Genomic DNA, 115,343 nt, shown 5'->3' with positions numbered 1-115,343 from the left:
CCCTTCGATAAAGCTACCAGCAATCCGACGCGCCTGCACCTCGTGCTCCAGTTGATGAGAGCGTCAACGTTCCACAACGATCTCCCGATTGGGCACCGGTGGGAACTGCTTGCAAGAGATAGGCATTCTGTGTGACGTTGCCGCTGAATGACAGGTTATAAAAAGTAGCGCTCCCTTCTCTAGGTGATTTTGTAAAGGGTAACGTGGGTGCGCTGCCGTCACTTTCCCTGTAGTCAAACGACTTGGTATGCCGGCGCTCCATCCATTGCGCCAACTCCATTAACTCACCTTGCGCAGTTGTGCGTCTCGTTTTCTCAACCTGACTTTTATAGGACGGGTAAGCAATCGCTGCAATAATCCCGATGATCGCTACAACGATCATTAACTCTATCAACGTAAAGCCCCGGGCATTCCGATAGCTCACAAACATCTACAACTCTCCTTAGCTCGGATTAGCCACATTAATTATTGAAGGCGAGCGTGTATCTCGTTGACGTATCGACCGTTCTCGACATCAACCGATACCTCGTCTCCAGGGCCAATCAGCCGGGCTACTTTTGAACGAGACACAAGCACACCGTTTAGCTTGACTTCAGCCGGCAGTATATAGATCTCCTGCCCAACAATAAGCTCTCGCCCCTGAGAATCTATTGACGTTACGACACCGGGCCCTGCCGATTTCGCATCCTGCGCCAGCGCACTTACCGAGCCGGCCATCAAACATGCGAGCAATAAAACCTTAAACATAAGACCTTACCTATCCAGAGTTGAGCTACTGCTCAGTCTTCAATTAGCTCTTGCCATCCTTGCCGGCCAAGCTCGTCAGAAACATTGCCAACATCGACTCCTTCGACATCAGGTTCACCACCTCCCGAGGTCGGTGTGAACATGAAATCTCCAAGAAATGCGGCCGGATTAGCAATACCATCTATCTTCTTGAATGCCGACGCCGCAAAGGGTAATGAACGAAACACAGCTTTATTAGGCGTATACCCGTCCAAACCGAATGCCATAATTCTACTCTCACCGCCTGCTAGACATGGGTTAGTTGAGGGGATGATGCTGGTCGTAAAAATATATTCGCCACGAACCTGAGGTGTGAGGTAAATCCTCTCCCCTTGTTCAAACAGGTCCACATACCAGCCATTATCATCGGAAGAAGAAGTTGTGGGCGCCTCCGACAACAGTATATCAAAGCCGCTGTCCTGATAGTTCTGATACTCGTTGAGCTGGCGCTCACCTAAATCAGTTATTGTTCGACCACCGGTACCAACATCTCTAACCGCATATAAGGCCTGTTGCCGATTATCTGAGATATCTCCTAATCCAAGATACTTCCCGGTACCAAAAATCACGTAGACATCCGGCCCCTGATTGCTTGCCGGCTTCTGGCCAGCATTCGGGATAACCATAGGCGCAGCTGTAATGGGCTGTTTGGCTGCGGGACTACCTACATCAGGAGTGGTGAATAGCGGAACGAGGCTATTACTACTAATGTGCGCACCACCCCACCCTTGGTTGGTCTTTGCAGCGGACCACAATCTACCAACGGTATCACCGGCATAAACCCTGTCGACAATCTTGTCGCTGTTGGAGTCGTATAGTGTTAGGGGGGATAGTCCCCCACCACTAGTTGAAAACTCGATGTATTTGAAATCTGTACCCTCAACCCAGGCTCCGTCGATGCCGCCTTCGATATCCAACATAAAGAAGCCAGTACTTTCAGTGTCTGAGTTATACCCGTTCGATATGAACGCAGTCCAACGGTAATCGGATTGATTACCGCCCCAGTCGGCCAGGGCAACTTGCGGTGGCTGAATACTGTATCCTAGGTGTTTCCGAGAATCGGCAGAATTATAGGAAAACTCCCAGAGAGCGAGCTGCTCAGCATTACTTTCCGAGAAACTCGCAGGATCTGTCACATCGAGAGCAAAAACTCCTCGGCCGCCAGCTCTCAGCCCTCCAAACAATACCGTCCTCCAGTCACGGCTGGAGGTCACCGTACCATCGGCGCTTCTGCCCTTGGTGAACACATCGGTCACTAATGGTGACAAATCGACGTAGTATTGATGGGAATACCCAAGACTTGTCAGGTGGTGTAAACCTTCGGAAGGTGCACTGGAGTATACAGAAGCCGGAACATAAGCCAACAGTTCCTGACCACCGTCCTCAGTGGCTTTGAAGCCGTGAAGCATACCATCGTTTGCACCTACATAGATTATCGGGGTGCGATCAGCCTTTGCCGCTCTGAAATCAGAGTATCGATTGGTGACCGCTCCAAACTGTTCAGTGTCCGGCCAAACACTCGCAGGCCTGGCAACCCGGACAGGTGTAGAGTGGACAATGTCTCCCAGCCTGCTCGCACGCACTCGGAAGTCATCACCCTCCTTTGAACGGTCTCCTCGCACGTAGGATAGCCTGTCCCCTCCCAGAACTGGGATTTCCTCCGCAGTCTGCGCACCAAAGGCGAGATCAGCCTGCTGACTCGCATTCAGGCTTCCCCAGCGGAAAGGCGTACCGACACTTCCGCTGTAGGTAATGATGACGCGATCATCCGGAACTCCCGCATCCAATTTTTCTGCTGCAGACCAAACACGATTGCCCACCGTCGGCTCGGTGTCTCCGGGGTTGTAGATAAGCGGACGCGCGTCCAGATCACCTTGCCAATGACTGGAATCAAACCGGGCCGAGAACATTAAAGAGTCCTCTTCCAGTGTTGCAGTGTCAAAGGTTATGCCAGAGGCGCTACCCACAGCCTCAGTGATCTGCCCAATTGTCTCGGCCAACTCGTCACCAAACGTCGTGGGATCGGCAGCACTGAAAAATCTACCTCGCGAGTTCACTGAAGCATGAAGAAGGTCATCGATCTTCGCGCTCTTTTGAGCGTCCTGTGCAGTAGGATCCGGCCAAGCAATCGCAGAGCTTATGGAGATGGCATCATAAGCATCTTTAGGATCGACGGTTCCTGATACTCCGAGTCCCACACCATAGGTGTTCATGTGTTGCCAAAAAGCAGGGTTCTGATCGGATGTCGGTACACGATTGACAATATTTGTCTGCAAATCGTTCTTCCAGAACCTCATGGCCACATCAGCCAGCGTATTCTCAGCATCCGCCTGGAAAGGATCGGCTGGAACATACTTATAACTGCGACCACTGGGGCCTGTTAACGAAAGACCTTCGGTACCATCCTGGTCGCCCACCGCCTCAAGATCGTCATCCTTTTGGTCCCAATACCCATCCGTCATGAGAATAGTGAAACTCTGGCGACATTCCACATACTCCGGATTTTCCTGACTTTCAGTATCCGTTCTCCATGGATTGTCCGTTGCGTCCAGGCTACGGCTGTAATAGTTCCCGGCATCCTGCAAAGCGCTTCGCAAATAGGTACCGCCAACAGCATCAGTTCCGTGAAGCCACTGGAAAAACTGGCCACGGGAATCTCCGGAGAAAGGCTTTACGCCGCGGACAATCGTGCCACTCTCATTGATAGCGCCATAACCAACCCGCATGTTCTCTGATTGATCAATAAAGGCCGAGGTAACACCAGCTTTGCTCAACAGCTGGCGGGTTCGGTAATAGGAAAACCAGTTGGCGAAGTTCTGCTTTTCAGCGTCAGTAGAGGGAGATAAGGCTTCACTAAAGCAACTATCGGGGAACGGCGCCGAGCTACAGCTATCACCTCCAGTGAAATCAAAGTAAAAGCCGGCATCTCCACTCTTGCCATCTGCAGTAGTTGTTGTCGCCCCAATAACAAACCCCCGATAGACTCCAGACTCCTTATCACAATTCCCACTCTCCCCTAAATACCCTTCGCAGAAGTCCAAGTACCGATAAAACGGATCCATAATCGCGCGATAATCATCCGACAGGTTAACCGTGATCGCATCTGCATTACTGGAATCGTAGCCATCGATCTTGGCATTTGTGTAATTCGCATTCGGATATCGGGTTCCATCCCCCTTCATTGGGGGCGTGTATATCTTGCCAGGGTTGTAATACAGGGGGTTTGTGGTGTGAGAAAGCGCCGCCTTCTTGCCTTCGACAGGAAAGATGCAGGTTTGGACACCAGCATATGTGCCGCGACCGGGACAAAGAGTCTCATCATCTGATTTCTGCACCGGGTTGAGATCAACCGAAATATCATCCACCAACCCGTCCGGTACGAACCCCCATCTCATCGAACCCGAGTCATCGAGAATAAAGAGAATATTGGGTTCAGCCGTATTGGTGACAAATAGGGGGGACTCCGCAATCTCCACGGCCTGCGCGGTCGAGAGCGAAAGACAAAAACCAGCAGCAAATGCCGTTAACTTTGATTTTATCCGGCGCATAGCATTGTCTCCCAAAAATCAAATTTGCTTGGTAAAGTAAACTTCGATCATACGGCGAGCCCGTCCGGAGGGGCCCTCGGCCCGCGCAACCAGCCTGAACGCATGGATATCGGCGGCCCCACTTTCGTGGTTATATCCGCCGATAACGCCCTCGGTTAGCTGATCTTCCGAATACCCCTCTCCCAGATACTCAACGAAAAACAAAGGGGTAATACCATCAACAGGGTCCGCCGACATCACCTTCGAAGACTCCCAGGTGGACTCGTCATAAGGGCTGGGTGCTCTTTCGCTCTCAACCCGAATGTCATACAGCCCGTTGGTTCCGTCGAAAGACGTTAAGGTCAGAGCATTGTTTTTGACCCAGCGCTCACCGAACCTTATCCCTTCTTCAGCCGCCTCCAGGGCAGCTATACCCTCAGACTGCGCACCAGCCATCCTTTCCTGCATAAGACTGCCTTGCATCCCGGAAACTGCAAGAATCGAGAGCACCAACAAAATTATCAGTGATATCAGGAGTACAGCGCCTTTTTGGCCATGTCTATTCACGATCATGCATTTATCTCCTCTCAATCACTGCAGACGACTGCGAATGCCTGTTGTCAGAGTAAACTCACGATACAGACGTCGATCCGGCATAGTCGTCAGCAAAGTCGGATCGGTATCGCAATCCAACCATCCAGGAAAACAGAGATCCTGGGGTTGGTCGACCACATTATCCTGAGGAGACCGAGCAAGCAGGCTTATCTGGATAGCGATAACATCCTCTTCATTGCTTATGCTTGCCCAGGAAGTTTCCCAACTCCCGACGATTGAATCATTTGGCGGAGTTGAACCCGCCCTTACCCCTAACCGCACTTGCATATTCCAAACCTCACTGACCAATTCTTCCGCGCCAGAAAGGCTCCCAACGACGCCTGAGGTGGCAGAAACAATCATCGGGTTCAACGTCAAAGATCTCAGCCCGTCGTTCTCCCTAACGTAAAACGCATTTCTTTGTGGCCGGAACACCGTTGCACCTGACGGGTACTCACTTTGGGTCTGAGTCGCGTTGCCGGGACTAGTGGAGCCGCCAGTATTAGCAACAATTGCATTGTTTTGAACTTGCGTCGCCTGAAAGATATCGCCAAATCGACAATCGCTGATCAGGAGAATATCGCCTTCATCAACATAGTCCCTCGGGTCCACACCGGTGAAAATTGTTGCACTATTAACTGGCGTCTGGTCTGTGGTTCGAAGGGCAGCGTTGGTGTTAACTCCACCCAGAAACAAAACATCAGATCCCGGCACAGCCCCCCAGGTATTTCCCGACGCCACATTGAAGGCAACGTCAACACCAGTGGTAAAGTTGCTCAGATCTACGGATCCATCGTCGTTAAGCATCAGGTTGATCCTTACCTGATTGGTACATCCCCAGTACGCGGAGTTACGAATAACTCTGGCCATAATATCTGATGCCAGCCGGCCAGATTCCTGCACTCTGGCACTGGCTTCGTTCACCCTTGAGGTCTGACTATTGCTCGTAAAAATCTGAACCAACCCGACCGACAGCAAAGATGCCAGCAAAAGTGCAATCATTAGCTCAACGATTGATAATCCGAGCTGCTTATTCCTCGACTCAATCTTCATAGGGGAGCCACTCTCGCTTCTACTACAAATGTTCTGGTTTCAGTCCCGTCTGACTCCTGAGATGCCGGCACTTTCTCTTCCCAGGTCAAGGTAATAGTTGCCAAAGAACCGTTGAGGGCCGTTTGAACGGTGGCGTCACTTCCCAGACTCTCTTCTACTTCTGCCTCGACTTCCGAAACTTCACTTGTGGAAAGCGAGTTGCCGCCATTTAATCGAATCCGTTCAGCTATATTCTGGGCGTGCAGGTTGGCTTTGGTCTGCAAGTAGGAATTGTTTGTCTGCTGCAGAGAAACAACCTGGACCGCGGCTACACCAAGTAAACCTATTGCGAGAATGACAACCGCAATCAAAACCTCAATGAGGCTGAATCCACTCGCCCTCTTCGGAGATTTCCGGTTAACTTCAGTGATAAACATAGGATTCCTCACGGGCATGAAATACCGTCACTGACCACTCTCACCTGTCCTCCGAGGGATACCTGAATCTCTCTACCATCTGGTGCAGAGCCACAGATTTTCAAAGCGAGGGTCGTATTAGCCAAGCCATTTCCCCTGAAGGTGAAAGCACCGACATTACTTACGGAAATCCCTGGCCCCGGGGGAGGGGTAACACGAAGCTGTGTAGATCCGACAGAAACCTCAGCACCATTTTCGAACGCTGACGTACCATCTACTGTTCTCGGAGACACAGTCACTGTCTGCCCATATCGTATTGCCTCGCTTCGAGCCAAATTGATCACACCAACCAGATCGTTAGTGGCTGCAGTTAGCCTGTTACTCTCAACCAATCGACTGAAAGACGGCACTGCTATTGTGGCGACAATAGCGATCAACGCTATCACGATCATTAGTTCGATCAGGGTAAAGCCTGCGCTGGCGCTTTTATTAGTCACTTCAGACATAAACCACTTCCATTATGACGTATCTGCACATTAACCAACGTTCACCAGAGCTTCCACGCCCCGGCGATAAGCGGACTTTTACAGGAGATGAACGGTGAGGAGGGGGAAAATAGTGTGACGAGGATCAAACGAGGCCGAGGTCACTCAACCTCGACCGCATCAATCCGAAGCTCCCTGGGCATGGAGAACACAATGTTCTCCTCACGCCCGGCAACCTCCTGAGGCTCTTCACCACCCAGCTCCTTCAGCCGGGCGATCACCTCATTCACCAGTACTTCCGGAGCGGAGGCACCGGCGGTCACACCAATATCGGTTTTGCCTTCCAGCCACTGCGGCTCGATCTGGGAGGCTTCGTCGATCAGGTACGCCGGCGTGCCCATGCGCTCGGCCAGTTCGCGCAGGCGGTTGGAGTTGGAGCTGTTGGGGGAGCCCACCACCAGCATCAAATCGCAGTCGCCGGCCAGTTGTTTGACGGCGTCCTGGCGGTTCTGGGTGGCGTAGCAGATGTCGTCCTTGCGGGGGCCCTGGATCTCGGGGAACTTGGCGCGCAGGGCGTCGATGACGCGGGCGGTGTCGTCCATGGAGAGGGTGGTCTGGGTCACGTAGGACAGGCGGGACGGATCTTTCACCTCCAGCCTGGCGACGTCTTCCTCGTTCTCCACCAGGTAGATCTCACCGCCGTTGCTGTGATCGTACTGGCCCATGGTGCCTTCCACTTCCGGGTGGCCGTGGTGGCCGATCAGGATGCACTCGCGGCCGTCGCGGCTGTAGCGCATGACTTCCAGGTGCACCTTGGTGACCAGCGGGCAGGTGGCGTCGAATACCTTGAGACCGCGGCGGGCAGCTTCGTTCTGTACGGCCTGGGAGACGCCGTGGGCGCTGAAAATCACCAGGGTGTCGTCGGGCACTTCGTCCAACTCGTCCACGAACACCGCGCCGCGGTTGCGGAGGTTGTCCACCACGAATTTGTTGTGGACCACTTCGTGGCGCACGTAGATCGGGGCACCGAACACATCCAGTGCCCGGTTGACGATTTCGATGGCGCGGTCGACGCCGGCGCAGAAGCCACGGGGGTTAGCGAGTCGGATTTGCATAATCAGTGCGTCTGTCCAGCCGGTTCCACATCGAGGATTTCAACTTCGAATTCCAGTGTACGCCCTGCCAGCGGATGGTTGAAGTCCACTTCGACTTCATCTCCTTCCACCCGGCTGATCACACCCGGCAGCTCCTGCTGGCGCGCATCGGCGAAGGACACCACCACGCCCGGTTCCAGCACCATGTCGGCACTGAATTCGTGCCGTTTGAAGGTCTGGAGGTTGTTGGGGTTGTGCTGGCCGAAGGCTTTTTCCGGGGAAACCTCGAAGGTCTGGCGGTCACCGGCCTTCATGCCCATCATCAGGGCCTCGAAGTTTTCCGGCAGGTTCTCGTCACCGATCTCGAGCGTGGCAGGCTCTTTCTCGAAGGTGGAATCCACCACATCGCCGCCCTTGATCTTGAGGGCGAAGTGGAGTTTTACGCGGGTTCCCTTGTCTACGGGCAAATCTTTCATGAGTGTCGTTCACTTCTTTTCGACATCCCCGCCGTCGGCGGGTTTGCGGAATATATCCAGGATCATCATGCCGGCGCCGATGGTAATCGCAGTATCGGCCAGGTTGAATGCGGGGAAGTGCCATTCCTGCCAGTAGAAATGCAGGAAATCCACCACATAGCCGTGCACCACCCGGTCATAGACGTTACCGAGGGCGCCGCCAAGGATGAGTACGATGGCGACGGCGGTCCAGGTTTCATTGGGCTGCAATTTACGCAGCCAGCTCACCAGCACCACGCTGACCACCAACGCCAGGGTCACGAAGAACCAGCGCTGCCAGCCATCGGCCTGGGCCAGGAAGCTGAACGCAGCGCCGGTATTGTGCAGCAGCGTCAGGTTGAACATGGGCATCACCGGCACCGGGTCACCGTAGGTGAGCATGGCACTGGCCATGGCCTTGGTGCCCAGGTCAATGAGAATGACCAGCGCCGCCAGCCACAGCCATTTCAGTTTCGAGCCCATGGCCTTATCCGTCATGGCAGCTTCCATCAGGCAAAGGATCGGCTTTCGCCGGGGCCTTCCACGTTGCTGACGCAGCGGCCGCACAGGTCGTCGTACTTGGCGTTGCGACCTACGTCTTCGCGGTGGTGCCAGCAGCGCTCGCATTTGGCGTGGCTCGCCGGGGTGACTTTCACCAGCAGGCCCTCGTGGCCCGTCTGTTCTGCACCTTCGGCCTCGGCCACCGGCTTGACGGTCGCCTCGGAAGTGATCAGCACGAAACGCAACTCCTCGCCCAGGTGTTTCAGGTGCTCGGCCAGCTCGCCCTCGCAGTACAGGGTCACTTCGGCACTCAGTGAGCCCTTGATCTCGCCGCGGCCACGGGCCTCCTCCAGGCACTTGTTGACCGCTTCCTTGACGCTGTAGATCTCGCGCCAGTAGTCCCGGCCCAGTTCGAAGTCCTCCGGCAGTTCGGTCAGACCCTCGTACCAGGTTTCATAGAACACGGTTTCGCCGCGCTCGCCGGGCAGATGCTGCCAGATCTCGTCGGCGGTGAAGCTCAGGATCGGCGCGATCCAGCGCACCAGGGTCTCGGCCACGTGGTAAAGCGCAGTCTGGCAGGAGCGCCTGGCCAGGCTGTCGGCCTGGGTGGTGTACTGGCGGTCCTTGATGATGTCCAGATAGAAGCCGCCCAGGGTCGCCTCGCAGAAGTTGTAAACCTTCTGGTAGATGCGCAGGAAGGCGTAGTTACCATAGTCCTCGTCCAGCTCCTTCTGCAGCTGCAGGGCCTTGTCCACCATCCAGCGGTCCAGGGCAATCATGTCTTCCTGCGCCACCATGTGCTGGGCGGGATCAAACCCGTTCAGGTTGCTCAGCAGGAAGCGCGCGGTGTTCCGGATACGGCGGTAGCCGTCGGCGGTCTGGCGCAGGATGTCCTTGGAGACGGTCATCTCACCACTGTAATCGGTGGCCGCCACCCACAGGCGCAGGATATCCGCACCCAGCTCGTTCATGACTTCCTGGGGCGCAATGACGTTGCCCAGGGACTTGGACATCTTGCGGCCCTTGCCATCGACGGTGAAGCCGTGGGTCAGCACCTGCTTGTACGGTGCCACGCCATTCATGGCGATGGAGGTCTTCAGGGAGGACTGGAACCAGCCACGATGCTGATCGGAGCCTTCCAGGTACATGTCCGCCGGGAACTGGCCCAGCTCCTTGCGTACGCGCAGAACGGAGTCGTGGGTGACACCGGAATCGAACCAGACATCGAGAGTGTCGAGCACCTTCTCGTACTGGTCGGCGTCGCTGCCCAACAGTTCGTTCTGGTCCAGCTCGTACCAGGCATCAATGCCACCGGTCTCAACGGCCTGGGCGACCTTCTCGATCAGGCTCTGGGTGTCCGGATGCAGCTCCTGGGTTTCCTTGTGGATGAACAGGGTAATCGGCACACCCCAGGTACGCTGACGTGAGATACACCAGTCCGGGCTCTGCTCGAACATGGCTTCGATGCGGTTCTGGCCCCAGCCCGGCACCCAGCGCACACCCTTGATGGCTTCCAGGGCGTCGGCGCGCAGGTTGTGCTTGTCCATGCTTATGAACCACTGCGGGGTGGCCCGGTAGATCAGCGGGGTCTTGGTCCGCCAGCAGTGCGGGTAGCTGTGGCTGAACTTCTCGGAACGGACCAGCTTGCCTTCCCGCTCCAGGGCAGAACACACGGGTTCATCGGCCTTGTAGACGTGCACACCGGCAAATTCACCGGCGGCTTCGGTGTAGGTGCCGTCGGCCTTGACCAGATTCAGGGTGCCAATGCCGTATTCCTTGCCCACCTCGAAGTCTTCCATACCGTGGTCCGGGGCAGTGTGAACCGCACCGGTACCGGCATCGGTGGAGACGTGATCGCCCAGGACCACCGGCACCTGCTTGTCGTAGATCGGGTGGTGCAACTCCAGCTTTTCCAGTGCCGAGCCGGCAACGGTCGCCAGCACCTGGTAATCTTCCACACCCCAGCGGGCCATGATGCCCTCGACCATTTCGTTGGCAAGGATCAGGCGCTCCGGTCCCTGACCGACATCCACCTGCACCAGGGCATACTCCAGGTCCGCACCCAGAGATACCGCCTGGTTGGCGGGAATGGTCCAGGGGGTGGTGGTCCAGATCACCACGGAGACATCACCCTCGCCTTTGTCGGTGCCGAACAGCTCCAGCGCACGGGCCGGATCAACCGCAGTGAAACGCACATCAATCTGGGTTGAAGTCTTGTCCTGGTACTCGACCTCCGCCTCTGCCAGTGCGGACTGACCTACCACACTCCAGTAGACGGGCTTGTAACCACGCACCAGGTGGCCCTTGGCCACGATCTTGCCCAGGGCACGGACGATGCCGGCTTCCACCTTGGGATCCATGGTGAGGTAGGGCTTGTCCCACTCACCCATCACGCCCAGGCGGATAAAGTCGGCCTTCTGACCCTCGATCTGCTTGGTGGCATAGTCCCGGCAGGCCTGGCGGAAGGTCTTGTAGTCCACCTTGACGCCGGCCTTGCCGATTTCCTGCTCCACCTTGTGTTCGATGGGCAGGCCGTGGCAGTCCCAGCCGGGCACGTAAGGCGCGTCATAGCCCTTGAAACTGTGGGACTTGACGATCATGTCCTTGAGAATCTTGTTGACCGCATGACCGATGTGAATGCTGCCGTTGGCGTAGGGAGGGCCGTCGTGCAGGATGAACTTGTCCCGGCCTTCACGCTGCTTGCGCAGGGTGCCGTAGACATCGAGGTCCTGCCAGCGCTTGAGCATGTCCGGCTCGCGCTTGGCCAGGTTACCGCGCATGGGAAAGGCGGTTTCCGGCAGATTCAGGGTATGCTTGTAGTCGCTCATGGTTTCTGTGCGTACTCTTCTGGTCAGTGTTGGTCAGTAAACTTTTGGGGTTCGTGCCCGTGCTTTCAATGCGTGCTGCGGGCCGAACCGTGGGCCCGGAGCCAGGCCCGGGCGTTGTCCATGTCCCGCGCGATCTGGTCTTTCAGGGCGTCTACGGAATCAAATTTCTCTTCGTCCCGCAGGCCGTGGCGGAAGACGACTTCCAGATGCTGGCCATAAAGTGTGCCAGCAAAGTCAAACAGGTGCACTTCCAGTGACGGCCGTTTGCCGTCCACCGTTGGCCGGATACCGATGTTGGCCACGCCATCGTAAACGCTGCCATCGTCGAGCCTGCCGCTCACCACGTAAACGCCGCGCAAGGCGGGCATCCGGTGCAGCAGGATATTGGCGGTGGGCGCACCGATCTGTCGGCCCAGTTGGCGCCCGTAAACCACTCGTCCCCGGATACGGTACGGATGACCGAGCAGCACTTCCGCTTTTTCCAGACCATTGACGGTGAGCTGGTCACGGACACGGGTACTGCTCACTCGCTCACCATCCAGGGTCACCGTTCGGGTGTTCTCGACGGTAAACCCCGAGTCCTGCCCGACTTTCTGCAGCAACCCAAAGTCGCCGGCGCGATCGCAGCCAAAACGGAAATCGTCTCCGACCACCAGGTGGCGAACGCCGAGGCCTTCGATCAGAACATCCTCGATGAAGCCCATGGCGGAATAGCTGCGAAAGGCCTGGTTGAACCGCAGGCACAGAACGATATCGATACCTTCAGCCAACAAAGCTTCAAACTTCTGGCGGAATCCCATCAAACGCGGGGGTGCCTCCTCGCCCTGGAAAAATTCACGGGGCTGGGGCTCGAACACCATCACCAACGAAGGCACGCCCAGCTCCCGGGCCTTGCTCCGGACCTGATCGATAATGGTCTTGTGGCCCAGGTGAACACCATCAAAGTTACCAATGGTTGCCACACACCCCTGCGCCAACGGCGAATCCGCCCGGCGCGAGAGCAGCTTCAGGTTGGTCAGGCCTCGAATCAGACGCATGCAATGCGAACCTTCAGTTGCCAGCTGGCTTTCAACGCTCCTGCGCGACAGGAGCACTGGTGAGAAAACGCGCGATTATACCTTACCTCTGGCGAAAATGTCTTACCCGGACACCTGCTACCGCCAACGCGACGAAATACACCCCGACGCCGGCGCCCACAAGAATCGCCATGTCTCGAGCCCGAACCAGGCCCCCGGCGGCAAGCCAGTCTGCCACCGGCGCCTTGAGCCAGAGGATGATCGCCGCCAGTGCGGCGTTGGCAAACAGCAGTCGCGCCAGGAAGACCGGCCAGCCCGGCTGGCTCCGCCAGGCACCTTCCTTGCGCAGGCCTCTCCAGAGCAGGAAACCGTTGAGCCAGGCGGACAATGACGTCGCCAGGGCCAGTCCGGCATGGGCCAGCGGCACAATCAGCGCCAGATTAAAGGCCATGTTGGCCACCATGGCGATGACCCCGATCTTTACCGGCGTTGCGGTATCTTCCCGGGCGAAGAAGCCCGGCGCCAGCACCTTGATCAGCATGAACGCCAGCAGACCGGCCGAATAGGCCCGCAGGCTCTGGGCGGACATGGCGACATCCCGGTCGGTCACTTCGCCGTAATGGAACAAAGTGGCGATCAGTGGCTCGGCCAGAAGCGCCAGCGCCAACGCCGCGGGTAAACCGATCAGAAGGACCGCCCGCACCGCCCAATCCAGGGTCGCCGCAAACTGGTCCGCGGAGGCGGCGGCGTGCTTGCGGGACAGACTCGGCAGGATAACGGTGGCAATGGCGATCCCGAAAACGCCCAGGGGCAGCTCGGACAGCCGGTCCGAGTAATAAAGCCAGGAGACACTGCCGGTCTGCAGGAACGACGCCAGCACGGTATCGAGCAACAGGTTGATCTGGCTGACCGAGACGCCAAACAGCGCCGGCGCCATCAGCTTGAGAATCCTCCGCACCCCCTCGTGCCGGTAATCCACCTTCGGGCGGGGCATCAGCCCGAGCTGCATCAGGAAGGGCAACTGGAAGAACAGTTGTAGCGCACCGGCGATGAACACGCCCCAGGCCAGCGCCATGACTGGCTCGGACATCACCGGGGATAGCCAGATTGCCGCGCCGATCATCGCCAGGTTCAGGAGCACCGGCGTGAAGGCCGGCACCGCGAAGCGGTCGTAGCTGTTGAGGATGCCGCCGGCAAAAGCTGTTAACGAAATCAGCAAAAGATAAGGAAACGTGATGCGGAGCATGTCGCTGGTCAGCGCAAACTTCACATCATCATCCAGGAAGCCCGGGGCAAATATCGCGGTCAGTACCGGCGAGCCGAGCATGGCTACCAGAGTGACGCCCAGCAACACCAGCCCCAGGGAACCGGCCACCGCACTCACCAACCGCTTCACCTCGGAAATGTCCTGAGTCTCTCGATACGAGGACAAAACCGGCACAAACGCCTGCGAGAACGCCCCCTCGGCGAACAGGCGCCGCAGGAAGTTGGGGATCTTGAACGCGACGAAGAAGGCATCTGCGCCGGCGCCCGCGCCGAAGTAACGGGCAATCACCATATCCCGGACCAGCCCCAGCACCCGGGACAACATGGTCATCACCCCGACCACACCGGAGGAACGGAGCAATCCGGGGGAGGCGACCTCGGGGGTTTTGGGGGCAGAGGAATCCGGTTCCGACGACATTCTGGCTCTGTTCAGCTAAAGGGTCCGTTTATACCGGAAATTACGCACACGGGCGGAACGCCTGTACAGCTCCGGTCAGCGAGCGGCGAGTTTAGCACAGGGCCGCGGCAACAGCGCATGAAATGGGTTTTAGTCTTGACATTTCGGGAGTTCAGCGGCATAGTTCCGCGTCATTTATTTCGACGCGCTGGTTGTTGGCGCGCCTGCGATGTACGAATTCATCATGAATTCACTCGAGTTCATTCAGTAACGAATTTCAGATTTTCAGGAGTTTTACGGTGGCAAATTCCCCGCAAGCCAAAAAGCGCGCTCGTCAGAACGAGAAGAACCGCAAGCACAACGCCAGCCTGCGTTCCATGGCGCGTACCTACATGAAGAAGGTCCAGGCCAAGATTGAAGCTGGCAACTACGAAGAAGCCCAGGCCGCTTTCCAGCAGGCACAGCCTGTTATGGACAGCATGGTCAACAAAGGCATCTTCGCCAAGAGCAAGGTAGCCCGTCACAAGGCTCGCCTGAATGCCAAGATCAAGGCACTGAAGAGCGCGTAAGCGATCTCCAGAGCGGAAAAAAACCGGCTTTCGAGCCGGTTTTTTTGTGCCTGAATGAAAGCCAAGGAAGTGAAAAATCAGATGATAACCAGATTATCCCGGTGAATCATTTCATCATCAGAGACATAGCCAAGCACTTCGGTGATCCGCTGACTGGGGCGACCAGCAATGGCACGCGCCTCGTCGGCATCGTAGTTCACCAGCCCACGGGCAACCTCCCGGCCGCTTTCATCGACACAGGACACCATCTCACCACGCCGGAACTGCCCGCTGACACTCTTCACACCCACCGGCAGAAGACTGCGACCACCCAGACACAATACCCGCACCGCGCCCTCGTCCAGGGTCAGCTTGCCACGGGTCTGCAGGTGCCCAGCAATCCACTGCTTGCGCGCGGCCACCCTGCCCTGCTCTGGTAACAGCAAGGTACCAATCACATCACCCTGGCGCAGCCGGGTCATCACACCTTCGATCCGACCACCAACAATTACCGTGAAAGCACCGGAACGAGCCGCCAATCGCGCCGCCCGCAGCTTGGTCTGCATACCGCCCCGACCCAAAGCGCCAGCACCACCACCGGCCATGGCATCCAACTCGTGATCACTGGCCTTGCGCTCGGCAACCAGGCTGGCGTCCTCATGCTTACGGGGATCCTTGTCAAACAGACCGAGCTGATCGGTGAGAATGATCAGCCCGTCCGCCTCGATCAGATTTGCCACCAGAGCACCGAGAGTGTCGTTGTCACCGAAACGGATTTCGTCAGTGACCACGGTGTCGTTCTCGTTGACGATGGGAATGACGCCGACATCCAGCAAAGCACGGAGCGTACTGCGGCCATTGAGGTAGCGCTTGCGGTCAGACAGGTCGTCGTGGGTAAGCAGGATCTGGGCGGTATGGATATCGTGTCGCTTGAACTGAGCTTCCCAGGACTGCACCAACCCCATTTGCCCGACCGCGGCGGCAGCCTGCAGCTCGTGCAGCTGGTCCGGGCGTTTCACCCAGCCTAGCCGGCTCATACCCACTGCCACCGCACCGGACGAGACGATAACCACCTCGACACCATCGGCAATCAGACCGGCAATCTGATCCACCCAGAGCTCCAGGGCCACCTCATCAAGCCCCTTGCCGTCATTGGTCAGCAGGGCACTTCCGATTTTGATGACCAGGCGGCGGGCCTGGCGCAACTGGGCACGTTCACTCATGATGCGTGAGTCAGTCTCTTGATGGTGTTGTCGGTTTATTCCGGCGCATACACGATTTCAACGTCGTAATCATCGTCGTCAAAATCGTCGTCATCGTCCTCGTCCTGCCTGGCGGCACGGCGAGCCTTGCGGTCCGCCTCAATCTTAGCCCGGGCCTCTTCATCCATCCGTTGACGGCGAGCAGCCTCTTCTTCGGCAAACTCCGGATTCTCGGCTTCTTCCTGGGCCTGATCCTCGATCCAGCGCATCACTGCCTGAACCAGGGGCTTTGTGCCCTCTCCGGTGATCGCGGAGATCCGGAACACGGGACCTTCCCATCCAAGCTCGTCGATGATGGCCTGGCAATGGGCATCACGATCCTCTTCCGCGATCATGTCGACCTTGTTCAACACCAGCCAGCGCGGGCGATTGGCCAGGGTTTCACTGAACTTCTCCAGTTCGTGGGCGATGGCCCGGACTGCCTCCGCGGGCGACGAACCATCATAGGGGGCCACATCCACCAGGTGCAGCAACAGACGGGTACGTACCAGGTGTTTCAGGAAGCGGATACCTAACCCTGCCCCTTCTGCGGCTCCTTCGATCAGACCCGGGATATCCGCGATGACGAAGCTTTGATGAGCCTGAACACTAACCACACCCAGATTCGGCACCAGCGTGGTGAACGGATAATCCGCCACCTTGGGCCGCGCGGCCGAAACCGAACGGATGAAGGTGGACTTGCCAGCATTGGGCATACCCAACAACCCGACATCGGCCAGCACCTTGAGCTCCAGGCGCAGGTTACGAGCTTCGCCTTCGGACCCCTTGGTTGTCTGGCGCGGAGCGCGGTTGACCGAGGACTTGAACCGGGTATTACCCAGACCGTGGAAGCCGGCCTGGGCAACCTTCAGGCGCTGACCTTCCCGGGTCAGATCCCCCAGGACCTCATGGGTATCCATGTCCACAACCGTGGTACCCACCGGTACCGGCAGCACCAGGTCTTCACCCTTGGTGCCGGTGCAGTTGCGACCGGAGCCTGGCTCACCGTTCTGGGCCTTGTATTTACGCTGGAAGCGGTAATCGATCAGAGTGTTCAGTGATCCGTCCGCCTCCAGATAGACGGAGCCACCGTCCCCGCCGTCACCGCCGTCGGGGCCACCCTTGGGAACGTATTTCTCGCGCCGGAAACTCAGGCAACCGTGCCCGCCCTTGCCGGCCTCCACAATGATGGTGGCTTCATCTACAAATTTCATGATCAACCCTTTGCGCGTTGCGCATAAACTAAAAAGCCCCGCAGCCTCAAGGAAGCTTTGCGGGGCTCCGGATGACTCTGACTTCTGACTATATCAGGAAATCAGAACCATCCAAGGTTCTGCAGAACCGGATCGCCGCTGCTTACGCAGCCGGAACGATGCTCACGAACTTACGGCTCTGCGGGCCTTTGGTTTCGAACTTCACCTGGCCGTCTGCTTTCGCAAACAGGGTGTGGTCCTTGCCAATGCCAACATTGCTACCAGCGTGGAAACGAGTGCCACGCTGACGGATGATGATGCTGCCTGCAGATACGGTCTCACCGCCAAAGCGCTTCACACCAAGTCGTTTCGACTCGGAATCGCGACCGTTACGGGTACTACCTGCTGCCTTTTTATGAGCCATTACCAGCCTCCTTATTTAAGGGGTAATTCGAGAGCCTCAGCCCTTGATACCCGTGATCTTGACTTCAGTAAACCACTGACGGTGGCCCTGACGCTTCATGTGATGCTTACGACGACGGAACTTGATGATCTGAACCTTGTCGTGACGGCCGTGGCTGACCACTTCAGCGGTAACCTTGGCGCCGTCTACTACCGGAGCGCCAACTTTAACGTTGTCGCCATCGGCTACCAGCAGAACACGATCGAAATCGACGGTGCCACCGGTTTCAACTTCCAGCTTTTCCAGCTTCAGAGTTTCGCCTTCCTTTACACGGTGCTGCTTACCACCGCTAACAATAACTGCGTACATTCACTAGTCTCCGCGATTGACCCATCCCTGCTCTTATCCACCTGGTTCTAAGGGAAGCGCTCTGGCAACCCTATAGCAGGGAGCGCAGGTTGGGATGAGTTGGGCGCGTGATTATACGGGAAGATGGGGAGACAGGCAAGTCTGGAGTGGGGCATGAAGACGGGGTCAGATGAAGGCTTTCATCAGACCCCTGAGGCCAGGTCAAACTTGGGGTCAGAAGAAAGCTTTCTTCTGACCCCGTCTTAACGTTGACACCATACCCGGCAATACCTAGCATTGCGGCGACCTGCCCGAAATATCAACAGAAACACCAGCAAGGGACCCTCAAGCCCCATGACAGCCCAGCGTATCTACGACACCGTGGCGGATGACTTCAGCCGCGTCAATGACCTGATCATCCAGCGGCTTGCCTCGGACGTCCCCCTGGTGGAGAAAATCGCCCAATACATCATTGAAAGCGGCGGAAAACGGCTCAGGCCCCTGTTGGTCCTGCTCTCCAGCCGCGCGCTGGGCTACGGCGAGGACGATCACCTCAAGCTCGCCGCCGTGATCGAGTTCCTGCACACCGCCACCCTGCTCCATGATGACGTGGTCGATACCTCCGACCTGCGCCGGGGCCGCAGCACCGCCAACGCCAAGTGGGGCAACGCGCCGAGCGTGCTGGTCGGTGATTTCCTCTATGCCCGTGCGTTCGAGATGATGGTGGAGCTGAAAAGCCTTGCCATCATGGATGTACTGTCCCACGCCACGGCCGTAATTGCCGAGGGCGAAGTGATGCAGCTGATGAACGTGAAAAACCCGGATCTCACCGAAAACCAGTACATGAAGGTCATCCACAACAAGACCGCCATGCTGTTCGAGGCCGCCTCCCACACCGGAGCCCTGCTGGCCGGCGCGGATGAGAGCCGGGAGAAGGCGTTGCGGGATTATGGCAAGCACCTGGGGTTGGCGTTCCAGTTGGTGGATGATGTGCTCGACTACCAGGGTGATGCGGAAGCCATGGGCAAGAACGTTGGTGATGATCTGGCTGAGGGCAAGACCACCCTGCCGCTGATTTATGCCATGGCCAAAGGCAGTGACGAGGAGCGGCAGCTGATCCGTCAGGCGATTCGCAAGGGCGGGCTGGATGATTTGCCGGCGATTCTCAAGATCGTGCAGGAGTCTGGTGCGATTGAGTACACCATGACGAAGGCGCGGGAGCAGGCGGAGTTGGCGAGGGCTTGTCTGGATGGTCTGGAGAGCTCGGGGCACCGTGAGGCGCTGGAGTTGTTGACCGAGGTTGCTGTTGCTCGGGTGAATTGATCCGGCGCGAGCATGGGGTCAGATGAAAGTGTTCATCAGACCCCTGAGGTTGGCCCCTGGGGTTAAACTTGAAATTGGGGTCAGATGAAAGCTTTCATCTGACCCCGTCTTAGGCCCTATCACCCGAGTTTGGCTCGCCCGTGGGGCGCGTCAAAATCCAGCTCCGGCCCTACCGGCACGATCTGCGTCGGGTTGATGGTGCGCTGGCTCACGTAGTAGTGCTGCTTGATCTGCCCGATATCTACCGTCTCCGCCACACCCGGAGCCTGGTACAGGTCCCTCAGGTAGCCGGACAGGTTCGGGAACTCCCGGATCGGCTGACGGTTGCATTTGAAGTGGCTGTAATACACCGCATCGAACCGGATCAGGGTGGTGAACAGGCGCCAGTCGGCTTCGGTCAACTGCTCCCCGACCAGGTAACGCTGCCGTGACAATCGCTCCTCGAGCCAATCAAGGGATTCGAACAAGGCTCGGTAAGCCTCTTCGTACTTGTCCTGGGCAGTAGCGAAGCCGGCCTTGTACACGCCGTTGTTGACGGTGTGATAAACCCTCTCGTTCACTTCCTCAATTTCCGGACGCAGTGATTCGGGGTAGAAATCCAGCTCCGCATCGACACACTCAAGACCGTTGAAGGCGGAATTGAACATCCGGATGATCTCGGCGGATTCGTTGCTGGCGATGGTTTCCCGCTCTTTGTCCCACAAGGTGGGCACGGTCACCCGACCGGTGTAATCCGGGGCTGCCTTGGTGTAGACCTCGTGCATGAACCGGAAGTTATGCAGGTGATCCTTGTGCTGATCATCATCGGGCCGGAACTCCCAGCCGTTCTCCACCATGTCCGGATGAACCACGGATACGGAGATGTGCTTCTCCAGCCCCTTGAGCTTGCGGAAGATCAGTGTCCGGTGCGCCCAGGGGCAAGCCATCGAGACATATAGGTGATACCGGCCGCTCTCTGCCTTGAAGCCACCTTCACCACTGGGACCCGGCGATCCGTCTGCCGTCACCCAGTTCCGGAACCGGGCCGCTTCACGTTCGAATTTGCCGCCGGTCTTGTCTGTGTCGTACCACTTGTCGTGCCATTTGCCGTCAACCAGAAGACCCATCGTCAACTCCTTCACAATAATTTGTAAGGAAGAATAAAGCCCCGCCTGCTACCCTCTCAAACAAGCATTTCTGGCCAACTACCTCAGATATTTCGAACATGCATACAGCCATCACCATAGACGCCCTGAAAGTCCTTGATGCCATTGACCGCAAGGGCAGTTTTGCCGGTGCCGCAGCGGAATTGTTCCGGGTACCGTCAGCGATCAGCTACACGGTCCAGAAACTGGAAGAGGATCTGGACGTTGACATCTATGATCGCAGCGGGCACCGGGCCATCCTGACCCCGGCCGGGCGCTACCTGCTCGAGGAAGGCCGCGCCCTGCTCGAGGCCGCTGAGAACCTGGCTCATACCACCAAGCAGGTGGCCCAGGGCTGGGAAACCCGGCTTAAGATCGGTTTCAATTCGTTGCTGCCGGCACAGTGCCTGTTTTCGGCTATCCGGGACTTCCATGCCCTCGATGTCCCCGTTGACGTCCAGGTGGTCGAGGAAGTCTTTGCCGGTGCCTGGGATGCGCTTCAGAGTCGTCGGGTGGATCTGGTGGTGGGGGCCGATCATTTCAGCAAACCGGCAGGCAACTTCACCACCACAATTCTGGGCGAGATGGAGTTCGTGTTCGCCGTGGCCGCCAGCCACCCGCTCGCCGTTGCCACAGAACCACTATCGGAGGAGGACATTTCCGATTACCCGGCCGCTGTGGCCGCTGATACATCCCGGTCCTTGCCTCCCGGCCACGCCGGTATATTCCACCGCCAGCGCACGCTGACCGTGGCCAATATCGACCAGAAGATTGCCATCCAGGAGTCCGGGCTCGGAGTGGGCTGGTTACCCAAGGCCCGTATCCGCAGCCAGCTTGAGGCCGGCACCCTGGTGGAGAAGGCCGTTCACGAACCGCGCCAGCCGATCGTGCTGCACCTGGCCCGCCATGCCGAGGATCAGGGCAAGGCATTAATGTGGTTCTGGGACCGGCTGCAGGACGACGCGGACATTCAGTCCTGGCTCAGGGAGTGAATGAGGGGTCAGAAGAAGGCTTTCTTCAGACCCCGGGGGTGGCCGCGGGGATGGGAGTTAATAAGGGGTCAGAAGAAGGTCTTCTTCAGACCCCGAGGGGGTGGCCCGCGACACCTGTGGGTGACAGATGCCCAGTCAACTGAATTGATCGGTCATTCGTTTATACTGCGGGAAAACACGCCGAAGGGAGTCCCATGATGCGGCAGCTGTCGGAACTTGATGCCTCGTTCCTGTACCTGGAATCGGAAACTGCACCCATGCACATTGGCGGGGTCTACCTGTTCGATGCCAGCAACCGGAACGAGCCGCTGCCGTTCAGCACATTCGTCGCCTATCTTCGCAGCCGCCTGCACGTGGTTCCCGTGTTCCGCCAGCGCCTGAAGGAGATTCCGCTGCGGCTGGGGCGTCCCTACTGGATCGATGATCCGGATTTCAGCATAGAGCGTCACCTGGCCTATGTGAATCTGGCGGAGCATAGTCATCAGTCGGATTTGATGGCGCTGGCCTCGAAGATTCTGGAGGAGCCGCTGAAGCGGGATCGGCCGCTTTGGCATATTACTTTTGTGGATGGTTTTACCCTTGGGGATGAACGAGGGGGCAGGGATGAAAATGGGGTCAGAAGAACAAGTTCTTCAGACCCCGGGGGTGGCAACAAGGGCTTTGCGCTGATCGTCAAACTGCACCACGCCGCCATTGACGCCTTCAGTGGCGAGGAGATCATCGGCAAACTATTGGAATATACGCCGGAACCCCGACCAATCTCGCCGCCGCGGCCCTGGCAGCCATGCCCGGAGCCCTCGGAGGAGCGGGTGATGCTGCAGGCGGGGGCTAATCTGCTGCGCACCCCGCTCCAGGTAACCTCCCTGGCGATGACGGCCGCCGAAGCGACCGCGCGGGGCGTGATCCAGAAGCAGTTACGCAAACTGCCTTTACCCTTGCCCCTGTTTTCGGCACCCCACAGCCCGTTCAATCGCCAGATCACCGCCAACCGGCAGATAGTGGCCACCACGGTGGAGCTCTCCAGGCTGAAGGCCATCAAGGCCACGCTGGGAGACGTCACCCTGAACGATGTGGTGCTGGGCCTGTGCGCCGAGACGCTGCGCCGGTACCTGGCCACCCAGCAGGCGGATACTGACCGCTCCCTGGTAGCCATGACGCCGATCTCGGTCCGCTCCAGCAGTCTGCGCCGGGCCACGGGCAACCAGATGTCTGCCATGCTGCTGGATCTGGCCACCAACGAGCCGGATCCGGCCAAACGCATTCGCCAGATACACTGGAACGCGGTTGCGTCGGAACCCTACCGTGAGGCCATTGCCGCCGACCGGCTCACCGAACTTCTGCCCTCCACCATGCTGGCCCTGTCCGCCCGACTATACTCGGAACTGCAGATCGCCCAGCGCTATCAACCGGTGTTCAACCTGCCAATCACCAATGTGCCCGGGCCCCAGGTACCGCTGTACCTGCAGGGAGCCAGGCTGGTACGGCAGTACAACACGGCGCCGCTGTTCGACAGTATGGGACTGGTCATCGTGGCGGTGAGCTATCAGGGCAGGCTGACCCTGAATTTCACCCTGTGCCCGGACGTGGTGGCGGACGGCGGATCACTTCCGGATCTGGTCGAGGATAGCCTGGCTAGCATCGAGAAAAGTGCGCCGGACGTGGCGCCGGCCGAGAGCGGGGATGCGCCCCGCGAGGTTGCGGGCCAGAGCCTGACCGATGAGGCCCTGACCTTGTTCGAGAGCGCACTGCGCAAGACCCTGAAGCGATTCCGCGCCTGACAGGATCTTACCGGAGTGAAGTTTACTCGAAAGCCCAGCGCAGGAATGCGCGCTTTTCTTCCTCACTGGCGGTTGCCCAGATGGATTTGAGCTGTTCCAGAGCCGTGCCACCTTCCACACCGCTGCTGGCGCTGTCAGCACCCGGCAGTGGTGTACGTGCCGAGACGTTCTTCGGGTCCCAGTCACTGGATGTTGCGACTTCCTGGCCACTGCCAGTGACAATCGTTGCCGAGAATGTGTCAGTCATCTGCTCGGCTTCGGCGCGGTTGGCGGGTTTGTCAAAGGCAAAGCGATACACTTCACCAGGCTCGGCATCAAACCGGACCACCTGGGGCTGGCTCTCGATGACGTGGACTTTGGATTCACCATTCTCGACCACGCCGGATTTTGCCCAGATTGTCTTGTAGGTGAAGACAACCTGGTTCTGGCCCGGCAACAGAGCATAGTCCAGGGCAAGATCGTCCATCATGAAGTTGGTGAGTGATCGGCCATTGACACTGGTCACCTCGATTTCACCGGGAGCCTTGAGAGTGGCCGCGTCGCCGGCATTGGCCGGACTGCCCTCCCAGGTTTCCACCCGACTGATATTGGAGGCACACCCGGCGAGGGAGAGGACAAGCAGGCCGGACAGCAGGGACTTGAAGATGGCGCATACTCGACTGGTTCTCATGAAATCTCCTTGATATCACAGAAAAAGGAAGGCGTTGAGGTTGATATACGATGCCCTGCATTTTGACCGCCGCCCATTGCAAGCGCAAGACAGGCGTAAGGTTCCCGTGCCGGTCCCGACAATCTGTTTCGAATTGCGGCAGCGTATAAATGTAAAAAAATGTTGAATTTGGTACGGATTGGATTAATTTTAAACCATCGGCTGAATCCATACGGCGCCCGAAAGAATAAAACCAGAAACGGGCTCAGGAGACATCAATGGACACTCAATGCAGGTCCGGAGAAGAGGGGCCCGTGCCCTTTCGCAGCAGTCGTTTCTTCTGCGTCGGGAGCAAGTGGTACTTCACCACGCGAGAGGGATTTGACAGTGGCCCCTTCAGTTCTCGGGAGAGGGCTGAAATTGGCCTGAAGCGGTTTTTGCACGTGGTCCGGATGCTTCCGGAAGAGCAGAAACTGCACTGACCCGCGCCTGGCCCTTGCCTGTCAGATAATGATGGGCATCAGCCAGCGGTCAATGGCGTAGAGGCAGCCGAGGGCCATGAAGCCGGCCACCACGTCATCAACCATGATGCCCAGACCGCCTGGCAGGCGTTCGTCCAGCCAGCCGATGGGCCACGGCTTGACGACGTCAAACAGCCGGAACAGGGCAAAGGCCATGAGCACGCCGTAGATCTGGTCCGGGAACAGGCCCAGAGCTATCCACATACCGACAAACTCATCCCAGACAATGCCGCCATGGTCGTGGACCTTCAGGTCCGACGCCGTTTTCCCGCATAACCAGATCCCGACCAGAAAGGCCAGAGCAACCACGGCCCAGTAGACCGCTCCGGGAAGCCAGGCAATCCCGTACCACAGCGGGATGGCAGCCAGGCTGCCCCAGGTTCCGGGAGCCCGGGCGGCTGCGCCACTGCCGAAGCCGAACGCCAGCAGGTGCACCGGATTCTTCAGGAATCCCGGTGGCAGGAGCGCCTGGGTCAGTTCCGGTTCTCCAAGATCCTGCTCACGACTCATGAATTACTCCCGAAATGATCGAAGCCCTGCGGGCCCGAATTCGCAACCGCACCATTGTCAAAACGGATGCCCGCTTCACCGTCGATACGCCCAATCACCGTCAACTGGTTCTTTACCCCCTCGGGCAGCGTGGCCCAACGTTCCTCACTGACAGTAATACAAAGCTCGTAATCGTCGCCGGAGGACAATGCCAGGTGTGGAGCACCCTCACCGGTACACCTCTTCAGTGGCCCGGATAACGGCAGCAACGACGTATTGAGTGTCGCGCCGACACCGGAGCACTCGAGGATGTGGCCGAGATCGGCACTCAGGCCATCGGAGATATCAATGCAGGCGGAGGCGAACCCTCGCAGGGCCTGGCCCAGCTCTAACCTGGGAAGAGGATGATGGTACCGCTCCAGCAGGGCACGCTCATCGTCATTCGGCTCCGGTACGTCAAGATAGTTCAGGGCGGCGCCGGCATCGCCCAGGGTTCCGGAAACCGCCACCAGATCATTGACCTTTGCGCCGGAGCGCATCAGCCCCTGCCCTTTCGGAACCGTTCCGTGAACCTGTATGGAGATGGTCAGCGGGCCGCGGGTGGTATCGCCACCAGCCAGGGCCAGCCCGAACCGGGAAGCGGCCTGCGCCAGGCCACTGCCAAAACCTTCGAGCCAGCGTTCATTGGCCTCCGGCAGGGTCAGGGCGAGGGTAAAACAGACCGGGCTCGCGCCCATGGCCGCGAGATCACTGGCGGCCGCAGCCAGCGCCCGCCAGGCGGTGTACTCGGGCCGGTAGCCCCGCGGGAAGTGAACGCCTTCTACCTGGGTGTCCACCGAGAACACCAGGTCCTGATCCACAGGAACGCGCTGGATTGCGCAGTCATCTCCCAGAGCCAGCAACAGGTCCGGATGGCCCTGCTGTTCAGCGACCGGCAGGAAATAACGACGGATCAGGTCAAACTCACCCATTACTCAGCGCGGACGTGTCTCGGCCAGGCGAAGACGGCGGCTGAGCTTGTCGAGGATGCTGTTAACAAACTTGTGACCTTCGGTACCTCCGAAGCGTTTGGCCAGCTCGATCCCCTCGTTGATCACAACCCGGTAGGGAACGTCCAGCCGGTTCTTGAGCTCGTAGGCGCCCAGACGGACGATGGCCAGTTCAATGGGGTCCACCTCGGCCAGGGGGCGGTCGAGGAACGGTTCCAGCAAGCCATCGAGCTCGCCCTGCTCCCGATGCACGCCGCGCAGCAGATCCCGGAAGTACAGCAGATCCACCTTGCTCATGTCGTTGTCGATCATGAACTCGGCTTCGATGTCGGAGATCGAACTCTTGCTGAAGTGGCGCTGATACAGACCCTGCATCGCCAGCACCCGGGCACGGCGGCGATCGCCGGCCTTGGGTTGCCCGGAGGCAGGCTGCTGAGGGGTGGTGCCGTCAGTTTCGCTCATTACTCACCCAGCTTCTTGAACAGGCTGACCATTTCCAGCGCGGTGATAGCCGCTTCGGCGCCTTTGTTGCCGGCCTTGGTGCCGGAGCGCTCGATGGCCTGCTCGATGGAATCCACGGTCAGGACGCCAAAGGTTACCGGAACATCGGTATCCAGACTGACCGCGCCCAGACCACTGGAGGCCTCACCGGCCACGTATTCGAAATGCGGGGTGCCACCGCGGATGACCGCGCCCAGGGCGATGATGGCGTCATATTCGCTGGTCTCGGCCACTCGCTTGACCGCCAGCGGCATCTCGTAGGCGCCCGGCACCCGGATAATGGCGATGTCGTCATCGGAAATGCCGTGCCGGCGCAGGGTATCGATCGCGCCTTCAACCAGGCTTTCCACCACGAAACCGTTAAAACGACCCACGACCAGGGCGTAACGGCCGCTGCACTGGGTAAAATCACCTTCAATTACTTTGATATCTGCCATCGATGGCTCCTTCACTGGCCGTCCGGCTGCTGGACGGCCGGGTTTCTCATTCGGGGGTGTAGGGAACGTACTCCACCACTTCCAGATCAAAGCCGGAAATGGCGGAAAACTTGATGGGCGGGCTCAGCAGGCGCATCTTGCCAACACCGATATCCCGCAGGATCTGCGACCCGGTTCCCACCGTGAAATAAACGCCGGAACTGCCCTTGCCGGCAGATTTCTGGCCTTCGTCGAAGAACTCGTGAATCCGGTCCTCGAGGTTATAGCTGTCTTCCGCACTGTTGAGCAGCACCACGACACCACGGCCCTCGCTGGCAACCTTTTCCAGGGCATGGTGCAACGGCCAGCTCCGGGAATCCTTGCGGCGCGCACCCAGCAGGTCACGCAGGGTGTCCGTGATGTGGACCCGTACAAACGCCGGCTCCTCCGGGGTAATATCACCCATGACCATGGCCAGGTGGGTGGCACCCTGGATGTTGTCCCGGTAGGTGCGCAGGTTGAACAGACCGTACTCGGTGTCGAGTTCGTTTTCCTCAACACACTCGATGGTCCGCTCATTCATGGTGCGGTAATGGATCAGGTCGGCGATGGTGCCGATCTTGAGATCATGCTCCTCGGCGAAGCGCTCCAGATCTTCCCGGCGGGCCATGGAGCCGTCGTCGTTCATGATCTCGCAGATCACACCAGCCGGCTCGCATCCGGCCAGCGCGGCCAGGTCACAGGAGGCTTCGGTGTGGCCGGCACGGCTGAGCACACCGCCGGGATCGGACATCAGCGGGAAAATATGTCCCGGCTGGACCAGATCGGACGCCTTGGCATCCCTCGCCACCGCAGCCTGCACGGTGCGGGCGCGATCGGCGGCGGAAATGCCGGTGGTCACACCTTCCCTGGCTTCAATGGACAGGGTGAACTTGGTACCGAACCCGGAGGCATTCTGCTGGACCATGAGGGGCAGGCCCAACTGCTCGCAGCGATCGCGGGTCATGGGCATGCAGATCAGGCCCCGGCCGAACCGGGCCATGAAGTTGATGGCTTCCGGCGTGCAGTGCTCGGCGGCCATCACCAGGTCACCTTCGTTTTCCCGGTCCTCATCATCCATCAGGATGACCATCTTGCCCTGACGGATATCTTCGATGATTTCTTCAATGCTGTTCAGTGCCATACGGTGTCGCACCCTTGTGGCTTCCCGGCAGACATCCACCCTGCCCGGGCCATGAATTTAGTGAATTAGCGTGGAGTCAGGATCAGGCGCTGATCCTCTCCAACCTGGCGCCGGTCCAGTACGTTCCATTGTACCTTGTCCGCCATGGTTTCCAGTGGCAGGTTTGCCGTCGGTCGCCCGGTACTACCGAGAAATACCGGTGCCTGGTAAAGCCAGAGTTCATCCACCAGGTTTTCGCTGATGAACGTGCCGGCCAGGGTCGGCCCGGCCTCCACCAGCAGCTCGTTGATCCCCAGTTCGCCCAGTGAATCCAGCAGCTCGGCCACGTCCACACCGTTGTCCTTCCAGGCCACGCCGGTGAGGCTGATCCCCAGTGCCGCGAGATCCTGGGCAGGCGCTGATGGCAGGGCAGACGAGGCGCAAAACAGCTGGACATTGCCACCCCTAAGGATGGTGGCTGAGGGCGGTGTACGGGCATCCCGGTCCGCGATCACCCGAAGCGGCTGGCGTGAGGGCTCGGTTGCATCACCGATGTCGCCCAATTCCTCCCGACGTACGGTCATGGAAGGATCATCCGCCAGCACCGTGCCCACACCAGTCAGGATGGCATCGCTCATGGCCCGCAGGCGCTGGACATCACGCCTTGATTCCGGGCCGGTGATCCACTGGCTCTCGCCGGAGGCCATGGCAGTTCGGCCGTCGAGACTGGCTGCCATCTTCAGACGCACCCAGGGGCGCCCGGTGTTCATTCGCTTCATGAAGCCCGGGTTCAGGCGGACGGCTTCATCTGCCAGCAAACCTTCCGTGACCTTGATGCCGGCCTCCCGGAGCATATCCAGGCCGCGCCCCGAAACCGACGGGTTGGGATCCTTTGTGGCGGCAAAAACACGACTCACCCCAGCCTCGATCAGCGCACGCGCACAAGGCGGTGTCCGACCGAAGTGACTGCACGGCTCCAGGGTCACGTAGGCGGTTGCATCCCGTGCCTCGGCACCGGCCTGGCTCAGCGCCCGGATCTCGGCGTGGGCCTCGCCGGCTCGCTCATGCCAGCCCTCACCCACGATACGATCACCCTGGGCAATGACACAGCCAACGCGCGGATTCGGGTGGGTGGAGTACCGCCCCCGCCAGGCCAGCTGGACGGCGCGGGCCATCATCGCCCTGTCACGGACGTCGATCATGACTTGCCTTTCCGGGTTTGGTTGTCCGCCAGTGCCTTGGCCACGTCCACGGCATTCTCGCCGTTGTTGGCCGACAACCGCTCGATCTCTTCCTTGAACTCGTTGATGTCCTGAAAACTGCGATAAACCGAGGCAAAGCGGACATAGGCCACCTTGTCCAGCTGACGCAACTCGGTCATCACCTCTTCACCCAGCTGCATGGATTTCACTTCCCGCTCGCCGGTGGCCCGCAGGCGGTACTTGATCCGGTTCAGGGCCGCGTCGATCTCCTCGATACTGACCGGCCGCTTCTCCAGCGCCTTCATGAGACCGGCCCGCAACTTGTCCTCGTCAAACGGCTGACGGGTCCCGTCCTGTTTGACCACGCGGGGCATGACCAACTCGGCGGTTTCGAAAGTCGTGAAGCGCTCATGGCAGGACAGGCACTCCCTGCGGCGGCGCACCTGATCCCCCTCGGCCACCAGCCGAGAGTCAATCACCTTGGTATCTGCTTCACCACAGAAAGGACAATGCATAATCGGGAACTCCGGAGAGGAGCCGGACCGGCAATCAGTTGACCGGTCCGGCGGGGTCTTGCCTGAAGTTTAGCCGTAGACCGGGAAGCGGGCGCACAGGGCTTCGACCTGCTCGCGCACCCGGGCGTTGACGGACTCGTCTTCCAGGTTGTCGAGGATGTCGCACATCCAGCCAGCCAGGTCACGGCACTCGGACTCGCCGAAGCCACGGGTGGTCACGGCCGGGGTGCCGATCCGCAGACCGGAAGTGACGAACGGGGAACGCGGATCGTTCGGGACCGCGTTCTTGTTGACGGTGATGTGGGCACGGCCCAGGGCCGCATCCGCATCCTTACCGGTGATGTCCTGCTTGATCAGGCTGACCAGGAACAGGTGGTTTTTGGTGCCGCCGGAAACCACGTCATAGCCACGCTCGATGAACACGTCTGCCATGGCAGCGGCGTTCTTGACCACCTGCTGCTGATAGGCCTTGAACTCGTCGCTCATGGCTTCCTTGAAGCACACGGCCTTGGCGGCAATCACGTGCATCAGCGGGCCGCCCTGGCCGCCCGGGAACACGGCAGAGTTCAGCTTCTTCTGCAGGTCTTCGTCGTCACAGGCCAGGATCAGGCCGCCACGGGGACCGCGCAGGGTCTTGTGGGTAGTAGTTGCCACCACGTGGGCGTGGGGCACCGGGTCCGGGTAAACGCCAGCGGCAACCAGGCCGGCCACGTGGGCCATGTCCACGAACAGGTAGGCACCGACCTTGTCCGCGATGGTGCGGAAGCGGGCAAAATCCAGCTCCTGGGAGTAGGCTGAGAAGCCCGCAATGATCATTTTCGGCTTGTGCTCAACAGCCAGCTGCTCGACCTCGTCGTAGTCGATCAGGCCGGTTTCGTTGTTGATGCCATACTGCACGGCGTTGTAGATCTTGCCGGAGAAGTTGACGCTGGCACCATGGGTCAGGTGACCACCGTGGGCCAGGCTCATTCCCAGCACGGTATCGCCCGGCTTGAGCAGGGCCATGAACACCGCGGAGTTGGCCTGGGAACCGGAGTGCGGCTGCACGTTGGCATAGGCGGCACCAAACAGTTCCTTGGCACGTTCGATGGCCAGCACTTCGGCCTTGTCGACAAATTCGCAGCCACCGTAGTAGCGCTTGCCGGGATAGCCTTCAGCGTATTTGTTGGTCAGCACACTGCCCTGGGCTTCCATCACCCGCGGGCTGGTATAGTTCTCGGATGCGATCAGCTCGATGTGCGCTTCCTGACGCTTGCGCTCCTCTTCCATCGCGGTCCAGAGTTCGTCGTCGTAGCCGGCGATTTTCATATCACGATTAAACATGGATGTGCTGCCTCTGTGTGCTTTGCTGGCCCGGCGCCCTGCCCGCGAGGACAAAACGCCGGTGGCCCGGAAAAATTGGGTCGCTATTCTATCTTGAAAACGGGTGAAAAATCATCCTTTAAACCGTCCGCAGATACCGTCACATCGCAATCTTCGGTTTTCCGTCAATTGCCATAGCGAGCCTGTTTCGCTACCTTACGTGGCTAATCTGCAAGTAGCTTTTTATTACCTCCGAATTTAACAGAGGACACAGCCAGTTATGGCCCAGTACGTATACACCATGAACCGCGTGGGCAAGGTGGTTCCGCCCAAGCGTGAAATCCTCAAGGACATTTCCCTGAGCTTCTTCCCGGGCGCCAAGATCGGCGTACTGGGCCTGAACGGTGCCGGTAAATCCACCCTGCTGCGTATTATGGCCGGCGTGGACCAGGATTACATCGGGGAAGCCCGCCCCCAGCCTGGCATCAACGTCGGCTACCTGCCCCAGGAGCCAGAGCTGGACGAAGACAAGACGGTCAAGGAAATCGTCGATGAGGCAGTTTCCGGTGTCCACGACGCCCTGGCGGAACTGGACCAGGTTTACGCTGCCTATGCCGAGCCGGATGCCGACTTTGACGCCCTGGCCAAGAAGCAGGGTGAACTGGAAGCTTACATCCAGGCCACCGATGGCCACGACATCGAGCGCAAGATGGAAGTCGCCGCCGATGCGTTGCGTCTCCCGCCCTGGGATCAGAAAGTGAGCGTTCTCTCCGGTGGTGAGCGCCGCCGGGTGGCCCTGTGCCGCCTGCTGCTGTCCGGCCCGGACATGTTGCTGCTGGACGAGCCCACCAACCACCTGGACGCCGAATCCGTGGCTTGGCTGGAGCGCTTCCTGCACGACTACGAAGGCACCGTGGTAGCCATTACCCACGACCGTTACTTCCTGGACAACGTCGCCGGCTGGATCCTGGAACTGGACCGTGGCCACGGCATTCCGTTCGAGGGCAACTACAGCCAGTGGCTGGAAAACAAGGAGAAGCGGCTGGAGATGGAAGCCAAGCAGGAGGCGTCCCACCAGAAGGCCATCAAGCAGGAGCTGGAGTGGGTCCGCAGTAATACCAAGGGCCGCCAGTCCAAGAGCAAGGCCCGTCTGGCCCGCTTCGAGGAGATGAGCTCCCAGGAATTCCAGAAGCGCAACGAGACCAACGAGCTTTATATTCCGCCCGGACCACGCCTGGGCAACAAGGTGATCGAGGTGGAGGGCATCAGCAAGTCCTTCGGTGACCGCCTGTTGTACGAAGACGTCTCCTTCAGCGTACCGCCGGGCGCCATTGTCGGCATTATCGGCGGTAACGGTGCCGGTAAGTCCACGCTGTTCAAGTTGATCGCGGGCTATGACAAACCCGATTCTGGCGACATCACCCTCGGTGAGACGGTGGACATCGCCTACGTCGACCAGATGCGTGACCTGGACGGCAGCAAGACCGTCTGGGAAGAGCTCTCCGACGGCCAGGACATTATCAAGGTCGGCAACTACGAGACCCCGTCCCGCGCCTACGTGGGCCGCTTCAACTTCAAGGGCAGCGACCAGCAGAAGCGGGTCGGCGACCTGTCCGGTGGCGAGCGCAACCGCCTGCACCTGGCCAAGCTGCTGAAACAGGGCGGCAACGTGCTGCTGCTGGATGAGCCCACCAACGACCTGGACGTGGAAACCCTCCGCGCCCTGGAAGAGGCCCTGCTGAACTTCCCGGGCTCGGCGCTGGTGATCTCGCACGACCGCTGGTTCCTGGACCGGGTGGCCACGCACATCCTGGCATTCGAGGATGATGGTGAAGTGGTCTACTTCGAAGGCAACTTCAGCGAGTACGACGAAGACTTCAAGAAGCGCAAGGGCGATTCCGCGATGCAGCCCAAGCGGATGAAGTACAAGAAGCTGGCGTAATGGCCAAAGCAAAAACCGCCTTTGTTTGCACGGAATGCGGCGCCGATTATTCCAAGTGGCAGGGCCAGTGCACCGCGTGTCAGGCGTGGAACACCATCAGCGAAGTGCGCGGCGTGAGCAGCAATGCCAAGGGCGCCCGGGGCGCCCGGTTCGAGGGTTTTGCCGGCAGTCTGTCGGAGGTCCAGAGCCTGGATGAGGTCAGCCTGGCCGAGCAGCCACGGACCAGTTCGGGCATGCAGGAGTTCGACCGGGTCCTTGGCGGCGGTCTGGTGGAAGGTTCGGCGGTGCTCATGGGTGGCCACCCCGGTGCGGGCAAGAGTACCTTGCTGCTGCAGGCGGTCTGTCACCTGGCCGAGAGCGTTCCCGCCCTCTATGTCACCGGCGAGGAGTCCCTGCAACAGGTGGCCATGCGCGCCAAGCGCCTGGGCCTGCCCACAAGGGACCTGAAGATGCTGTCGGAAACCAGCGTCGAGCGGGTCATGCAGGTGGCCGAGGCGGAAAAGCCGAAAATCCTGGTAGTGGACAGTATCCAGGTCATGCATGTTGCCGACATCGAGTCAGCCCCGGGCTCGGTGTCACAGGTCCGGGAGAGCGCCGCGTTTCTGACCCGCTTTGCCAAGCAGACCGGCACCATCCTGTTCCTGGTCGGGCACGTCACCAAGGACGGCAGCCTGGCAGGCCCCAAGGTTCTCGAGCACATGATTGACTGCTCGATCCTTCTCGAAGGCTCCAGCGACAGCCGGTATCGCACCCTGCGCGGCATCAAGAACCGCTTCGGCGCGGTGAACGAGCTGGGCGTGTTCGCCATGCTGGAACAGGGCCTGAAAGAGGTGAAGAACCCCAGCGCCATCTTCCTGAACCGGGGCGAGGAGGCCGCGCCCGGCAGTGTGGTCATGGTGGTCTGGGAAGGCACCCGGCCCATGCTGGTGGAAATCCAGGCACTGGTGGACATGGCCCAGGGCGGTTATCCCCGAAGGGTTGCCGTCGGCCTGGACCAGAACCGGCTGGCCATGTTGCTGGCTGTGCTCCATCGGCACGGCGGCATGCACGTGTCGGATCAGGATGTCTTCGTCAATGTGGTGGGCGGCGTGAAGGTCAACGAAACCAGCGCCGATCTGGCGCTTCTGGCAGCCATTGTCTCCTCCTTCCGCGACCGCGCCCTGCCCCAGGATCTGGTGATTTTCGGGGAGGTCGGGCTATCTGGCGAGATTCGGCCGGTGCCCAGCGGGCAGGAGCGGATTTACGAGGCTGCCAAGCATGGGTTTACCCGTGCCCTGGTGCCCAAGGCCAACGTGCCGCGCAAGCCGGTTGAGGGGATGAAGGTGGTGCCGGTAGCCAAGCTGAGTGATGCACTGGCGGCGCTGGAAGAGTTTTAGGCGTGAAAGAGGGGTCAGATGAAAGCTTTCATCTGACCCCGGAGCTTGGCCGAGTTTTTGGCGTGTGACCATGGGGTCTGATGAAAGCTTTCATCTGACCCCGTTTTTATCTCTCGACCAACCGGGCAAATTCCCGCTGCAGCAGCGCCGGATCCCCGAGATTCAGCTCCACCAGCCGCTTGAGATGGGTGGCGCTCTCCAGATCAATGTACTGGCAACTGAACCCCAGGCGCTCCTCGTCCACATGCTTCAACTCCACCGCCATGACGATCGCCGCCGAATGATCGTCCAGGTGTATCACCACCTCACAGGGCTGCCGGAGCGGCGCTGACCAGCCTTCCGGCCGCTTCACCAGCACTCCCCTCATGGAAATATCCAGAACCTCGGTGCGCCAGAAGTTGTCCTGCCAGTGCAGCTCACAGGGGGCGTCGAATTCGATGCGCTGGAATCGGCGTTTGTCTTGGACGTGTGCGGACAAGCGGTTACTCCTGTTGTCGGTTTTTTATATGACCATAGTCCGGACAGGATAAACCGGCCAGTAATCGGAGTGAAATGGGGAAATGCAGCTTGGCTTGACGGGGTGAACACGGGGTCAGATGAAAGCTTTCATCTGACCCCTTTTTCTATGACCAGGCAGGCTCTTACCGGTGGTATTCCGGACTCAACTCGACCACCGCCTCGATAAAGGCACCGGCATGCTCCGGATCCACATCCGGGGTGATGCCATGGCCCAGGTTGAAGATATGGCCGGTCCCGGAACCAAAGCGGCGCAGGATGTCCGCCACTTCCTGACGGATGCGCTCTTTCGGGGCATACAGCATGGCCGGATCCATATTGCCCTGCAGGGCGACGCGGTCGCCAATCCGGGCACGGGCATTGCCGATATCGGTGGTCCAGTCCAGACCCACTGCGTCACATCCTGAATCGGCAATGGTTTCCAGCCATTGACCACCGTTCTTGGTGAACAGGATCACCGGCACCCGCCGACCATCACTCTCGCGGATCAGGCCGTCGACAATCTTCTTCATGTAGCGGAGGGAGAATTCCTCGTAGGCCCAGCTGCTCAGCACGCCGCCCCAGGTGTCGAAGATCTGTACCGCCTGGGCACCGGCCTTGATCTGACCGTTGAGGTAGTCGATCACGGCGTTCGCCAAATGATCCAGCAGGCGATGCATCACCTCCGGCTGGCCATACATGAGCTTCTTGGCCTCGCGGAAATCCTTCGACGAGCCACCCTCGATCATGTAGGTCGCCAGGGTCCAGGGGCTTCCGGAGAACCCGATCAACGGTACCCGCCCGCCAAGGGCGGAGCGAATCGTGGACACGGCGTTCATGACGTAGTCCAGGTCCACCTCTGCGTTTATTGCGGGCAGCGCATCGACATCCGCCGCCGAACGGATCGTGTGCTTGAACTTGGGCCCTTCACCGGTCTCGAAATACAGACCGAGCCCGAGCGCATCCGGAATGGTCAGGATGTCGGAGAACAGGATGGCAGCGTCCAGCGGGAAGCGCTCGAGGGGTTGCAGAGTGACCTCACAGGCCAGCTCGGTGTTCTTGCACAGACTCAGGAAATCACCGGCCTTGGCCCGGGTGGCGCGGTACTCCGGCAGATAGCGGCCGGCCTGGCGCATCATCCACACCGGGGTACGGTCTACGGGCTGGCGCATCAGGGCACGCAGGAAACGGTCATTTTTCAGCTCGGTCATGGGAACTCCTGGCCTGGGTATTAAATTTTCTGGGGTGCAATGATACGCGGTTTGGGGGAATTGGGAAGGCGTGGACAAGGGGTCTGAAGAAAGCTTTCTTCTGACCCCGGGTTCGGGAATTCGGGAGTCGGCGTGAAAAAGGGGTCAGATGAAAGCTTTCATCTGACCCCGACTTGGACTCTGGCTTCGGGATTTGGCGCTAACTCGGGGTCAGAAGAAGGTTTTCTTCAGACCCCTGGGGCTAGGACCCGGGCTGATGTCTCAGACGTCCAGGTAGTCGAGGATGCCCTCTGCTGCCTGGCGCCCTTCCCAGATGGCGGTGACCACCAGGTCGGAGCCCCTGACCATGTCGCCGCCGGCGAAGATCTTCGGATTGCTGGTCTGGAAGGCGAACTCCGACTCTTCCGGTGCGGTGACGCGGCCGGAGTCGTCGGTATCGATCTTCTGCTCATCGAACCAGTCAGCCGGGCTGGGGCGGAAGCCGAAGGCGACCAGGACGGCGTCCGCGGGAATCACCTCCTCACTGCCCGGAACCACTTCCGGGCGGCGACGGCCATTCTCGTCCGGCTCGCCGAGCTGGGTCTGGACCACTTTCACGCCTTCCACACGATCTTCACCAATGATCGCGATGGGCTGACGGTTGAACAGGAACTTCACGCCCTCTTCCTTGGCGTTGGCTACCTCGCGGCGGGAACCGGGCATGTTGGCCTCGTCCCGGCGATAGGCGCAGGTCACGCTCTCCGCCTGCTGACGGATGGAAGTGCGGTTGCAGTCCATGGCGGTGTCACCACCACCGAGCACAACGACCCGCTTTCCCTTCATGTCGATGAAGTCTGCCGGATCCTTCTCGAAACCGAGGCGGCGGTTGACGTTGGACACCAGGAACGGCAGGGCATCATAAACGCCCGGCAGGTTCTCGCCCGGGAAACCGCCCTTCATGTAGGTATAGGTGCCCATGCCCATGAACACGGCATCGAATTCATCGATGATGTCCTTGAGCTGCACGTCCTTGCCCACTTCGGTGGCCAGGCGGAATTCCACGCCCATTTCCTGGAAGACTTCGCGGCGACGGGACATCACGGACTTCTCGAGCTTGAACTCGGGGATACCGAAGGTCAGCAGGCCACCGATTTCCGGGTAGCGGTCGAACACTACCGGCTTAACGCCATTACGGACCAGGATGTCCGCACAGCCCAGACCGGCAGGACCAGCGCCGATCACCGCAACCTTCTTGTCGGCCCACTTCACCCGGGACATATCGGGCTTCCAGCCCAGGGCAAAGGCGGTATCGGTGATGTACTTCTCCACGGAACCGATGGTCACGGCGCCGAAACCGTCATTGAGTGTACAGGCGCCCTCGCAGAGACGGTCCTGCGGGCAGACCCGGCCACATACTTCCGGCAGCGAGTTGGTCTGATGACACAGCTCCACCGCCCTCATGATGTTGCCCTCGGAAACCAGCTTCAGCCAGTTGGGGATGTAGTTGTGTACCGGGCACTTCCACTCACAGTATGGATTGCCACACTCAAGGCAGCGATGGGCCTGGGTCGCGGCATTATCCGCGGTGAACGGGTGATAGATTTCACCAAACTCTTTCTTCCGCTTTTTGGCCGGGACCTTCTTGGGATCGATCCGTCCAACTTCGACAAACTGGAAGTCGTTACTCAGTCGCTCTTTCATCATGATGCTCTCATCAGCTCAATTTCGACCGGGGTGTCGGACCCGCCGCACACCCCCAAACCTCTTCGAACCGGGCGGTTACTCCGGGCGTGCCCGGGTACTGGCCAGCAGGCTGCGCAGGTTGGCAGCCTTGGGCTTGACCAGCCAGAAACGGCCGATGTAGTCGTCGAAATTCTCAAGAATGTGCTCCGCCCACTCGCTGCCGGTCTCCGCGATGTGCTCACGGATAACACCACGCAGGTGGTTGCGGTAGGACTCCATGTCCTCGCTGGAAATACGCTGGATCTCTACCAGTTCGTGGTTGTACTTGTCCACGAAGGCATTGTGCTGGTCCAGTACGTAGGCAAAACCACCGGTCATGCCGGCACCGAAGTTATGCCCGGTGTTACCCAGCACAGTCACCAGACCGCCCGTCATGTATTCACAGCAGTGATCACCGGCACCTTCGACCACCGCGTGGGCACCGGAGTTACGGACCGCGAAACGCTCACCGGCGGTACCCGCTGCAAACAGTTTGCCACCGGTGGCACCGTACAGACAGGTGTTGCCCATGATGGAGGTTTCCTGGCTCTTGAAACCGCTGTTACGGGGCGGCTTGATGACCAGCTTGCCACCGGTCATGCCCTTGCCCACGTAATCGTTGGCATCACCCTCGAGGATCAGGTTCAGGCCACCCACGTTCCAGACCCCGAAACTCTGGCCTGCGGTACCGGTAAGATCCAGGGTGATCGGAGCATCCACCATGCCCTGGTTGCCATGCCGCTCGGCGATCTCGCCGGACAGGCGGGCACCGATGGAGCGGTCACAGTTGGTGACCTTATAGGACCAAGCGCCACCGGACTTGTTCTCGATGGCAGTCGCCGTGTCCTTGACCATCTGCTCAGCCAGAGTGCCCCGGTCGAACGGCTCGTTCCGCTCCACCTGGCAGGTCTGGGGCTTGTCCGCCGGAATGCTGTCGTTCTCCAGCAGACGGGTCAGGTCCAGCTTCTTCTGGCGCTCGGTATCACCCGGCAGACGCTCCAGCAGGTCCACGCGGCCCACCAGTTCTTCCAGGCTGCGAACGCCCAGTTTGGCCATCCATTCCCGGGTCTCTTCCGCCACAAAGCGGAAGAAGTTCATCGCCATTTCCACCGTGCCCTTGAAGTGCTCTTCGCGCAGGTGATCGTTCTGGGTGGCGACACCGGTGGCACAGTTGTTCAGGTGACAGATCCGCAGGTACTTACAGCCCAGCGCCACCATCGGCGTGGTACCGAAGCCGAAGCTCTCGGCACCGAGGATGGCGCCTTTGACCACGTCCAGGCCGGTCTTGATACCGCCGTCAGTCTGCAGGCGGATCTTGCCGCGCAGGTCGTTGGCGCGCAGGGCCTGCTGGGTTTCGGTCAGGCCCAGCTCCCAGGGGGAGCCGGCATAACGGATGGACGTCAGCGGGCTGGCCGCGGTACCACCGTCGTAACCGGAGACTGTAATCAGGTCGGCGTAGGCTTTGGCCACACCGGCCGCGATGGTGCCAACACCCGGCTCGGACACCAGCTTCACCGAAACCAGCGCCTTCGGATTGACCTGCTTGAGGTCAAAGATCAGCTGTGCCAGATCCTCGATGGAGTAGATATCGTGGTGCGGCGGCGGCGAAATCAGGGTGACGCCCGGCACGGAGTACCGCAGGCGGGCAATCAGGTCGTTGACCTTGCCGCCCGGTAGCTGGCCGCCCTCACCGGGCTTGGCGCCCTGGGCCACCTTGATCTGCATGACATCGGCGCTACGCAGGTACTCGGCGGTTACACCAAAGCGGCCAGACGCCACCTGCTTGATCTTGGAACGCTTCTCGGTGCCGTAACGGGCCGGATCTTCACCGCCCTCACCGGAGTTGGAGCGACCGCCCAGGGTGTTCATGGCTACTGCCAGGGCTTCGTGCGCCTCCGGAGACAGAGCCCCCAGGGACATCGCTGCGGAATCGAAACGCGTGAAGATATTCTCCACCGGCTCGACTTCGGAAATATCAATCGGCTTGAGATCCTGACGGAAGCCAAGCAGGTCCCGGAGGGTTGCCACCGGACGCTCGTTAACCAGGCCGGCATACTCCTTGTAATGACCGTAATCACCGCTGGTTACCGCTTCCTGTAGCTTGCCGACCACGTCCGGATTGAAGGCGTGGTATTCCTGGCCGTGAACATACTTGAGCAGGCCGCCCTGGGAAACCGGCTTGCGGGCCTTCCAGGCAACGGATGCCAGCTTCTCCTGGTCTTCCTGGAAATCGATGAAGCCTGCACCCTGGATACGACTGGGGACGCCTCTGAAGCAAAGATCCACGACGTCGTCTGCCAGACCAATAGCTTCGAACAACTGGGCGCCACGATAGGACGTAATGGTGGAGATCCCCATCTTGGACAGGATCTTCAGCAGGCCCTTATTGATGCCCTTGCGGTAGTTATTCTTGGCATCGATCGGATCGATCACCACTTCGCCGGTGCGAATCAGATCGTTCAGCACCTGGTAGGACAGGTACGGATAAACGGCGGTGGCACCGAAGCCGAACAGCACGGCGAAATGATGGGGATCCCGCGCCCAGCCGGTTTCAACGATGATATTGGAATCACAACGCAGACCCTTGCGGACCAGGTGATGATGGACCGCACCAGTGGCCATCAGGGCATTCACCGGCAACTCGCCTTCTTTCAGATCCTTGTCGGTCAGGATCAGCAGGATCTTGCCGTCACGTACCGCCTGCTCCGCGCGATCACAGACATCACGAATCGCCTGTTCCAGGCCGAGTTCCGGCCGGTAGCTCATGGGAATCCGCGCCACCTCGAATCCGGGGCGGTCGTTGTTGCTGATGCGGAGGAACTTGGCCGGAGACAGCACCGGCGTGGTCAGGATGATCCGGTCCGCATGCTCCGCAGTTTCCTCAAAGACGTTACGCTCGGCCCCGAGACAGGTCTCGAGAGACATGACAATGGATTCACGCAGCGGGTCAATCGGCGGGTTGGTCACCTGGGCAAACTTCTGGCGGAAATAATCCGCCACATGGCGCACCTTGCTGGAAAGCACGGCCATGGGAGTGTCGTCCCCCATGGAGCCGACCGCTTCCTGGCCATTCTCTGCCAGCGGCCGGAGTACCTGGTCGCGCTCCTCGAAGGAGACGTTGAACATCTTCTGGTGCACCAGGAGCTCGTCGGAATCCATCAGCTTGAATTCCGGGGTGTCCTGGTTGAGCGTGGTCTCGACACGAAGCGCATTTTCACGCAACCAACGTTTGTACGGCTGGGCGGTTTTCAGGCGCTGGTCGATGTCCCTGGTATGCAACACCTCACCGGACTCGGTATCGATCGCCAGCATCTGGCCAGGACCGACCCGACCCTTGGCAACCACATCATCCGGCTCATAGCCGTAGGTGCCGATCTCGGAAGCCAGGGTAATGAAATCGTCCTTGGTAATGACCCAACGCGCCGGGCGAAGGCCGTTGCGGTCGAGCATGCACACAGCATAACGGCCGTCGGACATAACCAGGCCCGCAGGACCGTCCCAGGGCTCCATGTGCATGGAGTTGTACTCATAGAACGCCCGCAACTCGGAATCCATGGTGTCGACATTCTGCCAGGCGGGCGGAATCATCATGCGCACGGCACGGAACAGATCGACGCCACCGGCCAGCAGCACTTCCAGCATGTTGTCCATGCTGGAAGAGTCGGAGCCGGTCAGGTTAACCAGCGGCTGCAGAGTCTGCAGATCCGGCAGTTCCGGCGAGCTGAACTTGGCCGCCCGGGCAATCGCCCAGTTCCGGTTGCCGTCGATGGTGTTGATTTCACCGTTGTGGGCCAGATAGCGGAAGGGCTGCGCCAGCGGCCACCTGGGCATGGTATTGGTAGAAAAGCGCTGGTGGAACACACAAATGGCCGTCTGCAGGTCCGGGTCGCCCAGATCCTTGTAGAAGTTCGCCAGATCCGCCGGCATCATCAGGCCCTTGTAGGCCAGGGTACGATGCGAAAGACTGCAGATATAGAACTCTGGATCATCAGCCATATCGCTCTCGGCGTGGCGTCGGCCGATAAACAGGCTGATTGCGAACTCTTTCTCGGCCTTTCCCGCCGGAACCACGAAAACCTGCTCGATTCGGGGCAGGCAATCCAGCGCCATGGGGCCAAGGCAGCTGTCATCAACGGGCACTTCCCGCCAGCCCATCACTTCCAGGCCCTGCTCTGTCAGGCGCTTCTCAAGCGCCGCGCGACCCGCCGCGGCCTTGTTTTCATCCGGGTTCAGGAAAACCTGACCCACAGCAAACAGGTCTCCCGGCTCCTTGCCGAAAGCCGCCTTCGCCGCTTTCTTCAGAAATGCATCGGGGCTCTGGATCAGGAGGCCACAACCATCGCCGGTCTTTCCGTCTGCAGCGATACCACCTCGGTGGGTCATGCAGGTCAGCGACTCGATGGCAGTTTGCAGCAACTTGTGGGAGGCCTCGCCCTTCATGTGGGCAATCAGACCGAATCCACAGTTGTCCCTGAATTCATCGGGGTGATACAAACCTGTCATCATAAGCGTTCTCTCGCGTAGAAATGCTTTTCAATCAGAAACTTGCGCACCAAGATGGTGCATAAATGTACTGACACTGAAAAAAGGGGCCGGCTATTTTACACACGTAGAACTACGTATTCAAACCAGCCTAAAGTTTAGGGGAGAGCAAAGCCATTGCAATAGCTCAATAAGCTTTATCTTATATGAATTTTTTTCGACTCCAGGACGGTGCCTACTCCGGAGCCGACCGGGTCAGTGACAGAAGGCGTCGAGAGTTGCTGCCAGGCTTTCTTTCCGGGCATCGGCAGTCACAAACGCATCACCGATACTGCGCAACAAAACCAGACGGAGTGCGCCATCGACATTTTTCTTGTCGACCGCCATCAGTCGCATGAAGTCCTCCGGAGTCATGGCTTCCGGAGGCATTTTCGGCAGCCCGGCGCGCAGGATGATATCAACTGCCCGACGATAGTCTTCACCGGAAATCATTCCCTCCCGGGTCGACAGGTCCGCGGCCATGATCATGCCGGTACCTACCGCCTCGCCATGGAGCCAGATTCCGTAACCCGCAAAGGTCTCGATGGCGTGCCCAAAGGTATGCCCAAGATTGAGGATGGCCCGCAGCCCCCCTTCCCGCTCATCAAGAGCCACGACCTCCGCCTTGCAGGCACAGGAACGATAGATGGCTTCGGCGAGCGCGCCGGCTTCCAGCCCCACCAGCGCATCCATATTGTCTTCGAGCCAGGCAAGAAACTCTGTATCCCGGATAAGGCCGTACTTGATCACTTCCGCCAGCCCCGCTGACACCTCCCGGGGTGGCAGGGTTTGCAGAGTGTCGGTGTCGATCAACACCACCTGGGGCTGATGAAAGGCCCCGATCATGTTCTTGCCAAGCGGATGATTTATACCGGTCTTGCCGCCGACAGAGGAATCAACCTGGGACAACAGCGTGGTAGGCACCTGGATAAAAGGCACCCCCCTCTGGTAACAGGCAGCCGCAAATCCGGCCATATCACCGATAACACCACCGCCCAAGGCCACCAGCGTGGTCTTCCGGCTGTGCCGCTGCTCCAGCAGGGCATCGAAAATGCGGTTGAGAGTCTGCCAGTCCTTGAATTTCTCCCCGTCCGGAAGCACGACGGTATCGACCTGCTTGCCCGGAAAACTGTTGCGGATCTTGTCCAGGTACAGGGGAGCCACGGTATCGTTGGTTACGATCATGACCTGGGAGCCGGCGACGTAAGAGGACAGATCGGTGTTACCCAGCAACCCTGAACCGATGATGATCGGATAGCTTCGCTCACCCAGATCAACGGTGAGTTCCCGGAATATCTCAGACATGGTTACGACCTTCCTTACGCACCTGGCGCCGATGCCGTGGCGTTCTCGGGTTAATACGATTGATCAGTTGCCTGACCACAAGGCGGGGGCTTTTCCGGTCCGTGTACATGACCACGTCAGCGAGCTGCCGGTAAATCGGGTCCCGGATTTCAAACAACTTGCGCAAGACCGCCTCGGGATCATCATTCTGCAACAGCGGGCGATTCCTGTCCTTGCGGGTTCGCTCAACCTGCTGGTCGATCGAAGTCTTGAGATAGACCACGATGGAATCCCGTTTCAGCAAAGGATGATTCTCAGGACGCATTACCGCTCCCCCGCCCGTGGCAAGGACCGTCTGGGGCTCAGCGGACAGCTGCTCAAGCATGGCCGTTTCCCGCTGCCGGAAACCATCTTCGCCCTCAACATCAAAAATCCACGGGATATTGGCGCCGCACCGTTCTTCGATGATTCGGTCGGTATCGAGAAAACGGTAACCCAGCTCACGGGCCAACATGCGACCGATAGTACTTTTCCCGGCGCCCATCGGGCCAACCAGAACAATGCGTTTGGGCAAAGACATAACTTCCGCTCAACAGGTTTCAGGCGGGTGAGAATATCACAAAAAAAGCCGCCGGTTTTACGCGGCGGCTTCTGGCTTCAGCGGGACGGTTACCGGAGCAAATCGTTCTTGATGATTTTCGGCGTGATGAAAATCAACAGTTCGCTGCGCTCGTCGATATGCTCCGTCCGCTTGAACAGGCGGCCCACGTAGGGAATATCGCCCAGGAACGGGGTCTTGGTCACCTGGGTGGCCACTTCTGACTGGAAGATACCGCCGAGAACCACTGTTTCGCCGTTGCCAACCAGCACCTGAGTGGTGACCTCATTGGTGTTGATGGACGGGATACCGGCAGTGACCTCACCTCGGGAATCCTGATTCACCACCAGATCCATGATGATCTTGTCATCCGGCGTGATCTGCGGAGTCACTTCCAGGGACAGCACCGCTTCCTTGAAGGACACGGAGGTGGCGCCGCTGGAGGAAGCCTCCTGATAGGGAATTTCCTCACCGGACTTGATGGAGGCCGTTTGGCGATCGGCAGTCACGACACGCGGCTGGGAAACAACCTCGGCCTGACCGTCACTCTCCAGTGCAGACAGTTCCAGATCCACCAGGAAATCATCGCTGCCCCAGCCGATCGCAAAGGAGGAGGCGCCCTCGCCGGTCACGCCCAGGTCCACAGCAAGCGCACCCGGGAAGGTGATAGTGCTGTCGTTACCGGCTGCGGCATCACGGGCTTCCTGCAGGGTACCCTGGGAGCCGCCAACAGTGAACACGTTGTCACCGCTGACATCGTAAGCCGCGCCACCCCAACGGATACCCAGGTTCTCGGCAACGTTGGTTTGTGCACGAACAATCCGTGCTTCGATGGACACCTGGCGGACCGGTACATCCCAGGTGGAGACCAGGCGACGGATTTCCTCGAGCTTCTCGGAGGTCTCACGCACGCTGATGGTGTTGGTGCGCACATCCGAGGAGATGAAGCCACGATCGGAAATCAGCTCTTCGTCAGCCTTGATAAGCTCGACAATATCGGCGGCCTTGGCGTAGTTGACCTGGATAATATCCAGACGAACCGGCGCCAGCTCGGCGATCTGCTTGGAGGTTTCCAGTTCCAGCTTCTCACGGGCTGCAATTTCGTCGGCAGGGGCAACCAGCAGTACGTTCCCGATCTGGCGCTTGTCCAGGCCCTTGGTTTTCAGAATCAGATCCAGAGCCTGATCCCACGGCACGTTCTGAAGTCGCAGCGTAATGCTGCCGGTTACCGTGTCGCTGGCAACCAGGTTCAGACCGGTGAAATCGGCAATCAGCTGTAGCACCGAGCGCACTTCGATGTCCTGGAAGTTCAGGGACAGCTTTTCGCCGGTATACGGGAATTTCTCCTCACGACGGGCTTCCGCTTCCTGCTCGCTCAGTTTTTCCACACTGACGGTGAATTCACTGCCGGACTGGTAGGCGATGTAATCGTAGTTGCCCTCGGGCACGATCTCGACCACGGCACTGCCATCCTGGACATAGGTATCGATACGGTTTACCGGCGTCGCAAAATCCGTGACGTCCAGGCGACGGCGCAGATTTTCGGGAACAGTCAGCTCCGGCATGGTGAGGCGGATCTTGCCTCCCAGCTCAACCAGATCAACCGGGGTCGTGCTGGTTCCCAGATCGAGAACAACCCGGCCTTCGCCGTCTTTACCGCGCCGGAAATCGACTCCGGCCAGGGCATTGGTGTCTGTGGCCGGCTCGTTCCTCGCCGTTACCTGATCAGACGAACTGGCAGAGGCCGGTGCCATGCTTTCGCCGCCAATGGTCATCACCAGAGCGTTATCCTTGCGGACGGTGTCATAGGGCACCAGTTCAACAAGATTGAAAATCAATCGGGTCCGGTCGGGAGTTTCCACCACTGTCACACTCTGGGCATTGCCGCCCCCGAGCGGAATGCTGCGGCTATCCAGCCCGCTGGTGGTATCGCGCAGATCCACGGCGATCCGGGCCGGGCGCTCAATGGTGTAGCCGGTAGGCTCGGGCGGCTGCCCGTCAAACTGGAGGGTCACCTCCAACCGTTCTCCCGGAAGCGAGGAAAACGACACGTCCTCCAGCGTGACCGCGTTGGCCAGGCCGGACAACAACCCCAAAGCAATCACGCCGACGTATACATTGAGTTTTTTGAACATCGCTAGCCTCGACCCCAAACCTTTTTGTTCGTGCATGTTTCTTTCAATCTTCATATTTGCCGCTCCCTAGCCTTGTTCCTCGAACAGGGACAGGGAACGAGGACGCTCCACCCATCCGCCCGAGCCATTCGGAACGATTTCAATCAATTCGACGCGGCTCTCGCTGACACCCACAATACGGCCGTAGTTTTCGCCCATGTAATTGCCGGTGGTGACCCGATGAATGCCGCCTGTGTTATCCCGGATGAGAGCGAACAGATTACCCTCCGCTCCACGAAGCGTGCCGACCATGCTGAGTTCCTTGAGGTCAAAGTTCTCCAGAACTTCCCTCGGGCGATCCAGATTCGGCTCGACATCGCTGGCCGGCTGATCGTCAACCATAGTCAACTGGACATCCACCGGTGGCTCAAACGGAGCACGCCGATCCGCGGCTGAATAAGTAAACGCCTCATAGGCCTTGAATTCCGGCAGTGGCTCTACATGCCCCCGGGGCTTGGCCCGGGTTTCTGCCATGAATTGATCCAGATCCGAAAAACCGCTCTCCTGGGTACAGGCCGTCAGCAAGGACACCAGACACACTCCCAGCCAGGCCTTACCTGCATGCTTTGCTGCCATGCTTACTCTCCAGCCCGGTAGCGGTAAGTACGAGCGACAACCTGCATATCAAGCTGCTCTCCATCTCCGCCTGTTGGTTTGATGGTTAAATCGTGCAGTGTCACGATCCGTGGGAGGCTTGCAACACTGCTCACAAATGACGCCAACTCGTGATAGGTGCCGGAAACCCGGATGTTGATGGGCAACTCGGCATAGAAATCACGCTGCTGCTCCGGCTGCAGCTTGATTTCCTGCAACGACAGCCCGCTGCCAAGCGCGGTGTTGGTGATGTCCTCAAGCAGGCCGGGCACTTCGGTTTCACTGGGCAACTGACGCACCAGCGCGCCAAAGGTTTCCTCCATTTCAGCCATTTGTGCCTTGAACACGTCGAGGTTGGCTACCTGGTAGGCTTTTTCCTCGTATTTCTTTCGCAATTCCTGCTCGGTTTTCTGCACCCGCTCGAGCTGGGCATACTGATCCTTGATGAAAAACCAGTACCCGCCGCCGACGATCAGGCCGAACACGATCAGCGCAACAATGATCTTGACCGGTGTCGGCCAGATGCCGGCATTGTTGAGGTCCAGATCGTTGACATCGAATTCATTCAGGCTTTTGAGAGAGTCCGCGAGGCTCATTACTTATCCTCCCCTTCGGGCTCGGGGGTTTTCTGTTTCACAGACAGGTTGAACTGACTGTATCCGGCGCGGCGCTGGTCAGCAGCGGCAACGTTGGAGAGGTTTGGATCGGTGAACCAGTCTGACTTCTCGAAATCGCGCATGAGGGTGGAAATCCGGCTGTTGGACTCGGCCATACCGACAATCTGGATGTTATCGCCGGTTTTCTTCAGGTCCGTGTAGAAAAGACCGTCCGGGAGGGTTTGAACCAGTTCATCAAACACCCGAACAATCACCGGACGCTTGCCCTGAAGATCCTGGATAACCTGCATCCTTGCCAGCAGCTCGTCGCGCTTGCGCTTGAGGTTCTCGATTTCCTTGATCTGGGCATCCAGCTTCTTGGACGCTGTTTCTATGTAGGCGTTACGGGACTGCTGGTAGGCAATCCGGTTGTCCATGTCAGTCTTCCAGAGGAACACACTACCGGCGCCAATAATCGCTGCAGCCAGGATCATGGCCACAAACTGCTTCTGCTTCTCGGCGCGCAGCTCTTCCCGCCAGGGTCTGAGGTTAATCTTTGCCATCAGTCGAAGCTCCTCATTGCCAGGCCACACGCAATCATCAGTGAGGGCGCATCATTGCTGAGTGCCGATGCGTTTACCCGGGACCCCACGGCCATGTCGGCAAAGGGATTTGCCACCAATGCGGGCGTTCCGGTCTTCTCCTCCACCATCTCAATCAGGCCCTGGATCGACGCGGTGCCACCGGCAAGTACCACATAATCCACTGCGTTGTACTGACTGGCCCCGAAGAAGAACTGGAGCGCCCGGGCCACCTGCTGGACCACGGCTTCCCGGAACGGCGTCAGCACTTCGGATTCATAATCATCAGGCAGGCCGCCCTGTTTCTTGGCCAGACCGGCCTCCTCCAGGGACAGGCCGTAGCGGCGCTGAATTTCCTCGGTCAGCTGCTTGCCACCGAAAATCTGTTCGCGGGTGTACACCGTCACGCCGCCGGCAAGTACGCTCAGCGTGGTCATGGTCGCACCGATATCAACGATGGCAACCACCAACTCCTCACCCTGGGACTCAAGCTGGGGCTCGATCAGGGCGTAGGCGCGCTCCAGCGCATAGGCTTCCACGTCAACGATCTTGGTAGTGAGGCCGGCAATTTCCAGCGCATCTTCCCGGATATCGACGTTTTCCTTCCGGCAAGCTGCCAGCAATACATCAACCTGATCGGGATTGGTTTCTGATGGCCCCTGCACCTCGAAGTCGATCGCAACTTCATCCAGGGGATAGGGAATGTACTGGTCTGCCTCCAGTGCGATCTGGTCTTCCATCTCGAATTCATTGAGACCGCCGTCCATCTGGATCAGCTTGGTGATCACAGCAGAGCCGGAGACCGCAACCGCAACCTGTTTAAGACTGGTACGGGACTTGGATGCGACGCGTTTGAGAACTTCCCCGACCGCCTCGACATCCGTGATGTTTTTTTCTACCACGGCGTTAGCCGGCAATGGCTCCACCGCGTAGCTTTCAACCTTGTACCGGCCGCCCTGCTTCGACAGCTCCAGAAGTTTGACCGAGCTGGAGCTAACATCCACGCCCAGCACTGCACTGGATTTCTTTCCGAACAATCCGAACACGCGCTCACCCTATACCTGGTTACATGCACCCGGTTAAATAACTTATGTGTTTTTTATGTAAGAGAATTTCTTCTGCTTTCCGTCTACAATGCCTGTTCTTCTTTTTGAGATGCATTGCTTTACAGCGAAGTGAGTTACTCTTCCTAAAGCAATTTCTCAAATGATAGACCTATATCCAACTGTTGTCAGAAAAAAATGTCTCATTTGTTGCGTACATCTCGTCTTTTCGCCTGGCTGTTTCTAACTGGACTGAGTGTCGCGGTTATTACAGCGTCAGGCTTCTATCTTTACCTTCGTCCCGGGCTGCCCCCCGTCGAGCAATTGCTGGACATCAAGCTCCAGACGCCGCTGAGGGTCTATTCCAAGGACAACAGATTAATAGCAGAATTCGGGGAAAAGAGAAGGGCACCAATCACAATCGAACAGATCCCTACAATTCAGTTACAAGCCTTCATGGCAGCTGAAGACGCCCGGTTCTACGAGCATTTCGGAGTCGATATCAAAGGCCTGATGCGGGCTGCAGTGCAATTGGTCTCCACCGGTGAAATCCAGTCCGGCGGCAGTACCATCACCATGCAGGTTGCAAAAAATTACTTTTTGTCACGGGATCGGACCTTTATACGAAAGTTCAACGAGATACTTCTGGCTCTTCAGATAGAGCGTGAGCTGGACAAGGATCGCATTTTCGAGCTGTATCTGAACAAAATCTACCTGGGCAACCGGGCCTATGGCATTGCTGCGGCGGCACAGGTTTACTATGACAAACCGGTCAGAGAGCTGACACTGGCCCAAATGGCGATGCTGGCAGGCCTGCCCAAGGCCCCCTCGGCCTATAACCCTCTCGCCAACGCCGAACGTGCCCTGATCCGCCGCAACTGGATTCTCGGGCGCATGCAGGAACTGGGATACATCACCCCTGACGCCTATGATCTGGCGGTAAACGCTCCGCTGACCGCCAGTTACAACGCCACCGAAGCAGAAGTGGATGCAGACTATGTGGCGGAAATGGCCCGGGCCGAGATGGTGCGCCGGTTTGGCGAGGATGCCTACACTGACGGCTACTCCGTCACCCTGACTGTAGAAGGCGACAAGCAACAGGCGGCAACCGAAGCCCTGCGTGCAGGCCTTGAAGCTTATGACCAGCGCCACGGCTTCCGTGGACCTATCGGCCAGATCGATCCTGAAGAATTGAAGGAACGCGAGCTTTCCGATCTGGCACGGAATTATCCGCGGGTCGAGTCTCTGCTACCTGCGATTGTTACCTCGGTCAATGACGATGAACAGCGGGTCGAGGTACACGCCCGAAGCATCGGACAAGCCGTCATGCCTTTCGAAACCATGACCTGGGCCAAGCGCCACAAGACCGAGGACCTGACCGGACCCGCGCCCAAGAAGCCTTCCGATGTGGTTGCGGTCGGTGACGTGGTGTATGTGAAGTTGCAGAACCCGGCCATGATCGGTCCGGAAAACGAAGGCACGGAAGAATCTCAGACCACCCCGGTCGAGGTGGCCCTGAGCCAGGTACCGAAAGTGGAGGGTGCACTGATCTCCCTGGAAGCAGACACCGGCGCCATCGACGCGCTTGCCGGTGGCTACAGCTTCAATCAGAGCAAGTATAACCGGGCAACCCAGGCCGATCGCCAGCCCGGCTCCACCTTCAAGCCATTCCTGTATCTGACCGCGCTCGAGAACGGCATGACCCCGGCGACCATCTACAATGATGCACCGATCGTGTTCGAGGACTCGGAACTGGAAACCGCCTGGCGCCCGGAAAACTCGTCAGGGCGCTTTGGTGGCCCGACCCGGCTGCGGGAGGCGCTTTACCGCTCGAAGAACCTCGTTTCCGTCCGACTGTTGCGCGATGTCGGCATCAGGACCACGCTCGAAAACCTGGAACAGCTTCGCATCCCTGTCGATAACATGCCGGACAACCTGTCCCTGGCGCTCGGCAGTGGCCTGATAACCCCCATGCAGCTGGCCCGCGCCCAGGCCGTCATCGCCAATGGCGGCTTCGATGTGGAACCCTACCTCATCGAGGAAATTCGGGACATGAACGGTGAGGTCATCTACCAGGCTCCGAAAACCATCCTTTGTGAAGATAACTGTGACGACCTGGTCGCCGACGAAGAACTCGACGAAAAGCCCGAATCACTGACAGACGCCAATCCGAAAGATCTGACCAGCGAGGAGCTGACAGACACCCGGGATGACCAACCGGTTCGCCTCATGAAACGCCTTGCCGACGAGCGCTCTGTCTATATTCTGCACTCGATGATGCAGGACGTGATCCGCCGTGGTACTGGCCGTCGGGCACAGGCCCTGGGCCGCAGTGACATCGCCGGCAAGACCGGAACCACGAATGAGCAGCGGGACACCTGGTTTGCAGGCTTCAACCACAAGGTCGCCACTACCGTATGGGTAGGCTTCGACCAGCCGGCACCCCTTGGCCGCGGCGAGTACGGTGCCAGCACCGCGCTGCCCATCTGGATCGATTACATGCAGGTTGCTCTCAAGGACACCCCACCGGCTGTAATGCCCCGTCCGAACGGCATCGTGAATGTGCGCATCAATCCGGAGACCGGTGAACGGGCTCGCCCCGGTGAGGAAGGAATTTTCGAGGTGTTCAAGGAAGAGAACGCGCCACAACCGCTGACAGCCGAAGAACGTGACGGCACCAACAACAACGGGAACGGCGACCTTTCCCGCCAACTGTTCTGATCTTTTCCTTCACGCACAAAAAAACCGGCGGGATCACCGCCGGTTTTTTTATATCCCGAGGACGATCAGATGATGTCGTCCATGGACTTGAGCGGGTAGTGAGCCGGATACGCGTTGCGGGCAACACCGGAATCCACGGCTGCACGGGCAACCGCCGCCGGAACCACTTCCAGCAGACGCACATCCATCGGCTTCGGAATGATGTATTCCTTGCCGAACTCGAACTTGTCTACACCGTAGGCTTCGCAGATTTCCTGCGGTACCGGCTCCTTCGCCAGCTCACGGATCGCGTTGACCGCAGCCACCTTCATTTCCTCGTTGATCGCAGTGGCACGAACGTCCAGCGCACCACGGAAAATGAACGGGAAGCCCAGCACGTTGTTGACCTGGTTCGGGTAGTCGGAACGGCCGGTAGCCATGATGAGGTCATCACGAACCGAACTGGCCAGCTCCGGGCTGATCTCCGGATCAGGGTTGGAACATGCGAAAACGATCGGATTCGGAGCCATTTTCTTCAGCTGATCGGCTGACAGAAGATCCGGACCGGAGAGACCAACAAAAACGTCCGCACCATCAATGGCGTCATCAAGTGTGCGCTTGTCGGTATCGTTGGCAAACATTGCCTTGTACTGGTTGAGATCGTCACGACCAGAGTGGATCACACCCTTGCGGTCGAGCATGAAGATGTTCTCAGAGCGAATACCGCAGCTGATCAGCAGCTTCATGCAAGCGATAGCGGCTGCTCCGGCACCCAGACACACCACTGTCGCTTCTTCAATTTTCTTGCCCTGCAGCTCAAGGGCATTGATCATGCCGGCTGCAGTCACGATTGCCGTACCGTGCTGGTCATCATGGAAGACTGGCACGTTACATTTTTCGATCAACGCTCGCTCAATCTCGAAGCACTCTGGTGCCTTGATGTCTTCAAGGTTGATACCACCAAAGGTATCCGCGATACGCTCAACCGTTTCAATAAACGCCTGCGGGCTTTCGGAATTGACCTCGATATCGAAGACATCAATTCCGGCAAAGCGCTTGAACAGTACGCCCTTGCCTTCCATTACCGGCTTGCTCGCCAGCGGACCCAGGTTACCCAGACCAAGAATCGCGGAACCATCGGAGATGACAGCCACCAGGTTGCCCTTGGCGGTGTACTTGTATGCGTTCTCCGGGTCCTTTGCGATCTCGCGGACCGGTTCGGCAACCCCGGGGCTATACGCCAGGGAAAGGTCGCGGGAGGTCTGGGTCGGCTTGGTGATTTCAACACTCAGCTTACCAGGCCGCGGCTTGGCGTGATATTCAAGGGCTGCTTCTTTCAGATCTTGAGACATTGCCACTGTTCCGTTTGTCACGTTTAAAGGTAATGAACCGCCGGAGCTTGCCCAGCGGAGCGCGCCATTATGGCCCGCCCGTCCCGAAACGACAAGTGGCAACAGCGCATTTTGTGATCAGTCAATAGGGCTAATTGCGTATATCGCAAATTTCTACACACTGGCAAATGGCCATAAAAAAAGCGCCCGGAGGCGCTTTTTTTGCATGCAACAGTCGATATCAGGACTTGTTGCCACCGATACGGCCACCGAAGCGCTTGTTGAAACGCTCGATACGACCGCCGGTGTCCATAACCTTCTGCTTACCGGTGTAGAACGGGTGGCACTGGGAACAAACATCCAGCTGCAGATCGTGGCCAACGGTGGAACGGGTCTTGATGACGTTACCGCAGGAACAGGTGGCGGTAACCTCTTCGTACTTCGGGTGAATACCTTCTTTCATGGCGAACCTCTTTCGGTCATGCCGCTACCCGGTCACGGGGAATCAATCCCTGGCGCCTGGCACCGCATGTTTGAATCAAAGTGAAAGGCGAGGCACAATCATGCCCTGCCGAAAACAGACCGCGAATAATACTTGCAATCTCTGTGACAGGCAAGCCTTACGGGCGCTTCATTCCCTGCCTCGCAGCCACAATACCACCAGGCTGCCGGGTTCGATCCCTAAGTGAAAACCACAACATCACCTGAAATGGAGTCCCGAGTGCCCCGAACCGCACGAATCGCCCTCAACCGTCCATTAAGGAGACTGTTTGATTACCTCATCCCTGAAGGCATGCAGGTTACTCGGGGGCAAAGGGTACAGATTCCGTTCGGCCGGCAGCAGTTGACCGGCCTGGTGGTGGAAACGGATGTGGAGCCGCCCGAGGGCATCACCCTTAAAACCATCAGCCATGTGCTTGAGGACTGGCAGGCCCTGCCAACGGAAACCTTTGATCTTCTGAGCTGGGCCAGCACCTATTACCAGCACCCACTCGGAGAATGCCTGTTCACCGCGCTACCGCCCGCGCTCCGCCGGGGCCGGCCCGCCCGGGAAAAAGAGGAAGAGAGCTGGACGGCAAAAAGTTCGGGTAGTGAATTGGCAGCCAATGCCCACCGCCAGAAAGCCCTGCTGCAATGGCTGAGCCAGCAACCTGCTCCCGCCAGTACCGGCACCATTATCAAGGCCGGGTTTACCCGTGCCCAGATCAAAGGCCTCGCCGGGAAGGGGCTGATTGAGCAAGCGCAGCAGGAGAATAACCCGGCAGTCGCACTACTATCCCCGGACCTTCGACCGACCCTGACACCAACCCAGAAGCAAGCGGCAAGCCAGCTTCCCGCGGGGAAGGACGGTTTTGATACCACCCTCCTGTACGGAATCACAGGCAGCGGTAAAACCGAGATCTATCTTCATTACCTCAAGGAACACCTGACCGATACGGGCCAGGGGTTAGTGCTGGTGCCGGAGATCAACCTGACCCCGCAAACCGTTGCCCGTTTCCGACATTACTTCGGAGACCGCATCGTGGTGTGGCACTCGGCGCTGAATGATGGCGAACGGCTGAACACCTGGCTCAAGGTCCGCCGCGGCCAACCGGTCATCCTGATTGGCACCCGGTCCGCCGTGCTGCTGCCGTTCATTGGCCTTGAAACCATAATCGTTGATGAAGAGCATGACAGCTCCTATAAGCAGGGCGAGGGCTTCCGCTATTCGGGACGGGACCTGGCGGTTTATCGTGCCCATCTGAACAAGTGCCCCATCATACTTGGCTCTGCCACCCCATCCCTGGAGTCCTACCACAATGCCCGCCAGGGCAAGTATCGGCTGGTCAGACTCGAAGAACGGGCGAAAAAGGCAGTACCGCCCACCATGAGCCTGCTCGATATCCGCAGCCGTCCACTGGAGGGCGGGCTTTCCCGCCCTGCCCTGAACGCCATCCGGGACACCCTCGACCGGGGTGAGCAGGCTCTGGTGTTCGTAAACCGCCGAGGCTATGCCCCGGTTATGATGTGCTTTGATTGTGGCCACATGGTCGAATGCCCCCGCTGCGACACCCGGCTGACCTACCATCGCCGGGACCGCGCCATGCGCTGCCACCACTGCGACTACCAGGCCGCCGCCACCAGTCATTGCCCCAAATGCCAGAGCGAGGCGTTCAAGCCGGTCGGCCAGGGTACCGAGCGGACCGAAGACACGCTGGCCGAAGCTTTTCCGGCCGTGCCGGTGGTTCGGGTCGACCGGGACAGCACCCAGAGAAAAGGCAGCATCCAGGCCATCCTGGACAAGGTGAACAGCGGCGCGCCCTGCGTGCTGGTGGGAACCCAGATGCTCGCCAAGGGCCACGACTTCCCGAATGTGACTCTCGTGGTGGTGGTGAATGCCGATGGCGGACTGTTCAGCGTGGATTTCCGCGCGCCCGAACAGCTCATCCAGACCCTGCTCCAGGTCAGTGGACGGGCCGGCCGTGGCAACAAGGCCGGCAAGGTGCTGATCCAGACCTGCCACAGCGACCATCCGCTGCTCAAATCACTGTGCACAGAGAACTACCTGAGCATTGCCGACCAACTGATGGCAGAACGGGAGCAGGGCCAGTTCCCACCGTTCCGGCACATGGCCATCTTCCGCGCCGAAGCAGACACCATGCAGAGCAGCCTGGAACTGCTGGACGCCATCAAACCCTCCGCCTCCGGCCCCGGCATCGAAACCTGGGGCCCCCTGCCCGCCCTGATCGCCCGCCGCGCCGACCGTCACCGCGCCCAACTGGTGCTACTCAGCAATCAAAGGGGCCGGCTTAACGCTGTTCTTGCCGGCATCTGCCAGCACCTGGACCAGCAGAAGCTCCCGCCAAAGGTGAAATGGATGGTGGATGTGGATCCGCAGGAGATTGGATAACAACGTCGCCAACTACTGCTTCCCTCGCGATTTTTAGTTTTCGTGGCGGGAATGGACATCAGCCGCCACGGGGCTAATATCAAGACGACATATTAACACTCTTTTATTTGCAAAAATCATATAAAGGCCCTTTCTAGAGCCTCCAGTCAAGCACTGGTCCAAGCGAAATAAATTTCAGGGAGATTGGCATGCCAGGGAGACTTCCCCTACTCGGTTTAACATTATCTGCGACTTTCCTGTTGTCTGCGTGCGGGGGCCAGGAGTACTCCCAACCTCTGGCTCCGCAGGGCAATCCACCTTCCCCCTTATTTGAGCCGTGGACCCCGCCAACCAACACTCAGACTGAAACCGGCGACTCCGAACCAGTGGTTTCACTACCGATCAGCCCCGGGTATTACGAGACCACGGTTAACGTTGAAGAAGGAAACACCTACTCGGGTGTCGCGACCATCATTGACCCTGACGGCAGTTTCGTAACGTTCATTTCCCAGACCGACGCCACATTTGGAGTACTGGGGGGGACGGGTGAGAATCAGATCGTCGGAGCCGGCACCAATATTTTCTATTCTGAAACATGGGACCAGGTTGATGGCACGGTCAGCGGCCAGGCTACCGACTCGGAAACGGCTACGCTTAAAGTCGAAGCACCGGAAACCGGCTATCGATCAGTGGTCGAGCTTTCGCGAAGCAACGGTATCAGCGATACCCCAATAGCCATTGCCGATCTCGCTGGCTCCTACCTGATGCAGGACAGCAACGTCGTTACTACCCAAATCACCATCAACGCCGATGGTTCCCTGACGGGCACTGACCAACGTGGCTGCATCTTCAATGGTTCGGTAAACATCCCGGACACTTCCGTGAACGTTTTCCGAGTACTGTTTACTGCAGAGAACTGCGGCAGCTCAGGAGGATCGAGCGCCGAACAAAGAAATGGAGACTATCGGGCACTTGGAGTCTTCGGGGGTGACCAAATTCTTGTAATCGGCACCAACAGTGCGGTAATCACGTACTTTCGCGGACTCAAATAAAGACTTTACGTCCACGCCCGGCATTTGCCGGGCTTTTTGCTTACATCCAAACTTTCCGCGATAATACCCGCCTTCTGTTTCCATCGGGCTCCCTGCCCTGACACCCATTCTCCAGTAAACCGAGTCATCTGACAGCATGAAAGAGACCGTTTCCGAGCTGCTCCAGTCTGCGCTGGCAGCGCTGCAATCTGAAGGCACCCTGCCCGCGGACCAGACCTTTACCCCGCAAGTAGGCAACACCAAGGACAAGGCCCACGGCGATTACGCCTGCAACATTGCCCTGGTTGCCTCCAAGGCCGCAGGCTGCCCGCCACGCCAACTTGCCGAGGCTCTGGTTGACCGTTTGCCGGAGAGCAAGGCGGTGGTCAAGGTGGAGATTGCCGGGCCCGGCTTCATCAACTTTTTCATGAGCACGGCCAGCGCCTTCGAAATCGTGGAGACTGTCCTGAACGAGGCGGACCGGTTTGGCCGCAACGACAGCGGCAAAGGCGAGAAGGTGCAGGTGGAATTTGTCTCCGCCAACCCCACCGGCCCCCTGCACGTGGGCCACGGCCGTGGCGCAGCGATTGGTGACAGCCTGAGCCGGCTGCTGGAAGCCAATGGTTACAAGGTTACCCGCGAGTTCTATTACAACGACGCCGGCGCCCAGATCAACAACCTGGCGCTGTCTGTCCAGTCCCGCGCCAAGGGCCTGACCCCTGACGATGACAGCTGGCCGGCTGACGGTTACCGCGGTGACTACATTATTGATGTCGCGAAGTCCTACCTGGCGGGTGAAACCGTGACGGCCGACGACCGGGAAGTAACCGGCAAAGGCGACCCGGAAGACATGGATGCCATCCGGGAATTTGCCGTGGCCTATCTGCGCCGGGAACAGGATCTGGACCTGAAAGCCTTCGGCGTGCACTTTGACGTCTATTTCCTGGAATCCGCCCTGTACGAGGATGGCAAGGTAGAAGCCACCGTCAAGCGCCTGCAGGAGAACGGCTATACCTATGAACAGGATGGCGCCATGTGGCTGCGCACCACCGAGTTCGGAGATGACAAGGACCGGGTGATGCGCAAGAAGGATGGCGGTTACACCTACTTCCTGCCGGATGTGGCCTACCATCTCGACAAGTGGCAGCGGGGCTTCACCACCGTCATCAACGAACAGGGGGCGGACCACCACTCCACCGTCACCCGGGTCAGGGCTGGCCTCCAGGCGCTGAAGGCCGGCATCCCCCAGGGCTGGCCCGATTACGTGCTGCACCAGATGGTCATGGTCACCCGCTCTGGCCAGGAAGTGAAAATTTCCAAACGTGCCGGCAGCTACGTCACTGTGCGCGATTTGATCGACGAAGTCGGCCGGGATGCCACCCGGTTCTTCCTGGCGGCACGCCGGGTAGACTCACAGTTGACCTTCGATATCGACCTGGCCCGCTCCCAGACCAATGAAAACCCGGTCTATTACATCCAGTATGCCCATGCCCGGATTTGCAGCGTACTGCGCAAACTCGCGGACGAAGGCGTTAACCGCGACCGCCATGAGTGCATTGGCGACCTGTCGATTCTGACCCTGGATGAGGAAAAGGACCTGGCCAACCAGCTGGCGAAATACCCGGAACTGGTCACCAACGCCGCCGCCCAGCGAGAGCCGCACCACGTGGCCCACTACCTGCGCGAGCTGGCCGGGCAGTTCCACACCTATTACAACGCGCACAAGGTATTGATCGAAGATACCGCCCTGCGGGATGCACGCCTGAGCCTGTACCTCGCGGTTCGCCAGGTACTCGAAAACGGCCTGGACCTGCTGGGCGTCAGCGCACCGGAAGTGATGTAAGACAACCCAATGTCCCGAGACTACGCCCGCAAAGACCGGCCCAGCCGGTCTTCCGCCACGCCAAAGAAGGCACCTGCAAGGCCTGCACGCTCGAAACAGCGTGCCCGGCCTGCTGCACCGGCACACCGACAGCACGGCAGCCTTTCACTGAAGTGGATCCTGTCCCTGGCGACGGTGGGCGGCTTTATCGGGTTTATTGTCTACCTCAACTCCCTGCCGGCCACGAGCCAGCAGGCCAAAGCGCCGGCCCAGGTTCAGGCACCGGTACAGCAGGTACCAAAAACTGCCACCCAGGAAGAAAAGAAGCAGAATTTCCGCTTCTACGAAATGCTGCCAGAATCCGAAGTGGTGCCGCCCAAGGTAGAGGAGTACAGTCCCTCCCCGACCAAGCAGAACTTCGATTACCTGGTCCAGTCCGGCTCCTTCCGCAGCCGTGAAGACGCCGAACGCCAACGGGCCCAGATTGCCTTCCAGGGACTACGGGCCAGCGTTCAACGGATTGATCTGGACAACGGTTCGGTCTGGTACCGGGTAAATGTCGGGCCATTCACCTCCCGCAGCCAGATGAACTCGGCCATCGACAAGCTGGTTTCGCTGAACATCCAGCCTTTGATTCGGAAGATTCCCAAAGAGGGCTGACCTCTTCTCTTGGTGGAAGCACCTTTCGGGGATGTGATTCCGAAACACGCTGTGGATACGTCCCTGTACGCTCCGCTCCGCCATCCATGGCTCCGCAGGGTTTCGGAATCACATCCCCGAAAGGCGCTCGAAATACAGCAGTTTCGCATACTCGGACAGGTTCAACTCCCAGGTTTTGGGTCGGGTTTGGAGACCGTTCTCCAAAACTGTGCGGAGCCATGGATGGCGGAGCCCAAGCGTCACAGGGACGTGCCGCAAGGAGCGTGTTTTGGAGAACGGTCTCCAAACCCGACCTACTCCCAGAGCCAAACCTCTTGAATTCCCACCATAAGCCTCCATAACTTCGGAATACCAATTTCAAACAGGCAATTGGAGCCCCAATGACTACCATTCTTTCTGTCCGGCGAGACGACGAAGTCGCCATGGGAGGCGACGGCCAGGTTTCCCTTGGCAACACCGTCATGAAAGGCAACGCCCGCAAGGTACGCCGTCTCTACAACGGCCAGGTAATTGCCGGCTTTGCCGGAGGAACCGCGGACGCCTTCACCCTGTTCGAACGGTTCGAAGCACAACTGGAAAAACACCAGGGCAATCTGACCCGAGCCGCGGTGGAACTGGCGAAGGACTGGCGAACGGATCGGGCTCTCAGAAAACTCGAAGCCCTGCTGGCCGTGGCGGACAAAACCGCCTCTCTGATCATTACCGGCAACGGTGACGTCATCGAACCCGAGCAGGGCCTGATCGCCATCGGTTCCGGCGGCCCCTTCGCCCAGGCTTCAGCCCGCGCCCTGCTGGAAAATACCGAGCTTTCCGCCCATGAGATTGTGGAAAAAGGCCTGGATATCGCGGCCGACATCTGTATCTACACCAACCACAATCGCACCGTTGAAGTGCTACCCACCAAAGATTGATCCGGAGCGACCATGTCTGCAATGACTCCCCGAGAGATTGTCCACGAACTCAACAAACACATCGTGGGCCAGGAAGAAGCCAAACGCGCGGTGGCCATCGCGCTGCGGAACCGCTGGCGCCGGATGCAGCTGGATAGCAGCCTGCGGGACGAGATTACCCCCAAGAACATCCTGATGATCGGCCCCACCGGTGTCGGCAAGACCGAAATTGCCCGTCGCCTGGCCAAGCTGGCCGATGCCCCTTTCCTGAAGGTGGAAGCCACCAAGTTCACCGAAGTGGGCTATGTAGGACGGGATGTGGAGTCCATCGTCCGCGATCTGGCGGACATGGCAGTGAAAATGTTGCGCGAGAAGGAAATGAAGCGCCACGAAAGCCGTGCCCTGGATGCCGCCGAGGAACGGATTCTGGACGCCCTGCTGCCGCCGCCCCGTGACTTCAACGAAGAAAGCCAGCGGGTCAGCAATGACTCCTCCACCCGCCAGCTGTTCCGCAAGAAGCTGCGGGAGGGTGAACTCGATGACAAGGAAATCGAGATCGATCTGCGCAGCGCCGGTGCCGGCGTGGAGATCATGGCGCCCCCGGGCATGGAAGAGATGACCAACCAGCTGCAGAGCATGTTCTCCAACCTGTCTTCCGACAAGCGCAAGACCCGGAAGATGCGAGTGGCCGACGCGCTCAAGCAGGCAAAGGACGAGGAAGCGGCCAAACTGGTCAACGAGGAAGAAATCAAGCAGAAGGCCATTCAGGCGGTGGAGCAGAATGGCATCGTGTTTCTCGATGAGATCGACAAGGTGGCCAAGCGCTCGGAAAACACCTCCTCCGACGTTTCCCGGGAAGGCGTACAGCGGGACCTGCTGCCGCTGATCGAGGGCAGCACCGTGAGCACCAAGTATGGCTCGGTGCGCACCGACCACATCCTGTTCATCGCTTCCGGCGCGTTCCACCTGTCCAAGCCGTCCGACCTGATTCCGGAATTGCAGGGTCGCCTGCCGATCCGGGTTGAGCTGCAGGCCCTGACGCCGGACGACTTCAAGCGCATCCTGACCGAGCCGGATGCGTCACTGGTTCAGCAGTATGAAGCGCTGATGGCGACCGAAGGGGTCAAACTGACCTTCGGTGAGGATGCCATTGCCCGGATTGCGGAGGTGGCCTGGAAGGTCAACGAGACTACCGAGAATATTGGTGCCCGTCGCCTGCACACGGTGCTGGAACGGTTGCTGGAGAGCCTGTCTTACGATGCTGGTGATGCGGTGACCGAGAGCTTCGAGGTGACCGCGGAGTATGTGGACGAGAAGCTTGGGGAGTTGTCCGAGGATGAGGACCTGAGCCGGTATATTCTCTGACGGGAACATGGGGTCAGATGAAGGCTTTCATCTGACCCCGGCATGGACTTGAACTCCGAGCTCTAGCGCAATCTCCGGGGTCTGATGAACGCTTTCATCTGACCCCTTTTTAATTCCGTCACTGGGCCCTGGAGAACAGATGCGTCACGTTCTCCAGGCTGGCGGCGATCTTTCCTTTCTCCGCCTGCTTTTTCCTGCCTTTCGCTACATACAACGGCAACATCTCGCCATAGAGGCTGGTACTGATGGTTCTCTGCTCATCCTCCAGACGGTCCCGGCGCAGCTTGATTCCATACCGGGCCAATTTCGGCTCCAGTTCGTCGGCTCGGTTAAGCAGATCCCGGCGGGTCATCTGGTAGGCATGTTCACACACCATCCGGCGGCTCTGGAAGCTGAACACGTTGGAGAAGAACAGCTTGGCATCATCCCGGGTTGGCTCGAACAGGAGGATTTCCTTGTCCGGATAATCTCTCGCGTACTGGGCGATGCCGGACTGCATGCGGGAATAAACCATGGTCCGGAAAGTCTGCGACAGCAGGTTAGGCATACCTGAGCGGGTAAGTTCGCCCGGCTTCATGGTGCCGGCCCGCACAGCGGCACTGGCATCGATGGGTACCTGGGGATTCACCGCAAACACCACATCTGCGCCATCCTCAAAGGCAACCGAGGCATGCAGACCTTTGCGCAGCGTACCATCAACATAGTAACGCCCATCGATTTCCACCGGCACATAGAGCCCGGGCGATGCGGTGCTGGCCTGGATGGCCTTGGAGATCGGCACATGGTCAAACCCGGGCGCCCCGAAACACACGGCTTCAGTGCTTTCCACATCCGCTGCCACCACATACAGGCTGCGCTTTAGCTCCCGGAAATCGTTGGTGCGCCCGAGCATGGTGAAGGCGCGCTTGAGGTAGTCGTGCAGCCCTTCATTATCGAACAGGCCAGCCGGGGCCGCCTGGGCCAGGATGGTCAGCGCCTCGAGGAAACTCTGATCGTACGGGTTATTGATGAACCGGCTGACCGCGGTAGACATCAGGCCCGGTACCGCCAGCAAACGGCTGCCGATCTCACGGAACGCCGGACGATAGAATACTTCCGGATGGAACGGATGCACCTCCGCCTCGTTTCGCACGAAAATCCGGCACAGCTGGGCCGTGGTCATCTGGTTTGCCAGATTGGCAGCGGCGAAGGAGCCGGCATTGACGCCCACATAGACGTCCAGATTGTTGAAATCCAGGCCGTCAAGCGCCTCATCGAGCGCCCTGAGCGCACCGATCTCATAGATACCGCCCAGCGGGCCACCGCCGCCAAGGGCGAGGCCGATTCTGGGCTTCGGTTTGAGTTCTGTTGAGGCGCTCATAATCAGTCGTTCTCCGGACCGGATCGTTTTCGGTATCCCTTTGGCCACAACATAACAGTCGAATTTAGAAAACACACCCTATAATCCCGGGCCGGGGCAGGATGTCAGGAAACGGCCTGTTCAGAGATGGCCATGGAGGACGTTCGTCCGGGACGCAGATAGCGACCGAAGCCGGCATTCCGCAATGCCAGATCCACGCAACTCTTGATGACATGCGGAGAATCGAGCAGCAGAACATCTTCCAGCAGTTGTATCGCCCACTCACGGCTAATGCTCCGGATGACGGACTTTACCTTGGGCAGACTGGCGGCGTTCATGGACAGGGAGTCGTAGCCCATGGCCATCAGCAGCAACGCACCACCGGGATCGCCCGCCAGCTCACCGCAGATGCCCACCGGCTTGCCGACCGCATGGGCGTCCTGGGCAATCCGCACCAGGGCCTGGAGCACCGCCGGGTGGTAGGAATGGTACAACTGCGCGACCCTGGGGTTGTTGCGATCCACCGCCAGCAGATACTGGGTCAGGTCATTGGAGCCCACGGACAGGAAATCCACCCGGTCCGCCAGCTCACGGATCTGGTAGACAGCCGCCGGAATTTCCACCATGACGCCGACCTTCGGCATGTGGATGTCGTAACCCTCTTCCCGCACCTCGTGATACACGCGGTAGATCAGGTGCAGGGATTCTTCCACTTCCGAGATATTGCTGATCATGGGCAGCATGATCTGCAGGTTATTCAGCCCTTCACTGGCCTTGAGCATGGCCCGGACCTGTACAAGGAAGATTTCCGGATGGTCCAGGGTGACCCGGATGCCACGCCAGCCCAGGAACGGGTTTTCCTCATTGATCGGGAAGTAGGTCAGCGCCTTGTCACCACCGATGTCCAGGGTGCGCATGGTGACCGGACTGGGGGCGAATGCTTCCAACTGCTCCCGGTAATACTCCCGCTGCTCCTGCTCGGAGGGGAAGCGGTCCTTGATCATGAACGGCACTTCCGTGCGGTACAGGCCGATGCCTTCGGCACCGTGGGAAAGCGACCGCACCACGTCGGTCATCAGGCCGGTGTTCACCAGCAGCGATACCCGGTGGCCATCGGTAGTCTCGCAGGGCTTGTCACGAAGCGCCTCGAGTCCGCGGAACAGCTCATCCTCTTCGTCACAGATGGCCTGATAGAAGGCCCGGAGATCCTGTGAGGGCGAAGCGAAGATCTGGCCCTCGAAGCCATCAACAATGAGTTCCTTGCCATCGAGCTGGTTGACCGGGATATCCACCAGGCCCATCACCGTGGGCACACCCATGGCGCGGGCCAGGATCGCCACGTGGGAGTTACTGGAGCCCTTGACCGAAACAAGACCCACCAGCTGCCCCTTGGGCACCTCCCCGAGCATGGCGGGCGTCAGCTCCTCGCTGACCAGCACCGTTCTCTCCGGGTAGACCAGGTGTTTTTGCTCACCTTCCTGCAAATGGGACAGCAGGCGCCGGCCGAGGTCCCGAATATCCACCGCCCGCTCCTGCAGGTAGTGATCATCCATCATCTCGAAGTGGCGGACATACTGCTGGACCACCTGTTTGAGCGCGCCCTGGGCCCAGATGCCGTCAGCAATCTTGTTGGCCACCTCACCGGGCAATGCCTCGTCTCCCAGCATGCGCAGGTAGACGTCGAACAACGCCTGTTCTTCCGGGCGCAGCTGGCTGGCCAGTCGCTTCGCCACGCGTTCAATATCTTCCCGTACCGCCTTGACCGCAGCCTTGAACAGCTTCAGCTCACCATCGATATCTTCCGTGGGTTTTTCCGGGACCACATCCAGGTCCGCCGCCGGATACACCACCACACCGGATCCGATGGCAACACCGGGGGCACCGGGCACGCCGTTGAAGCTGACATCCCGGGCCTCTTCGCCGGTCAGGGACAGGCCACTGATGGCACCGGTGGCTTCACTGTGGGCGATTACCCCGGCCAACTGGGCAGAGACCGTCACCAGGAAGGCTTCTTCGCCCTCGTCAAAACACCGGGAGCTTTCCCGCTGCTGAACCACGAGTACACCAAGTACCCGGCGATGGTGAATGATGGGAACCCCCAGGAAGGAGCGGAAGCGCTCTTCACCGGTCTCGGGGAAATAACGATAGCGGGGATGAGAGGGGGCATCTTCGAGGTTGATTGGCTCCTCGCGGGAACCCACCAGACCAACCAGACCTTCCGAATAACCCAGACTCACCTGCCCCACCGCCTTGAGGTAGAGGCCCTCGGTGGCCATCAGGATATAGCGGTTGGTGGCGGGATCGAGCAGATAGACGGAACAGACCTCGGTGTTCATGGCCTTTTGCACCCGCGATACAATGATATCCAGCGCCTCCTGCAGATCGCGGGCGCTGTTTACCTCTTGTACAAGACTTCGCAGTATGCTCAGCATGGCAAGGTCATTCCGTCATCTTGAGTGATCCTTCAGGCGCCGGTTCTGCTCGGCTTTCCGCCACTGTTCCATGTTGTAGAACAGTCGTGGAGCCAGCTCCCGCAGCGCACGTCTGTATACTTCTCGTTTGAATGAAACCACCTGGCCCAGCGGGTACCAGTAGCTAACCCACTGCCACCCGTCGAATTCCGGTGAATCCGTGCCGTCCACACGCACTTGCGCGTCCGGCGATAACATCCTCAGCAGGAACCATTTCTGTTTTTGGCCCACACACACAGGGTGTGAGTGATGGCGCACCATCCTCCTGGGAAGACGGTACCTCAGCCAGCCCCGGGTACAGCTGATGATTTCCACATCACTGGCTGTGAGGCCGATTTCCTCTCCAAGCTCCCGGTAAAGCGCATCCTCCGGTGATTCGTTGTGCTTGATTCCACCTTGGGGAAACTGCCAGGAGTCCTGACCTATTCGCCTCGCCCAGAGAACTTCGCCCCTGTGGTTGGCCAGAATGATTCCGACATTGGGTCTGAAACCGTCTGAATCGATCACGGCACAGTCCTCTCAAAAGTCGGCCGCCCGTCAATTTCTGACCGGCGAGAATTGTCCAAGTTGCTCTCATTCTTACAGAATCCCAAGGGTTCGGCAAACGGAGCCGATGCCGACAGGTCATGGTAGACTGTGAGCCTTCCTGAAAGCCCTTGTAACAGCGGAGGACACCCTTTGACGCTCGCACTTTTTGATCTGGACAACACCCTGCTGGCTGGCGACAGCGACCACGCCTGGGGCGAATTTCTGGTGGAAGAAGGTCTGGTCGATGCCGAGGAATACCGCAAAGCCAACGACCGGTTCTACGAAGAATACCTGAACGGCGAGCTGGACATCTTCCACTACCTCCGCTTCGCCCTGCAGCCGCTGGCCCGGCATGACATGGACGAACTGCTGGCGTGGCGCGAAGCCTTTCTTGAGAAAAAAGTACGCCCAATGATGCAGGAAAAGGCCCGGGAACTGCTGGACCGGCATCGCCAGCAGGGCCACACCCTGATGATCATCACCGCCACCAACCGGTTTGTGACCGAGCCGATTGCGGAGTTGTTAGAGGTTGAGCACCTGATCGCCACCGAGCCGGAACTGGTGAATGGCCGGTATACCGGGGAGGTCGCCGGCGTCCCCAGCTTCCAGGACGGCAAGGTGACCAGGCTGAACGACTGGCTTGACCATCACAAACGCACGCTGGAGGGGGCCTGGTTCTATAGCGATTCCCATAATGACGTGCCGCTTCTGAAGCAGGTGGAAAACCCGGTGGCGGTGGATCCAGACCCGAGGCTGGAGGCGCTGGCGAAGGAATCGGGGTGGCCGGTGATTTCGTTGCGGGGGTGAGCTCGGGGTGAAAGAGGGGTCAGAAGAAGGCGTTCTTCAGACCCCGGGTTGCACGGGGTGAATTCAGAGTGAAAGAGGGGTCAGATGAAAGCTTTCATCAGACCCCGGGAGTCAAGACTCCGGGATTAGATTGGGGTCTGAAGAAAGCCTTCTTCTGACCCCGTTTTCAGGCCTTCACATAAAGCCTGTCAGCGATCGCACGAAGCACGACTTGATGTAATCCGTCTCCGGTATCCCCGGAATCACCGGGTGATCCGGCGCCTGGTGGCCCTGCTCCAGCAGCTGCACGAACCGGTCAATCTTGCGGCCGCTGCTGCGGATGATGTCGATCAGCTTTTCCTGGGACAGATGCATGGAACAGGACGCAGAAACCAGCAACCCGTCCCGCTCCAGCAGCCGCAATCCCAACTGGTTCAGACGGGCATAGGCCTGTTCACCGGCTTTCTGGTCCCGGCGCCGCGGAATCAGCGCCGGCGGATCCAGCACCACGATGTCGTATTTCTCTTTCTCATCTGCCAGGGCCTTGAGCGCTTCAAAGGCATCGCCCTCGATGGTCTCAATATTGTCGAGCCCGTTGATCTTCGCATTGTGATGCACGGCATCGATCGCCGTTGCCGAGGCATCAACACAGGTCACCTGAGTGGCACCGGCACAGGCGGCCTGCAGCCCCCAGCCACCGACATAACTGAACACATCCAGCACCCGCTTACCGGGTGCGTAGGCCTGCAACCGCTGACGATTCATCCGGTGGTCATAGAACCATCCGGTTTTCTGACCGCCGGCCAGCGGCACCTCAAAGCGAACGCCATTCTCCTCGACCTGCAGAAGATCCGCCTCCGGCCCGTGCGCCTGTTCCACATATGTATCCAGACCCTCAACTTTCCGCATCTTGCCGTCGTTCTTCAGGATAATCGCATTGGCATGCACCAGACGCTGAACAGCGCGAACAATCGCCTCCTTCATCAGCTCCATGCCCGCGGTGGAAATCTGCACCACCACGGTATCCCCGAAACGGTCAACCACCAGCCCGGACAACCCGTCGCTGTCACCAAACACCCAGCGATAGAACGGCTTGTCGAACAACCGCTCCCGCACCGCCAGTGCAAGCTCCATTCGCTCCGTCAACCGCTGCGGCGTCATCCCCTGGGACGGATTCCGGCTGATCAACCGGCCACAAATCAGCGCATGGGGATTCACAAACACCGTCCCCAACGGCTTGTCATTGGACGCCCGCAGCTCGGCCTGATCGCCGGGCTGGAACTCCGTCAGCGGCGTACGGCGGGTATCGACTTCATTGCTATACACCCACAAATGGCCGGCGCGAAGGCGGCGTTCGGCACCCTTGCGCAGGTAAAGAACCGGAAAATCCATCAAAAATCACCTGAGGAAAATTGGAAAGTTAAGATCGGTGTCCTTGGCAGCGTGCACTGGTGTCTGGGCGTGTTTCAGGGCGGGCCTTCCGAAACTGTGCGGAGCCAGGGATGGCGGAGCCCAAGCGCCCCAGGGATGGGCTTGAGCGTGTTTCGGAAGGCCCGCCCTGAAACGCGCATGCTCCCAAACTGCTTATTCCTCGGCAGCCACATGCTCTGCGTAAGCGGCCGCATCCATCAGCCCATCCAGCTCACCAGCATCCTCCAGCTTCACCTTGAACATCCAGCCATCACCATACGGATCCTCATTGACCAGCTCCGGCTCGTCCTCAAGGTTCTCATTGACCGCAATCACCTCACCGGTCACCGGGCTGAACACATCCGAAGCCGACTTCACCGACTCGGCAACACCGGCTTCCTCGCCACCGTTAACCGTCACACCAACATCCGGCACACCGATGTACACCACATCGCCGAGCTGTTCCTGGGCAAAATCGGTAATACCTACGGTAGCGGTGCCATCGTCAGCCACCCGCACCCACTGGTGGGTCTCAATGTATTTCAGGTCTGAGGGAATATCACTCATGATTGTGCTTCCTGTTGAATTTTTCGCGCAGTTTAACGCAAGAGCCTAGCCCCAGCGAACCTCCCGGGCCAGGTTCATGAACGAATTCAGGTAATCTACCTCACAATCCCGTTCACGAAGGCCCAGAAAGATCTGCTTCGGCAGCCCTTCCTCTCCCAGACGCACCGGAACCACCGGGAGCTTCTCAGCATACTCCGCCACCAGCCATTTCGGCAGCGCAGACACACCCCGCCCGGCGGCGACCATCTGCAACATGATGTCCGTCGTCTCGATGGTCTTGTGCCGCGCAGGGCTGGCATGAGCCGGCAGGAAGAAGCGAGTATAGATATCCAGCCGCTCCACCTCCACCGGATAGGTGATCAGGGTCTCCCGTTCCAGATCGCCGGGTATGACAAAATCCCTGTCCGCCAGGGGATGATCCCGGGCGACCACCAGCACCTGCTCGTAATCGAACACCGGCTCGAACACCAGGCCTGGCCGGTGCAGCGGGTCCGGGGTCACCAGCATATCGATGTCATGACCGAACAAGGCGCCGATCCCACCAAACTGGAATTTCTGTTTCACATCCACATCCACATCCGGCCAGCGCTCAAGATAGGGCCCAACCACCTTCAGCAACCACTGGTAACAGGGATGGCATTCCATCCCGATACGGAGCGTCCCCCTCTGCCCTCTGGCAAACTGGCCAATCACCTGTTCGGCATGCTCAAACTGGGGCAACAACCGGTTGGACAGTGACAGCAGATACTCTCCAGCCTGGGTCAACCGTAGCTGACGACCGTCCCGGAGCCACAGGGATGTGCCCAGGTAACGCTCCAGCTTACGAATGGCATGGCTGAGTGCCGACTGCGTCAGGTGCAGGGACTCTGCCGCCGCCGTCAGGGAGCCGTCGCGATCAACGGCACGGAGAATCTCTAGATGGTGTCGATCAATCATGGGCCAACCCACCCTCCCGTGAATTTATTTCATGAAATATTGAAATAATACCATTTTTATTCATGTCACAGCCCGCCTAACCTGACCGACTCTTATCCAAAGCAAAAAAATCAGACGTCAGGAGCAAAAAATGGTTACCACTCACTCACTGGGATACCCCCGTATTGGCGCCCAACGGGAGCTGAAATTCGCTCTGGAAGCCTACTGGCAAGGCCGGTTGACCGAGGAGGAGTTGGAGATTACCGCCAGCGACCTGCGACGCCGCCACTGGCAGGACCAACAGGTGCTGGACCTCGTGCCGGCAGGGGACTTTTCCCTGTACGACCAGGTACTGGACATGAGCGAAACCCTCGGACACCTCCCCGAACGGGCGGGCAAGCCGGACGGTCACAGACTCGACCGGTATTTCCGGGCCGCACGGGGCCGCGGTGCCAACGACGATAACTGCTGCGGCACCCAGGCCGGCGAAATGACCAAGTGGTTCGACACCAACTATCACTACATTGTCCCGGAGTTTCACCAGGACACGGAATTCCGGCTCGACAGCAGCCGGATACTGGCCCAGCTCCATGAGGCACAGAAACAGGGCTACCGCACCAAACCGGTGATTATTGGCCCGATCACTTATCTATGGCTGGGCAAAGCCAAGGACGGAAGCGACCCCCTGGCACTGCTCGAGCGACTCCTGCCCTTTTACGGTGCGTTGCTCGACCAACTCGCCGAGGCTGGCGCGGAATGGATCCAGGTGGATGAGCCTGCCCTGGTCACCGAACTGGACGATCGCTGGCGCCACGCCTTCAGCCTTGCCTACCATCACCTCAAAGCCGCCCGCCCGAAACTCCTGCTGACCACCTATTTCGGCCAGCTGCGGGAAAACCTCCAGCTCGCCTGCGAATTGCCGGTGGCCGGGGTGCACCTGGATGCCGTGGCGGCCCGACCTGAAGCGGACCGGCTGGCCGACTGGCTGGCGCCACACAAAGTGCTGTCGCTCGGGGTAATCAACGGCCGGAATGTTTGGAAAACCGATCTCATTGCCACCCTGGACTGGCTGGAACCCTTGCATTCACGGCTCGGCGACCGGCTATGGCTGGCCCCGTCCTGCTCACTGCTGCATGTTCCTGTCGATCTGGAGCGTGAAGACAAAATCGATCCGGAAATTCGTCAGTGGCTTTGCTTCGGGCGTCAGAAACTCCGGGAGCTGGCCACCTTGGCGAAAGCCCTGAATAACGGCCGGGATAGCGTTGCCCGAGAACTGGAGGACAACCGTATCGCCGTAGAAGCCCGCCGGCGGTCGCCGCGAACCCGCAACCCGGCAGTTCGCGAGGCGATTTCCCGAATTACGCCGCAGCTTGGCCAGAGAAACAGTACTTTCGAGGCTCGCCAAAAGCTCCAGAGCAGGGCCCTGCCCCTCCCCCTGTTTCCGACCACCACCATCGGCTCATTCCCGCAAACTGGCGACATCCGGCAGGTGCGGCAAGAGTACCGGTCCGGGAAACTGGGCAAGGCAGATTACCTGGCCCGGATCAAGCAGGAGATCGCCCACTGCGTCCATGAGCAGGAATCGCTGGGCCTGGACGTCCTGGTCCATGGCGAAGCGGAGCGGAACGACATGGTGGAGTATTTCGGGGAGCAGCTGGATGGTTATGCCTTCAGCCGGTTTGGGTGGGTTCAGTCCTATGGCTCACGGTGCGTCAAACCACCCATCCTGTTCGGCGATATCACTCGCCCCGGGGCAATGACCGTAGACTGGATCCGATATGCCCAGTCTCTGACCGATAAGCCGGTGAAAGGAATGCTCACCGGACCGGTCACCATGCTCAACTGGTCTTTTGTCCGGGACGACCAGCCCCGGGCCGAGACCTGCTGGCAGCTGGCCCTGGCCATCCGTGAAGAGGTGCAGGAACTGGAGAACGCCGGCACCCGGATCATCCAGATTGACGAAGCGGCGCTACGGGAAGGTCTGCCCCTGCGAAAATCCGACTGGCAGGACTATCTGGACTGGGCCATCGACGCCTTCCGGATTGCCGCCAACGTGGTCGATGACACAACCCAGATCCACACCCACATGTGCTATTCGGAGTTCAATGACATCATCCAGGCGATTGCCCGGATGGACGCCGATGTCATTACCATCGAGACTTCCCGTTCCGACATGGAGCTCCTGGATGCATTCCAGGACTTTGAATATCCCAACGATATCGGCCCCGGTGTCTACGACATTCACTCTCCCAACGTGCCGGATCAGGCCGGGATTATTGCCCTGATGGAAAAGGCGGCGGAGAGGATTCCGGCCCAAAGGCTGTGGGTGAATCCGGACTGTGGCCTGAAAACCCGGCAGTGGCAGGAGGTGAGACCGGCCTTACAGGCGATGGTCTCGGCAGCCAGGGAGCTGAGACAAAGGCTGACGCAACCGGTCGCGAACGGTGAACTGGTAACTCAGTAGCCGGAGCTTTTCTGGTCAAGCTCGAACTCGAAGGTCCTGGCGCGATGAACTTCGGTGCTGAAGTGACCATCCGGTTGGAGTTCAAACCAGCGGTAACCCGGCGCCAGTGGCTCCACGGAAAAGTCCCTGGCGCCGGAGGTGAACTGGATACAGGTGGAAGGTGTGGCTAGAAGCTGCACCCCGTTCCGGATTTCTTCATGTTCCTGATGGACATGACCCCAGAGCACAATCCGCACCTGGGGATGGCGGTCGATCACCGCCCAGAAGGCGTCGCGATTACGGAGCCCGATTTGCTCCATCCAGTCCGCCCCGATGTCCACCGGATGATGGTGCAGTGTGACCAGTGTCGGCACATCCGGATATTCGGAAAGCGCACGATCGAGAAACGCCAGCTCACTGTCCGCCAGCTCACCAAAAACCTTGCCGTGAACGGAAGAATCCAGCAGGACAAAATGCCAGCCGCCCTGCAGAATCTGCCGGCGATCGGCCTGATACTCCGCCGCAACACGGCTGAGAACTCCGGAGTCATCATGATTACCGGCCAGCCAGGCGGAGCCGCAGTGGAAGGAGGAAAGACTGTCACCGAAAACGCGATACGCCTGTTCCGAGGCGTCCTGGGCCAGATCTCCTGTGGCCAGGATCAGGTCCGGCTGACCATGGGCCTGCAACACCTCATCGACCACGGCCGCGAGACTGTCCCGAGTATTCACACCCAGCAAGGCACCGTCGTCTCGAGCCATCAGGTGGGGGTCTGTTATCTGGAGTACCCGCAAGGGACGGGCCTCGTCCGGTCTGGTCATGGCGAACCTGTTAAGCCTGATGCAACCACTTGAAACAAGAACAAGTGTACGACGAACGCGTCAGAAAGGGTCAGCGGCAATTGCAACCGGGGTCACATTCCCGCCAGGCGCCGTCAACATATTGCTATTTTTGACAACTATGACACATCCCTTGCGGACCGTCAGTCCACGCCCTCGCCGGCAGGCCAGGCGGCATACTCCATGGGCAGATGACCAAAGCGCAGACAGTAATCCAGCCAGTCAGCCAGGAAGCCGTTTACCTGAACCTTCTCGTCCGGGTGATGCATAAAGCGGTTGGGATAATCATTGACCGGCGCAATTTGGCGGTCCCGGTAACAGCTGATCACCTCGGCCATGGCGGCGTCGTGATAGACGCGTACGGTCATTTGAGGATTATTCAGCCAGCGACCGGAATTGTGGACCTGCTCCAGCAACAGGGTTTCGGTAAATCGGGCCGTCTGCAGAACCTTGATCCGGACCCGACCCAGGTACTGATTCTCCCGGTGCAACTCGAATTCGCACACCGGCTTGCCGTCGGCCTCCAGCTGACGCAACTTGTTCAGGCGCTGATAATTGCCGTCGCACAGGGCACCGAGCTGCCGGAGATCCGGCACATAGCGCTTGGGTTTCATGGTCCACTCGGTCATCACTGCTTTCCTTCACGGAGTCTTGAACGGTTTAGTTCAAGCCATTGAAGCGCGATAATAGCGGCAGCGTTGTTGATTCGGCCATCGTGGATCATGGCTATGGCTTCGTCCGCAGAAACCACGTGGGCCCGGATATCCTCGTGCTCGTGTTCCATGCCGTACAGGCCGCCAGCATCTTCGGTGCTGATGTGGCCACAGTACAGGTGGATCATTTCGGTGCTGCCGCCCGGTGACACCAGGTAATCGCAGATCTTGTCGAGCCGGCTGAAGGTTAGCCCGGCTTCTTCCTGGCCTTCCCGCTGGGCCACTTCTTCGGGGGTTTCGCCCTCTTCGTTCATTCCGGCCACGAGCTCGAGAAGCCATGGGGACTGGCTTCGGCCGAGGGCGCCGAGGCGGAATTGTTCGAGCAGGACGACTTCGTCCCGGTCGCAGTCGTAGGGCAGCACGCAGGTGGCGTCGCCCCTTATGAAGAGCTCCCGGGTAAAGACCGGCATGTCTCGGCCGTCAAAACGCGGGTGGGTCAGCCAGAGCTTGTCCATGCGGAAGAAGCCCTGGAAGACGGTTTCGCGTTTTTCGACTTTGACGTCGCTGGTTTTGAACTGGAACGGCTCGGTCATCGTTCACCCCGGTTGGTAATCGACTTTGAACGATAGCCGGTTGTTGGGGCTCCCTGCAAGCTCACGATCTGGCCTTTCGGCTCCTGACCCAGCCTGATAGTTGCGGGAGCTGGGCGAATCGGGAAGCGCCTCCCAAAACACGCTCCTTCGGCACGTCCCTGTGACGCTTGAGCTCCGCCATCCCTGGCTCCGCACAGTTTTGGGAGGCGCTTCCCGATTCACCCGATCTGACGCCCTGCAATGAGCAAGTAGAATTCCTGCCAGATAGCTAACAGGGCCGTATCGCTTCTAAATTTCCGGTTTCTCAAAGCGAATTCCCGTGAGTCTAGTAGAGCTCGGTGGGTGGCCCGGTTCAGGACTGTGCGGAGCCAGGGATGGCGGAGCCCAAGCGCCCCAGGGATGGGCCGTCAGGAGCGTGTCCTGAAACGGGCCACCCACCGGGCTCCAACCGCAAAGTCACAGTCCTGCGAACCAGAGCACCAAGCTATCAGACCTTGTCGTAAAGCTTCCCGCCGGACTCCACAAACTCGCGGGACTTTTCCTGCATCCCGGCATCGATTGCGGAAACCTCGTCCAGCCCGTTTTCTGCCGCATAGTCCCGGACTTCCTGGGAGATTTTCATGGAGCAGAACTTGGGACCACACATGGAACAGAAGTGGGCTACCTTGGCGGAGTCCTTGGGAAGGGTTTCGTCGTGGTAGGCGCGGGCGGTGTCCGGGTCCAGGCCGAGGTTGAACTGATCCTCCCAGCGGAACTCAAAACGCGCCTTGGACAAGGCATTGTCACGGATCTGGGCACCCGGATGGCCTTTGGCCAGGTCGGCGGCGTGGGCGGCGATCTTGTAGGTGATGATGCCGGTTTTCACGTCGTCTTTGTTGGGCAGCCCCAGGTGCTCTTTCGGGGTGACGTAGCAGAGCATGGCGCAGCCGTACCAGCCGATCATGGCGGCGCCGATGCCGGAGGTGATGTGATCGTAGCCCGGGGCAATGTCGGTAATCAGCGGGCCCAGGGTGTAGAACGGGGCTTCGTCGCAGCACTCGAGCTGCTTGTCCATGTTCTCTTTCACCAGGTGCATGGGCACATGGCCGGGGCCTTCGATCATGCACTGGACGTCGTGCTTCCAGGCAATTTTGGTCAATTCACCCAGGGTTTCCAGTTCGCCGAACTGGGCTGCGTCGTTGGCGTCTGCGATGGACCCGGGGCGCAGACCGTCCCCCAGACTAAAGGAGACGTCGTAGGCCTTCATGATTTCGCAGATGTCATCGAAGTGCTCGTACAGGAAGCTTTCCTTGTGGTGGGCCAGGCACCACTTGGCCATGATGGAGCCACCGCGGGAGACGATGCCGGTCACGCGATTCGCGGTGAGAGGCACATGGTGCAGGCGCACGCCGGCGTGGATGGTGAAGTAGTCCACGCCCTGCTCGGCCTGTTCGATCAGGGTGTCCCGGAAGATTTCCCAGGTCAGGTCTTCGGCCACGCCGCCGACTTTTTCCAGGGCCTGGTAGATGGGCACGGTGCCGATGGGGACCGGGGAATTGCGGATGATCCATTCCCGGGTTTCGTGGATGTTCTTGCCGGTGGACAGGTCCATGATGGTGTCAGCGCCCCAGCGGATGCCCCAGGTCAGCTTTTCCACTTCTTCCTCAATTGAGGAGGTGACCGCCGAGTTACCAATGTTGCCGTTGATCTTCACCAGGAAGTTGCGGCCGATGATCATGGGCTCGATTTCCGGGTGGTTGATGTTGGCTGGGATGATGGCACGGCCGCGGGCCACTTCGTCACGAACGAATTCCGGGGTAATTTCCGGCGGGAGGTTGGCACCGAAGGACTGGCCGGGATGTTGCTGATCCAGCAGGCCATGTTCCCGGGCCTCCTGGAGTTTCATGTTTTCCCGAATCGCAATGTATTCCATTTCCGGCGTAATGATGCCCTGGCGGGCATAGTGCATCTGGGAAACGTTCTTGCCCGGCTTTGCCCGCAAAGGCTTGCGCTCATCCATGAACCGGAGCGGGTCCAGCTGCGGGTCTTTCATACGCCGGCGGGTAAATTCGGAGGTGTAGCCGTCCAGCTGTTCGACGTCGCCCCGTTCGGCGATCCAGCCGGCGCGGATCGGCTCGAGGCCCTTGCGCAGGTCGATGTTCGCCTCCGGGTCGGTGTAGGGACCTGAGGTGTCGTAAACGACCACCGGCGGGTTTTTCTCACCGCCCATTTCGGTGGGCGTATCCTCCACAGTAATTTCCCGCATGGGCACCCGGAGATCGGATCGGCTACCCTGCACGTAGATTTTTCGTGAGCTTGGTAACGGTTTGATTGCGGCGGAATCAACTCTGGCGGAATCGCTGAGGTAGGATGGCAGGTCGGTCATCATTCGCTCCCGGTAGATAGACTGAGGTTTCGGGTCGCGTATGACGGAGCCTGCGTGGGCAGTCATGCCACTCGGGCCGGACTGCTGTTGGGTCATCTGGTCTTAATCCCTACGCCGGTATTATCCGGATCAGGTCGCGGGTTCTGCGATGCAATCTCAGCCGGCCACCCAGGAATCAGGTAAGCCAGCACCCCGTCAAGACGCGAGTAAAATTCGGTTCAGCACACAATTTGTGTGACGTTTGCAAGTGTAGAGGCCAAGGGAAATATTGTCCATAATGGCCAACCATCAGCTCGCCGGATGCGCAACCTGCTGCTTGAAAGCAATGTGCGGCCGGTTACCGGGCGTCCCGGAGTGATGCCCATGTGCACAGGTATTCAGGAGAACGAATGAAAAAACGACTGCTTTCCGGACTGATTGGCGTGATGGCCGCCCAACCGGCCTTTGCCATCGACCTGATCGAGACCTACGAAAAAGCCCTCTCCTACGACTCCGGCATCGCTGCAGCCCAGGCCAGCTTTGAGGCTCAACAGGCCGCGAGCGATGTCAGCAAGAGTGCACTGCTGCCGCAAGTAGGCGCTTTTGGTGAAGCCAATCACACCGACCTGGATGCAGATCTCGATATCCAGGATAACTCCTACAAGTCAACGAGCTACGGTGTCCAGCTGACGCAGCCGCTGTTTCGAGCCGACTCCTGGTTCCGTTACGACGCCAGCCAGTTTCAGACCGAATCAGCCCGGGCACAATACAATCTGGCCCAGCAGCAGCTGATTCTGGATGTGGCGACCGCCTATTTCAACGTGCTCCGGGCCCAGGACACCGTGACTACTGCCCTGGCCACCGAAGCGGCGATCCAGCGTCAATACGAGCAGGCCCAGGAGCGCTTTGATGTCGGCCTGATTGCGATTACCGAAGTCTATGAAGCCCGCGCCAGCTATGACGACGCCAAGAGCCAGCGGATTGCCGCGGAAAACCAGCTCAACGTTGCCAAGGAACAGCTGGCACGGCTGACCGGCGAATACCCGGAAGACCTCGAAAACCTGCGCCGTAACTTCCCGCTGGGCCGCCCAGAACCCATGGATCCGTCCGCCTGGGAAAGCATTGCACTGGAACAGAACTGGTCCATCCAGTCCACCCTGTTCGAGCTGCAAGCGAGCGAAGCCAACCTGAAGGTCGCCAAGGCAGGTCATTACCCGACCCTGGATCTGACCGCCTCCTACGGTGATAACCAGATCGACGGCGGAAGCCCGAACCAGTTCGAAGGGACCCAGGGCGTTATTGGCCTTGAACTGAACGTGCCCCTGTATTCCGGCGGTGGCACCCAGGCCAGTGTGCGGCAGCAAAGATCCCTGGTAACCGTGGCCGAACAGCAGCTCAACACCGTTCGCCGGGATGTCCGGGTAAACACCCGCAGCCTGTTCCTGACGGTAAACAACAACATCGAGACCGCCTCTGCCCTTGCCCAGACCATCATCTCCCGCCGCAGCGCACTGGATGCGACCCGAGCCGGTTATGAGGTGGGTACCCGGAATATCGTTGAAGTGCTGGATGCGGAGCGGGCCTACTACGTGGCGCTGCGCGACTACGCCAATGCCCGGTATGACTACGTGATCAATACGCTGCAGCTGAAGCAGGCCGCAGGCACCCTGAGCCCACAGGATCTGGTGGACCTGAACAACTGGTTGAGCGAAACCGCACCGGGCATTGAAGCCCTGGCCAACGAGGACCAGACCCTGGACGATCCGATCCAGTAGGGGGCCGGCTTTGGCGGGCAGCCACACTGCCCGCCACTCCCCTCAAACCCGCTCGATAATCCCCTCGACCACTTTTTCCAGCGCGCCCCGGTTCTTGTTCACCACGGATAGTGCGCGCCGGCCAATCGCCTCCCGCTCGGCGGGGTGACTGAACAGGGAAATCAGGAAGGTCGCCAGCTCTTCGGCGTTGGCGACGATCTTGACGCCGGTATCGTCCAGCAGGCGCTGATAAATGGTTTCGAAATTGAACACGTGGGGACCGGAGAACACCGGGATTCCCCAGCCCGCCGGCTCCAGGGGATTGTGACCACCCCGTTCAATCAGCGAACCACCGACAAAAGCGATGTCACTGGCACCATAGAGCATCATCAGCTCCCCCATGGTGTCGCCAAGGTAAACCTGGGCATCAGCCGGATCCTCGCCAAGGGAACGCCTGGCAACTGTCAGTCCCCTGGACATGGCCTTGTTAGCCACCGAATCGAATCGTTCCGGGTGCCTTGGCACCAGGATCAGGAGCGCATCGGGATGGGCGGCCAACAATTCCTGGTGAGCGGTCAGTAGCTGGGCGTCCTCGCCACCATGGGTACTGCCGGCAATCCACACCGGTCGCCCCGCCAGCCGCGTACGCAGATCCCGGGCGGCCTGCCGCACATCCGGTGGTATATCCACGTCAAACTTGACGCTGCCGGTGACTTCCACCTTGTCCGGAACGACCCCGATACGCCGGAAACGCTCGGCATCTTTCTCGGCCTGCGCTGCCACCCAGCTAATACTCTGCATGATCGGTAGCGCCAGACTCCGGATCCGTTCGTAGCCGCGGGCAGAACGTTCCGATAACCGGGCATTGATCAGGAAGACCGGCACCCCACGGGCCCGGCTCTGGCGTATCATGTTGGGCCAGATCTCGGTTTCCATGATGACCAGAATCCGCGGGCGGGTGCGATTGAGAAAACGGCGGATGGAACCGGGAGTATCGTAGGGTGCGTAGGCATAGCGAACCCGGTTACCGAACATCTTGCGGGCCTGGGCCAAACCGGTGTCAGTCATGGCCGTCATCAGGATGGTGATCTGCGGGTCCCGCGCCAGCAGGCGCCGCACCATGGGGGCCGCCGCAATGGTTTCGCCGACGGACACGGCATGGACCCAGACCACCGGCCCCGGAAGCCGGGGAACCAGCCCGATACGATGGCCAAGATCCCGGCGTAGGGCTGGCGCCTTTCGACCCTGCCACCACAGCCTCAACAGGATAAACGGCAGGATCAGACGGATAAGCTGGGAATAGAGAAATTGGAACACACAGGACTCCCGGCAAAACAGTGCGTTATCATAGCGCAAAAATCGTCAAGGGGCCGCATGGTGCCCCCGGATTCACCCATTGTCGATGCAAGGTTCCCTGATTTGAAGAAGAAGTACCGCAAACTGCCACGCAACACGGATTACTCCGCCTATCGCCACCCCCGCTGGTGGCCAACCTGGCTGGGTATCGCCTTCATGTGGCTGGTGGCCCAGCTGCCCATCCGTCTGCAGTGGTGGCTGGGAAAACTGGCCGGATTGCTGGCGTGGAAATTGGCGCGCAGCCGCCGTCACATTACCGAAGTGAATATCGGGCTATGCTTCCCGGAGCTGACCGAACAGCAACAGGCAGCGCTGGTGCGAAAAGCCTTTATCGCCAACGGAATCGGACTGATGGAACTGGGCATTGCCTGGTTCCGGGACCCGGCAAAGCTCACCGGAATCACCCGCATCCACGGCATCGAGCATTTCGAAAAAGCCCTGGAAGCCGGTCACGGCGTACTGCTGCTGGGCGGGCATTACAGCACCCTGGACCTGGGAGGCAGCCTGGTGACTGAATACATCGAGGCCGATGTCATGCAGCGGGATCACAACAATCCGTTGATGAATGCGGTCATGACACGGGCCCGGGGCCGTCGTTATGGCAACGTCCTCGGCGCCAAGGATCTTCGTGGCCTGTTCCGCAGCCTGAAGAAAAACCGCGCGGTATGGTACGCCACCGACCAGGATTACGGGCGCAAGGATATCGTTTTCGCCCCGTTTTTCGGTATTCCTGCCGGCACCATCACCGCTACCTCACGGATTGCCGAGCGCAGCCGCTGCAAAATCGTACCGTTCAGCCACTTCCGGCGGGATGACAAGCCGGGCTACGACATCTACTTCCACCCGGCACTGGAGAGCTTTCCCAGCGGCAATGATCTTGAGGATGCCACCCGGATTAACCGGACCATCGAACAGGAAATCCGCAAGGCGCCAGACCAGTACCTCTGGATGCACCGGCGCTTCAAGACCCGGCCGGACCCCGACGACCCCGGTTTTTACCGGCGCAAGAAACAGTAGGAGTTGCCCTTGAGCCTGGAGCCCGAGAAGGATGCGCCAGTGGTCTGGTTGGTGACCGACGGCAAACCCGGCCACCGGAACCAGCTGAGAGGCCTGGGCAACCGCCTGCGCGCCCACACCGGGGCCCGCTTGTATTGGCTGGATGCAACGGACTACCAGATCCCCTTGTGGCGCACCCTGCTCGGAGCGGCTCCGACGCTGCCTGCGGGCCTGCCCCACCCCGACCTGATCGTGGCCGCCGGCACCGGCACTCATCGGCTGTTGCTCGCACTCCGACGCCTTGGCAAAACCAGAACCCTGGTTATCATGAAACCGGCCTTCCCGCTGTCCTGGGTGGACGGAGCCATTGTTCCCGCCCATGACGAGGTGAAAGCCTCCGCTAATGTTTTCGTCACCGAAGGCGTAATGAACACCATCACTCCGCTGGCAAAGCTGACCGACAACCGCCAGGCTCTGGTTCTGGTCGGTGGTCCCTCCCCCCACTTTGACTGGGACGACGATGCCGTTCTCGCCCAGATCAATGACCTGGTTGCCCGCTACCCGGACTGGCGCTGGACCATCAGCGATTCCCGGCGCACGCCTCAGAACATGCGAGAGCGCCTCGCGGATCTTGCCGGCCCCCGGATCACTGTGATGAGCTGTGAAGCCACCCACGAGAACTGGCTCAGGCATCAACTATCAGCTTCCAGGGCGGTATGGACAACGCCGGACAGCATGTCGATGGTATGCGAAGCCGCCACTTCCGGTGTACCGACGGGACTGCTGGACCTGCCCGTCAGACCGGGCAGCCGGGTGGCAAATGGCGTCAACCGCCTGGCCGAGGCCGGAATCGTCGCCCACTGGAGCGATCACCGCAGCGTCATGGCCCGGCAAACGGTAGCCAGCAGACAACTCTGGGAGGCCGACCGCGTGGCCAAATGGGTTCTAGAACGGTTCCTCCAGAACAAACGAACATCGAAACAAGGAAACACAATGTGAGGATTCTTCAGGCACTGCCAGCCCTGTACAGCGGCGGCGTGGAACGAGGCACCGTAGATCTCGCCGCCGAACTGGTTCGCCGCGGGCACGAATCCTACGTAGTTTCCAACGGCGGTCCCATGGCGGAGCAGGTGCGGGGACAAGGCTCTACCCATATCCACATGCCAATTCACCGCAAGTCTCTGGCTTCCTTTGGTCAGATCCCACCCATGCGCAAGCTGATTCAGGGCCTGAAGCCGGACATCATCCACGTGCGATCCCGCATGCCCGCCTGGATCATCCACCTGGCCCTGAAGAGCCTCCCCGAGGCGGAACGACCTGCGGTCGTTTCCACGTTCCACGGCATGTACTCGGTGAACCCGTACAGCGCCATCATGACCAGGGCCGATCACATGATCGCCGTGTCGAACTGTGTGCGGGACTACGTGCTGAAAAATTTCAACGTCCCGAAAGAGAAGCTCACCGTCATCCAGCGCGGCGTAAACGTGGAAGCCTTCCACAACCGGGCACTCAGCCAACAGTGGCTGGATCACTTTCTATCCCGTTACCCCCAGCTGGCCGGCAAGAAAATCATCATGATGCCGGGCCGAATTTCCCGGTGGAAAGGCCAGCTCGATTTCCTGGCCATGATGAACCTGCTGGTTCGCCAGCGCCCGGACTGCCATGGCATCATCGCCGGCGGCGCGGAACCGGGCAAGGAGCGTTTCCTCGAGGAACTGGAAAGGGAACGCAGCCGCCTGAGCCTGACCGACAAGGTGACCTTCCTGGGCCAGCGCAACGACATGAACAGCCTGTATCTGTTCGCTGATGTGGTCTGCCACATGTCCACCAAGCCCGAACCCTTTGGTCGGACCGTGACCGAAGCCTTGGCGTCGGGCACCCCGGTGGTTGCCTACAATCGCGGAGGGGCAGCCGAAACTCTCCAGGCCTGTTTCCGTGAAGGTCTGGTGCCTCCAGACGATATTGGAGCATTTGCCACTGCGGTTCAGAAAATTCTTGAGGAGCCGGAACATGAGATCCTGATTCCCGACCGGTTCCGGCTGGAGGCACAGACGGAAGCGACGTTGGCAATCTATGAAAAAGTCCTGGCGGACAGGGTAGGAAGGCAATGAACTCACAGGCGCCTCTGACCATTGCCCTGGTCCTCGGAACCCCCGGAACCACCTGGGGAGGCATGGAAAAGCATACCGAGGAATTGGCAGAAGCACTGGCAGAGAGGGGGCATCAGGTACATATCATTGCCCACAGAACTTTCAGTGAACGGTTTCCCCGGCCGCTTCACTTTCACCCTTGTCCTGTGCAGTTGGGGCGCAAGAACCCCTGGCTCTGGCTCAAACTTGCCAGGCTTGTCCGGCGCATAAGGCCCGATATTCTCCATGCCCAGGGCAACAAGGCCGCAAGCCTGATATCCCATGTCAGGACGTTTTTTCCCTGCTCAACGATCGGCACGATTCACGGCATCAAAAGCAATGAGCGGGCGTTCGCAGGCTGCTCTGCACTAATTGCGGTAAGTCGTTCCGTCTATGACCGGCTTAACCATCCGGCGAGAAAACTGATTTATAACGGCATCAAATCCGGCCAGGATCTCGGCGAGCTCTCCGCCCCTCCGCGGCTGGACGAAAAGAACCGGACGATCAACGTCCTGGCTGTGGGCAGATTGGTACCCGTCAAGGGCTTCGACACACTGATACGTGCATGGAAACCTGTGGTGGACGCCCTTCCCCAAAGCCACCTGACGATTCTCGGGGAAGGTGAACAACGGCATTCCCTGGAAAAACTTGTGGCAGAGCTGGTCCTTGGGGAACATGTTGCACTGCCAGGCCACCAGAACAACACTGCCCCTTGGTACTCAAATTCCGATTTGACCGTTATCAGCTCCCGGAGAGAAGGTTTCTCCTACGTCTTGCTGGAAGCGCTCATGGCCGGATGCCCAGTGATCTCAACACCCGTATCTGGGCCGCAGGAACTACTTCCACCAGAAGCCATTACCCGCGATCATTCCCCCTCCAGCCTGGCCGAACTTTTGATCAGCAGTCTACGCCATTTGACTGACCTCAGGGATAAGGAACAACCCTCAATGAGGAGAGTTCGCATAGAGTTCACAGTAACCGCGATGGCCGAACAAACTGAAAAGGTCTACCTGGAAGTCCTATGGAAATGAACTATGCCTTCATTTCTTCCCGAGTCGTTATTCGCCCGTTCCCAGATCCCGAAGCATCTGCATCTCTTTTGCCTTTGCCAGCCTCATGAAATTTCTGTTTGCTGCTGTGATTGCGACACTCAAACCAAACCAGCCGTTGAGGACCTGACGGTGCAAAAAATAATACCTGAGGAACTTTAGAGGGAACTCAGAGAACAGTCGCACAGAAGATATCCTTCGCCCTCTAGCCACAAGGTGCAGAGCCTGATCCGACGACATCTTACAATACTTCTTTTCTAGCTGTTCGAGCGATATGAGCGTCATGTGATAAACATCGCCCTTGAGCTTCTCTACCCTGCCGGTATGAGGCTCAGGCCTGTCGTGAATGCTATGCCTTTCGGAAACGAAGCTCGCTCTTTTTTTGTTATAGAGACGCAGCAGAACATGAGTCTTATCATGCCTGAAAGGGTGGCCAGGCATCGGTGGTCTGATCACCCAACGAAAGCTGAACCCGGCTATATCTGAGGGGACAGGTGTAGAAAACCTGGCTTTGATTGATTCCACGAGTTTATGGGAAAGAACTTCATCTGCATCCAGATTGAGCACCCACTCATTCCTGCATAGGGATTCTGCAAAGGACTTTTGCAGAGCGAAGCCTTCCCAATCCCGGTGGACAACAAGCGCCCCCGCCGCTTCGGCAATTTCCTTCGTGCGATCTGTACTTCCAGAATCGACCACAACGATTTCGTCCACCCAACCGCGAACCCTCTCCAGCGATTCGGGCAGCCTCTGTTCCTCGTTGAGCGTGATGTAATACACCGAGATTGGCAGCTTCATTATTGGTGACACCCGTGACACGGTTCCGCCAGACGCCCGAGAGCACTGCCGGACAAAACCTGCTGTGATAATATCTTGCGATTGAACGCCAATGCTGAACGAAAGCAACGAATGGAGCAATTGCATGATTCATCCCGTCATCATGGCCGGAGGCACCGGCTCTCGCCTTTGGCCCCTGTCCAGGCAATTGAACCCGAAGCAGTTCCTGAAGCTGACGGATGATAACCTGTCCATGCTGCAGCTGACTGTCGCCCGATTGGAAGGCATGGAGTCCGCTGATCCTCTGCTGATCTGTAATGAAGAACATCGCTTCCTGGCGGCTGAGCAGATGCGTCAGTCCGGTCATGACGATGCCCGCATCATCCTCGAGCCCTGCGGACGAAACACCGCACCAGCCATTGCCCTCGCAGCCCTGCAACTGGCGAAAGGCGTTGCTGACGACGGCGACGATCCCCTCATGCTGGTACTGGCGGCAGACCACCTGATTCAGGATGTCCCTGCCTTCCAGAATGGGATTGCCAAGGCAGTTCCCCTTGCACAACAAGGCAACCTGGTCACTTTCGGAATCGTGCCCGGCCATGCGGAGACCGGTTACGGGTACATACAACGTGGCCCCGAACTCGCTGAGGGCAGCTTCACGGTAAACCGTTTTGTCGAGAAACCCGACCAGGAAACCGCCGAGGACTATCTCTCGTCCGGCGATTATCTCTGGAACAGCGGCATGTTCATGTTCGGAGCGCGCCGTTACCTGACGGAGCTGGAGAAGCATCGTCCCGACATTCTCGCCATCTGCCAGGCAGCTTTTGATGGCGCCAGCGAGGATCTCCACTTTACCCGCATTAATGAGAGCATCTTTGCCGAGTGTCCTGAAGACTCAGTCGATTACGCGGTGATGGAGAAAACCGACAACGCCGCGGTGGTATCCCTCGATGCAGGCTGGAGCGACATCGGCTCCTGGTCCGCGCTGTGGGACGTCTCTGACAAAGATCAGAACGGCAACACCTTCACCGGCGATGTGATCGCTCACGATACCGAGAGGACCCTGGTGCGTGCGGACAGCCGGCTGGTGGCAACAGTGGGGGTCAAGGATCTGGTGATCATTGAGACCAAAGATGCCCTGTTGGTGGCCCACAAGGACAAGGTGCAGGACGTCAAGAAAGTAGTGGAACGCATCAAGAATGACGGCCGACACGAGCACATGAACCATCGTGAAGTCTATCGCCCCTGGGGGGTTTACGATTCGATCGATAATGGCAACCGGTATCAGGTGAAACGCATCACTGTGAAACCGGGGGCCAAGCTGTCGGTGCAAATGCACCACCATCGTGCCGAGCACTGGATTGTCGTCAGCGGCACAGCCAAGGTGACCAACGGCGAAAAAACCTACCTGGTCACTGAAAACCAGTCCACCTACATTCCTATCGGCCAGATCCACTCGCTGGAGAACCCGGGCGTCATCGACCTGGACCTGATCGAAGTCCAGTCCGGCTCCTATCTGGGTGAAGACGATATCGTTCGCTTCAAGGACGTTTACGGGCGCACCTGATCCCTCCTGTGACCCGGGTTCCCTGCAAAACCGGGGGCACGAGTCAGACTGCCACGGAAAGCACGGATTTCACTGTCTGGTCATCAAACGGTAAAATCTCGCGTTTTCAGGATTCTTTCCTTTTTTATTGTTACCGGAACCTCACACCATGATGCGCAGTAACAACACGCTTGGGCAGCGGGCCGCCTGGACTTCCTGGTTCATTTTCGCAAACGGGCTGTTTGCCTTATTGGTCGGACTACGCTATTTGCCATGGATGAGCATTCCGGACGGCGAAACTGTCTCTTATGTCGCTCTTCTTTACCCGGGGCAATTTGCGCTTCTCGCCTGGCTGAGTGGCCTGCCATTGCTCGTTCTCGCAACCGTGCTACCTGCTAAACGGATACTTTCAGTTCTGGCTGTCCTATACGCAGGTATCGGAATCGCTGTCCTGGCGACTGATACCGTGGCCTACTCCCTCTATCGCTTCCACCTGTCGCCATTCGTGCTGGAACTGGCCCTCGGAGGCGGAACAGAGATTTTCTCTTTTTCTTGGCAGCTATGGGTATCAGCCATCGGCATTTTCATCGGCATCCTGGTGGTCGAGAGCGTCATGGCTATTTTGCTCTGGCGTCGCCGGCCGCGGGCCCGCTGGCTGAGTGCCGGATTCGCCCTGATGTTTGCCTTCCAGCTCGGCGCCCACGGCTGGCATGCCTGGGCGGAAGCGAATTACGATACCCGGATCACTGGCATCACCCGGCACGTACCGCTTTATTACGCAGCCACCGCCAAGCGATTCATGAATGAGCACGGCCTGGTGGATCCGCAAAGAGTCCGAGAGAACCTGGACGCACAGGCACTGGGCAATGTCAGTACAGGCAGCCAGCTCAACTACCCGACCCAGCCCCTTCAGTGCTCAGAACCAGAGCAGAAACTGAATGTGCTGATGATCGTGATCGACGGCGCCCGCTGGGACATGCTCGACCCACGCTGGATGCCCAATATTCATGAGTTTGCCCGGAGTAACCTGACGTTCGAAAAGCACTACAGCAACGGCAATGCCACCAAGCCCGGCGTGTTCACGCTGTTCTATTCGCTGCCCGCCAGCTACTGGGATGCCTTTACCGCTGCCAAGAAGCCACCGGTCACAATCAGCCGGATGCAGGAACTGGGCTACCAGACAGAGGTGCTCGGGTCTGCCACATTGGTTAGCCCGGCGTTTGACCAGAATGTGTTTTCGACAATTCCAGACCTGCGCCTGGAAACCCCCGGGCAACACCCCTGGGATCGCGATATCCGGATTACCGACGACTGGCTGGCCTTTACAGAAACCGAACTCGAGCCGCAACGGCCGTTTTTCGGATTTCTATTCTACGACACGCCTCACAACCACATGGTACCGGATGATTACCCGGTGAAATTCAAGCCCTACTGGGAAACCGTCAACAAGCTGCAACTGGATCAGGATTTCAACCCGGAGCTGATCAAAAATAATTACAAATCGACGCTGCACTTTGTGGACAACCAGATTGGTCGGGTTCTGGAGGATTTGCGGGCGAAAGGGCTGCTGGACAGCACCATCGTGATGATTACCGGGGACCATGGCCAGGAGTTCAACGAATACGGGATGAATTACTGGGGCCACGGCAGCAACTTCGGCCAGTACCAGCTAAGGGTACCCATGGTCGTCCACTGGCCCGGCAGGTCTGCACAACGCTTTGACTATCGAACCGAAAACTTCGACATTGCCCCCACGCTGATAAAGAATGCCCTGGGTTGCAGCTCCACACCCACGGAATACTACGCTACGGGCAACGGCCTTTTCTCGCCCCGCGAGCGGGAGTGGAGCATTGCCCACAGTTACATGGACTATGCGCTGCTCACCGAAGACCTTAAACTCGTCACCCATGCATCCGGCAACGTGGACGTGGTAAACCATGACCTGGAGTCAGTGAAAAACTACCAACTCAACCCCTCATGGACACTGCAGGTTCTTGAGGAACAGTCCCGATTTTATAAATAATTAGCGTCCTACACGATCAGGCCTGAATTTATGAAGCTTTCCGTCATTATCAGCACCTACAACTCGCCCGAGTGGCTGGAAAAAGTACTCTGGGGCTACAGTGTGCAGACCCACAAGGATTTCGAACTGATCATTGCCGATGACGGATCAACCGGCGAAACACGCCAGTGCATTAATCGTATGCGGGAGGCAACGGGTCTGCCTATAAAGCATGTGTGGCAGGAAGACGACGGCTTTCGAAAATGCCGCATTCTTAATTTGGCTGTTCTTAAATCTGAATCCGAGTATCTGGTGTTCACTGATGGCGACTGCATTCCGAGACGTGACTTTCTTGAAGTGCACGCCTCTGAAGCCGAGCCCGGGCGTTACCTTTCCGGGGGATACCACAAGCTTCCCATGGCCACGAGCAAGGCCATAGCCCACGACGACATTATTTCCGGCCGCTGTTTTGAGCTGCCCTGGCTGAAAGCCCACGGCCTGAAATCCACCTACAAAAACAGCAAACTGACAGCCAACCACTGGCAGGCCCGACTGTTCAATGCGTTGACTCCGACACGTTGCCGCTTCAAAGGGTCCAACGGGTCTGTCTGGAAAAAAGATGTTCTGGCAGTAAACGGATTTGATGAAACCATGGCTTATGGAGGCGAAGACAGGGAGTTTGGTGTGAGGCTTGTCAATTTGGGCATCAAGCCCAAGCACGTCCGATATAATGCCATTGTAATTCATCTTGATCATGCTCGCGGATATGTTGAACCTAACATTGTCGAAGCCAATAAGCAGCATCGAATAAACGTCGACAAGGAAGGTATTATCCGCACAGAGCATGGAATCGAGCAGCATCTACAGTCCCAGGTCCCAGGAGCCCTCAATTGATTTTCTTTGTGTTTTCCTACAACCGTGGGCCCCATCTGAAGAACTGTATTGAGTCCATCGAAGCCTGTGCTCCCGGTCACCGGGTGATTGTTTATGACGATTCCAGCGACGACCCGGAAACCCTGCAGATTCTCGGGGGCATTGAAGCACGGCACGAGGTGAGAAGGCGTGATGACAAGGGTTCCGGGGACCAGCACGGGGCTCTCTATACCAACATGCAGCGTGCCATTGACTCTCTAGAAGAGGACACGCTGATATGCTTTCTTCAGGACGATACTCAGCTCGTTCGGCGCATCGACAATCAGGACCTGGAATTCCTCAAGAACCAGTTTGAACGGTTTCCGACTGCAGGGTTCCTGGCCCCGGTCTTTCAAAAACGAATCACCCGCCGGCGTACTCTCGATCGCTTTATCTACAGGGAGGATCGTGGCGTTTATGTATGCGAGCACCGAAGCAAAAAACAGGTTGCCGGTGTTTTTTACTCCGATATTTCTGTGACCCGAAGCGACCGCCTACGCTCTGTTAACTGGCAGTTTGTTCCCGGCGAATTTGAAAACGAGCAGCAGGCAAAGCAGCAATTTCTGGAAATGGGCTACCTTTTTGCACCCTTTGCCATGTGGCTTCCCAATCCACCAGCTTACCGGAACAAGAAAAAGACCTTCACCTTCCGGCTCGCTGAAATCGTCAACAAGGCGGGGTTCTATCCTTTTGAAATCATGGACGAGGGTTCCGTTCAGAGGCTGAGAAACAGGCCAAAAAATCAGGTTCCAATTGCTGAAGATTTTCTTACCGTCAAAGTCAAAGGTCTGAAAAGCCCGTGGATTTATGACCCGCTTAGGCGATATCGATTGCTGCGAAAGCTGGCAAAGCTAGAAGCTTTCATTAACCGGGTTTTAAACAAATCCGGCTAGCGACCCAAACGCTCCCGGGCCATGGTAATCAGCGATTCGGCAGAAGCTTCCTCTAACTGAAGTTGCTGGTATCCGTTCGGTCTGCTACTGGCAAACAACTGATCGCAGAATACCGGCCCCGCCCCCCGATAGGTTTGTCCACTCAAGTGCCTTGGGCAAAAGAAATGGCTGGGAAGAACCGAGAGATCGCTATAACGCATCTCTCGTACAGTCTCTGTTACAACCCTGGGGCCAACGGTTTTCCACGCGGCCACCGGCTTATGCTTCAGCTTGTACCAGATAAAGCGGGTCGCCAAGTGCCGGGCAGCAACAAATTTATCCAACAAACGCCCAACCAGCGGGTCTCCGGGATAACAGGCAAAATAACCATTGGCTATCAGGCCCGGGGATATGAGTTCATTCTCCCAGCACGCAAATGCCGTACAATCAAACAACCAGTCCGGTAACGGAGAAAGAGCAATGGAGTCGGCATCGAGAGCAAATCCGCCTTCGTTGAAGAGTATCTCCCAACGCATCAGGTCGGCTACGCCAAAAAGCTGCCCCGTTCTCCACATTGCTTCCATATGACGCTTGGTTTTCCAAGGGTATTCATTATATTCACGGTTACCCCAGACTCTCAGCGCGAACTCCGGATTCAATAATTTCCAAGTTTCAAAACAAGCGTCAGGCCGGCGACGCTCATCACCCACCCATATAAAATGGAAAACTTTCGGAATGCGAGGCAATCTGACCTTCCTTGCGATAAAAACAGTGAGCTTACCTTTGACAACTAGTTTGCGTTTAATCGTTGTCTGAACCTGAAATTATGAATTTCTCGTCTGATCTTTCCCTTAATCAAGTACCAGCGCCAGCGCAGGCGCATAAGACCCCGCCTCAGTTCAGCAGTGTTGAAACCTGTGTCAATTGCCGACTCAAATTCAGGGTTATTGGTAACACACGGCTCTTCAACGCCATAACATTCCACGCCGTTATCCCAGAACTGGTCCATCTCGATATCAACGGGCTCCGCCCAGGTCTTTGCGTAATCGAGGAATTTTTTTGCGGCGGAGGGCCTGAGAAAATAGCCGGTGGCGCTCTTGTGACCTCTCAAAAATTTGGAAACAGTTACTCCATTATGTTCGAACACAGGTAATCTTTCCCTGTTTCTGGACTTGCTCTCGAAAAGCCTTACACATTCGATATGCTCGGGAAACACTGAGGATACACCCAAAAAACGCAGGAACGGTTGCTCAAAGATCTGTGCATCGTCCTCCAGGACAATCATTGGCTTTCCGGACTCGTAACACTGTTTCCATACCAGGTAATGGCTGGCATAACAGCCCATATGCCCTGCGGTAAGGGGAATTTCGCCAATGCGCTTCGCCTTCCGGGCATCAAATCTGGAAAACAGCTCGTGACCTTGCTTGCCGTCGACCGCATCAAAAAAGCGGAAGTCCATCCCCATACCGGAAAACTGCCTTTTGATGGCCTCCCGGCGATCAACCGCTCTGAGAAGACTGATAACAACAATTTCAGGCTGAGCACCCATTTAATAGTTCCTAAAAGTAGAGCAGGCAGCGGATCAGGGTTAACGTTTGAACCAACGCCTCAAGGCAACTTCAAAATTGTTGAGCTGCTTGAAAAAGCGCAACCCGGTTAGTGGATTATAAGTCCATGGCCTCGGTGGATTCTTTGGCATACAGATAAGAAAGTCTTCAGCCACCGGAAGTTTGTTACCAGACCGGGCTTTCAATTCTGCTACCTGACTATCTGACCAAAGCTGAAACGGATAAAAGCCGACACCTTTCTTCCGCTCCGCCAACTTTAGGCCCAGTGTTTTGTTTTTCCCTCGATAGGCCGGAACCTCGGGTAACCACATAGCGAAAGGCAGCCACATATAGGCCATCATACCGAACAACCGTTTCGCTTGCTGGTCATTTGAGGGCTCGGATTGTTTGAATTCCCAGCCGGCATTAATGAGTCTGCCTGGTCGAAAAACAACAAGATCGGAGTAATGGATACCCGCGCTTTGTCCGGTATCTTTCCGAAAAAATAGCTCCGGTGCCGGGCCCGGCAATGGAGTGACAGGTCTTTTTGTCAGATCTATCCCCCGGACAAAGCAAGGGTGAATGAATCCAAGCCCATCTGTCTTTTCAAATATCTGATCGAGAGCGCTCAGTTCTTCGAATGTTACAGGCCTTACGACCTGAGTATCATCCTGAAGAAAACACACCAAGCGCCTATTATGAAATCTTCGCAATGCCGAATCCATGTTATGGTAAAGGCCACCATGCTTGATAGTGCCCTGCTTCTCCGGCCTGATTACCTGATAACTGGCGGATACTTTTTGGAGATAGGCACAGGTTTCGGGATCGGAACTGTTGTCATCAAAAATTACAATGTCGGCATCCGGAATACAGCGACGGATTGAGTCCACGCAATTACGAAGATATTTGCCTCGATTAAAAGAGAATATGCAGACCGTCAGAATCTTCATTATGACGACTTACCCCGATATCCATTCCGCCAAGCGTTGTCAGTAGCTCTGCGATCGCAATACCGAGCCTGTACCCAGACAAAAATCAGGGGGATCCAACCAAAGAACCAAATGGGATGGACAGACCGCAAGAGCGTATACTCGTCCGAAAAAGTCAAAAACAGAAAAAGCCCGACAAGAGCCAGCAGATGAAATTTGACTGACAAGTTCAGCCTGCTTCGGAGAACAGAAATGACTGGCAGACAAACAAGTCCCGCCTGCATGAGAACCCCTATCAGACCCGTTTCGGAAAAGGCACCCAGCCAGATATTATGGGGATGAGCAATATCGAGCCCCATTGGCTGAAAATAAAGCCGGTATGCGTCGGTGAGCCTGAAATCCACGCCCGCACCATTGCCCAGCAAAAGAGTCTCAGGCGGATACGTCAGATAGGTAGTCCAAATATCAAAACGATAGGACGCTCCCCGGGAAAGTAGCTGCTTGTACAGGACGTCCAATCCAATGGCCCAGTCAGTCAGCAACAAGATCCCCCCTATAACCAAACCATAAACCACAATGAGTGTTGGCCGGCGATACTGAATGCCGAGGATAACAGCGAAGATTGAAAGATAGATCGCCAAGGACGCGATAGGCGCACGACTCTTGGTCATGATCACGAAAATACAAACGGACAGGATAGAAAAAACTGCAAGCAGGATGTCGGCCAGGCTTTCCTTGCCCCGTTCACGGAAAGTCAGAAACAACCCTGTAGCGAGGAAAATTATTGCGACTGATGCCCCCTGTATCGGGTGAGTCATTACCCCGAGCCCTCCAAGCCGACCACCCTGAAGCACTCCTGGCAATGATGATACCAGCCCGGCAATTGTGCCGGTTAGCACCAGCACAAGAAAACACCGCCCCCAAAGCTGTTCGCTACGGCTGGCGTAAAACGCCCAGAAGAAATATGCCAGCATGCCAAGCGCTGCCTCGAGGCCCCACCGGAAGGCCTGAAGGTCTTCCTCATAAGGGCCGCTCCCAACCATCCATGTCGTTAGTGACATATACCCGCAGAACAGAAGAAACAACCTGATAAATGGGTCTCTCCAGACCAAACCTTCATCTACCCGAATGAGGAGATAGATGGTCAGGGGATAGATCAGTACATGAAAAAAAGTGCGGTAGACGTCTTCGGTCGTAACTACTCCCAGAAGCAACCAGACGGCAAACAGGACCTGTTGAAGGTTCACCGGTCTAATCCTGGTAATAGCGGACACTCTCTGCATCGAGAAATTACCGGATATATCCAAAACTCAGTGCTCCTCCATCAAAAGCGATAACAGAGGCGCCAGATAGACCTTCGGATCCCAGCTTTCCCGACCACTAGCCTGGGAATGGATAGTGACATAGTGGATATCGGGATCGACAATCATCTTACGCACTGTTTCGGTAACGCGTTTCGGATCACTGGTATCGTATATATAACGTGAAAATGAGGGGACCAACCAATCAACGCTATCCCGAGGGACTTTGTATGTCAGATACGCTTTATAAAAGCCAAATTCTGACCACCTGCGCGGAGGCCGGCTAAACAAAGCAGACCACCATGTCGTACCGCTTTTTGATTCCAGATCAGCGAGTGCCGCAGACAACACTCGTCGATCAAAGACGAACGGTGTATCAAAATAGGTATTGACTGGATCAACCTCGTGGTCTGCATCAACCAGGCGCTCGGATTCCAGGACCCAATTTCGTACTTTCCCCCTCAGATCCGCACGCTTGCGCCACTCTGTAAAACATAGGATTCGGGAAGAACCAAGAAAGTCCTGCGCCGTCGCAGATGGGGTAACCACAACATCCGAGTCCAGTATGACCGATTTATCACAACCCAGCTCGCTGGCAAGCTTTAGCTTGCAAATCTGCTGAGTATGCCATCCGGTGTAGGATGGCCAAAGGGGCCAGCCGACCATCCGCCTTAAGCTGCCACAAATCCGGGTGAAGTTACGACCAAAATGCTCTGAAAGCATCCTTGCGCGCACGCGTCGACACTCTACCGATTCAGGCAACACATCTTTCGTCGAGAGCAGCCTCAGCCCAGTACGGCCGCGAAACTCCTCGAACAGAGAGAGATCTTCATTCTGAACAATCACGTAATGATCTAGCTCAGCCAAACCCGAGTGCTCCAAGGAACACCGCATTACACGAAAATGATCGAGATCACCTTTCCAGGTTGGAGTGATCAGCACTAAACGAGGATCGGATTTCATGACACCCTCCCCTGCCGCCAATCCCGCCACCGCGACTGCCAAACCCGCAACCATGTCCTCAAGCGACTCCGCGTCTCACTGCCGGTATAACGACCTTTTGCAATATGACGAATCCGGTAAACACCAGGCACCTGGATCGGCTTACCCTGGCTGCGAAGCAACCAACGAAACGCCCGGTCCTCGTGGCACTTGGCAAAACTTTCCACCGGCTGCTGGTACAGACCAATATTCCGGCAGTAACCGACAGCCCGGCAGACATCGCCATGGGCAATCTGCAAGGGGCCGGTAGCCTTGGTAATTGTGCGGGTGGTAAACGACGAGGTGTCGATATCCAGTACCTGCGGACCTCCGGAGCCGGCCTCAAGCATGGGGTTATCCTCCGCCAGCAGGTCGGTGGTGCGCTCCTCTTCCGGAAACAGCAGTGCATCACGCCGCCCCTGCAGCACCTCGGCAAGGGAGTCGAGACAGTCTTCCCGGAACATCAGATCGCAGTCGGTGAACCAGACCCAGTCGGCTTTTGTAGCCAGTGCAGCCCGGTTACGACCGATACCACGGCGGAACAACTCCTGCTTGGGAACCGGCTGCCAGTTCCAGGTGACACCAGGAACCTCTTGCTTCCCGAAGAAAGCCAGTAATTCTTCAGTTCTGGTGTCCTCAGGGCTGTAGAAAACGGTCATGGTGACGTCGAGCTTCTTTGGCGGGAACAGCACCAGGGAGCTCAACTGGTAAACCAGGAAATGGGAGTAGTTCCAGCAGTGGCTGACCACCTCCAACTGCAGGTGGCCGGTTCTGGCCGTCCTTTCACCTTCTGGCGGCAGGTCAGGCTCGAACCAGGCGGGAGGTATCCAGCCGCCCGCGGCGAACCGGAAAAAAGCCAGTTGTATCAGATTCCACATAGTCGTCGCCCGGGCAGCATAATCAAAAGCCCGCGAATTCTACCACGGCACCCCTTAAAAGCAGACAGGCAAGCTGTTACAAACCGTCAATCAGCTTGTGTACGTTTGGCGACAATGATACTTTTTCGCCCCTGTTTTCCTCCTGATTGGATGGTTTTTTCTGTGTCCGGCACACTCATCAAACTGGCTTTCCGCCTTTTATCCCTTCTAGGCCTTCGCAATGCCCAGCGCCTCGGCCGCATGCTGGGGGGAGTAGCCTGGAAGCTTGGCGGGCGTTCAGTTGAGACCACCCGCAAGAACCTTCGTGCGTGCTACCCGGATCTGAATAAACAGGAGATAGAAACCCTTGGGCGCAAAAGCCTTCAGGAAACCGGTGCGACTGCCCTGGAAATCCCGCTGATGTGGGAATGGCCGGTAGAACGCTGCCTCGGCCTGATCCGTGAGATTGAGGGTGAAGAACTGCTGGAGAAGTACAAAGCCGGTCAGCAAGGATTGCTGTTACTGGCTCCCCACCTTGGTAATTGGGAGCTGGCCGGGCTGTTCTTTGCATCCCGCTACAAGATGGCCGCCCTATACAGCCCACCGAACCAGCCCGGCTTCGAAGAGTACATGAAAGCGGTCCGAAGTCGCAGTGGTTCTGAGCTGGTGGCAACAGATAGACGAGGCATCATGCGCCTGTTCAGCATCCTTCGCGAGGGCGGTGTCGTAGGAATCCTGCCGGACCAGACACCTCGCCGGGAAGGCGGAGAGTTTGCTCCGTTTTTCGGCATCCCGACCATCACCATGACCCTGGCTTCCAAGCTGGTTCACAAGACCGGAGCGCGGCCACTGGTCACCTATGCCCAGAGACTGCCGGACGCCCGGGGCTTCAAGATTGTGATCCGAGATGCCGAGCCGGGAATGGCCTCGAAGGACATGACTGAATCCCTCACTGCCCTCAACCGGTCAGTAGAGAAGTGCATCGCTGACGTGCCGGCCCAGTATCAATGGGAGTACAAGCGTTTCCGCCGCACTGCGCCCGGAGAAAAGCCGGTCTATTGATCAGCTTCTGCCATAGCCATCGAGAAATGCCTGCCACAACTGCTCCCGCAACGGTGCATCCAGGTCCGCCAGGGTCTTGTTGACGGATCGCTCCAGGCGACTGATGTTGGACGTCTTCCAGTCATCACCTTTACCGGCAGGCATCAGGCGCCCCCGATCAAAATCGATCAGGTACACGTTATCAGCCACCAGGATATTCATGCAGTTGAGGTCGGCGTGAAACACACCGGCATCATGAAAACGCCGAACACACGCTCCTGCATCACGCCACGAGGAAACACAGGACGCACTGGCAAACTCGGCAAGCGGGCGGGCTCCGGGAATACGACGGATGATGATGGATGCGTGATAAAAAAGCTGGCCGCGACGGCTGTATCCAGCAGCTACGGGCTCGGGTACCGGAAGCCCTTTGCGGAAGAGTTTGTGCAATAGCCGGAATTCGACAAAAGACCTGACCGCATCGGCGCGGGTATAGACGTATTCCCGGCGAATGAACCGCCCCGGCACGCCACCCCGACAGAAATGCCTGAGTACCAGCCCCCCCGACTTCGAGCGAATGAACCACGCCGAGCCCCGACCACCTTTGGTGACGGGCACCGCGTTGTCACCCCAGAACCGGGGGTCAAACCATTCCTCCCTGAACCGGTTCTGAAACGAACGGGCCACCAGATACCCTCCGGTGGCCCCGACGTGCCTGGTATAACCTTCCCCCATGGGGCGGTTACCGAACCAGCGTCAGCCAGTCACTGTGCTCAGGCAGCTTACCCTTCACGGCATCAAAATAACGTGACTGCAGCTTCTCGGTCACCGGGCCGCGCTTGCCTTCACCGATGATGCGGCCATCCAGTTCGCGAATGGGCAGTACCTCGGCTGCGGTGCCAGTAAAGAAAGCCTCCTCGGCTACATACACCTCGTCCCGGGTAATACGGCGCTCCTTCACCTGCAGCCCCATGTCCCTGGCGAAGTCGATGATCGTGGCACGGGTGATGCCCTCGAGGCAGGAGGTCAACTCAGGGGTGTGCAGCACGCCATCACGGACAATGAAGATGTTCTCCCCGGAGCCTTCCGCGACATACCCCTCGTTATCCAGCAACAGGGCTTCCTCGGCACCGCCGGAGATGGCCTCGTTCAGCGCCAGCATGGAGTTGATGTAATTGCCGTTCGCCTTGGCCTTACACATGGTGATGTTGACGTGGTGACGGGTGTAGGAAGAGGTGCGGACCTTGATGCCGATCTCCTTCGCTTCCGGAGACATGTAGGACGGCCAGCTCCAGGCGGCAACCATGATATGAACCTTCAGGTTGTCGGCGCGCAGGCCCATACCCTCGGAACCCAGGAACACCATCGGGCGCAGGTAGGCTTCGTCCAGGTTGTTCTCGCGCACCGCCGCGCGCTGAGCTTCGTTGACCTCATCCTTAGTGAACGGCATTTTCATGTTCAGGATGTGGGCGGAGCGGAACAGGCGGTCGGTATGCTCTTTCAGGCGGAAAATCGCCGGGCCGTTCGCGGTATTGTAGGCTCGCACACCTTCAAAACAGCCAAGGCCATAATGCAGGGTATGAGTCAGGACGTGGGTTTTGGCTTCCCGCCAGGGAACCATTTCACCGTCGAGCCAGATAAGGCCATCGCGATCAGCCATCGACATTGTTTTCTGCTCCTAAAAAAAGCGGTTTTCGGGGAGTCGGCATTCTAGCAGGAAAACTCAGGGAAAATAAATTTAGCTTACTAATCAAGCATCACTTTTTTCCACATACTTTGGATGTAGTCACGCTCTTCCGGGAACTCATCTCCCTCCACCTGGCTGTTCAGGTTCTGCAGCGCGCGGCGATGGATGGTCGAGCGCAGGGTTATGAAGGTCTCCCGCAGCTTTTCGGTGTCCTCCACCGGCAACACACCGGCCCGCCCCAACTCTTCCATCTGGCGGATATTGTCAGACCACTGGGTCAGTTCAGGATGGTCGGAACACCACGCCAGCATCAGGTACTGCACCATGAACTCGATATCGACAATGCCACCGGGATCGTGCTTGATATGAAACACCTCGGAGCGCCTGCTCTCCGGTGTTCCCAGGCTCGCCCGCATTTTCTCCCGCATCTCCACCACCTCTTCCCGGAGCTTTGTGCGATCACGCTGCTGGCAGAGGATGTCATGGCGGATGGCCTCGAAAGCCTCCAGGGTCTCGGTGCAACCTGCCACACCGCGGGCCCGGGCCAGGGCCTGGTGCTCCCAGGTCCAGGCATCATTGCGCTGGTATTTCTCGAAGGCGTTCAGCGTTGTCACCAGAAGTCCGGAATTGCCGGAGGGACGGAGCCGCATATCCACTTCATAGAGCTGCCCCGAGGGGGTCTGGGTGCTGAGGATGTGCACGATTCTCTGGCCAAGACGGGTGAAGAACACCGCGTTATCGATGGGCTTGTCGCCATCGGTGGACAACTCCGGATCGGCCTTGTGAACGAACACCAGATCCAGGTCTGAGGTATAGCCAAGCTCGATTCCACCCAACTTGCCGTAGCCGATGATGGCAAAATCCGTCTCGCAGGCGGAACCGTCTGAGCGTCGCGGATAGCCATGGCGGCTGACCAGGTTGGCGAAGGCCACATCTACCACGTGGTCCAGAACCACTTCGGCGATCCAGGTCAGGTAATCGCTCACTTTCATCAGCGGCAACGTGCCTTTGAGCTCTGATGCCGCCACCCGGAGGATATGCGCCTTCTTGAAATGGCGCAGGGACTCCATCTGCTCTTCGAGATCCTCAAACGGAATCCGCAGCATCTGCTGGCGCAGGTCGTCCTGGAGTTCCTCCTTGGCTGGAGGCGTGTAAAGACTCTCCGCATTGAGCAGTTCATCCAGCAGCAACGGTGTCTCTGCCAGCTGTTGCGCCACCCAGGGGCTTTCGCTACACAGCCGGACCAGCTGAGTACGGGCGCCCGGATTCTCCAGCAGCAGGACCATATAGGCGGTACGCCTCAGGATTGCGCTGACCAACTGCAACACCCGGGACAGTGTCTGCGAGGGATTTTCAACGTCGGTCAGGGCATCCAGCAACACCGGCATGAACTGGTTAAGGCGTTTTCTACCCTGGGTCTGGAGGGTCTCCACGGTCCTGCTATCCCGAAGCTCTGTCAGCTCACGACAGCTCTCCTCGGGGTTTTCATAGCCCTGCTCCTTTAGCCAGTCCCGCGCACTCTCGTCGTCCATCTCCGCCAGCCAGATTTCCTGCCATTCCTCGGCCAGCTCGGATTCCCCGCCATCTTCCTCCTCTTCGGTGGCAATAATGTTGGCAAAGTGGGTAGCAACCCGCTCACGATGCTCGTCCAGAACTTTCTGGCATTCGGCCCAGGAATCAAAGCCCATAATCAGGGCAATGCGGGCAAGGTTCAGGTCATCCTCCGGCAGGGTCTGGGTCTGCTTGTCCTCGATACCCTGCAGGGCGTGCTCAAGGTTCCTGAGAAATACATAGGCCTCCCGTAACTCACTGACGACCCCGGAAGGCAGAAGCTCAAGGGCTTCCAGCTCTTTCAGGATGGTCAGCAGCTCCCGCTGCTGCAGTTCCCGATCCCTGCCACCCCGGATCAGCTGGAAGGCCTGGACCACGAACTCGATTTCCCGGATGCCACCGCTGCCCAGCTTGATGTTGTTTTCCAGGCCCTTCCGGCGCACCTCCCGGCTGATCATGGCCTTCATGCTGCGCAAGGATTCGAAGGCGCTGAAGTCGATGTATTTCCGGTAGACGAAGGGACGCAGGCTTTCCATCAATACCTGCCCGGCTTTCTGGTCGCCGGCAACCACCCGGGACTTGACCATGGCGTAGCGCTCCCAGTCGCGCCCCTGGTCCTGGTAGTAGGTCTCCAGCGCGGCGAAGCTGAGCGCCAGGGCACCACTCTGGCCGTAGGGTCGCAACCGCATATCCACCCGGAAGACAAAGCCGTCTGCGGTTATCTGGTCCAGGGCCTGGATCAGCCGCTGGCCCAGGCGAATGAAAAACTGCTGGTTATCCAGCGAGCGCCGGCCGCCACGGGTCTCGCCCTTGCCGGGAAAGGCAAAGATCAGGTCGATGTCGGAGGAGACATTGAGCTCACGGCCACCCAGCTTGCCCATGCCGATCACAACCAGGGGCTGGGGCGCCTCCTCACCGGTCACCGGGTCCAGACCATAGGGAGTGCCGAACTGCTCACAGGAGTCCTCATAGAGCCAGCCCAGGGCGCCGTCGATACAGGTGTCCGCAAATGCGCTGGCCGCCGCCATGGTTTCGGCCAGATCGGCCCACCGCAGCAGATCACGCCAGATGATCCGGAACTGGATTTCCCGCCGGAACCGGCGCAGGGCTGCATGAAGTGCCGGTTCGCCATCAACCTGCTCAAGATACTCCTTCCAGCGCTGTGCCAAGTATTCCGGGGTTGTCGACTCGGAAAGAAGCCGGGATTCAACCGCCTGCCGGACCTGATCCCCGTGCCGCTCCAGGGTCTGCCGCAGGAACAGGCTGCGCCCCACCGCATCGGCAACCACGGACTCCGGAACCGACTCATCCTCGATCAGCCAGGCGGGCACGCCCTCCGGAAAGACCGACTCCCAGCATTCGGCGACGTCCTCGGCGATTGGTGACGGCAAGGCACTCCATGGCGCGGACATAATGCAAACCCCTGTCTCTCTGTTATATTTCCGGTACTGTATACCGAACTCTCCCATGACTGAACAGGCCGCACTAACGGATGCAGCGAAACCGTCGCCCCCTGAACCCGGAACACGCAAAACAGACTCACCTGCCCATGGGGCGTCTGATCCTCCAACGAGTGAAACGCCTGTTCCTTATTCTCGCGGCCATGATGTCGACCCAGATCCTGATCATCTGGACGGTCGAAGACCTGAGTTTCTTCGAGTCCATCTGGATCACCATGACCACCGTTTCCACCGTCGGCTACGGGGATTTCGCGCCGAAAACCTACGTCGGACGGATCAGCACCATATTGATCATGTTTGTGGGAGCGATCACTCTGCTGACGCTGATCGTCAGCGACTTTATCGAGTACCGGTTCTACCGCCGGGAACGGATTATCACCGGACGCTGGATCTACAAAATGAAAGACCACATCGTCATCATCAACACCCCTCGGCGCGGTGGCGCCCAGTATTTCATGCGCTTTGCCGCCCAGGTAAGGGCCGTGCCGGGCTATGAAACCATTCCGATCATGCTCCTCACCCGCCAGTTTCCCGAAGGCCTGCCGACAGAGCTGTCTGATTGCGGCGTCGTGCACTTCCATGGTTCGGGCAGCGATCCGCAAGCCCTCAAGGCGGTGCATACGGGGAGCGCACGACACATCATTGTGCTGGCAGCGGACGAGAGCGATCCGGGCTCCGACAGTCTGACGTTCGATATCGCCCACCGCCTGTCAGAGTCCAATCTTGGCGGGCGAACCACGGTCGAATGTGTCAGTGACGGCAACCGGGAAAGGTTCAAGGCTCTCGGAATCCGGACCATCATCCGACCGGTTCGGACTTACCCGGAGATCATGGTGCGGGCCGTGGTTGCTCCCGGCTCGGAGAAGGTGCTGGAAGATCTGTTCAATTACGAGCGGGACCACCCCCACCGTTACGATATTGAACTGGACGACCTCAACTGGGCGGACATCGTCAGCGCACTCGTGCGTCATGGCATTGGCACTGCCCTGGCCTACATTGACCATGACGACGAGGTGATCTGTCATCCGCCGACCAACGAGGAAGTCGAAGGCAAGGGGCTGATTGTGCTGGTCAAATCCACCGACACCCCCGGAGTCGAAGTGGTGGAAGAGGCACTGGAGCGGTACCGGAAATTCCTGGCCAGCTGGCATGAAAAATACGACGACAAGGCTGAGGAAAAGTCCGGCTCCGCCTGACCTGGCTTGTCAGGCGGCCGCCAGCTGCAACTGCAATTGCCCCAGCTCGGGGCTGCGTACCAGCTCTCGAACCGCAGCCCCCTGGTCCAGAGCCTCCAGAACTCCCTTCAACTCCGTTTCAGCGCCAGCCTTTCCGGCGGCCTGTTCGACTTTGGAGAGGTCATTGCCCCCTGCCTTCCATCCACTCCCCTGGAGCCACGCCAGACTCACTTGGTACAGAAATCCTGTTACCGACAAGGCGCCGGCTTCCGGCTCAGCCCTCGGCTCGTAGAGCCCTGCCAGGTAGTACCCCTGCTCCGCCTTGCTGACCAGGTTCAGGAACACCGGTATTTGCTCCGCCAGCTCCCGGGCCAGTGACATCAGTATTGCCGGATTACCGGACTTGAGCTCAAACTCCACTTCATTCAGGGGCTCAGTCCGGCCCCTGCTGGCGACGGTTCCCGAATCCAGCGCAACCTCCACCTCGGCATCTTCACGCCGGATCATCCAGACCTGGCGCTGGAAGTTGGTCTCGAACACCACCTCCAGCTCGGCGAGATTGATCCGGTCCGCCAGCGGGGTGTCCGCCAGCAAGCCCAGGCTCAGATCCGGCCCCGGCAGCGGCCACTCCCACTCCTGGCGGCGATGGGCACCGTTGACGAATTCACCGCGGGTTTTGAGGGTCTGGATGTATTTGTCTCCGGCCTGCCGCACCCTCAGGGCTGCTTTCTGGTGGTTCAGAGCCGCTGCAGGGGTATCGAAATATCGGTTGATGAGTGATTTTTCACCGACGTATTCAGCGGTCGCGTCATTGGACAGCCAAGCCTGAACCTTTTGCTGGTCGGCCTCTGAAACCGTCAATTTGATCTCGAGTTCTTCTGCCATTTCCGCTTTCCTGTCGGGTTTTGCCTGAGCATACATAAAAAAACCGGCGACCCGAAGGTCACCGGTTTTCTCGACTACTTGATTAGCTGGTTAGCTGATCAGAAGTAGTAGACTGCGCCGAGGGCCAGAGTGGAGCGCTCTTCGCCAACTGCTTCGAAGTTGCCAACACCGTACTCACGATCCGCATCTGCGCCAGACAGGTAGCCTTCAACATAGACGTACATGTTGTCGGACATATTATGCAGGGCCTGCAGGATCACAGTGTCATTCTTGTCACCAGTCGCATCATCATCGTTGATCTGGTAGGAAAGAGCGAACTGATTGGCACCCATGGTGTACACCCCGATAACACCATACTCGTCAGCTACATCCTTGCGGGTCTGGTATTCGCCGGTCAGGCTGAAATCGCCCATGGAGTATGTGCCACGGAGGCCGTAAGTGTTCTCATCATTGTCAGCGACACCGCCGTCGTTGGAATCCATGGCGACCGCCAGCTCCAGGGCATCAACGGAATAAGTCGCAGCCAGCTGGTACGGGTAGGACTTCTCACTACCGTCAGTATTGGGGTCAGACTCGCCATTGATCTGAACAGCCGCACCCAGCTTCAGACCACCAAAGGACGGGCTCTGGTACTGGATCAGGTCGCCCTCGCCAGTTTCTTCGAGGCTACCACCGATGTCAGAACCAACTTCGTGGAAGTTTACGATTTTTTGAACGGCGCTTTCGTAAGTGGAATCATCAGAACCCACCCAGATCTTACCGAAGCTGTCACCTTGAATACCGACATAAGCTTCATCCAGAGCATCGATGCCGTTGCTCTCACCCTTGTCGTCAGCGTTGATACCTTCCAGCTCCATTTTCAGGAAGCCGGTAATTCCCGGAGCAATTTCGTGATCGTGCTTAACACCCAGAGTGGTGCCGTTGTCGAAGTGCTCGACGCCGTTGAATTTTTCACCAGCTGTGTTTTCAACGTCGTTGTACGTAAGAGCATACTGAATGTTACCGTAAACGGTCGGCAGGTTGCTTTCCTGGGCTGCAACAGCGCCAGAGAAAGTAGCTGCTGCAATAGCAGATGCGATGAGCGTCTTTTTCATGTTGCGTCTTCCTTTTTGAGTTAACTCAGGTTTTAGCGACGGGTATTAATCCCGATTTATTAAGTTGTTCAGGCATCACCAGTCAGGCTGGATGTGCCGGATTCTCCATTATCTCCATGTCAGTTTTATGACATCCAGATAACTTTTCTTCTTCTTTTGAAAACCTGCAGAACTGCAGATCTTTGTAGCTCAGTTACTTACAGCACTTTCTTAAAGCACTGAGTAATGAATCTGTTTTAATACAAAGAACCTGCATTTGCAAATTTTAAACAGCGCATTTTTAGCTTGTTTGGCACCAGAAAGGCAACCCTTTATAGCCATGAGCTCTGTTCGGTTTTGTGACCACTGCGTTACAAATACGAGGCCAACCACCATTTTTTTCTTTCAATTCAGCGAACTAACACCACCAAATTTTTGTACTGGGCCAAATGTCAAACGATCCGGGTTATCGTGCGCACCATCCACAAACACGCAGGCGACTGCCGCCCAATCATGGTGCAGCGCCCATTTATGACAAACCCGTAACCTCCAGCAAGAAGGTCACCGGCCCGTCATTGATCAACTGCACTTTCATATCCGCCCCGAAACGCCCTTCCGAGACACGTTCACCCCCCAGGCGCTCTTTCGCCTCAAGAACGAACTGGCGATACAGGTCGTTGGCCACATCGGGCTTCGCGGCCAGGGAAAAGCCCGGGCGGGTTCCCGAACGGGTATCGGCTGCAAGGGTGAATTGGGGCACAACGAGCAAGCCGCCTCCGATGTCCTGAAGACTGCGATTCATGCGGCCCTGCTCGTCAGGGAAGATACGATAGGAAAGAATTTTTCGGCACAGCTCCTTTGCCTCTGCAGCCCCGTCATCCCGCTCAACTCCGAGCAAAAGTAAAACGCCACGGCCAATCGTGCCAACTGACTGGCCATCAACCGTGACACTGGCTTCCGATACTCTCTGGATAAGCCCTTTCATTCGCTTCCTGACTGACGGGGAGATTACGAATCGGCAAGAGTGTATCCCCGCTCCAGGAAGACCGCAACCCGACCAATGCCTTTTTATCCGACCGGCTTCTCGCTTTTCGCAACCACTTCCTCGACGCCTCTGATCAGAGCATCAACAATGGCCGGCTCGGACGCAGAGTGACCCGCATCCCGGATGATCCTGAGGTCAGCTTCGGGCCAGGCATTGCTGAGTGCCAGGGCATTGTCCAGAGGACAGACCATGTCATAGCGGCCATGAACAATGATCCCCGGAATATCGGCCAGCTTGTGGGCGTCCCGGACAATTTGATCGGGCTCGAGGAAAGCATTGTTCATGAAGTAATGGCATTCAATGCGCGCCAGGGCGATAGCCACATGAGGGTGTGCGAAATGCTCGACCACCCGGGGGTTGGGGTTCAGGGTGGCGCATCGTCCCTCCCAGATCGACCACGCCTTGGCGGCCTGGATCTGCTCCAGCTCGTTGGTGCTGGTCAGTCGCCGGTAGTAGGCCGAAACCATGTGATCACGTTCAGCCTCGGGGATCTGCGCTTCGAAATCCTCCCAGTAATCCGGGAACACCCGGCTGGCGCCTTCCTGGTAGAACCAGTGAATGTCCCGCGGCCGGCAAAGGAAAATGCCCCGCAGCACCAGCCCCATAACGCGCTCAGGATGAGTCTGTGCATACACCAGGCTCAGGGTTGAGCCCCAGCTGCCCCCGAACAGGAGCCAGCGGTCAATGCCCAGGAACTGGCGGACGGTTTCCATATCCTCGACCAGCTTGTCGGTACTGTTGCCTTCCAATTCCGCCAACGGCGTGGATCGGCCCGCACCGCGCTGGTCCATGAGGATGATGCGAAAACGCTCGGCATCGAAAAAGCGTCGGTGGTAGTCCTCGCAGCCTCCGCCCGGGCCACCGTGGACCACCAGAACGGGAATGCCATCGGGGCTGCCGCTTTCTTCTATATAGAGCTCGTGGGGAGGATCGACCGCGAGACGGTGCTGGGCGTTGGGGTGGATTTCGGGGTAGAGGGTCAGCATGGGCGAAACTCCGGTGTAAAGGCTTTTATGGGAGTTTGGCTGAAGATGGGGTCAGAAGAAAGCGTTCTTCAGACCCCAGGGAATGATCGGAGTTTGGCTGAAGATGGGTCAGAAGAAGGTGTTCTTCAGACCCCTGGAGTGTGAGCCTGGCCAGAATTAAAAAGGGGTCAGATGAAGGCTTTCATCTGACCCCGGGTTTTGCATCGAGCTTGAGGGTAATGCCGGGGTCTGAAGAACGCTTTCTTCTGACCCCTTTTTCAAATCATCCCCTTGCTTACTTCTTGCCGGCGCGCTTGCGCTCGTTTTCGGTGAGCAGCTTCTTGCGCAGACGGATGGACTTGGGCGTGACTTCCACGAGCTCATCTTCATCGATGAACTCGAGGGCCTGCTCCAGAGTGTGCCTGATGGGCGGCACCAGGCCGATCACTTCGTCCTTGCCGGAAGCGCGCATGTTATCGAGCTTCTTGGCCTTGGTGGGGTTGATCACGATGTCGTTATCACGGCTGTGAATACCACACAGCTGGCCCTCGTAGATCTCGTCACCCGGCGCCAGGAACAGTTTGCCACGACTTTGCAGGGTTTCCAGGGAGTAGGTCATCGCCGTGCCTTTGGCCATGGAGATCAGCACTCCGTTCTGGCGACCGCCCATGGCACCCTCCTTGATCGGGCCGTAGTGGCTGAAGGTGGAGGTCAGGATGCCGGTGCCGGAGGTCATGGTCAGGAAGGCGTTACGGAAGCCGATCAGACCACGGGCCGGGATGATGTATTCCACACGCATGCGGCCTTTGCCATCCGGGATCATGTTGGTCATCTCGCCCTTGCGCAGACCGAGCTGTTCCATTACAGCGCCCTGGTGCTGCTCCTCGATATCCACGATCACGTTCTCGTACGGCTCCTGCTTGACGCCGTCGATCTCGCGAATAACCACTTCCGGGCGGCCCACGGCCAGCTCGAAGTTCTCCCGGCGCATGTTCTCGATGAGAACCGACAGGTGCAGCTCGCCCCGGCCAGACACCTTGAACTTGTCGGCAGAGTCGCCCTCTTCCACACGCAGAGCCACGTTATGCAGCAGCTCTTTTTCCAGACGTTCCTTGATGTTACGGCTGGTCACGTATTTGCCTTCCTGACCGGCAAACGGGGAATCGTTCACCTGGAAGGTCATGGAAACGGTAGGCTCGTCCACGGTCAGTGCCGGCAGCGCCTCAACGTTGTTCGGATCGCAAAGGGTGTCGGAGATATAAAGCGGATCCAGACCGCTGACGCACACGATGTCGCCAGCCTGGGCTTCATCAACTTCCACACGCTGCAGGCCGGAGTGGCCCATGATCTTGAGGATACGACCGTTACGCTTCTTGCCGTCAGTACCAAGAGCGACCACCGGGGTATTGGTCTTTACGGAGCCGCGCATGATGCGGCCGATGCCGATGACGCCCAGGAAGCTGTTGTAGTCCAGCTGGGAGATCTGCATCTGGAACGGGCCGTCCCGATCGACGGCAGGCGCGGGCACGTGGTCGACAATCGCCTGGAACACGGCGTCCATATTGTCGTCCAGGTTTTCGTGCTCCATACCGGCAATGCCGTTCAGGGCGCTGGCGTACACAATCGGGAAGTCCAGCTGCTCGTCGGTGGCACCCAGGTTATCGAACAGGTCAAACACCTGATCCACAACCCAGTCCGGACGTGCGCCGGGCCGGTCAATCTTGTTCACTACCACAATCGGGCGCAGGCCCGCTGCGAAAGCTTTCTGGGTAACAAAACGGGTTTGCGGCATGGGGCCGTCGATGGAATCCACCACCAGCAGCACACTGTCCACCATGCTCATGACCCGCTCAACTTCGCCGCCGAAGTCAGCGTGCCCCGGAGTGTCCACGATGTTGATATCGTAGTCTTTCCATTTCAGCGCGGTATTCTTGGCCAGAATGGTGATGCCGCGCTCTTTTTCCTGGTCGTTGGAATCCATAACGCGCTCGCTTTCGAGCTCCTTACGGTCCAACGTGCCGGACTGGCGCAGCAACTGGTCAACCAGGGTAGTCTTACCGTGGTCTACGTGGGCAATAATGGCGACATTTCTGAGCTTATCAATCACAACGGGTTTCCTGAGGAAAAAATGAGCGGCGCGCAGTATATCGAAAAGTCGATGTCGTTAATATGAAGATTAGTGCCTATTCTTTAACCAGTCGCTTGCGCACTGATATGACGCACCTGCTGTGTTACCGCACCATATTGGTGCACTATTTTGGTGCGAAGCAGCGGGTGACTATCCGGATCTGCGCGCCATAACGGGCCGAAAGCCTTGTGACTGCGCCGTTCTGGCGCAAAAGCAAAAAACTGGCAAGCCCCTTGCTTATGCTTAGTCAGCCGAAAATTATCAGGTAAGGGATGCACGCTTTTGGTAAGCTGCCCGAACCCGAAAAACAGATCGGAACTCAGTCCTTCTGAACGATCCGGCACCACGAACATGAAATGCGCCCGCACCGCGGGATAACTTACGGAGCATGCACAATGTCCAAGACGATTGATTTGATTAAAGAGCACGAAGTCAAATGGGTAGACCTGCGCTTCACCGACAGCCGCGGTAAAGAGCAGCACGTGACTCTGCCGGCGACCGAGGTCGACGAGGATTTCTTCACCGACGGCAAGATGTTCGACGGCTCCTCCATCGCGGGATGGAAGGGCATCAACGAATCCGACATGATCCTGATGCCGGTCGATGAAACCTCCGTACTGGATCCGTTCACCGAAGAAACCACCATCAACATTACCTGCGACATCGTGGAGCCAACCACCATGCAGGGTTATGAGCGTGATCCGCGCTCTGTTGCCCGTCGTGCCGAGGAATATCTGAAGTCCAGTGGCATTGCCGACGGCGCACTGTTCGGTCCGGAGCCGGAGTTCTTCGTCTTTGACTCGGTAAAATGGAACGTGGACATGCAGGGCGCCATGTATTCCCTGCACTCCGAAGAAGCTGCCTGGGTCTCCGGCGAAGACTTCGATCGTAACAACATCGGTCACCGTCCGGGCGTGAAAGGCGGCTACTTCCCGGTTCCGCCGGTAGACAGCCTGCACGACCTGCGTGGCGCCATGTGTGCCGCCATGGAGTCCATGGGTCTGGAAATCGAAGTACACCACCACGAAGTCGGTACCGCCGGCCAGTGCGAAATCGGTGTTGGCGCCAACACTCTGACCCGCAAGGCGGACGAAGTTCAGATCCTGAAGTACTGCGTACACAACGTGGCCCACGCCTACGGCAAGACCGCCACCTTCATGCCCAAGCCGGTAGTGGGTGACAACGGTTCCGGCATGCACGTGCACATGTCCCTGAACAAGGATGGCAAGAACCTGTTTGCCGGCGACGGCTACGCAGGCCTGAGCGAGATGGCGCTGTACTACATCGGCGGTATCATCAAGCATGCCAAGGCCATCAACGCCTTCACCAACCCGGCCACCAACAGCTACAAGCGCCTGGTTCCGGGCTTTGAAGCGCCGGTCATGCTGGCCTACTCCGCCCGCAACCGCTCCGCCTCCATCCGTATCCCGTATGTAAACAGCCCGAAGGCACGCCGCGTAGAAGTGCGGTTCCCGGATCCGGCGGCCAACCCGTACCTGGCCTTCGCGGCCCTGATGATGGCTGGCCTGGACGGCATCCAGAACAAGATCCACCCTGGCGATGCCATGGACAAGGATCTGTACGACCTGCCGAAGGAAGAGGCCCTGAACATTCCCCAGGTTGCCACTACCCTGCAGGAAGCGCTCAAGTGCCTGGAAGAGGATCACGAGTTCCTGACCCGCGGCGGCGTCTTCACCGAAGACATGATCGCCGGCTACATCGACCTGAAACAGGGCGAAGTAGAGCGTCTGAACATGACCACTCACCCGGTCGAGTTCGATCTTTACTACTCCTGCTGATCCGGTCTGATCCCGGAACTGCAGCAAGCCCCGCCCCGCGCGGGGCTTTTTTGTGCTCGGCCGCACACTCTCGCGCCCTTAACGATATGTAACCAACATGGACCGGCCAGAGCGTTGAAAAGGCCCGGCAGGCCGTTGATAATCAAACCAAACCATCGTTGCAGGTTACGGTTATGAACGCGAAGTACGGATTGGTGGCAGGTTTTCTGGTTTTGCTCTCGGCCCCGGCCCTTGGTGAGGTGTATCGCCATGTGGACGCCCAGGGTAATGTCACCTTCTCTGACGAGCCGATCGAAGGCGGTGAAACTGTTGACGTAAAACCGGTCACCACCGTCACCCTGCCCAAGCCCCAGACTGTGCGCGAAACCGACAAGCTTCGGGAAGAGGTGAAGCGCGAGGGCGCAGTCTACCAAAGCGTCTCCTTCGTGCACCCCCAGAACAAGCAAGCCTTCCACAGCGGTAGTGGCGACGTCCGCTTCGACGTCACCAGCACACCGGGACTGCAGGTCGGCCACAAGTACGAGATCACACTCGACGGCCAGCCCGTTGCCCAGACCAGTTCAAGCTCGGTGGTGGTAAATAACATTTTCCGGGGCACTCATGAGGCTCGCGTTCACATCGTGGACGAAAACGGCGTGCAGGTGAAAACCGGCTCCCGCATCACCTTCACTGTCCACCGCCCGTCCGTGTTAAACTGACCCCCCCACTTTTTTCGCACCAGTTTGGTGCGCTCGCACCAGATAGAGGCCATACTCTGATCAGCAACAGGGCGGAATTGCCCGGCTGACCACGCCTTGGCCCAGGTCATGCACCACCGTACGGCACGTGCGCCGCGCCATAACGGGCACAGGCCCCGCCTTTGCCCATCTTTTGTGGCAAATCGGTCAAAGTGGTTCGGTTTTTGCAATTCCTACCCCGTCATCTTTAAAACGACACGACAGGAATTGCCCATGGCGTTCGCCCCGGCCACAAACGACGGATACAAGAGCATTCTCGACAGCCTGACCACCGCGGTTCTGGTACTCGAGGACAATCTGAAAATCCGTTACCTGAACCCCGCCGCCGAAAGCCTGTTCGAGACCAGCCTCACCCGCAGCCAGGGCCATCCGTTCAGCGATATTCTCGCGGCGTCCGAGGATGCCCTCAATACCCTGTATGCGGCACTCCAAAACGGGCAGTCCTATACCCGCCGGGAGGCGGAATTCGCGCTCACCAGCGGGGCAAGGCTGACCGTGGACTATTCCGTTACCCCGATCTCGCTGGATCCGACGGAACTGCTCATCGAGATCCAGCCCCGGGACCGGTTGCTCCGCATCAGCCGGGAAGAGGACCTGATCTCCCAGCAGGAAACCTCGCGCATTCTGGTCCGCGGCATGGCCCACGAGATCAAGAATCCCCTTGGTGGCATCCGGGGGGCGGCCCAGTTGCTGGACCGGGAGCTGAATGATGAAGACCAGCGGGAATACACCCGGGTGATCATTGACGAGGCCGACCGCCTCCGCAGCCTCGTGGACCGCATGCTCGGGCCGAACAAGGCACTCAAATTCGCGGCCACCAATGTCCATGAGGTGCTGGAGCGGGTACGCACGCTACTGGAGGCCGAGAGTAAAGGTCGGGTGACTTTCCTGCGTGATTACGATCCGAGCCTGCCGGAGCTCTGGGCCGACAAGGAGCAACTGATCCAGGCCTTCCTGAACATCGCCCGCAATGCCATGGAGGCTGCCTTCGAGAACCAGACCGGGGCGAGCGATGAGGAACCGCCCACCATCATGTTCCGGACCCGCGCCCTGCGCCAGTTCACCATCGGCCATAAGCGCTACCGCCTGGCCTGCCGCGTGGACGTGATCGACAACGGCCCCGGTATCCCGCCAGATCTGTTGCAGAACATTTTCTATCCGATGATCAGTGGCCGTGCCAGTGGCACCGGCCTGGGCCTTTCCATTACCCAGAGCATTATCGGACAACATCACGGGCTTGTGGAATGTGAGAGCGAGCCCGGGAAAACCGACTTCATCATCTTCCTGCCCCTGGAGGAAAACCCATGAGCCAACCGGCGAACGTCTGGATCATAGACGACGACCGCAGTATTCGCTGGGTGCTGGAGCGCGCCCTGAACCAGGCCGGCATGCACCCCCGGGTCTTTGACAGCGGCGAAAGCATCATGACCCGCCTGGAACACGAACATCCCGATGCCATCATCAGTGACATCCGGATGCCGGGCGTGGACGGCATCACCCTGCTCTCCCAGATCGTGGAAGCACACCGGGATGTGCCGGTGATCATCATGACCGCGCACTCGGACCTCGAAAGTGCGGTCACCAGTTACCAGACCGGTGCCTTCGAATACCTGCCAAAGCCTTTCGATGTGGACGATGCCGTAGCCCTGGTCAAGCGTGCCGTGGCTCACAGTCATGAACAGCGGGCCAAGTCCGAACCGCAGGCCGAGAGCGTCCAGCGCAACACCGAGATCATCGGTGAAGCGCCGGCGATGCAGGAGGTTTTCCGGGCCATCGGCCGACTTTCCCATTCCAACATCACGGTACTGATCAACGGGGAGAGCGGTACGGGTAAGGAACTGGTGGCCCAGGCCCTGCACAATCACAGCCCCAGGGCCAAGCACCCGTTCATTGCCCTGAACATGGCAGCGATCCCCAAGGACCTGATCGAATCCGAGCTGTTCGGTCACGAGAAAGGCGCCTTCACCGGCGCCGGCGCCGCCCGCCAGGGGCGCTTCGAGCAGGCCAATGGCGGCACCCTGTTCCTGGACGAGATCGGGGACATGCCTGCGGACACCCAGACCCGACTGCTGCGGGTTCTGGCGGACGGCGAGTTCTATCGCGTTGGCGGCACCACCCCGATCAAGGTAGACGTACGCATTATTGCCGCCACGCACCAGGACCTGGAAAAACTGGTCCAGGCCGGCAGCTTCCGGGAAGACCTGTTCCACCGGCTGAACGTGATCCGGGTACACCTGCCCAAACTGGCAGAACGACGGGAAGACATCCCCCGGCTCATGCAGCACTTTCTCAAGCGCGCCGCCAAGGAACTGGCCGTCGAGCCCAAGATCCTGCGCCCAGACGCCGAGGAATATCTCACCACCCTGCCCTGGCCCGGCAACGTCCGCCAGCTGGAAAACACCTGCCGCTGGCTCACCGTCATGGCCAGCGGCCGTGAAATCCACATCGACGACCTGCCACCAGAACTGCTGCACCAGGCCGAGACCGAAACCACCGCCACCGGCCAGACCTGGCAGGAAGGCCTGCGCAACTGGGCCGAACAGGAACTCAAACGCGGCAAGAAAAGCATTCTTGACACCGCCATCCCCGAGTTCGAGAAAATCATGATCGAAACCGCCCTGAAACACACCGGCGGCCGGCGCAGGGATGCCTCAATCCTGCTGGGCTGGGGTAGAAATACACTGACCAGGAAGATCAACGAACTAGGACTGGATCACCCGGAAACCGGAGAGGATTGACGAGCAGCAAACCGCCGGGGTTTGCCTATCTCAAGTTGGGGTCAGAAGAAAACCTTCTTCTGACCCCTTTTTTACGTACGAGTCAGACACAGACTCCGGGGCCAACGCCAGACTCCGGGGTCTGATGAAAGCCTTCATCTGACCCCAAGTTCAGCTCATCCCCCAAATGAAGTGACCCCCGAAAGTTGGACACCGACTTTCGAGGGGTTACATGAAAAGAACCTACAGCAAAACCTTCAAGATACAGGTGGCGCGGCTCTATCTTGAGAATGAGATCAGCCTTCACCAGGTCGCCAGACATTACGACATTGATTACTCATTAGTCCGGCGTTGGGTTGCGAGGTATCGGCTCCATGGTGCCAGTGGGCTTGAGGCCGCAACCAAGCACCATTACAGCCCATCCTTCAAACTTCAGGTCATCAAATGCGTGACTAGAGACGGCTTGTCAGACCGGCAAGCTGAGGTGCGATTTAATCTCCGAAGCACCGGTCTTATTGGCAAATGGCTGGCGCAGTATCATAGTGGTCAGTTAACAAAGCCATGTCCCGAGATCGAGCGAGCTGCCCCGATGGCCAAAAAGTCTGTAGAACGCCCACCGGTTGATGTGCCAGAGCGCACCATGTCACAGGAAGAGCTGCTCGAAGAGTTGTTGTACCTGCGGGCGGAGAACGCGTACCTAAAAAAGCTGGATGCCTTGATCCGGGAAGAGAAAGCCGCAGCGCGAAACAAAAAGCGGAAGCGGTCCAAGGGTTAAGGCGCGAGCATTCCCTGCCACGGCTGCTGCGCGCAGCCGGGCTGTCCCGCAGCACGTTTTATTACCAGCTGAACGTGCTTCGAGCGGGAGATAAGCATGAGCCCTTGAAGGCTCGCATACAGGCGATTTACCGCGATCACCAGGGGCGTTATGGGTACCGACGCATTACCGCTGCTTTACGCCGGCTGGGCGAGAAGGTAAACCACAAAATCGTTCAACGGCTGATGCAGCAGCTGGGGCTGAGATCCAAGGTTCGGGTGAAGCGATATCGCTCTTACCGGGGCCCCGTGGGCAAAAAGGCACCTAACCTGCTGGCCCGGGACTTCCATACCGCCAGTCCCAACACGAAGTGGGCGACGGATGTTACGGAGTTCAAGGTGCAAGGGCGCAAGTTATACCTGTCGCCCGTAATGGACCTGTTCAACGGTGAAATCCTGGCTTATGAGCTCAGTGAGCGGCCCGTACTCAAGATGGTTACCGGGATGCTCCAGAA

At 58.3% G+C, this 115,343-nt stretch carries 97 protein-coding genes, 1 pseudogene and 1 riboswitch; of the genes and pseudogenes, 33 read left to right on the top strand and 65 right to left on the bottom strand.

Annotated features, from left to right (window positions below; all coding sequences use genetic code 11):
* Nucleotides 1-13: 13 nt before the first annotated feature.
* The 12 genes from DET50_RS10660 to murJ form a co-directional block, all read right to left on the bottom strand.
* Complete coding sequence (locus DET50_RS10660; RefSeq protein ID WP_113862836.1) at nucleotides 14-430, bottom strand: type IV pilin protein; 417 nt, start codon at nucleotides 428-430, stop codon at nucleotides 14-16.
* Nucleotides 431-779: 349 nt separating this feature from the next.
* Entirely contained in the window at nucleotides 780-4,334 is a 3,555-nt protein-coding gene (locus DET50_RS10650; RefSeq protein WP_113862834.1) for a pilus assembly protein, read from the bottom strand.
* Nucleotides 4,335-4,352: 18 nt separating this feature from the next.
* Entirely contained in the window at nucleotides 4,353-4,886 is a 534-nt protein-coding gene (locus tag DET50_RS10645) for a pilus assembly PilX family protein (protein WP_113862833.1), read from the bottom strand.
* A gap of 18 nt (nucleotides 4,887-4,904) precedes the next feature.
* A complete protein-coding gene (locus DET50_RS10640; protein ID WP_113862832.1) occupies nucleotides 4,905-5,960 on the bottom strand; it encodes a PilW family protein in 1,056 nt (351 codons plus the stop codon).
* Nucleotides 5,957-6,376, bottom strand: a complete 420-nt coding sequence (gene pilV, locus DET50_RS10635; protein ID WP_181799968.1) for a type IV pilus modification protein PilV — start codon at nucleotides 6,374-6,376, stop codon at nucleotides 5,957-5,959. Before pilV ends, DET50_RS10640 begins: the two co-directional genes overlap by 4 nt.
* An 8-nt stretch (nucleotides 6,377-6,384) precedes the next feature.
* Complete coding sequence (locus tag DET50_RS19770; RefSeq protein WP_113862859.1) at nucleotides 6,385-6,861, bottom strand: GspH/FimT family pseudopilin; 477 nt, start codon at nucleotides 6,859-6,861, stop codon at nucleotides 6,385-6,387.
* Between the two features lie 140 nt (nucleotides 6,862-7,001).
* Complete coding sequence (gene ispH / locus DET50_RS10625; protein ID WP_113862830.1) at nucleotides 7,002-7,955, bottom strand: 4-hydroxy-3-methylbut-2-enyl diphosphate reductase; 954 nt, start codon at nucleotides 7,953-7,955, stop codon at nucleotides 7,002-7,004.
* A gap of 2 nt (nucleotides 7,956-7,957) precedes the next feature.
* Nucleotides 7,958-8,410 (bottom strand): FKBP-type peptidyl-prolyl cis-trans isomerase, encoded by a 453-nt coding sequence (fkpB, locus tag DET50_RS10620; RefSeq protein WP_113862829.1) that lies wholly within the window; start codon nucleotides 8,408-8,410, stop codon nucleotides 7,958-7,960.
* Nucleotides 8,411-8,419: 9 nt separating this feature from the next.
* Complete coding sequence (gene lspA, locus DET50_RS10615; RefSeq protein WP_113862828.1) at nucleotides 8,420-8,938, bottom strand: signal peptidase II; 519 nt, start codon at nucleotides 8,936-8,938, stop codon at nucleotides 8,420-8,422.
* Nucleotides 8,938-11,757: an isoleucine--tRNA ligase gene (gene ileS / locus DET50_RS10610; RefSeq protein ID WP_113862827.1), complete on the bottom strand. Its 2,820-nt coding sequence runs from the start codon at nucleotides 11,755-11,757 to the stop codon at nucleotides 8,938-8,940. The genes lspA and ileS overlap by 1 nt, the downstream gene beginning before the upstream one ends.
* 65 nt (nucleotides 11,758-11,822) lie before the next feature.
* Nucleotides 11,823-12,794 carry a bifunctional riboflavin kinase/FAD synthetase gene (ribF, locus tag DET50_RS10605; RefSeq protein WP_113862826.1) on the bottom strand — a complete coding sequence of 324 codons (972 nt, stop codon included), beginning with the start codon at nucleotides 12,792-12,794 and terminating at the stop codon, nucleotides 11,823-11,825.
* 82 nt (nucleotides 12,795-12,876) lie between these two features.
* Nucleotides 12,877-14,457 carry a murein biosynthesis integral membrane protein MurJ gene (gene murJ / locus DET50_RS10600; RefSeq protein ID WP_113862825.1) on the bottom strand — a complete coding sequence of 527 codons (1,581 nt, stop codon included), beginning with the start codon at nucleotides 14,455-14,457 and terminating at the stop codon, nucleotides 12,877-12,879.
* 278 nt (nucleotides 14,458-14,735) lie between these two features.
* On the opposite strand from murJ, the gene rpsT reads away from it, so the two are divergent.
* Nucleotides 14,736-15,005, top strand: a complete 270-nt coding sequence (rpsT, locus tag DET50_RS10595) for a 30S ribosomal protein S20 (protein ID WP_092005741.1) — start codon at nucleotides 14,736-14,738, stop codon at nucleotides 15,003-15,005.
* Nucleotides 15,006-15,082: 77 nt separating this feature from the next.
* Here the strand turns inward: rpsT and proB are convergent, their stop codons facing one another.
* The 4 genes from proB to rplU all read right to left on the bottom strand — a co-directional run bounded on the left by proB (nucleotide 15,083) and on the right by rplU (nucleotide 18,190).
* Entirely contained in the window at nucleotides 15,083-16,207 is a 1,125-nt protein-coding gene (proB, locus tag DET50_RS10590; RefSeq protein WP_113862824.1) for a glutamate 5-kinase, read from the bottom strand.
* 35 nt (nucleotides 16,208-16,242) lie between these two features.
* A complete protein-coding gene (gene cgtA, locus DET50_RS10585) occupies nucleotides 16,243-17,439 on the bottom strand; it encodes an Obg family GTPase CgtA (RefSeq protein WP_113862823.1) in 1,197 nt (398 codons plus the stop codon).
* Nucleotides 17,440-17,581: 142 nt separating this feature from the next.
* The gene (rpmA, locus tag DET50_RS10580; protein WP_008170742.1) at nucleotides 17,582-17,842 is read right to left on the bottom strand and encodes a 50S ribosomal protein L27; all 261 of its coding nucleotides are present in this window, start codon (nucleotides 17,840-17,842) and stop codon (nucleotides 17,582-17,584) included.
* Nucleotides 17,843-17,878: 36 nt separating this feature from the next.
* Nucleotides 17,879-18,190, bottom strand: a complete 312-nt coding sequence (rplU, locus tag DET50_RS10575) for a 50S ribosomal protein L21 (protein WP_113862822.1) — start codon at nucleotides 18,188-18,190, stop codon at nucleotides 17,879-17,881.
* Nucleotides 18,191-18,523: 333 nt separating this feature from the next.
* On the opposite strand from rplU, the gene ispB reads away from it, so the two are divergent.
* Nucleotides 18,524-19,492, top strand: a complete 969-nt coding sequence (ispB, locus tag DET50_RS10570) for an octaprenyl diphosphate synthase (protein WP_113862821.1) — start codon at nucleotides 18,524-18,526, stop codon at nucleotides 19,490-19,492.
* Between the two features lie 119 nt (nucleotides 19,493-19,611).
* Here the strand turns inward: ispB and DET50_RS10565 are convergent, their stop codons facing one another.
* Complete coding sequence (locus DET50_RS10565; protein ID WP_113862820.1) at nucleotides 19,612-20,598, bottom strand: glutathione S-transferase family protein; 987 nt, start codon at nucleotides 20,596-20,598, stop codon at nucleotides 19,612-19,614.
* Between the two features lie 98 nt (nucleotides 20,599-20,696).
* Here DET50_RS10565 and DET50_RS10560 point away from each other — a divergent pair, with 98 nt between their 5' ends.
* Nucleotides 20,697-21,608, top strand: coding sequence for a LysR substrate-binding domain-containing protein (locus DET50_RS10560; RefSeq protein ID WP_113862819.1), 912 nt, complete (start codon nucleotides 20,697-20,699; stop codon nucleotides 21,606-21,608).
* 197 nt (nucleotides 21,609-21,805) lie between these two features.
* Complete coding sequence (locus DET50_RS10555; RefSeq protein WP_113862858.1) at nucleotides 21,806-23,386, top strand: WS/DGAT/MGAT family O-acyltransferase; 1,581 nt, start codon at nucleotides 21,806-21,808, stop codon at nucleotides 23,384-23,386.
* 22 nt (nucleotides 23,387-23,408) lie between these two features.
* Here the strand turns inward: DET50_RS10555 and DET50_RS10550 are convergent, their stop codons facing one another.
* Nucleotides 23,409-24,056, bottom strand: coding sequence for a DUF2057 family protein (locus DET50_RS10550; protein ID WP_113862818.1), 648 nt, complete (start codon nucleotides 24,054-24,056; stop codon nucleotides 23,409-23,411).
* Nucleotides 24,057-24,313: 257 nt separating this feature from the next.
* Here DET50_RS10550 and DET50_RS19495 point away from each other — a divergent pair, with 257 nt between their 5' ends.
* The gene (locus DET50_RS19495; RefSeq protein ID WP_092005718.1) at nucleotides 24,314-24,517 is read left to right on the top strand and encodes a DUF6316 family protein; all 204 of its coding nucleotides are present in this window, start codon (nucleotides 24,314-24,316) and stop codon (nucleotides 24,515-24,517) included.
* Between the two features lie 21 nt (nucleotides 24,518-24,538).
* On the opposite strand, the gene DET50_RS10540 is transcribed toward DET50_RS19495, so the two are convergent.
* The 8 genes from DET50_RS10540 to glyA all read right to left on the bottom strand — a co-directional run bounded on the left by DET50_RS10540 (nucleotide 24,539) and on the right by glyA (nucleotide 31,153).
* Nucleotides 24,539-25,066, bottom strand: a complete 528-nt coding sequence (locus tag DET50_RS10540; RefSeq protein ID WP_113862817.1) for a phosphatidylglycerophosphatase A family protein — start codon at nucleotides 25,064-25,066, stop codon at nucleotides 24,539-24,541.
* The gene (thiL, locus tag DET50_RS10535; RefSeq protein WP_113862816.1) at nucleotides 25,063-26,016 is read right to left on the bottom strand and encodes a thiamine-phosphate kinase; all 954 of its coding nucleotides are present in this window, start codon (nucleotides 26,014-26,016) and stop codon (nucleotides 25,063-25,065) included. The genes DET50_RS10540 and thiL overlap by 4 nt, the downstream gene beginning before the upstream one ends.
* 3 nt (nucleotides 26,017-26,019) lie before the next feature.
* Nucleotides 26,020-26,496, bottom strand: a complete 477-nt coding sequence (gene nusB, locus DET50_RS10530; protein ID WP_113862815.1) for a transcription antitermination factor NusB — start codon at nucleotides 26,494-26,496, stop codon at nucleotides 26,020-26,022.
* The gene (ribH, locus tag DET50_RS10525; protein WP_113862814.1) at nucleotides 26,496-26,972 is read right to left on the bottom strand and encodes a 6,7-dimethyl-8-ribityllumazine synthase; all 477 of its coding nucleotides are present in this window, start codon (nucleotides 26,970-26,972) and stop codon (nucleotides 26,496-26,498) included. Before ribH ends, nusB begins: the two co-directional genes overlap by 1 nt.
* Nucleotides 26,973-27,018: 46 nt before the next feature.
* Nucleotides 27,019-28,134: a bifunctional 3,4-dihydroxy-2-butanone-4-phosphate synthase/GTP cyclohydrolase II gene (gene ribBA / locus DET50_RS10520; RefSeq protein ID WP_113862813.1), complete on the bottom strand. Its 1,116-nt coding sequence runs from the start codon at nucleotides 28,132-28,134 to the stop codon at nucleotides 27,019-27,021.
* Nucleotides 28,135-28,199: 65 nt separating this feature from the next.
* Nucleotides 28,200-29,315 (bottom strand): bifunctional diaminohydroxyphosphoribosylaminopyrimidine deaminase/5-amino-6-(5-phosphoribosylamino)uracil reductase RibD, encoded by a 1,116-nt coding sequence (ribD, locus tag DET50_RS10515; protein WP_113862812.1) that lies wholly within the window; start codon nucleotides 29,313-29,315, stop codon nucleotides 28,200-28,202.
* A complete protein-coding gene (gene nrdR / locus DET50_RS10510; protein ID WP_113862811.1) occupies nucleotides 29,312-29,830 on the bottom strand; it encodes a transcriptional regulator NrdR in 519 nt (172 codons plus the stop codon). Before nrdR ends, ribD begins: the two co-directional genes overlap by 4 nt.
* A gap of 69 nt (nucleotides 29,831-29,899) precedes the next feature.
* On the bottom strand, nucleotides 29,900-31,153 hold the full coding sequence (gene glyA, locus DET50_RS10505; protein ID WP_113862810.1) for a serine hydroxymethyltransferase: 1,254 nt from the start codon (nucleotides 31,151-31,153) through the stop codon (nucleotides 29,900-29,902).
* Nucleotides 31,154-31,412: 259 nt separating this feature from the next.
* Between glyA and ettA the strand changes: the two genes are divergently transcribed.
* The gene (gene ettA / locus DET50_RS10500) at nucleotides 31,413-33,074 is read left to right on the top strand and encodes an energy-dependent translational throttle protein EttA (RefSeq protein ID WP_113862809.1); all 1,662 of its coding nucleotides are present in this window, start codon (nucleotides 31,413-31,415) and stop codon (nucleotides 33,072-33,074) included.
* Complete coding sequence (gene radA / locus DET50_RS10495) at nucleotides 33,074-34,450, top strand: DNA repair protein RadA (protein WP_113862808.1); 1,377 nt, start codon at nucleotides 33,074-33,076, stop codon at nucleotides 34,448-34,450. The genes ettA and radA overlap by 1 nt, the downstream gene beginning before the upstream one ends.
* A 106-nt stretch (nucleotides 34,451-34,556) precedes the next feature.
* On the opposite strand, the gene DET50_RS10490 is transcribed toward radA, so the two are convergent.
* From DET50_RS10490 to DET50_RS10440, 11 genes are all read right to left on the bottom strand, one after another.
* Complete coding sequence (locus DET50_RS10490) at nucleotides 34,557-34,928, bottom strand: PilZ domain-containing protein (protein ID WP_113862807.1); 372 nt, start codon at nucleotides 34,926-34,928, stop codon at nucleotides 34,557-34,559.
* Between the two features lie 163 nt (nucleotides 34,929-35,091).
* A complete protein-coding gene (gene hemE / locus DET50_RS10485; RefSeq protein WP_113862806.1) occupies nucleotides 35,092-36,156 on the bottom strand; it encodes a uroporphyrinogen decarboxylase in 1,065 nt (354 codons plus the stop codon).
* Between the two features lie 261 nt (nucleotides 36,157-36,417).
* Complete coding sequence (locus tag DET50_RS10480; RefSeq protein ID WP_113862857.1) at nucleotides 36,418-37,836, bottom strand: FAD-dependent oxidoreductase; 1,419 nt, start codon at nucleotides 37,834-37,836, stop codon at nucleotides 36,418-36,420.
* 78 nt (nucleotides 37,837-37,914) lie between these two features.
* On the bottom strand, nucleotides 37,915-42,363 hold the full coding sequence (gene gltB, locus DET50_RS10475) for a glutamate synthase large subunit (RefSeq protein WP_113862805.1): 4,449 nt from the start codon (nucleotides 42,361-42,363) through the stop codon (nucleotides 37,915-37,917).
* Between the two features lie 231 nt (nucleotides 42,364-42,594).
* Nucleotides 42,595-43,683 (bottom strand): 3-dehydroquinate synthase, encoded by a 1,089-nt coding sequence (gene aroB, locus DET50_RS10470; protein ID WP_113862804.1) that lies wholly within the window; start codon nucleotides 43,681-43,683, stop codon nucleotides 42,595-42,597.
* Nucleotides 43,676-44,242 (bottom strand): shikimate kinase AroK, encoded by a 567-nt coding sequence (gene aroK, locus DET50_RS10465; RefSeq protein WP_113862803.1) that lies wholly within the window; start codon nucleotides 44,240-44,242, stop codon nucleotides 43,676-43,678. The genes aroB and aroK overlap by 8 nt, the downstream gene beginning before the upstream one ends.
* An 89-nt stretch (nucleotides 44,243-44,331) precedes the next feature.
* On the bottom strand, nucleotides 44,332-46,395 hold the full coding sequence (locus DET50_RS10460) for a type IV pilus secretin PilQ (RefSeq protein ID WP_181799969.1): 2,064 nt from the start codon (nucleotides 46,393-46,395) through the stop codon (nucleotides 44,332-44,334).
* A 66-nt stretch (nucleotides 46,396-46,461) separates the two neighbouring features.
* Nucleotides 46,462-47,010 (bottom strand): pilus assembly protein PilP, encoded by a 549-nt coding sequence (locus tag DET50_RS10455; RefSeq protein WP_113862801.1) that lies wholly within the window; start codon nucleotides 47,008-47,010, stop codon nucleotides 46,462-46,464.
* A gap of 2 nt (nucleotides 47,011-47,012) precedes the next feature.
* The gene (locus DET50_RS10450; protein ID WP_113862800.1) at nucleotides 47,013-47,624 is read right to left on the bottom strand and encodes a type IV pilus inner membrane component PilO; all 612 of its coding nucleotides are present in this window, start codon (nucleotides 47,622-47,624) and stop codon (nucleotides 47,013-47,015) included.
* Entirely contained in the window at nucleotides 47,624-48,187 is a 564-nt protein-coding gene (locus DET50_RS10445; RefSeq protein ID WP_113862799.1) for a PilN domain-containing protein, read from the bottom strand. The genes DET50_RS10450 and DET50_RS10445 overlap by 1 nt, the downstream gene beginning before the upstream one ends.
* Nucleotides 48,187-49,251, bottom strand: coding sequence for a pilus assembly protein PilM (locus DET50_RS10440; protein ID WP_113862798.1), 1,065 nt, complete (start codon nucleotides 49,249-49,251; stop codon nucleotides 48,187-48,189). The genes DET50_RS10445 and DET50_RS10440 overlap by 1 nt, the downstream gene beginning before the upstream one ends.
* 195 nt (nucleotides 49,252-49,446) lie before the next feature.
* Here DET50_RS10440 and DET50_RS10435 point away from each other — a divergent pair, with 195 nt between their 5' ends.
* Nucleotides 49,447-51,969, top strand: a complete 2,523-nt coding sequence (locus DET50_RS10435; RefSeq protein WP_113862797.1) for a penicillin-binding protein 1A — start codon at nucleotides 49,447-49,449, stop codon at nucleotides 51,967-51,969.
* A 65-nt stretch (nucleotides 51,970-52,034) separates the two neighbouring features.
* On the opposite strand, the gene DET50_RS10430 is transcribed toward DET50_RS10435, so the two are convergent.
* Nucleotides 52,035-53,300 carry a malic enzyme-like NAD(P)-binding protein gene (locus tag DET50_RS10430; RefSeq protein ID WP_113862796.1) on the bottom strand — a complete coding sequence of 422 codons (1,266 nt, stop codon included), beginning with the start codon at nucleotides 53,298-53,300 and terminating at the stop codon, nucleotides 52,035-52,037.
* Between the two features lie 220 nt (nucleotides 53,301-53,520).
* Entirely contained in the window at nucleotides 53,521-53,742 is a 222-nt protein-coding gene (rpmE, locus tag DET50_RS10425) for a 50S ribosomal protein L31 (RefSeq protein WP_113862795.1), read from the bottom strand.
* Nucleotides 53,743-54,000: 258 nt separating this feature from the next.
* Between rpmE and DET50_RS10420 the strand changes: the two genes are divergently transcribed.
* The 6 genes from DET50_RS10420 (at nucleotide 54,001) to hslU (ending at nucleotide 61,916) form a co-directional block, all read left to right on the top strand.
* Nucleotides 54,001-56,169 carry a primosomal protein N' gene (locus DET50_RS10420; protein WP_258546108.1) on the top strand — a complete coding sequence of 723 codons (2,169 nt, stop codon included), beginning with the start codon at nucleotides 54,001-54,003 and terminating at the stop codon, nucleotides 56,167-56,169.
* Nucleotides 56,170-56,357: 188 nt separating this feature from the next.
* Nucleotides 56,358-57,200: a hypothetical protein gene (locus DET50_RS10415; protein ID WP_113862793.1), complete on the top strand. Its 843-nt coding sequence runs from the start codon at nucleotides 56,358-56,360 to the stop codon at nucleotides 57,198-57,200.
* Nucleotides 57,201-57,336: 136 nt separating this feature from the next.
* Complete coding sequence (argS, locus tag DET50_RS10410) at nucleotides 57,337-59,022, top strand: arginine--tRNA ligase (protein WP_113862792.1); 1,686 nt, start codon at nucleotides 57,337-57,339, stop codon at nucleotides 59,020-59,022.
* 9 nt (nucleotides 59,023-59,031) lie between these two features.
* Complete coding sequence (locus DET50_RS10405; RefSeq protein WP_113862791.1) at nucleotides 59,032-59,661, top strand: SPOR domain-containing protein; 630 nt, start codon at nucleotides 59,032-59,034, stop codon at nucleotides 59,659-59,661.
* 380 nt (nucleotides 59,662-60,041) lie between these two features.
* On the top strand, nucleotides 60,042-60,572 hold the full coding sequence (hslV, locus tag DET50_RS10400) for an ATP-dependent protease subunit HslV (RefSeq protein WP_092005633.1): 531 nt from the start codon (nucleotides 60,042-60,044) through the stop codon (nucleotides 60,570-60,572).
* A 12-nt stretch (nucleotides 60,573-60,584) separates the two neighbouring features.
* Nucleotides 60,585-61,916 carry an ATP-dependent protease ATPase subunit HslU gene (gene hslU / locus DET50_RS10395; protein WP_113862790.1) on the top strand — a complete coding sequence of 444 codons (1,332 nt, stop codon included), beginning with the start codon at nucleotides 60,585-60,587 and terminating at the stop codon, nucleotides 61,914-61,916.
* Between the two features lie 118 nt (nucleotides 61,917-62,034).
* Here hslU and DET50_RS10390 read toward each other — a convergent pair whose 3' ends face one another.
* From DET50_RS10390 to DET50_RS10380, 3 genes are all read right to left on the bottom strand, one after another.
* Nucleotides 62,035-63,276, bottom strand: a complete 1,242-nt coding sequence (locus DET50_RS10390) for a patatin-like phospholipase family protein (RefSeq protein WP_113862789.1) — start codon at nucleotides 63,274-63,276, stop codon at nucleotides 62,035-62,037.
* Between the two features lie 104 nt (nucleotides 63,277-63,380).
* Nucleotides 63,381-65,687 carry a phosphoenolpyruvate--protein phosphotransferase gene (ptsP, locus tag DET50_RS10385; RefSeq protein ID WP_113862788.1) on the bottom strand — a complete coding sequence of 769 codons (2,307 nt, stop codon included), beginning with the start codon at nucleotides 65,685-65,687 and terminating at the stop codon, nucleotides 63,381-63,383.
* Between the two features lie 15 nt (nucleotides 65,688-65,702).
* Complete coding sequence (locus tag DET50_RS10380) at nucleotides 65,703-66,233, bottom strand: RNA pyrophosphohydrolase (RefSeq protein ID WP_092005621.1); 531 nt, start codon at nucleotides 66,231-66,233, stop codon at nucleotides 65,703-65,705.
* Nucleotides 66,234-66,404: 171 nt separating this feature from the next.
* Between DET50_RS10380 and DET50_RS10375 the strand changes: the two genes are divergently transcribed.
* Nucleotides 66,405-67,061, top strand: a complete 657-nt coding sequence (locus DET50_RS10375) for a histidinol-phosphatase (protein ID WP_113862787.1) — start codon at nucleotides 66,405-66,407, stop codon at nucleotides 67,059-67,061.
* Nucleotides 67,062-67,235: 174 nt separating this feature from the next.
* Here the strand turns inward: DET50_RS10375 and DET50_RS10370 are convergent, their stop codons facing one another.
* The 3 genes from DET50_RS10370 to DET50_RS10360 all read right to left on the bottom strand — a co-directional run bounded on the left by DET50_RS10370 (nucleotide 67,236) and on the right by DET50_RS10360 (nucleotide 69,953).
* Nucleotides 67,236-68,432: a class I SAM-dependent rRNA methyltransferase gene (locus DET50_RS10370; RefSeq protein WP_113862786.1), complete on the bottom strand. Its 1,197-nt coding sequence runs from the start codon at nucleotides 68,430-68,432 to the stop codon at nucleotides 67,236-67,238.
* A gap of 192 nt (nucleotides 68,433-68,624) precedes the next feature.
* A complete protein-coding gene (gene gcvH, locus DET50_RS10365; protein ID WP_092005611.1) occupies nucleotides 68,625-69,017 on the bottom strand; it encodes a glycine cleavage system protein GcvH in 393 nt (130 codons plus the stop codon).
* A 45-nt stretch (nucleotides 69,018-69,062) separates the two neighbouring features.
* Entirely contained in the window at nucleotides 69,063-69,953 is an 891-nt protein-coding gene (locus DET50_RS10360; protein WP_113862785.1) for a LysR family transcriptional regulator, read from the bottom strand.
* Between the two features lie 130 nt (nucleotides 69,954-70,083).
* Here DET50_RS10360 and metE point away from each other — a divergent pair, with 130 nt between their 5' ends.
* The gene (metE, locus tag DET50_RS10355; protein WP_113862784.1) at nucleotides 70,084-72,396 is read left to right on the top strand and encodes a 5-methyltetrahydropteroyltriglutamate--homocysteine S-methyltransferase; all 2,313 of its coding nucleotides are present in this window, start codon (nucleotides 70,084-70,086) and stop codon (nucleotides 72,394-72,396) included.
* Here the strand turns inward: metE and cpdA are convergent.
* From cpdA to thiC, 4 genes are all read right to left on the bottom strand, one after another.
* Nucleotides 72,390-73,196, bottom strand: a complete 807-nt coding sequence (gene cpdA, locus DET50_RS10350) for a 3',5'-cyclic-AMP phosphodiesterase (protein WP_113862783.1) — start codon at nucleotides 73,194-73,196, stop codon at nucleotides 72,390-72,392. The genes metE and cpdA overlap by 7 nt on opposite strands.
* Before the next feature lie 161 nt (nucleotides 73,197-73,357).
* On the bottom strand, nucleotides 73,358-73,843 hold the full coding sequence (locus DET50_RS10345) for a DUF1249 domain-containing protein (RefSeq protein WP_113862782.1): 486 nt from the start codon (nucleotides 73,841-73,843) through the stop codon (nucleotides 73,358-73,360).
* Nucleotides 73,843-74,460 carry an NUDIX domain-containing protein gene (locus tag DET50_RS10340; RefSeq protein ID WP_113862781.1) on the bottom strand — a complete coding sequence of 206 codons (618 nt, stop codon included), beginning with the start codon at nucleotides 74,458-74,460 and terminating at the stop codon, nucleotides 73,843-73,845. The genes DET50_RS10345 and DET50_RS10340 overlap by 1 nt, the downstream gene beginning before the upstream one ends.
* Nucleotides 74,461-74,947: 487 nt before the next feature.
* Nucleotides 74,948-76,825 carry a phosphomethylpyrimidine synthase ThiC gene (thiC, locus tag DET50_RS10335; RefSeq protein WP_113862780.1) on the bottom strand — a complete coding sequence of 626 codons (1,878 nt, stop codon included), beginning with the start codon at nucleotides 76,823-76,825 and terminating at the stop codon, nucleotides 74,948-74,950.
* Between the two features lie 89 nt (nucleotides 76,826-76,914).
* Nucleotides 76,915-77,030, bottom strand: a riboswitch (TPP riboswitch).
* Between the two features lie 184 nt (nucleotides 77,031-77,214).
* On the opposite strand from thiC, the gene DET50_RS10330 reads away from it, so the two are divergent.
* Nucleotides 77,215-78,579, top strand: a complete 1,365-nt coding sequence (locus DET50_RS10330; protein ID WP_113862779.1) for a TolC family outer membrane protein — start codon at nucleotides 77,215-77,217, stop codon at nucleotides 78,577-78,579.
* Between the two features lie 42 nt (nucleotides 78,580-78,621).
* On the opposite strand, the gene waaA is transcribed toward DET50_RS10330, so the two are convergent.
* Entirely contained in the window at nucleotides 78,622-79,875 is a 1,254-nt protein-coding gene (gene waaA / locus DET50_RS10325) for a lipid IV(A) 3-deoxy-D-manno-octulosonic acid transferase (protein WP_113862778.1), read from the bottom strand.
* 102 nt (nucleotides 79,876-79,977) lie between these two features.
* Between waaA and lpxL the strand changes: the two genes are divergently transcribed.
* From lpxL to DET50_RS10305, 4 genes are read left to right on the top strand one after another with little or no spacing between them, the layout of a single operon-like run.
* Nucleotides 79,978-80,931, top strand: coding sequence for an LpxL/LpxP family Kdo(2)-lipid IV(A) lauroyl/palmitoleoyl acyltransferase (gene lpxL, locus DET50_RS10320; protein WP_113862856.1), 954 nt, complete (start codon nucleotides 79,978-79,980; stop codon nucleotides 80,929-80,931).
* 15 nt (nucleotides 80,932-80,946) lie between these two features.
* Nucleotides 80,947-81,909, top strand: a complete 963-nt coding sequence (locus tag DET50_RS10315) for a mitochondrial fission ELM1 family protein (RefSeq protein ID WP_113862855.1) — start codon at nucleotides 80,947-80,949, stop codon at nucleotides 81,907-81,909.
* On the top strand, nucleotides 81,906-83,021 hold the full coding sequence (locus tag DET50_RS10310) for a glycosyltransferase family 4 protein (protein WP_113862777.1): 1,116 nt from the start codon (nucleotides 81,906-81,908) through the stop codon (nucleotides 83,019-83,021). Before DET50_RS10315 ends, DET50_RS10310 begins: the two co-directional genes overlap by 4 nt.
* Nucleotides 83,018-84,070: a glycosyltransferase gene (locus tag DET50_RS10305; RefSeq protein ID WP_113862776.1), complete on the top strand. Its 1,053-nt coding sequence runs from the start codon at nucleotides 83,018-83,020 to the stop codon at nucleotides 84,068-84,070. The genes DET50_RS10310 and DET50_RS10305 overlap by 4 nt, the downstream gene beginning before the upstream one ends.
* Nucleotides 84,071-84,097: 27 nt before the next feature.
* On the opposite strand, the gene DET50_RS10300 is transcribed toward DET50_RS10305, so the two are convergent.
* A complete protein-coding gene (locus DET50_RS10300; protein ID WP_113862854.1) occupies nucleotides 84,098-84,886 on the bottom strand; it encodes a glycosyltransferase family 2 protein in 789 nt (262 codons plus the stop codon).
* A gap of 124 nt (nucleotides 84,887-85,010) precedes the next feature.
* On the opposite strand from DET50_RS10300, the gene DET50_RS10295 reads away from it, so the two are divergent.
* The 4 genes from DET50_RS10295 (at nucleotide 85,011) to DET50_RS10280 (ending at nucleotide 90,218) form a co-directional block, all read left to right on the top strand.
* On the top strand, nucleotides 85,011-86,432 hold the full coding sequence (locus tag DET50_RS10295; RefSeq protein WP_113862775.1) for a mannose-1-phosphate guanylyltransferase/mannose-6-phosphate isomerase: 1,422 nt from the start codon (nucleotides 85,011-85,013) through the stop codon (nucleotides 86,430-86,432).
* Nucleotides 86,433-86,580: 148 nt separating this feature from the next.
* Nucleotides 86,581-88,434 carry a DUF3413 domain-containing protein gene (locus DET50_RS10290; protein WP_113862774.1) on the top strand — a complete coding sequence of 618 codons (1,854 nt, stop codon included), beginning with the start codon at nucleotides 86,581-86,583 and terminating at the stop codon, nucleotides 88,432-88,434.
* A 30-nt stretch (nucleotides 88,435-88,464) separates the two neighbouring features.
* Nucleotides 88,465-89,307, top strand: coding sequence for a glycosyltransferase family 2 protein (locus DET50_RS10285; protein WP_113862773.1), 843 nt, complete (start codon nucleotides 88,465-88,467; stop codon nucleotides 89,305-89,307).
* Nucleotides 89,304-90,218: a glycosyltransferase family 2 protein gene (locus tag DET50_RS10280; protein ID WP_113862772.1), complete on the top strand. Its 915-nt coding sequence runs from the start codon at nucleotides 89,304-89,306 to the stop codon at nucleotides 90,216-90,218. The genes DET50_RS10285 and DET50_RS10280 overlap by 4 nt, the downstream gene beginning before the upstream one ends.
* Here DET50_RS10280 and DET50_RS10275 read toward each other — a convergent pair.
* The 6 genes from DET50_RS10275 to DET50_RS10250 form a co-directional block, all read right to left on the bottom strand.
* Nucleotides 90,215-90,943 (bottom strand): glycosyltransferase family 32 protein, encoded by a 729-nt coding sequence (locus DET50_RS10275; protein ID WP_113862771.1) that lies wholly within the window; start codon nucleotides 90,941-90,943, stop codon nucleotides 90,215-90,217. The genes DET50_RS10280 and DET50_RS10275 overlap by 4 nt on opposite strands.
* Before the next feature lie 44 nt (nucleotides 90,944-90,987).
* Nucleotides 90,988-91,746, bottom strand: coding sequence for a glycosyltransferase family 25 protein (locus tag DET50_RS10270; protein ID WP_113862770.1), 759 nt, complete (start codon nucleotides 91,744-91,746; stop codon nucleotides 90,988-90,990).
* Between the two features lie 39 nt (nucleotides 91,747-91,785).
* Nucleotides 91,786-92,694 carry a glycosyltransferase family 2 protein gene (locus tag DET50_RS10265; RefSeq protein WP_113862769.1) on the bottom strand — a complete coding sequence of 303 codons (909 nt, stop codon included), beginning with the start codon at nucleotides 92,692-92,694 and terminating at the stop codon, nucleotides 91,786-91,788.
* Nucleotides 92,694-93,920, bottom strand: a complete 1,227-nt coding sequence (locus DET50_RS10260) for an O-antigen ligase family protein (RefSeq protein WP_181799966.1) — start codon at nucleotides 93,918-93,920, stop codon at nucleotides 92,694-92,696. The genes DET50_RS10265 and DET50_RS10260 overlap by 1 nt, the downstream gene beginning before the upstream one ends.
* Nucleotides 93,921-93,983: 63 nt before the next feature.
* The gene (locus tag DET50_RS10255) at nucleotides 93,984-94,937 is read right to left on the bottom strand and encodes a DUF6492 family protein (protein WP_113862767.1); all 954 of its coding nucleotides are present in this window, start codon (nucleotides 94,935-94,937) and stop codon (nucleotides 93,984-93,986) included.
* Entirely contained in the window at nucleotides 94,934-95,833 is a 900-nt protein-coding gene (locus DET50_RS10250; protein WP_113862766.1) for a glycosyltransferase family A protein, read from the bottom strand. The genes DET50_RS10255 and DET50_RS10250 overlap by 4 nt, the downstream gene beginning before the upstream one ends.
* 162 nt (nucleotides 95,834-95,995) lie before the next feature.
* On the opposite strand from DET50_RS10250, the gene DET50_RS10245 reads away from it, so the two are divergent.
* On the top strand, nucleotides 95,996-96,874 hold the full coding sequence (locus tag DET50_RS10245; protein WP_258546106.1) for a lysophospholipid acyltransferase family protein: 879 nt from the start codon (nucleotides 95,996-95,998) through the stop codon (nucleotides 96,872-96,874).
* Here the strand turns inward: DET50_RS10245 and DET50_RS10240 are convergent, their stop codons facing one another.
* The 3 genes from DET50_RS10240 to glnE all read right to left on the bottom strand — a co-directional run bounded on the left by DET50_RS10240 (nucleotide 96,875) and on the right by glnE (nucleotide 101,503).
* The gene (locus DET50_RS10240; RefSeq protein WP_181799965.1) at nucleotides 96,875-97,540 is read right to left on the bottom strand and encodes a 3-deoxy-D-manno-octulosonic acid kinase; all 666 of its coding nucleotides are present in this window, start codon (nucleotides 97,538-97,540) and stop codon (nucleotides 96,875-96,877) included.
* A 55-nt stretch (nucleotides 97,541-97,595) separates the two neighbouring features.
* Nucleotides 97,596-98,519, bottom strand: coding sequence for a branched-chain amino acid transaminase (locus tag DET50_RS10235; RefSeq protein ID WP_113862763.1), 924 nt, complete (start codon nucleotides 98,517-98,519; stop codon nucleotides 97,596-97,598).
* A gap of 80 nt (nucleotides 98,520-98,599) precedes the next feature.
* The gene (glnE, locus tag DET50_RS10230) at nucleotides 98,600-101,503 is read right to left on the bottom strand and encodes a bifunctional [glutamate--ammonia ligase]-adenylyl-L-tyrosine phosphorylase/[glutamate--ammonia-ligase] adenylyltransferase (protein WP_113862762.1); all 2,904 of its coding nucleotides are present in this window, start codon (nucleotides 101,501-101,503) and stop codon (nucleotides 98,600-98,602) included.
* Between the two features lie 80 nt (nucleotides 101,504-101,583).
* Here glnE and DET50_RS10225 point away from each other — a divergent pair, with 80 nt between their 5' ends.
* A complete protein-coding gene (locus DET50_RS10225; protein WP_113862761.1) occupies nucleotides 101,584-102,747 on the top strand; it encodes a potassium channel family protein in 1,164 nt (387 codons plus the stop codon).
* A 9-nt stretch (nucleotides 102,748-102,756) separates the two neighbouring features.
* Here DET50_RS10225 and DET50_RS10220 read toward each other — a convergent pair whose 3' ends face one another.
* The 5 genes from DET50_RS10220 to typA form a co-directional block, all read right to left on the bottom strand.
* Nucleotides 102,757-103,611, bottom strand: a complete 855-nt coding sequence (locus tag DET50_RS10220; RefSeq protein WP_113862760.1) for a CYTH domain-containing protein — start codon at nucleotides 103,609-103,611, stop codon at nucleotides 102,757-102,759.
* A 98-nt stretch (nucleotides 103,612-103,709) separates the two neighbouring features.
* Nucleotides 103,710-104,705 (bottom strand): porin, encoded by a 996-nt coding sequence (locus tag DET50_RS10215; RefSeq protein WP_113862759.1) that lies wholly within the window; start codon nucleotides 104,703-104,705, stop codon nucleotides 103,710-103,712.
* Nucleotides 104,706-105,213: 508 nt separating this feature from the next.
* Nucleotides 105,214-105,669, bottom strand: a complete 456-nt coding sequence (gene dtd, locus DET50_RS10210; RefSeq protein WP_113862758.1) for a D-aminoacyl-tRNA deacylase — start codon at nucleotides 105,667-105,669, stop codon at nucleotides 105,214-105,216.
* Between the two features lie 83 nt (nucleotides 105,670-105,752).
* A complete protein-coding gene (pip, locus tag DET50_RS10205) occupies nucleotides 105,753-106,715 on the bottom strand; it encodes a prolyl aminopeptidase (RefSeq protein ID WP_113862757.1) in 963 nt (320 codons plus the stop codon).
* A 274-nt stretch (nucleotides 106,716-106,989) separates the two neighbouring features.
* Complete coding sequence (gene typA / locus DET50_RS10200; protein WP_113862756.1) at nucleotides 106,990-108,801, bottom strand: translational GTPase TypA; 1,812 nt, start codon at nucleotides 108,799-108,801, stop codon at nucleotides 106,990-106,992.
* A 416-nt stretch (nucleotides 108,802-109,217) separates the two neighbouring features.
* Between typA and glnA the strand changes: the two genes are divergently transcribed.
* From glnA to DET50_RS10170, 6 genes and pseudogenes are all read left to right on the top strand, one after another.
* The gene (gene glnA / locus DET50_RS10195) at nucleotides 109,218-110,621 is read left to right on the top strand and encodes a glutamate--ammonia ligase (RefSeq protein WP_092005526.1); all 1,404 of its coding nucleotides are present in this window, start codon (nucleotides 109,218-109,220) and stop codon (nucleotides 110,619-110,621) included.
* Nucleotides 110,622-110,794: 173 nt separating this feature from the next.
* Nucleotides 110,795-111,319, top strand: a complete 525-nt coding sequence (locus tag DET50_RS10190) for a DUF4124 domain-containing protein (RefSeq protein ID WP_113862755.1) — start codon at nucleotides 110,795-110,797, stop codon at nucleotides 111,317-111,319.
* 252 nt (nucleotides 111,320-111,571) lie between these two features.
* Nucleotides 111,572-112,666 (top strand): nitrogen regulation protein NR(II), encoded by a 1,095-nt coding sequence (gene glnL / locus DET50_RS10185; protein WP_113862754.1) that lies wholly within the window; start codon nucleotides 111,572-111,574, stop codon nucleotides 112,664-112,666.
* Entirely contained in the window at nucleotides 112,663-114,096 is a 1,434-nt protein-coding gene (gene glnG / locus DET50_RS10180) for a nitrogen regulation protein NR(I) (protein ID WP_113862753.1), read from the top strand. The genes glnL and glnG overlap by 4 nt, the downstream gene beginning before the upstream one ends.
* Before the next feature lie 211 nt (nucleotides 114,097-114,307).
* On the top strand, nucleotides 114,308-114,850 hold the full coding sequence (locus DET50_RS10175) for a helix-turn-helix domain-containing protein (protein ID WP_113862752.1): 543 nt from the start codon (nucleotides 114,308-114,310) through the stop codon (nucleotides 114,848-114,850).
* A pseudogene (locus tag DET50_RS10170) lies at nucleotides 114,823-115,343 on the top strand (IS3 family transposase); the annotation flags it as partial. The gene DET50_RS10175 and the pseudogene DET50_RS10170, both read left to right, overlap by 28 nt.

Source organism: Marinobacter pelagius, from assembly GCF_003315345.1.
Taxonomy (GTDB): domain Bacteria; phylum Pseudomonadota; class Gammaproteobacteria; order Pseudomonadales; family Oleiphilaceae; genus Marinobacter; species Marinobacter pelagius_A.
This window is presented reverse-complemented; position numbering and strand designations above follow the sequence as displayed.

Coding starts and splice junctions, on each gene's coding strand:
- DET50_RS10225 (WP_113862761.1), top strand. CDS start 101,584: ATGCAGCGAAACCGTCGCCCCCTGAACCCGGAACACGCAAAACAGACT.
- DET50_RS10340 (WP_113862781.1), bottom strand. CDS start 74,460: ATGACCGAGCCGTTCCAGTTCAAAACCAGCGACGTCAAAGTCGAAAAA.
- fkpB (WP_113862829.1), bottom strand. CDS start 8,410: ATGAAAGATTTGCCCGTAGACAAGGGAACCCGCGTAAAACTCCACTTC.
- DET50_RS10640 (WP_113862832.1), bottom strand. CDS start 5,960: ATGAAGATTGAGTCGAGGAATAAGCAGCTCGGATTATCAATCGTTGAG.
- DET50_RS10250 (WP_113862766.1), bottom strand. CDS start 95,833: ATGTGGAATCTGATACAACTGGCTTTTTTCCGGTTCGCCGCGGGCGGC.
- lspA (WP_113862828.1), bottom strand. CDS start 8,938: ATGGAAGCTGCCATGACGGATAAGGCCATGGGCTCGAAACTGAAATGG.
- gltB (WP_113862805.1), bottom strand. CDS start 42,363: ATGATGACAGGTTTGTATCACCCCGATGAATTCAGGGACAACTGTGGA.
- DET50_RS10330 (WP_113862779.1), top strand. CDS start 77,215: ATGAAAAAACGACTGCTTTCCGGACTGATTGGCGTGATGGCCGCCCAA.
- hslU (WP_113862790.1), top strand. CDS start 60,585: ATGTCTGCAATGACTCCCCGAGAGATTGTCCACGAACTCAACAAACAC.
- nusB (WP_113862815.1), bottom strand. CDS start 26,496: ATGAGCGAAACTGACGGCACCACCCCTCAGCAGCCTGCCTCCGGGCAA.
- thiC (WP_113862780.1), bottom strand. CDS start 76,825: ATGACCGACCTGCCATCCTACCTCAGCGATTCCGCCAGAGTTGATTCC.
- glnA (WP_092005526.1), top strand. CDS start 109,218: ATGTCCAAGACGATTGATTTGATTAAAGAGCACGAAGTCAAATGGGTA.
- glyA (WP_113862810.1), bottom strand. CDS start 31,153: ATGTTTAATCGTGATATGAAAATCGCCGGCTACGACGACGAACTCTGG.
- ptsP (WP_113862788.1), bottom strand. CDS start 65,687: ATGCTGAGCATACTGCGAAGTCTTGTACAAGAGGTAAACAGCGCCCGC.
- DET50_RS10235 (WP_113862763.1), bottom strand. CDS start 98,519: ATGTCGATGGCTGATCGCGATGGCCTTATCTGGCTCGACGGTGAAATG.
- aroB (WP_113862804.1), bottom strand. CDS start 43,683: ATGTCTGAGATATTCCGGGAACTCACCGTTGATCTGGGTGAGCGAAGC.
- DET50_RS10480 (WP_113862857.1), bottom strand. CDS start 37,836: ATGAAAGAGCGACTGAGTAACGACTTCCAGTTTGTCGAAGTTGGACGG.
- cgtA (WP_113862823.1), bottom strand. CDS start 17,439: ATGAAATTTGTAGATGAAGCCACCATCATTGTGGAGGCCGGCAAGGGC.
- radA (WP_113862808.1), top strand. CDS start 33,074: ATGGCCAAAGCAAAAACCGCCTTTGTTTGCACGGAATGCGGCGCCGAT.
- DET50_RS10390 (WP_113862789.1), bottom strand. CDS start 63,276: ATGAGCGCCTCAACAGAACTCAAACCGAAGCCCAGAATCGGCCTCGCC.
- nrdR (WP_113862811.1), bottom strand. CDS start 29,830: ATGCATTGTCCTTTCTGTGGTGAAGCAGATACCAAGGTGATTGACTCT.
- DET50_RS10190 (WP_113862755.1), top strand. CDS start 110,795: ATGAACGCGAAGTACGGATTGGTGGCAGGTTTTCTGGTTTTGCTCTCG.
- murJ (WP_113862825.1), bottom strand. CDS start 14,457: ATGTCGTCGGAACCGGATTCCTCTGCCCCCAAAACCCCCGAGGTCGCC.
- DET50_RS10660 (WP_113862836.1), bottom strand. CDS start 430: ATGTTTGTGAGCTATCGGAATGCCCGGGGCTTTACGTTGATAGAGTTA.
- DET50_RS19495 (WP_092005718.1), top strand. CDS start 24,314: ATGGACACTCAATGCAGGTCCGGAGAAGAGGGGCCCGTGCCCTTTCGC.
- aroK (WP_113862803.1), bottom strand. CDS start 44,242: ATGTCTTTGCCCAAACGCATTGTTCTGGTTGGCCCGATGGGCGCCGGG.
- ispB (WP_113862821.1), top strand. CDS start 18,524: ATGACAGCCCAGCGTATCTACGACACCGTGGCGGATGACTTCAGCCGC.
- proB (WP_113862824.1), bottom strand. CDS start 16,207: ATGAGTGAACGTGCCCAGTTGCGCCAGGCCCGCCGCCTGGTCATCAAA.
- glnE (WP_113862762.1), bottom strand. CDS start 101,503: ATGTCCGCGCCATGGAGTGCCTTGCCGTCACCAATCGCCGAGGACGTC.
- ettA (WP_113862809.1), top strand. CDS start 31,413: ATGGCCCAGTACGTATACACCATGAACCGCGTGGGCAAGGTGGTTCCG.
- DET50_RS10430 (WP_113862796.1), bottom strand. CDS start 53,300: ATGTCTCAAGATCTGAAAGAAGCAGCCCTTGAATATCACGCCAAGCCG.
- ribBA (WP_113862813.1), bottom strand. CDS start 28,134: ATGGCACTGAACAGCATTGAAGAAATCATCGAAGATATCCGTCAGGGC.
- DET50_RS10285 (WP_113862773.1), top strand. CDS start 88,465: ATGAAGCTTTCCGTCATTATCAGCACCTACAACTCGCCCGAGTGGCTG.
- DET50_RS10265 (WP_113862769.1), bottom strand. CDS start 92,694: ATGAAGATTCTGACGGTCTGCATATTCTCTTTTAATCGAGGCAAATAT.
- ribD (WP_113862812.1), bottom strand. CDS start 29,315: ATGATCGACGTCCGTGACAGGGCGATGATGGCCCGCGCCGTCCAGCTG.
- pilV (WP_181799968.1), bottom strand. CDS start 6,376: ATGTTTATCACTGAAGTTAACCGGAAATCTCCGAAGAGGGCGAGTGGA.
- DET50_RS10175 (WP_113862752.1), top strand. CDS start 114,308: ATGAAAAGAACCTACAGCAAAACCTTCAAGATACAGGTGGCGCGGCTC.
- DET50_RS10360 (WP_113862785.1), bottom strand. CDS start 69,953: ATGATTGATCGACACCATCTAGAGATTCTCCGTGCCGTTGATCGCGAC.
- rpmE (WP_113862795.1), bottom strand. CDS start 53,742: ATGAAAGAAGGTATTCACCCGAAGTACGAAGAGGTTACCGCCACCTGT.
- DET50_RS10450 (WP_113862800.1), bottom strand. CDS start 47,624: ATGAGCCTCGCGGACTCTCTCAAAAGCCTGAATGAATTCGATGTCAAC.
- DET50_RS10435 (WP_113862797.1), top strand. CDS start 49,447: ATGTCTCATTTGTTGCGTACATCTCGTCTTTTCGCCTGGCTGTTTCTA.
- glnG (WP_113862753.1), top strand. CDS start 112,663: ATGAGCCAACCGGCGAACGTCTGGATCATAGACGACGACCGCAGTATT.
- DET50_RS10540 (WP_113862817.1), bottom strand. CDS start 25,066: ATGAGTCGTGAGCAGGATCTTGGAGAACCGGAACTGACCCAGGCGCTC.
- ribF (WP_113862826.1), bottom strand. CDS start 12,794: ATGCGTCTGATTCGAGGCCTGACCAACCTGAAGCTGCTCTCGCGCCGG.
- DET50_RS10415 (WP_113862793.1), top strand. CDS start 56,358: ATGCCAGGGAGACTTCCCCTACTCGGTTTAACATTATCTGCGACTTTC.
- rplU (WP_113862822.1), bottom strand. CDS start 18,190: ATGTACGCAGTTATTGTTAGCGGTGGTAAGCAGCACCGTGTAAAGGAA.
- DET50_RS10555 (WP_113862858.1), top strand. CDS start 21,806: ATGCGGCAGCTGTCGGAACTTGATGCCTCGTTCCTGTACCTGGAATCG.
- cpdA (WP_113862783.1), bottom strand. CDS start 73,196: ATGACCAGACCGGACGAGGCCCGTCCCTTGCGGGTACTCCAGATAACA.
- metE (WP_113862784.1), top strand. CDS start 70,084: ATGGTTACCACTCACTCACTGGGATACCCCCGTATTGGCGCCCAACGG.
- DET50_RS10255 (WP_113862767.1), bottom strand. CDS start 94,937: ATGAAATCCGATCCTCGTTTAGTGCTGATCACTCCAACCTGGAAAGGT.
- DET50_RS10445 (WP_113862799.1), bottom strand. CDS start 48,187: ATGGCAAAGATTAACCTCAGACCCTGGCGGGAAGAGCTGCGCGCCGAG.
- hslV (WP_092005633.1), top strand. CDS start 60,042: ATGACTACCATTCTTTCTGTCCGGCGAGACGACGAAGTCGCCATGGGA.
- DET50_RS10290 (WP_113862774.1), top strand. CDS start 86,581: ATGATGCGCAGTAACAACACGCTTGGGCAGCGGGCCGCCTGGACTTCC.
- ileS (WP_113862827.1), bottom strand. CDS start 11,757: ATGAGCGACTACAAGCATACCCTGAATCTGCCGGAAACCGCCTTTCCC.
- gcvH (WP_092005611.1), bottom strand. CDS start 69,017: ATGAGTGATATTCCCTCAGACCTGAAATACATTGAGACCCACCAGTGG.
- dtd (WP_113862758.1), bottom strand. CDS start 105,669: ATGAAAGGGCTTATCCAGAGAGTATCGGAAGCCAGTGTCACGGTTGAT.
- DET50_RS10455 (WP_113862801.1), bottom strand. CDS start 47,010: ATGGCAGCAAAGCATGCAGGTAAGGCCTGGCTGGGAGTGTGTCTGGTG.
- DET50_RS10550 (WP_113862818.1), bottom strand. CDS start 24,056: ATGAGAACCAGTCGAGTATGCGCCATCTTCAAGTCCCTGCTGTCCGGC.
- argS (WP_113862792.1), top strand. CDS start 57,337: ATGAAAGAGACCGTTTCCGAGCTGCTCCAGTCTGCGCTGGCAGCGCTG.
- DET50_RS10305 (WP_113862776.1), top strand. CDS start 83,018: ATGAACTCACAGGCGCCTCTGACCATTGCCCTGGTCCTCGGAACCCCC.
- DET50_RS10645 (WP_113862833.1), bottom strand. CDS start 4,886: ATGATCGTGAATAGACATGGCCAAAAAGGCGCTGTACTCCTGATATCA.
- ispH (WP_113862830.1), bottom strand. CDS start 7,955: ATGCAAATCCGACTCGCTAACCCCCGTGGCTTCTGCGCCGGCGTCGAC.
- pip (WP_113862757.1), bottom strand. CDS start 106,715: ATGCTGACCCTCTACCCCGAAATCCACCCCAACGCCCAGCACCGTCTC.
- DET50_RS10460 (WP_181799969.1), bottom strand. CDS start 46,395: ATGTTCAAAAAACTCAATGTATACGTCGGCGTGATTGCTTTGGGGTTG.
- DET50_RS10650 (WP_113862834.1), bottom strand. CDS start 4,334: ATGCGCCGGATAAAATCAAAGTTAACGGCATTTGCTGCTGGTTTTTGT.
- DET50_RS10565 (WP_113862820.1), bottom strand. CDS start 20,598: ATGGGTCTTCTGGTTGACGGCAAATGGCACGACAAGTGGTACGACACA.
- DET50_RS10270 (WP_113862770.1), bottom strand. CDS start 91,746: ATGGGTGCTCAGCCTGAAATTGTTGTTATCAGTCTTCTCAGAGCGGTT.
- thiL (WP_113862816.1), bottom strand. CDS start 26,016: ATGGGTGAGTTTGACCTGATCCGTCGTTATTTCCTGCCGGTCGCTGAA.
- DET50_RS10295 (WP_113862775.1), top strand. CDS start 85,011: ATGATTCATCCCGTCATCATGGCCGGAGGCACCGGCTCTCGCCTTTGG.
- rpmA (WP_008170742.1), bottom strand. CDS start 17,842: ATGGCTCATAAAAAGGCAGCAGGTAGTACCCGTAACGGTCGCGATTCC.
- DET50_RS10405 (WP_113862791.1), top strand. CDS start 59,032: ATGTCCCGAGACTACGCCCGCAAAGACCGGCCCAGCCGGTCTTCCGCC.
- DET50_RS10300 (WP_113862854.1), bottom strand. CDS start 84,886: ATGAAGCTGCCAATCTCGGTGTATTACATCACGCTCAACGAGGAACAG.
- DET50_RS10370 (WP_113862786.1), bottom strand. CDS start 68,432: ATGGATTTTCCGGTTCTTTACCTGCGCAAGGGTGCCGAACGCCGCCTT.
- glnL (WP_113862754.1), top strand. CDS start 111,572: ATGGCGTTCGCCCCGGCCACAAACGACGGATACAAGAGCATTCTCGAC.
- DET50_RS10215 (WP_113862759.1), bottom strand. CDS start 104,705: ATGAAAAAGACGCTCATCGCATCTGCTATTGCAGCAGCTACTTTCTCT.
- DET50_RS10560 (WP_113862819.1), top strand. CDS start 20,697: ATGCATACAGCCATCACCATAGACGCCCTGAAAGTCCTTGATGCCATT.
- ribH (WP_113862814.1), bottom strand. CDS start 26,972: ATGGCAGATATCAAAGTAATTGAAGGTGATTTTACCCAGTGCAGCGGC.
- hemE (WP_113862806.1), bottom strand. CDS start 36,156: ATGACCGAGCTGAAAAATGACCGTTTCCTGCGTGCCCTGATGCGCCAG.
- DET50_RS19770 (WP_113862859.1), bottom strand. CDS start 6,861: ATGTCTGAAGTGACTAATAAAAGCGCCAGCGCAGGCTTTACCCTGATC.
- DET50_RS10220 (WP_113862760.1), bottom strand. CDS start 103,611: ATGGCAGAAGAACTCGAGATCAAATTGACGGTTTCAGAGGCCGACCAG.
- DET50_RS10345 (WP_113862782.1), bottom strand. CDS start 73,843: ATGACCGAGTGGACCATGAAACCCAAGCGCTATGTGCCGGATCTCCGG.